General features: G+C 62.9%; 110 protein-coding genes and 1 tRNA gene (2 of these 111 cut by a window edge). 84 read left to right on the top strand and 27 right to left on the bottom strand.

What is annotated here, in order from left to right; genetic code table 11:
* The 4 genes in view from ATJ78_RS07765 to ATJ78_RS07780 are tightly spaced (each overlapping or abutting the next) and all read right to left on the bottom strand, a layout consistent with a single transcriptional unit that may run on beyond the window.
* Nucleotides 1-33 carry the 5' end (the start) of a lycopene cyclase domain-containing protein gene (locus tag ATJ78_RS07765; RefSeq protein WP_098407068.1) on the bottom strand. It extends 291 nt beyond the left edge of the window, so the window shows 33 of its 324 coding nt (coding positions 1-33); it begins with the start codon at nt 31-33; its stop codon lies off the left edge, out of view.
* Complete coding sequence (gene crtI / locus ATJ78_RS07770) at nt 30-1,586, bottom strand: phytoene desaturase family protein (RefSeq protein ID WP_098407069.1); 1,557 nt, start codon at nt 1,584-1,586, stop codon at nt 30-32. The genes ATJ78_RS07765 and crtI overlap by 4 nt, the downstream gene beginning before the upstream one ends.
* Entirely contained in the window at nt 1,583-2,449 is an 867-nt protein-coding gene (locus tag ATJ78_RS07775) for a phytoene/squalene synthase family protein (RefSeq protein ID WP_098407070.1), read from the bottom strand. Before ATJ78_RS07775 ends, crtI begins: the two co-directional genes overlap by 4 nt.
* Nucleotides 2,446-3,510, bottom strand: a complete 1,065-nt coding sequence (locus tag ATJ78_RS07780; RefSeq protein WP_098407071.1) for a polyprenyl synthetase family protein — start codon at nt 3,508-3,510, stop codon at nt 2,446-2,448. Before ATJ78_RS07780 ends, ATJ78_RS07775 begins: the two co-directional genes overlap by 4 nt.
* 67 nt (nt 3,511-3,577) lie before the next feature.
* Between ATJ78_RS07780 and ATJ78_RS07785 the strand changes: the two genes are divergently transcribed.
* The 5 genes from ATJ78_RS07785 to ATJ78_RS07805 all read left to right on the top strand — a co-directional run bounded on the left by ATJ78_RS07785 (nt 3,578) and on the right by ATJ78_RS07805 (nt 7,710).
* Nucleotides 3,578-4,171, top strand: a complete 594-nt coding sequence (locus ATJ78_RS07785) for a MarR family winged helix-turn-helix transcriptional regulator (protein WP_098407072.1) — start codon at nt 3,578-3,580, stop codon at nt 4,169-4,171.
* Between the two features lie 263 nt (nt 4,172-4,434).
* A complete protein-coding gene (locus tag ATJ78_RS07790; RefSeq protein WP_281253373.1) occupies nt 4,435-5,484 on the top strand; it encodes an FUSC family protein in 1,050 nt (349 codons plus the stop codon).
* Between the two features lie 127 nt (nt 5,485-5,611).
* The gene (locus ATJ78_RS07795; RefSeq protein WP_098409281.1) at nt 5,612-6,013 is read left to right on the top strand and encodes a four-helix bundle copper-binding protein; all 402 of its coding nucleotides are present in this window, start codon (nt 5,612-5,614) and stop codon (nt 6,011-6,013) included.
* A 181-nt stretch (nt 6,014-6,194) separates the two neighbouring features.
* Nucleotides 6,195-6,659 carry a DUF4383 domain-containing protein gene (locus ATJ78_RS07800; protein WP_098407073.1) on the top strand — a complete coding sequence of 155 codons (465 nt, stop codon included), beginning with the start codon at nt 6,195-6,197 and terminating at the stop codon, nt 6,657-6,659.
* Between the two features lie 16 nt (nt 6,660-6,675).
* Nucleotides 6,676-7,710: an NAD-dependent epimerase/dehydratase family protein gene (locus ATJ78_RS07805; protein WP_098407074.1), complete on the top strand. Its 1,035-nt coding sequence runs from the start codon at nt 6,676-6,678 to the stop codon at nt 7,708-7,710.
* 70 nt (nt 7,711-7,780) lie between these two features.
* On the opposite strand, the gene ATJ78_RS07810 is transcribed toward ATJ78_RS07805, so the two are convergent.
* Together ATJ78_RS07810 and ATJ78_RS07815 are read right to left on the bottom strand one after the other, a co-directional pair.
* The gene (locus tag ATJ78_RS07810; protein ID WP_098407075.1) at nt 7,781-8,353 is read right to left on the bottom strand and encodes a hypothetical protein; all 573 of its coding nucleotides are present in this window, start codon (nt 8,351-8,353) and stop codon (nt 7,781-7,783) included.
* Nucleotides 8,354-8,395: 42 nt separating this feature from the next.
* Nucleotides 8,396-8,806: a DUF4383 domain-containing protein gene (locus tag ATJ78_RS07815; RefSeq protein WP_098407076.1), complete on the bottom strand. Its 411-nt coding sequence runs from the start codon at nt 8,804-8,806 to the stop codon at nt 8,396-8,398.
* Nucleotides 8,807-8,966: 160 nt separating this feature from the next.
* On the opposite strand from ATJ78_RS07815, the gene ATJ78_RS07820 reads away from it, so the two are divergent.
* The 4 genes from ATJ78_RS07820 (at nt 8,967) to ATJ78_RS07835 (ending at nt 12,776) form a co-directional block, all read left to right on the top strand.
* Nucleotides 8,967-9,794, top strand: coding sequence for an MBL fold metallo-hydrolase (locus ATJ78_RS07820; protein ID WP_342744785.1), 828 nt, complete (start codon nt 8,967-8,969; stop codon nt 9,792-9,794).
* 70 nt (nt 9,795-9,864) lie between these two features.
* Nucleotides 9,865-11,130: an aspartate kinase gene (locus ATJ78_RS07825; RefSeq protein WP_098407077.1), complete on the top strand. Its 1,266-nt coding sequence runs from the start codon at nt 9,865-9,867 to the stop codon at nt 11,128-11,130.
* 41 nt (nt 11,131-11,171) lie between these two features.
* Complete coding sequence (locus ATJ78_RS07830; RefSeq protein ID WP_098407078.1) at nt 11,172-12,230, top strand: aspartate-semialdehyde dehydrogenase; 1,059 nt, start codon at nt 11,172-11,174, stop codon at nt 12,228-12,230.
* 156 nt (nt 12,231-12,386) lie between these two features.
* The gene (locus ATJ78_RS07835; RefSeq protein ID WP_098407079.1) at nt 12,387-12,776 is read left to right on the top strand and encodes an Hpt domain-containing protein; all 390 of its coding nucleotides are present in this window, start codon (nt 12,387-12,389) and stop codon (nt 12,774-12,776) included.
* Here ATJ78_RS07835 and ATJ78_RS07840 read toward each other — a convergent pair.
* Nucleotides 12,770-13,516 carry a response regulator transcription factor gene (locus ATJ78_RS07840; RefSeq protein WP_281253374.1) on the bottom strand — a complete coding sequence of 249 codons (747 nt, stop codon included), beginning with the start codon at nt 13,514-13,516 and terminating at the stop codon, nt 12,770-12,772. The genes ATJ78_RS07835 and ATJ78_RS07840 overlap by 7 nt on opposite strands.
* A gap of 142 nt (nt 13,517-13,658) precedes the next feature.
* Between ATJ78_RS07840 and ATJ78_RS07845 the strand changes: the two genes are divergently transcribed.
* Together ATJ78_RS07845 and ATJ78_RS07850 are read left to right on the top strand one after the other, a co-directional pair.
* Nucleotides 13,659-15,290 (top strand): sensor histidine kinase, encoded by a 1,632-nt coding sequence (locus ATJ78_RS07845; protein ID WP_098407080.1) that lies wholly within the window; start codon nt 13,659-13,661, stop codon nt 15,288-15,290.
* On the top strand, nt 15,287-16,444 hold the full coding sequence (locus tag ATJ78_RS07850; protein ID WP_098407081.1) for a GGDEF domain-containing protein: 1,158 nt from the start codon (nt 15,287-15,289) through the stop codon (nt 16,442-16,444). Before ATJ78_RS07845 ends, ATJ78_RS07850 begins: the two co-directional genes overlap by 4 nt.
* A gap of 225 nt (nt 16,445-16,669) precedes the next feature.
* On the opposite strand, the gene ATJ78_RS07855 is transcribed toward ATJ78_RS07850, so the two are convergent.
* Complete coding sequence (locus ATJ78_RS07855) at nt 16,670-17,476, bottom strand: response regulator transcription factor (protein WP_098407082.1); 807 nt, start codon at nt 17,474-17,476, stop codon at nt 16,670-16,672.
* 226 nt (nt 17,477-17,702) lie between these two features.
* Between ATJ78_RS07855 and ATJ78_RS07860 the strand changes: the two genes are divergently transcribed.
* The 3 genes from ATJ78_RS07860 to ATJ78_RS07870 all read left to right on the top strand — a co-directional run bounded on the left by ATJ78_RS07860 (nt 17,703) and on the right by ATJ78_RS07870 (nt 20,136).
* Complete coding sequence (locus ATJ78_RS07860; protein WP_098407083.1) at nt 17,703-19,184, top strand: malate:quinone oxidoreductase; 1,482 nt, start codon at nt 17,703-17,705, stop codon at nt 19,182-19,184.
* Between the two features lie 195 nt (nt 19,185-19,379).
* Nucleotides 19,380-19,712, top strand: a complete 333-nt coding sequence (locus ATJ78_RS07865) for a DUF7718 family protein (RefSeq protein ID WP_434061509.1) — start codon at nt 19,380-19,382, stop codon at nt 19,710-19,712.
* A gap of 40 nt (nt 19,713-19,752) precedes the next feature.
* Nucleotides 19,753-20,136, top strand: a complete 384-nt coding sequence (locus ATJ78_RS07870; RefSeq protein ID WP_098407085.1) for a hypothetical protein — start codon at nt 19,753-19,755, stop codon at nt 20,134-20,136.
* 26 nt (nt 20,137-20,162) lie between these two features.
* On the opposite strand, the gene ATJ78_RS07875 is transcribed toward ATJ78_RS07870, so the two are convergent.
* Nucleotides 20,163-20,807 (bottom strand): response regulator, encoded by a 645-nt coding sequence (locus ATJ78_RS07875; RefSeq protein ID WP_098407086.1) that lies wholly within the window; start codon nt 20,805-20,807, stop codon nt 20,163-20,165.
* On the bottom strand, nt 20,795-22,054 hold the full coding sequence (locus tag ATJ78_RS07880; protein WP_169923419.1) for a sensor histidine kinase: 1,260 nt from the start codon (nt 22,052-22,054) through the stop codon (nt 20,795-20,797). The genes ATJ78_RS07875 and ATJ78_RS07880 overlap by 13 nt, the downstream gene beginning before the upstream one ends.
* Before the next feature lie 109 nt (nt 22,055-22,163).
* Here ATJ78_RS07880 and ATJ78_RS07885 point away from each other — a divergent pair, with 109 nt between their 5' ends.
* The 10 genes from ATJ78_RS07885 (at nt 22,164) to ATJ78_RS07930 (ending at nt 34,965) form a co-directional block, all read left to right on the top strand.
* The gene (locus tag ATJ78_RS07885) at nt 22,164-22,940 is read left to right on the top strand and encodes an ABC transporter ATP-binding protein (RefSeq protein WP_098407088.1); all 777 of its coding nucleotides are present in this window, start codon (nt 22,164-22,166) and stop codon (nt 22,938-22,940) included.
* 2 nt (nt 22,941-22,942) lie between these two features.
* The gene (locus tag ATJ78_RS07890; RefSeq protein ID WP_098407089.1) at nt 22,943-25,426 is read left to right on the top strand and encodes an ABC transporter permease; all 2,484 of its coding nucleotides are present in this window, start codon (nt 22,943-22,945) and stop codon (nt 25,424-25,426) included.
* A gap of 197 nt (nt 25,427-25,623) precedes the next feature.
* A complete protein-coding gene (locus tag ATJ78_RS07895; protein WP_098407090.1) occupies nt 25,624-26,238 on the top strand; it encodes a thymidine kinase in 615 nt (204 codons plus the stop codon).
* A gap of 199 nt (nt 26,239-26,437) precedes the next feature.
* Nucleotides 26,438-27,883, top strand: coding sequence for a tyrosine-protein kinase domain-containing protein (locus ATJ78_RS07900; RefSeq protein WP_098407091.1), 1,446 nt, complete (start codon nt 26,438-26,440; stop codon nt 27,881-27,883).
* On the top strand, nt 27,880-28,485 hold the full coding sequence (locus tag ATJ78_RS07905) for an arsenate reductase/protein-tyrosine-phosphatase family protein (protein WP_098407092.1): 606 nt from the start codon (nt 27,880-27,882) through the stop codon (nt 28,483-28,485). Before ATJ78_RS07900 ends, ATJ78_RS07905 begins: the two co-directional genes overlap by 4 nt.
* 1 nt (nt 28,486) lies before the next feature.
* On the top strand, nt 28,487-30,379 hold the full coding sequence (locus tag ATJ78_RS07910; RefSeq protein ID WP_098407093.1) for a nucleoside-diphosphate sugar epimerase/dehydratase: 1,893 nt from the start codon (nt 28,487-28,489) through the stop codon (nt 30,377-30,379).
* Nucleotides 30,380-30,396: 17 nt separating this feature from the next.
* Nucleotides 30,397-31,524: a DegT/DnrJ/EryC1/StrS family aminotransferase gene (locus tag ATJ78_RS07915; RefSeq protein ID WP_245836250.1), complete on the top strand. Its 1,128-nt coding sequence runs from the start codon at nt 30,397-30,399 to the stop codon at nt 31,522-31,524.
* Nucleotides 31,521-32,627, top strand: a complete 1,107-nt coding sequence (locus ATJ78_RS16190) for a GNAT family N-acetyltransferase (RefSeq protein WP_169923421.1) — start codon at nt 31,521-31,523, stop codon at nt 32,625-32,627. Before ATJ78_RS07915 ends, ATJ78_RS16190 begins: the two co-directional genes overlap by 4 nt.
* Complete coding sequence (locus tag ATJ78_RS07925) at nt 32,620-33,681, top strand: ATP-grasp domain-containing protein (protein WP_098407095.1); 1,062 nt, start codon at nt 32,620-32,622, stop codon at nt 33,679-33,681. Before ATJ78_RS16190 ends, ATJ78_RS07925 begins: the two co-directional genes overlap by 8 nt.
* A 111-nt stretch (nt 33,682-33,792) precedes the next feature.
* The gene (locus ATJ78_RS07930) at nt 33,793-34,965 is read left to right on the top strand and encodes a glycosyltransferase family 4 protein (protein WP_245836386.1); all 1,173 of its coding nucleotides are present in this window, start codon (nt 33,793-33,795) and stop codon (nt 34,963-34,965) included.
* Here ATJ78_RS07930 and ATJ78_RS07935 read toward each other — a convergent pair.
* Nucleotides 34,962-36,272, bottom strand: coding sequence for an O-antigen ligase family protein (locus tag ATJ78_RS07935; protein ID WP_098407097.1), 1,311 nt, complete (start codon nt 36,270-36,272; stop codon nt 34,962-34,964). The two genes, ATJ78_RS07930 and ATJ78_RS07935, sit on opposite strands and share 4 nt — an antisense overlap.
* 616 nt (nt 36,273-36,888) lie before the next feature.
* Here ATJ78_RS07935 and ATJ78_RS07940 point away from each other — a divergent pair.
* The 5 genes from ATJ78_RS07940 to ATJ78_RS07960 all read left to right on the top strand — a co-directional run bounded on the left by ATJ78_RS07940 (nt 36,889) and on the right by ATJ78_RS07960 (nt 43,843).
* On the top strand, nt 36,889-38,025 hold the full coding sequence (locus ATJ78_RS07940) for an acyltransferase family protein (protein WP_098407098.1): 1,137 nt from the start codon (nt 36,889-36,891) through the stop codon (nt 38,023-38,025).
* Between the two features lie 367 nt (nt 38,026-38,392).
* Complete coding sequence (locus tag ATJ78_RS07945; RefSeq protein WP_098407099.1) at nt 38,393-39,211, top strand: glycosyltransferase family 2 protein; 819 nt, start codon at nt 38,393-38,395, stop codon at nt 39,209-39,211.
* The gene (locus ATJ78_RS07950; RefSeq protein ID WP_143741391.1) at nt 39,157-40,407 is read left to right on the top strand and encodes a lipopolysaccharide biosynthesis protein; all 1,251 of its coding nucleotides are present in this window, start codon (nt 39,157-39,159) and stop codon (nt 40,405-40,407) included. Before ATJ78_RS07945 ends, ATJ78_RS07950 begins: the two co-directional genes overlap by 55 nt.
* A 72-nt stretch (nt 40,408-40,479) precedes the next feature.
* Nucleotides 40,480-41,481 carry a polysaccharide pyruvyl transferase family protein gene (locus ATJ78_RS07955; RefSeq protein WP_169923423.1) on the top strand — a complete coding sequence of 334 codons (1,002 nt, stop codon included), beginning with the start codon at nt 40,480-40,482 and terminating at the stop codon, nt 41,479-41,481.
* Between the two features lie 652 nt (nt 41,482-42,133).
* Nucleotides 42,134-43,843: a DUF4012 domain-containing protein gene (locus ATJ78_RS07960; RefSeq protein WP_098407102.1), complete on the top strand. Its 1,710-nt coding sequence runs from the start codon at nt 42,134-42,136 to the stop codon at nt 43,841-43,843.
* A 34-nt stretch (nt 43,844-43,877) separates the two neighbouring features.
* Here the strand turns inward: ATJ78_RS07960 and ATJ78_RS07965 are convergent, their stop codons facing one another.
* The gene (locus tag ATJ78_RS07965; protein ID WP_098407103.1) at nt 43,878-44,324 is read right to left on the bottom strand and encodes a GtrA family protein; all 447 of its coding nucleotides are present in this window, start codon (nt 44,322-44,324) and stop codon (nt 43,878-43,880) included.
* Nucleotides 44,325-44,350: 26 nt separating this feature from the next.
* Here ATJ78_RS07965 and ATJ78_RS07970 point away from each other — a divergent pair, with 26 nt between their 5' ends.
* From ATJ78_RS07970 to ATJ78_RS07980, 3 genes are all read left to right on the top strand, one after another.
* Nucleotides 44,351-45,166 carry a glycosyltransferase family 2 protein gene (locus ATJ78_RS07970; RefSeq protein ID WP_098407104.1) on the top strand — a complete coding sequence of 272 codons (816 nt, stop codon included), beginning with the start codon at nt 44,351-44,353 and terminating at the stop codon, nt 45,164-45,166.
* Nucleotides 45,163-46,695 carry a glycosyltransferase family 39 protein gene (locus ATJ78_RS07975; protein WP_098407105.1) on the top strand — a complete coding sequence of 511 codons (1,533 nt, stop codon included), beginning with the start codon at nt 45,163-45,165 and terminating at the stop codon, nt 46,693-46,695. Before ATJ78_RS07970 ends, ATJ78_RS07975 begins: the two co-directional genes overlap by 4 nt.
* Nucleotides 46,696-46,767: 72 nt before the next feature.
* Nucleotides 46,768-48,084, top strand: coding sequence for a UDP-glucose dehydrogenase family protein (locus ATJ78_RS07980; RefSeq protein WP_098407106.1), 1,317 nt, complete (start codon nt 46,768-46,770; stop codon nt 48,082-48,084).
* On the opposite strand, the gene ATJ78_RS07985 is transcribed toward ATJ78_RS07980, so the two are convergent.
* Entirely contained in the window at nt 48,081-50,498 is a 2,418-nt protein-coding gene (locus ATJ78_RS07985; protein WP_098407107.1) for a phosphoketolase family protein, read from the bottom strand. The two genes, ATJ78_RS07980 and ATJ78_RS07985, sit on opposite strands and share 4 nt — an antisense overlap.
* A gap of 171 nt (nt 50,499-50,669) precedes the next feature.
* On the opposite strand from ATJ78_RS07985, the gene ATJ78_RS07990 reads away from it, so the two are divergent.
* Complete coding sequence (locus ATJ78_RS07990) at nt 50,670-51,242, top strand: helix-turn-helix domain-containing protein (protein ID WP_098407108.1); 573 nt, start codon at nt 50,670-50,672, stop codon at nt 51,240-51,242.
* 69 nt (nt 51,243-51,311) lie between these two features.
* Here the strand turns inward: ATJ78_RS07990 and ATJ78_RS07995 are convergent, their stop codons facing one another.
* Nucleotides 51,312-51,773: a hypothetical protein gene (locus tag ATJ78_RS07995; RefSeq protein WP_098407109.1), complete on the bottom strand. Its 462-nt coding sequence runs from the start codon at nt 51,771-51,773 to the stop codon at nt 51,312-51,314.
* Between the two features lie 113 nt (nt 51,774-51,886).
* On the opposite strand from ATJ78_RS07995, the gene ATJ78_RS08000 reads away from it, so the two are divergent.
* The 3 genes from ATJ78_RS08000 to ATJ78_RS08010 all read left to right on the top strand — a co-directional run bounded on the left by ATJ78_RS08000 (nt 51,887) and on the right by ATJ78_RS08010 (nt 53,823).
* On the top strand, nt 51,887-52,528 hold the full coding sequence (locus tag ATJ78_RS08000; RefSeq protein ID WP_098407110.1) for a hypothetical protein: 642 nt from the start codon (nt 51,887-51,889) through the stop codon (nt 52,526-52,528).
* 70 nt (nt 52,529-52,598) lie between these two features.
* Nucleotides 52,599-52,672: transfer RNA gene (locus tag ATJ78_RS08005), tRNA-Pro, on the top strand.
* Between the two features lie 371 nt (nt 52,673-53,043).
* Nucleotides 53,044-53,823, top strand: a complete 780-nt coding sequence (locus ATJ78_RS08010; RefSeq protein WP_245836251.1) for a class I mannose-6-phosphate isomerase — start codon at nt 53,044-53,046, stop codon at nt 53,821-53,823.
* 27 nt (nt 53,824-53,850) lie between these two features.
* Here ATJ78_RS08010 and ATJ78_RS08015 read toward each other — a convergent pair whose 3' ends face one another.
* A complete protein-coding gene (locus ATJ78_RS08015; protein WP_098407112.1) occupies nt 53,851-54,591 on the bottom strand; it encodes a DeoR/GlpR family DNA-binding transcription regulator in 741 nt (246 codons plus the stop codon).
* 219 nt (nt 54,592-54,810) lie between these two features.
* Here ATJ78_RS08015 and ATJ78_RS08020 point away from each other — a divergent pair, with 219 nt between their 5' ends.
* From ATJ78_RS08020 to ATJ78_RS08050, 7 genes are all read left to right on the top strand, one after another.
* The gene (locus ATJ78_RS08020) at nt 54,811-56,139 is read left to right on the top strand and encodes an ABC transporter substrate-binding protein (protein ID WP_098407113.1); all 1,329 of its coding nucleotides are present in this window, start codon (nt 54,811-54,813) and stop codon (nt 56,137-56,139) included.
* A gap of 40 nt (nt 56,140-56,179) precedes the next feature.
* Nucleotides 56,180-57,130 (top strand): carbohydrate ABC transporter permease, encoded by a 951-nt coding sequence (locus ATJ78_RS08025; RefSeq protein ID WP_098407114.1) that lies wholly within the window; start codon nt 56,180-56,182, stop codon nt 57,128-57,130.
* Nucleotides 57,130-57,963, top strand: coding sequence for a carbohydrate ABC transporter permease (locus ATJ78_RS08030; protein WP_098407115.1), 834 nt, complete (start codon nt 57,130-57,132; stop codon nt 57,961-57,963). The genes ATJ78_RS08025 and ATJ78_RS08030 overlap by 1 nt, the downstream gene beginning before the upstream one ends.
* Entirely contained in the window at nt 57,960-59,327 is a 1,368-nt protein-coding gene (locus tag ATJ78_RS08035; protein WP_098407116.1) for a family 4 glycosyl hydrolase, read from the top strand. Before ATJ78_RS08030 ends, ATJ78_RS08035 begins: the two co-directional genes overlap by 4 nt.
* 74 nt (nt 59,328-59,401) lie before the next feature.
* Nucleotides 59,402-60,553, top strand: a complete 1,152-nt coding sequence (locus ATJ78_RS08040) for an SIS domain-containing protein (protein WP_098407117.1) — start codon at nt 59,402-59,404, stop codon at nt 60,551-60,553.
* Nucleotides 60,554-60,571: 18 nt separating this feature from the next.
* Nucleotides 60,572-61,621 carry an N-acetylglucosamine kinase gene (locus ATJ78_RS08045; protein ID WP_098407118.1) on the top strand — a complete coding sequence of 350 codons (1,050 nt, stop codon included), beginning with the start codon at nt 60,572-60,574 and terminating at the stop codon, nt 61,619-61,621.
* Complete coding sequence (locus ATJ78_RS08050; RefSeq protein WP_098407119.1) at nt 61,618-62,514, top strand: ROK family protein; 897 nt, start codon at nt 61,618-61,620, stop codon at nt 62,512-62,514. Before ATJ78_RS08045 ends, ATJ78_RS08050 begins: the two co-directional genes overlap by 4 nt.
* 24 nt (nt 62,515-62,538) lie before the next feature.
* On the opposite strand, the gene ATJ78_RS08055 is transcribed toward ATJ78_RS08050, so the two are convergent.
* Nucleotides 62,539-64,041 (bottom strand): MFS transporter, encoded by a 1,503-nt coding sequence (locus ATJ78_RS08055; RefSeq protein ID WP_098407120.1) that lies wholly within the window; start codon nt 64,039-64,041, stop codon nt 62,539-62,541.
* Nucleotides 64,042-64,107: 66 nt separating this feature from the next.
* Between ATJ78_RS08055 and ATJ78_RS08060 the strand changes: the two genes are divergently transcribed.
* The 15 genes from ATJ78_RS08060 to ATJ78_RS16290 all read left to right on the top strand — a co-directional run bounded on the left by ATJ78_RS08060 (nt 64,108) and on the right by ATJ78_RS16290 (nt 75,908).
* Nucleotides 64,108-64,512: a PTS sugar transporter subunit IIA gene (locus ATJ78_RS08060; RefSeq protein WP_169923425.1), complete on the top strand. Its 405-nt coding sequence runs from the start codon at nt 64,108-64,110 to the stop codon at nt 64,510-64,512.
* Complete coding sequence (locus tag ATJ78_RS08065) at nt 64,509-65,327, top strand: PTS mannose/fructose/sorbose/N-acetylgalactosamine transporter subunit IIC (protein WP_098407122.1); 819 nt, start codon at nt 64,509-64,511, stop codon at nt 65,325-65,327. The genes ATJ78_RS08060 and ATJ78_RS08065 overlap by 4 nt, the downstream gene beginning before the upstream one ends.
* A gap of 15 nt (nt 65,328-65,342) precedes the next feature.
* Nucleotides 65,343-66,188 (top strand): PTS system mannose/fructose/sorbose family transporter subunit IID, encoded by an 846-nt coding sequence (locus ATJ78_RS08070; protein WP_098407123.1) that lies wholly within the window; start codon nt 65,343-65,345, stop codon nt 66,186-66,188.
* A 2-nt stretch (nt 66,189-66,190) separates the two neighbouring features.
* A complete protein-coding gene (gene nagA / locus ATJ78_RS08075; protein ID WP_098407124.1) occupies nt 66,191-67,348 on the top strand; it encodes an N-acetylglucosamine-6-phosphate deacetylase in 1,158 nt (385 codons plus the stop codon).
* Nucleotides 67,349-67,403: 55 nt separating this feature from the next.
* Nucleotides 67,404-67,886: a PTS sugar transporter subunit IIB gene (locus ATJ78_RS08080; RefSeq protein ID WP_098407125.1), complete on the top strand. Its 483-nt coding sequence runs from the start codon at nt 67,404-67,406 to the stop codon at nt 67,884-67,886.
* Complete coding sequence (locus ATJ78_RS08085) at nt 67,883-68,572, top strand: GntR family transcriptional regulator (protein ID WP_143741393.1); 690 nt, start codon at nt 67,883-67,885, stop codon at nt 68,570-68,572. The genes ATJ78_RS08080 and ATJ78_RS08085 overlap by 4 nt, the downstream gene beginning before the upstream one ends.
* A 37-nt stretch (nt 68,573-68,609) precedes the next feature.
* Nucleotides 68,610-69,386 carry a sulfite exporter TauE/SafE family protein gene (locus tag ATJ78_RS08090; protein ID WP_098407126.1) on the top strand — a complete coding sequence of 259 codons (777 nt, stop codon included), beginning with the start codon at nt 68,610-68,612 and terminating at the stop codon, nt 69,384-69,386.
* A 260-nt stretch (nt 69,387-69,646) separates the two neighbouring features.
* A complete protein-coding gene (locus ATJ78_RS08095; RefSeq protein ID WP_098407127.1) occupies nt 69,647-70,543 on the top strand; it encodes an HpcH/HpaI aldolase/citrate lyase family protein in 897 nt (298 codons plus the stop codon).
* 30 nt (nt 70,544-70,573) lie between these two features.
* Nucleotides 70,574-71,047 (top strand): peroxiredoxin, encoded by a 474-nt coding sequence (locus ATJ78_RS08100; RefSeq protein ID WP_098407128.1) that lies wholly within the window; start codon nt 70,574-70,576, stop codon nt 71,045-71,047.
* Nucleotides 71,048-71,150: 103 nt separating this feature from the next.
* Complete coding sequence (gene uraD / locus ATJ78_RS08105) at nt 71,151-71,645, top strand: 2-oxo-4-hydroxy-4-carboxy-5-ureidoimidazoline decarboxylase (protein WP_098407129.1); 495 nt, start codon at nt 71,151-71,153, stop codon at nt 71,643-71,645.
* Complete coding sequence (gene uraH, locus ATJ78_RS08110; protein ID WP_098407130.1) at nt 71,642-71,983, top strand: hydroxyisourate hydrolase; 342 nt, start codon at nt 71,642-71,644, stop codon at nt 71,981-71,983. Before uraD ends, uraH begins: the two co-directional genes overlap by 4 nt.
* 1 nt (nt 71,984) lies before the next feature.
* The gene (gene pucL / locus ATJ78_RS08115; RefSeq protein WP_098407131.1) at nt 71,985-72,878 is read left to right on the top strand and encodes a factor-independent urate hydroxylase; all 894 of its coding nucleotides are present in this window, start codon (nt 71,985-71,987) and stop codon (nt 72,876-72,878) included.
* Between the two features lie 204 nt (nt 72,879-73,082).
* Nucleotides 73,083-74,630, top strand: a complete 1,548-nt coding sequence (locus ATJ78_RS08120; protein ID WP_098407132.1) for a nucleobase:cation symporter-2 family protein — start codon at nt 73,083-73,085, stop codon at nt 74,628-74,630.
* A gap of 197 nt (nt 74,631-74,827) precedes the next feature.
* Nucleotides 74,828-75,523 carry a DUF433 domain-containing protein gene (locus ATJ78_RS08125; RefSeq protein WP_169923426.1) on the top strand — a complete coding sequence of 232 codons (696 nt, stop codon included), beginning with the start codon at nt 74,828-74,830 and terminating at the stop codon, nt 75,521-75,523.
* Entirely contained in the window at nt 75,513-75,908 is a 396-nt protein-coding gene (locus ATJ78_RS16290) for a PIN-like domain-containing protein (protein WP_098407134.1), read from the top strand. The genes ATJ78_RS08125 and ATJ78_RS16290 overlap by 11 nt, the downstream gene beginning before the upstream one ends.
* 34 nt (nt 75,909-75,942) lie before the next feature.
* On the opposite strand, the gene ATJ78_RS08135 is transcribed toward ATJ78_RS16290, so the two are convergent.
* Both ATJ78_RS08135 and ATJ78_RS08140 read right to left on the bottom strand, forming a co-directional pair.
* A complete protein-coding gene (locus ATJ78_RS08135; protein WP_098407135.1) occupies nt 75,943-76,686 on the bottom strand; it encodes an SDR family oxidoreductase in 744 nt (247 codons plus the stop codon).
* Nucleotides 76,683-77,447, bottom strand: coding sequence for an IclR family transcriptional regulator (locus tag ATJ78_RS08140; protein ID WP_098407136.1), 765 nt, complete (start codon nt 77,445-77,447; stop codon nt 76,683-76,685). Before ATJ78_RS08140 ends, ATJ78_RS08135 begins: the two co-directional genes overlap by 4 nt.
* 210 nt (nt 77,448-77,657) lie before the next feature.
* On the opposite strand from ATJ78_RS08140, the gene ATJ78_RS08145 reads away from it, so the two are divergent.
* The 4 genes from ATJ78_RS08145 to ATJ78_RS08160 are packed head-to-tail and all read left to right on the top strand — an operon-like array spanning nt 77,658 to nt 82,762.
* Complete coding sequence (locus tag ATJ78_RS08145) at nt 77,658-79,049, top strand: NAD(P)-dependent malic enzyme (protein WP_098407137.1); 1,392 nt, start codon at nt 77,658-77,660, stop codon at nt 79,047-79,049.
* A gap of 7 nt (nt 79,050-79,056) precedes the next feature.
* Nucleotides 79,057-80,655: a malate synthase A gene (gene aceB / locus ATJ78_RS08150; protein WP_098407138.1), complete on the top strand. Its 1,599-nt coding sequence runs from the start codon at nt 79,057-79,059 to the stop codon at nt 80,653-80,655.
* Nucleotides 80,655-81,926, top strand: a complete 1,272-nt coding sequence (locus ATJ78_RS08155) for a DUF6986 family protein (RefSeq protein ID WP_098407139.1) — start codon at nt 80,655-80,657, stop codon at nt 81,924-81,926. Before aceB ends, ATJ78_RS08155 begins: the two co-directional genes overlap by 1 nt.
* On the top strand, nt 81,923-82,762 hold the full coding sequence (locus ATJ78_RS08160) for a bifunctional allantoicase/(S)-ureidoglycine aminohydrolase (RefSeq protein ID WP_098407140.1): 840 nt from the start codon (nt 81,923-81,925) through the stop codon (nt 82,760-82,762). Before ATJ78_RS08155 ends, ATJ78_RS08160 begins: the two co-directional genes overlap by 4 nt.
* Nucleotides 82,763-82,923: 161 nt before the next feature.
* Here ATJ78_RS08160 and ATJ78_RS08165 read toward each other — a convergent pair whose 3' ends face one another.
* Nucleotides 82,924-83,916, bottom strand: coding sequence for a hypothetical protein (locus ATJ78_RS08165; RefSeq protein ID WP_098407141.1), 993 nt, complete (start codon nt 83,914-83,916; stop codon nt 82,924-82,926).
* Nucleotides 83,917-83,972: 56 nt separating this feature from the next.
* Nucleotides 83,973-84,974 (bottom strand): ABC transporter substrate-binding protein, encoded by a 1,002-nt coding sequence (locus ATJ78_RS08170; protein WP_098407142.1) that lies wholly within the window; start codon nt 84,972-84,974, stop codon nt 83,973-83,975.
* Nucleotides 84,975-85,099: 125 nt separating this feature from the next.
* Here ATJ78_RS08170 and ATJ78_RS08175 point away from each other — a divergent pair, with 125 nt between their 5' ends.
* From ATJ78_RS08175 to allB, 8 genes are all read left to right on the top strand, one after another.
* Nucleotides 85,100-85,723 carry a TetR/AcrR family transcriptional regulator gene (locus ATJ78_RS08175; RefSeq protein ID WP_098407143.1) on the top strand — a complete coding sequence of 208 codons (624 nt, stop codon included), beginning with the start codon at nt 85,100-85,102 and terminating at the stop codon, nt 85,721-85,723.
* A gap of 138 nt (nt 85,724-85,861) precedes the next feature.
* The gene (locus tag ATJ78_RS08180) at nt 85,862-86,995 is read left to right on the top strand and encodes a M20 family metallopeptidase (protein WP_098407144.1); all 1,134 of its coding nucleotides are present in this window, start codon (nt 85,862-85,864) and stop codon (nt 86,993-86,995) included.
* A gap of 272 nt (nt 86,996-87,267) precedes the next feature.
* On the top strand, nt 87,268-87,633 hold the full coding sequence (locus tag ATJ78_RS08185; RefSeq protein ID WP_211288445.1) for a hypothetical protein: 366 nt from the start codon (nt 87,268-87,270) through the stop codon (nt 87,631-87,633).
* A gap of 186 nt (nt 87,634-87,819) precedes the next feature.
* Entirely contained in the window at nt 87,820-88,608 is a 789-nt protein-coding gene (locus ATJ78_RS08190; protein ID WP_098407146.1) for a hydroxypyruvate isomerase family protein, read from the top strand.
* A 35-nt stretch (nt 88,609-88,643) separates the two neighbouring features.
* The gene (locus ATJ78_RS08195; protein ID WP_098407147.1) at nt 88,644-89,522 is read left to right on the top strand and encodes a 2-hydroxy-3-oxopropionate reductase; all 879 of its coding nucleotides are present in this window, start codon (nt 88,644-88,646) and stop codon (nt 89,520-89,522) included.
* A 24-nt stretch (nt 89,523-89,546) separates the two neighbouring features.
* On the top strand, nt 89,547-91,325 hold the full coding sequence (gene gcl / locus ATJ78_RS08200; RefSeq protein ID WP_098407148.1) for a glyoxylate carboligase: 1,779 nt from the start codon (nt 89,547-89,549) through the stop codon (nt 91,323-91,325).
* Nucleotides 91,326-91,333: 8 nt separating this feature from the next.
* Complete coding sequence (locus ATJ78_RS08205) at nt 91,334-92,464, top strand: glycerate kinase (RefSeq protein WP_098407149.1); 1,131 nt, start codon at nt 91,334-91,336, stop codon at nt 92,462-92,464.
* Nucleotides 92,461-93,807 (top strand): allantoinase AllB, encoded by a 1,347-nt coding sequence (gene allB, locus ATJ78_RS08210; protein ID WP_098407150.1) that lies wholly within the window; start codon nt 92,461-92,463, stop codon nt 93,805-93,807. Before ATJ78_RS08205 ends, allB begins: the two co-directional genes overlap by 4 nt.
* Nucleotides 93,808-93,883: 76 nt before the next feature.
* Here allB and ATJ78_RS08215 read toward each other — a convergent pair whose 3' ends face one another.
* On the bottom strand, nt 93,884-94,273 hold the full coding sequence (locus tag ATJ78_RS08215; RefSeq protein ID WP_098407151.1) for a DoxX family protein: 390 nt from the start codon (nt 94,271-94,273) through the stop codon (nt 93,884-93,886).
* Between the two features lie 9 nt (nt 94,274-94,282).
* Complete coding sequence (locus ATJ78_RS08220) at nt 94,283-94,699, bottom strand: hypothetical protein (protein ID WP_098407152.1); 417 nt, start codon at nt 94,697-94,699, stop codon at nt 94,283-94,285.
* 69 nt (nt 94,700-94,768) lie between these two features.
* Here ATJ78_RS08220 and ATJ78_RS08225 point away from each other — a divergent pair, with 69 nt between their 5' ends.
* Nucleotides 94,769-95,392 carry a MerR family transcriptional regulator gene (locus ATJ78_RS08225; protein ID WP_098409284.1) on the top strand — a complete coding sequence of 208 codons (624 nt, stop codon included), beginning with the start codon at nt 94,769-94,771 and terminating at the stop codon, nt 95,390-95,392.
* Between the two features lie 6 nt (nt 95,393-95,398).
* Here ATJ78_RS08225 and ATJ78_RS08230 read toward each other — a convergent pair whose 3' ends face one another.
* Together ATJ78_RS08230 and ATJ78_RS08235 are read right to left on the bottom strand one after the other, a co-directional pair.
* The gene (locus tag ATJ78_RS08230) at nt 95,399-96,361 is read right to left on the bottom strand and encodes a metallophosphoesterase (protein ID WP_098407153.1); all 963 of its coding nucleotides are present in this window, start codon (nt 96,359-96,361) and stop codon (nt 95,399-95,401) included.
* 2 nt (nt 96,362-96,363) lie between these two features.
* Nucleotides 96,364-98,925 carry a transglycosylase domain-containing protein gene (locus tag ATJ78_RS08235; protein ID WP_169923427.1) on the bottom strand — a complete coding sequence of 854 codons (2,562 nt, stop codon included), beginning with the start codon at nt 98,923-98,925 and terminating at the stop codon, nt 96,364-96,366.
* Between the two features lie 98 nt (nt 98,926-99,023).
* On the opposite strand from ATJ78_RS08235, the gene sp36 reads away from it, so the two are divergent.
* Together sp36 and ATJ78_RS08240 are read left to right on the top strand one after the other, a co-directional pair.
* Nucleotides 99,024-99,182: a Sp36 family protein gene (gene sp36 / locus ATJ78_RS15955; RefSeq protein ID WP_169923428.1), complete on the top strand. Its 159-nt coding sequence runs from the start codon at nt 99,024-99,026 to the stop codon at nt 99,180-99,182.
* A complete protein-coding gene (locus ATJ78_RS08240) occupies nt 99,182-99,652 on the top strand; it encodes a RidA family protein (RefSeq protein ID WP_098407155.1) in 471 nt (156 codons plus the stop codon). The genes sp36 and ATJ78_RS08240 overlap by 1 nt, the downstream gene beginning before the upstream one ends.
* A gap of 12 nt (nt 99,653-99,664) precedes the next feature.
* On the opposite strand, the gene ATJ78_RS08245 is transcribed toward ATJ78_RS08240, so the two are convergent.
* Entirely contained in the window at nt 99,665-100,816 is a 1,152-nt protein-coding gene (locus tag ATJ78_RS08245; RefSeq protein ID WP_245836252.1) for a glycoside hydrolase family 3 N-terminal domain-containing protein, read from the bottom strand.
* A 165-nt stretch (nt 100,817-100,981) separates the two neighbouring features.
* On the opposite strand from ATJ78_RS08245, the gene ATJ78_RS08255 reads away from it, so the two are divergent.
* Nucleotides 100,982-101,452, top strand: a complete 471-nt coding sequence (locus tag ATJ78_RS08255; RefSeq protein ID WP_098407158.1) for a hemerythrin domain-containing protein — start codon at nt 100,982-100,984, stop codon at nt 101,450-101,452.
* Between the two features lie 57 nt (nt 101,453-101,509).
* Here the strand turns inward: ATJ78_RS08255 and acs are convergent, their stop codons facing one another.
* On the bottom strand, nt 101,510-103,477 hold the full coding sequence (acs, locus tag ATJ78_RS08260; protein ID WP_098407159.1) for an acetate--CoA ligase: 1,968 nt from the start codon (nt 103,475-103,477) through the stop codon (nt 101,510-101,512).
* Nucleotides 103,478-103,925: 448 nt separating this feature from the next.
* Here acs and ATJ78_RS08265 point away from each other — a divergent pair, with 448 nt between their 5' ends.
* The 5 genes from ATJ78_RS08265 (at nt 103,926) to ATJ78_RS08285 (ending at nt 106,980) form a co-directional block, all read left to right on the top strand.
* A complete protein-coding gene (locus tag ATJ78_RS08265; protein ID WP_098407160.1) occupies nt 103,926-104,912 on the top strand; it encodes a TadA family conjugal transfer-associated ATPase in 987 nt (328 codons plus the stop codon).
* Nucleotides 104,909-105,841: a hypothetical protein gene (locus ATJ78_RS08270; protein ID WP_098407161.1), complete on the top strand. Its 933-nt coding sequence runs from the start codon at nt 104,909-104,911 to the stop codon at nt 105,839-105,841. Before ATJ78_RS08265 ends, ATJ78_RS08270 begins: the two co-directional genes overlap by 4 nt.
* 191 nt (nt 105,842-106,032) lie before the next feature.
* Nucleotides 106,033-106,224, top strand: coding sequence for a DUF4244 domain-containing protein (locus tag ATJ78_RS08275; RefSeq protein WP_245836253.1), 192 nt, complete (start codon nt 106,033-106,035; stop codon nt 106,222-106,224).
* On the top strand, nt 106,205-106,543 hold the full coding sequence (locus ATJ78_RS08280; protein WP_245836254.1) for a TadE family type IV pilus minor pilin: 339 nt from the start codon (nt 106,205-106,207) through the stop codon (nt 106,541-106,543). The genes ATJ78_RS08275 and ATJ78_RS08280 overlap by 20 nt, the downstream gene beginning before the upstream one ends.
* Nucleotides 106,544-106,602: 59 nt before the next feature.
* A complete protein-coding gene (locus tag ATJ78_RS08285) occupies nt 106,603-106,980 on the top strand; it encodes an Rv3654c family TadE-like protein (protein WP_098409286.1) in 378 nt (125 codons plus the stop codon).
* On the opposite strand, the gene ATJ78_RS08290 is transcribed toward ATJ78_RS08285, so the two are convergent.
* Complete coding sequence (locus ATJ78_RS08290) at nt 106,971-107,207, bottom strand: hypothetical protein (RefSeq protein ID WP_098407163.1); 237 nt, start codon at nt 107,205-107,207, stop codon at nt 106,971-106,973. The genes ATJ78_RS08285 and ATJ78_RS08290 overlap by 10 nt on opposite strands.
* 210 nt (nt 107,208-107,417) lie before the next feature.
* Between ATJ78_RS08290 and topA the strand changes: the two genes are divergently transcribed.
* The 5 genes in view from topA to ATJ78_RS08315 are tightly spaced (at most 59 nt apart) and all read left to right on the top strand, a layout consistent with a single transcriptional unit that may run on beyond the window.
* On the top strand, nt 107,418-110,177 hold the full coding sequence (gene topA / locus ATJ78_RS08295; RefSeq protein WP_098407164.1) for a type I DNA topoisomerase: 2,760 nt from the start codon (nt 107,418-107,420) through the stop codon (nt 110,175-110,177).
* Nucleotides 110,174-110,791: a dTMP kinase gene (gene tmk / locus ATJ78_RS08300; RefSeq protein ID WP_098407165.1), complete on the top strand. Its 618-nt coding sequence runs from the start codon at nt 110,174-110,176 to the stop codon at nt 110,789-110,791. The genes topA and tmk overlap by 4 nt, the downstream gene beginning before the upstream one ends.
* A 59-nt stretch (nt 110,792-110,850) precedes the next feature.
* On the top strand, nt 110,851-111,981 hold the full coding sequence (locus ATJ78_RS08305) for a DNA polymerase III subunit delta' (protein WP_098407166.1): 1,131 nt from the start codon (nt 110,851-110,853) through the stop codon (nt 111,979-111,981).
* 12 nt (nt 111,982-111,993) lie between these two features.
* The gene (locus tag ATJ78_RS08310; RefSeq protein WP_098407167.1) at nt 111,994-113,556 is read left to right on the top strand and encodes an alpha/beta hydrolase; all 1,563 of its coding nucleotides are present in this window, start codon (nt 111,994-111,996) and stop codon (nt 113,554-113,556) included.
* A protein-coding gene (locus ATJ78_RS08315; RefSeq protein ID WP_098407168.1) for a DMT family transporter crosses the window boundary here: on the top strand, nt 113,547-113,999 show its 5' end (the start). 465 nt of this gene lie beyond the right edge of the window; 453 of the gene's 918 nt are visible here — the first part of the coding sequence; its start codon is at nt 113,547-113,549; its stop codon lies off the right edge, out of view. Before ATJ78_RS08310 ends, ATJ78_RS08315 begins: the two co-directional genes overlap by 10 nt.

Consider the following 113,999-nt stretch of genomic DNA (forward strand, 5'->3'; position numbering starts at 1 on the left):
CACGAGCAGGCAGCCGGCGTATATCGCGATCACGACACCTCCAGCGGACCAGGCGAAGTGTCGCCCCTCACATTCTTAAGCACAAGCTCAGCACTGATGAGGCACATCGGCAAGCCGACACCGGGCACCGTTGTCGCGCCGGCATAGTAAAGACCGCTGACGCGGCGTGACGCTGTGACGCCGCGCAAAAATGCGCTCTGGCGCAGAGTGTGCGCGGGACCGAGCGCGCTCCCGCGAAAGCTGTTGTACTGCTGCTCGAAGTCGGCGGGGCCGACCGTCTTTCGCAGCACAATGCGCTCAGCAAGGTCAGGAATGTTCGCCCACGTCGAGATCTGAGCGATAGCACGATCGGCGATCTCCGCGACGCGCTCATCTGCAGCCATGTCGCGTCCGCCATGACCGATCGACGTGTCGGCGGGAAGCGGCACGAGCACGAAGAGCGATTCATGCCCCGGAGGTGCGACATCGTCTGTCGCGCTGGGTTTGCAGACGTAGAGTGACGCGGGATCGGGGACGCGCTGTCGTGACCCGAAGATCGCATCGAAGTTCTGGTGCCAGTCCCGAGCGAAGAACAGACTGTGGTGCGGCAGCTGCGGGATCTCGCCCTCGACGCCGAGCATCAGCAGAACGGCGCTCGGTCCGGTCACTTGCCTGCGCCACCTTGAGGCGGGGTACGACCGCGCGGCGGCGTCAAGCAGGATCTGTTCGGTGTGATGCTCATCGATGGCCGAGACGACGGTGCTCGCAGGGATCCGGAACGTGCGACCGTCGAGAACGTATTCGACTGCTCGAGCCTCACCGGCCTGTGTCTCGATGGAGACGACGTCGGTGTTGGTGCGCATGTCGACGCCGTGTGCTCGCGCCAGGTCCACGAGGCTCTCGACGACGCGCGTGAAACCTCCGCTCGGGTAGCGGACACCATCGACGAGGTCGAGGTGACTCATGAGGTGGTACAGCGCGGGCGCCTCAAAGGGTGATGTGCCGAGGAAGACTGCCGGGTATCCGAGGACCTGCCTCAGGCGGTTGTCGGCAAAGCGCCGTGCGATGAATGCCCACAGTGACCGCGTGAGCAAGGGCAGCACGGCAGGCGCGGCGGTCAGCACGCGACGTGACAACAGCCCACGCCAGGAGGCGAAAGGATTGTAGAGGAACGAATCGACAGCAGCGTGATACGCGCGCGATGCAGACGCTAGATAGCGGCGAAGCCGGCGACCAGCACCGGGCTCGATGGACTCGAACAGAGCCGCTGCCGATTCGGGTCCCGAACGAACATCGAAGGACGAGCTGTGTGCGATGCCGTCGGGTTCTGGAAAGACTCGATAGGCCGGATGAAGACTGACAAGGTCGAACTGCTCGCGGGTTGACGTGCCCATGAGCCGGTAGAAGTGCTCGAAGACCTCAGGCATGAGATACCACGAGGGTCCTGTATCGAAGGTGAATCCTTGATGCCGCCATACGCCTGCGCGGCCTCCGAAATGCTCTGATCGCTCGAGGAGTGTGACCTGGTGGCCGTCACGCGCGAGCAGGCATGCGGTCGCGAGACCGCTCACCCCACCGCCAATGACGACGGCACGCCGTGACGTCACTTCGCTGCCTTCATCGCGAGCGCCCGGGCCAGAATCGCCGCTTTCACCGTTGTGGGAACGCTCACGCGGCGCTTCTCGATGACCAGAGCCGGAGTTGCTTCGATCTGATCAGTGAGCTGGACGAACAGAGACCGGGCGGCCCATACGGCGGCGCGGCAGCCGGGAGCGAGGAGAGGAATCGTGGCATCGGCGATCTGCAGATCCGATCGGATCGAGGCGACGGCATCGGCCTTCGACGTGTCCGTGAGGCGATGACGCGTTCCCGCGAAGTACGCGCGTCCGAGTCCGTCGTGGTCGCGACCGTAGTCCCGCAAGAAGTTGATCTTCTGAAAAGCGGCGCCCAGTGCGCGTGCCCCATCGACGAGGCGCTCTCTCTCGATGGCGGAACGCTCGCGCCCCGCTTCGAAAACGCGGAGGCACATGAGCCCGACAACCTCGGCAGAGCCGTAGATGTACTCTGCGAGCTCGCTGACATCGTATTCACGCTGGTCAAGATCGCAGCGCATGGAGGCGAAGAACGGACGGCACAGGTCCATAGTGATGCTGTGGCGCCGGGCGGTGAAGGCGAAGGCATGAACGATGAGGTTCGTGCTGTAGCCGATTGCGAGCGCGCGCTCGGTTTCCTGTTCCAGCTCGTCAAGAAGAAGTCGCTGTGTCGAGCTGTCGACGCCGGCGCTCGTTGCCGGGCCATCGACGAGCTCGTCGGCAACGCGAACCAGTGCATAGATGTTCTCGATATGCGGGCGGGCGCGGGCATCAAGCAGGCGACAGGCCCACCCGAACGAGGTCGAGTACTGGCGGATGACGACCGAGGCGCTCGCGTGCGACGTGGTGTTGTAGAGGTGAAGTTCGGAGTCTTTCACGAGCGCCTCGTGCGGCAGTATGTCGCGAGAGCTGTCAGCCTGCTGCGGAGATGCTCCGGAAGCTTGGTGTCGGCAATGAGCTCGTGCACGCGGTCGCACCGATCCGCGATGAGCGCCTCCACCAGATCGAGCGCACCCGATGCGACGATAATCTCTCTCAGCCTCTCGCTGTCGGCTACGGTCAGGTGTGGCGCGCCGAACACCTCGGCAACGTCGTTCCACCTTTGGTGTGCGCGGGCAAACGCAATCAGCAGAGTCTCCTTGCCTTCACGCAGGTCGCTCAGCGTCGATTTACCGATGGTTTCTTCGTCGCCGAACACGCCGAGCACGTCATCGCGAAGCTGATAGATCACGCCAAGATGCGTGCCGATGTCCGCGAGACGCTCGTGAACGTTGATGTCGACACCGGCCAGAGCAGCAGCCAGCAGGAGAGGCGCCTGAAAGGAGTACGCGGCAGTCTTGTGCTCCATCATCGCGAGCACGTCGTACGAGCTCGCATCATCGATGTGCATGCTGAGCCAGACATCGGCATGCTCGCCTGCCGCGCTGACGAAGAGGGCCTCGTCGAATATTTCCAGGACGGAGCGGCGCGTCTCGTCATCAACGTCGAGCTGAGCGATCAGCGAGTGCGCCGCTGTCAGCATAAGGTCGCCCGCGAGCAGTGATGACGCTTCACCCCAGTTTTGTGCCCGGGTTCGCAACGCTCCGCGGGCAACGGCATCCGCGGAGAAACGACCCGTGATGTTCAGCTCGCCTCGTCTCACATCGTCGCTGTCGATGACATCGTCGTGGATGACCAGTGCGACGTGCAGAAGCTCGATGGCGCAGGCAGCGTCGAGGGCGACGGCATCCAGCTGCCCGCCGAATGCGTGGTATCCGTCGAGGAGCAGCCGCGGGCGAAGCTTCTTGCCGCGCATCACGATGTCGGCGATGGCGTCCCAGAGCTGAACGTATGGCTGGCTGAAACGGGCTGCGCGGCGACGTCGTTCGGCGATCACCTCGGCAAGCCGAGCATCGAGCTCGAGATCGACCGCGGGAGCCTCAATGGCAGACGTGCGCATGCGGTCCTCCTGGTGCCGTCGTCAATTTCGTTAGCTAAGCGAGAGTTCAACGTATCATGCGAAATGTATGATTGTCATCGTGCCAGAGGGAAAGAACGACGCGGATCCGAGCATCCGCTATTTCGCGGCCGATCCATCGCTCGTTGACACGTCCCAGCTCTCATCGGCCGATGTCGAACAGTGCATCGAGGTGATGGAAGCCGTTCGTCAATGGCGTGAGGCAGACCGTGCCCTCACCGAAGCCTCCCGACGGTATATGCGTCTGAATGATACGGATATGCGTGCAATTCGCTTTGTCATCCGGCGGCAGGAGCAGGGGAGCCTGCCGACTCCCAAAGACATCGGCCGCGAAGTCGGCATCTCGAGCGCGTCGACGACGAAGCTCGTGGATCGTCTCGTCGCCGGAGGACACGTCGTGCGCGTTCCGCATCCGAACGATCGGAGGACGACGTGCATAACGGTTACCTCATCGACAAGGCGCGCCGCCCGAGAGACGGTGGGGCGCCAGCACGCGCGGCGTTTTGCCGTTGCCGCCGCGCTCAGCGCACCAGACCGTGCCACCGTCGTGCGCTTTCTGACCGATCTCGCTGCTGCCGATGTACCGACAGGCGCTCTCGCGAACATTGAACAGGCGGATGCGCAAGCGCTTGATTCTGACTGAAGAGCAATGCACACTCACACATGATGAGTGTGGTGCTGGCTGACAGCTTCCACGTTTCGTGGGTGCAACGTCCTTGGTGACTGTTCTCGATTGCTGTCGGCGTGGGAAGAGAGGATCGTAAAGTGGCGGCAGCGAAGCCGGATGATGCAGTCCCTCAATCTGGCGGTCAGGGCGAGACGATTGTCGGTGGCAATGACTGGACTGGGCATCGCGGGATCCAGCGCTTGAGGTCGTTGGCACGACGGCCAGAGACATCCACGGAATTGCTTCAGATTCTGAAGAGCGTGGTGGCAGCCACGGCCGCGTGGTGGATATCGCTTAACGTGCTGAACTCGGCACTGCCATTCCTCGCTCCGTGGACGGCGCTCCTGACCGTCCACGCGACCGTCTACAGATCGTTGTCGCGCGGAGTGCAGACCACCGTCTCGTCGGCTATCGGCGTTGCCCTGTCATTCGTTATCGGCAACTACCTCGGCGTGCACCTCTGGACGTTCGCGCTGGCACTCTTCGTCGGCCTCGTGGGCGCGCGTCTGTCGTGGATACGTGATGAGGGTGTGGCAATTGCGACGACCGCCATCTTTGTGCTTGGCAGTGGGTTCAGCGACCAGGAGCCCTTGCTGCTCAACCGGCTGGTTGAAGTCGGTCTCGGTGTCGCCATTGGCGTCGCTGTCAATCTCGTCGTCATTCCTCCGCTCCGAGAGCAACAAGCGGCGCGCTACGTCGACAGCATCAACCGGCGCATGGGAACGGTCCTTGAAAGCATGGCGGACGAGTTCTCGGCGTCGTGGGACACCGATCGCGCTGATGCCTGGTTCGACGAGGCGCAGGCCATGAGCGACGAACTGCAGTCCGCATGGCAGACGGTGAAGTTTGCGCGCGAAAGCCGTCGGGGCAACCCTCGACGCGGAATACGCCGGATCGCGCAATGGTCGAAGCAAGGGGGAGGAACGACGGGCAAGAACCACCGGCCCAGCTACGAGAACATCCTTTCTCGCGTTGACGAAGGGGTCTCTCATCTTCTGCACCTGACGCGCACGCTCCAAGAAGGTACCTATGCCTCCGGAGAATGGGATGAGCAGTTTCGGGAGGGGTGGGTCGCGATTGCTCGCGACGCGGGCCGGGCGATTGCCGATCCCGACGCCGACGTCGAACCGATTGCCGATCGGCTCGCCGAGCTCACGGCCGCACTCTCCGACGACCACTCACTGCCCACGAGCACGTGGCCGATCTACGGTTCGCTCATCTCGAGCTTGAACCACATTGTCACGATCGTCGACGACGTTGCCTCTGCTCGATACGCGCGCGACCAGTGACGCGTTCATCGAGCTGTCGCCCGATCCGGCGGAGCAGGTCATCGGATTCGTTCGCTGGCAACCCCCTTCAGCCCACGACCGCGCACACCTAGCGTGTGCGGTGAATCCAACGACGAAGGAGGACGTGATGCCTATTCGAGAAATGGTCGAGAGCTACCCGAAAGACCGCGGCGGAATCGACCGAGATGCGCTCGTCGCGTGCATTGAGGCGTGCTTGGAGTGCACGCAGAGCTGTACCGCCTGCGCCGACGCGTGCCTGAGCGAAGACGGCGTCGCAGAGTTGCGCACGTGCATTCGCAGCAATCTCGATTGCTCAGACATCTGCGCGACGACGGCGAACGTGCTCTCGCGGCATACGGGCTACGACGCAAACCTCACGCGAAGCGTGCTCGATGCATGCCGCGTGGCGTGCCGCAGCTGCGGCGACGAATGCGGCCAGCACGCCGAGATGCACGACCACTGCCGCGTCTGCGCCGAGACGTGCCGTCGATGCGAGCAGGCGTGCGCGAGACTCATCGACTCGCTGTGAGAGTTTCGGATGCTAGGCGTCGCCGCCCAGCATCCGGCTCCCATACTCGTTGCCCACGTGTCGAATGCGATGCCCGCTGCCTCAAGTGTGGAGAAGATCGGCGCTCGCATTTACATGTCAACCCCCTCAACGGATGCTGTGCAGAGAAGTTAGCGTTCAGGAAAACGACAGGAGGTACACGATGTCTGCAGTCGATTCACCACGGTTCGAGGTCGGATACGCCAAATCAGCGGTTCAGATCGTCGCGCTCATCTACGGGATCGTTTTTCTCGCCGTCGGCATTCTGGGATTCATTCCCGGTATCACGACGGGGTACGACCAACTCATGTTCGCCGGTCACATGTCGGGCGCGATGCTGCTCGGGATCTTCCAGGTCTCGGTACTGCACAACATCGTTCACCTCTTGTACGGCGTCGTGGGGCTCATCTGCACGCGTCGAATACTCGCCGCCCGCCAGTACCTGATCTGGGGCGGGATCATCTACGCTGCCCTGTGGATCTATGGTCTCGTTGTGAGCGAGGAGTCGATGGCCAACTTCGTGCCGCTCAACGATGCCGATGACTGGCTGCACTTCGCGCTCGCGGTCACGATGATCCTGCTCGGGATCTTCACGCCGCCGAAGCGGGCTCGCACGGTGCGCGAGTAGCAGCGGCACGGCCCACATGAGAGTCGCGATCGTTGGGGCATCGGGCAATGCCGGCACTGCGATCCTCGAGCGCATCACCGAGAGCGCCGAGGAGACGGAGGTCGTCGGCATTGCCCGACGCATGCCCGATGACACTGTCGCCCCCTACCGAGCGGCACGGTGGCGGTCCATCGACATCTCAGCATCCCTTGCAGCGCACCGGCTCGCCGACGCGTTCGAGGGCTGCGACGTCGTGGTGCACTTGGCCTGGCTGCTGCAGCCGAATCACGACGAACGCGTCATGCGGCGCACGAACATCGACGGAACGAGAGCCGTGCTTCGCGCCGTCGAGCGCGCCGGTGTCCGCCATCTTGTGGTTGCGTCATCGCTCGCGGCTTATAGCCCAGGTGTCAAGAGCCCGCGAGTGACGGAGGATGCCGAGGCGCGCGGCATTTCCGGCTCGCACTACGGCCGCATGAAGGGAGAGCAGGAGGCTCTTCTCGATATTTTCGAGCGGCACCACGCCGGCGTCACCGTCGCACGCGTGCGCCCTGGCCTGATCTTCTCGGCAGAAGCCGGCACCGAGATCGGGCGCTACTTCATCGGGCCGTGGATTCCGAAGCGCCTGCTCACAGCTGTTCCTCTTGTGCCGCTGCCCGCCAGCTTTGTGTTTCAGGCCGTGCACGCGCACGATGTCGGCGACGCGTACTGGCGCATCGTCCAGCAGGGTGCCGGCGGCGCATTCAACGTCGCCGCCGAGCCCGTTCTCACTCCCGATCTGCTGGCGCGAGCACTCGGCGCCCGACGCATCCCGATGCCGTCGCGGGTACTCCGGGTGGTGGTGCACATCCTCTGGAGCGCGCGTCTTCTCGCCGCGGACCCTGGATGGGTCGACCTTGCGCGCAAGACTCCGGTTATGAGCACGCAGCGCGCTCGCACCGAGCTCGGGTGGTCTACGCGTCACGACTCGACCGAGGCGCTCGCGAGGGTCATTCGCGGGGTCGTCGAGGGCGACGGCCGTCAAGGATCGCCGTTGCTGAAACCCCGGCGCTGGCCGTGGCAGCGGCTCTAAGGTCACGCCGCAGACGAACGCCCGGCCGGTTGGGATACGGGTCCGGCCGGGCGCTCTTCAACGAGCAGAGCTAGTGATGATGCTCGTTGAGGTGCGACATCGACGGCTGATCACCACTTGGATGCTGAGCCGCTGACATCGCGGGAACCGCGATGAAGGGAAGCATCACGGCCCCGGCGACGAGCGCCGCGGTGAACATCCACGGTCTCGCCGGGCTCGAGACACGACGCGATAGGCGCACGGATGCTGCCAGCGACAGCGCCGCCGTGAAATTGAGCGCTGCCGCGGCCAGCATCGGGCCCACGGGCAGGGGAGTCTCGGCACCGAGCAGGCCGTCAGCGAAGACGAAGACGGCCCACACGATCAGTGGAGCGCTCGAGAGCCCGATCAGCCGCACGCTCGGCACGAGTCGCCCCGAGAGCACGCCGATCGAGAATGCGAGCTCCGCCGTCGCCAGCACCGCAAGGCCAGCAAGTAATGGCGTCGCCTGCGCTGGCGCAACGGCAAAGTGCACGAGACCGGCGCCGAGAAGCGTCAACCCCGACACGGCCCGAGCAATAGGTCGGTCGCCTGCGCTCGAGTCGGCAGCCTGAGTCGACACGGTGCGGCCGCGGGGAGCAGCCGGTGCAGAAGCGGTATTCATGCCAACCTCCTCTTCTCTGCAGCGCAAACAGCGCGGCGTGCACTATGCGAGCTGACTCTTTGTCGCTGTCGCTTTGTCAGCGCCAAGACCTATCCCAAGCAGGACGACAGCGCTGCCCAGGTGCAGGAAGTGGTCGGGCACGTTGAGCGCGAGCACGTTCACGGGACCGGAGACGAAGAAGCCGACGATGCCGAGCAGCAGGTAGGCGGCTCCGATCACGATGTTCGTCGTCTTTGCCGCCGGTGCGTTCGACAGCCCGGCAATGAGCAGGGCGGCACCGATAAGCAGATGCGCAACGTTGTGCAGCGGGTTCACCATGAAGATTCCGAGCAGCAGCCCGCCCTCGTTTGAGATGAACCCCACGCCTCCCGTGACGGCGAAGCCGAGCAGCCCGACGAGCAGGTAGACGGCGCCGAAGATGGTGGCGAGCAGACGGTTCGGTGACGATTTCATTGTGTGCCTCCTTTGTCGTGCACGGCTGTGGCGTGCATGAGGGGGTTCGGAGACCGCGCCGAAACGGATTGGACGACACCGAAAATCGTCGGCGCAAGCCCCTGCCCGTACGCTCGCGCTGGCCGTAGCCTCGGAAATCACGCGAGGTGAGGAGAAGACCATGGCATCGGCGCCGCGCAAAGGGCAGCCCCGGTTTATCCGCGGCATCGCGCCAGGAGTGCACCGGCTCGAGCACGCGTACGTGAACTGCTACATTCTCGAGGGACGCGACGGAGTCACGATCGTCGACGCTGCGTTTCCCAGCAGCTGGCCGCACGTTTCGCTTGCGCTCGACAGCATTGGCCGCGCGTTCTCAGACGTGCGCGCGCTCGTGCTCACCCATGCGCACTTCGACCATCTCGGCATCGCCCACCGGCTCGCTCGCGAGTACGCGGTTCCGGCGGCGGTTCACCCCGACGATCATCGAATCGCGCAGCATCCCTATGCCTATGCGCGCGAGCGCACGCCCTTTCTCTACCCGCTGCGGTACCCGAAGGCGATTCCGATTCTCGCCGCCATGACCTTTGCCGGCGCCATCACGGTGAAGGGGACGAACGCTCTCGAGTCGCTGCCCTCACAAGGCCCCCTTGACGTTCCCGGGTCGCCCGAAGTCATCTTCACGCCCGGGCACACAATGGGACACTGTGCGCTGAGACTTCCCGACAGCGGCGCGCTCATCAGCGGCGACGCGCTCGTCACTCTCGACCCCTACAAGGGAACACGCGGCCCGCAGATCATCGCAGGCGCGGCAACGGCCGATTCTGCGCAGGCGCTCGCCTCGCTCGACGCGCTCGTCGCGACGGAGGCCGAACTCGTGCTGCCCCGGACACGGAGAGCCGTGGCGCGACGGCATCCGCTCTGCTGTCGACGCCGCACGCGCCGTCGGGCGAACCTGACGAGCGCACCCGCAAGAGGTCGCGCGCGGGCGCGCGTACCGCACGTCACATAGAGACCGGGGAATATGGCCCCTGCGTAGAATGGGTCGTTGGGCCCTGACTGCAACCCCCGGGAGTTACTACGTGAGCCTTATTGTTCAGAAGTTCGGCGGTTCGTCCGTTTCGGATGCTGAGAGCATCAAGCGCGTTGCGAAGCGCATCGTCGACACGCGCAAAGCGGGCAACGACGTTGTCGTTGCCGTGTCGGCCATGGGCGACACGACAGACGAGCTGATTGACCTCGCCAATGAGGTGACACCGCTTCCGCCTCCGCGAGAGATGGACATGCTGCTGTCGTCGGGAGAGCGCATCTCGATGTCGCTGCTCGCGATGGCGATCAAGAGCATGGGGTACGAGGCGCGGTCGTTCACCGGTATGCAGGCGGGAATGATCACCGACGGGCAGCACGGCTCCGCGCGCATCGTCGACGTGACCCCCGTGCGCATTCGTGAGGCGCTCGACGACGGCGCCATTTCGATTGTCGCCGGATTTCAGGGGTTCAATCTCGACACGAGCGAGATCACGACTCTCGGCCGCGGTGGTTCCGACACCACCGCGGTGGCGCTAGCGGCCGCGCTCGGCGCCGACGTCTGTGAGATCTACACCGACGTCGACGGCATCTTCACCATGGACCCGCGCGTGGTTCCGCTTGCGCGCAAGATCGACGTGATCACGGCCGAGGAGATGCTTGAGCTTGCAGCATCCGGGGCTAAAGTCCTGTACATCCGGGCCGTCGAATACGCGCGCCGCCACGGCGTGACCCTGCGCGTTCGCTCCAGCTTTACCAACGACGAGGGCACACTCGTCATCAATCCGAAGGAAGGCGACTCCATGGAACAGCCGATCGTCACCGGAATCGCAACAGACCTCAGCGAGGCCAAGATCACCATCGTCGGAATCCCCGACGTGCCCGGAAAGGCCGCGCAGATCTTCAACCTCGTCGCCAAGACCGACGCCAACGTCGACATGATCGTGCAGAACGTGTCTGCTGCCGCGACGGGTCTCACCGACATTTCGTTCACGCTGCCCAAGGACCAGGCGCAGAACGTGCTGCAGTCCCTGCGCTCCGAGCAGGAGACCATCGGCTACACCGCGCTGCAGCACGACGATCAGATCGGCAAGCTCGCCCTCGTGGGTGCGGGCATGCGCGCGAACTCGGGCGTCTCGGCGAAGCTCTTCGAGGCGCTGTACGAGAACGACATCAACATTGACATGATCTCCACCAGTGAGATTCGCATTTCGGTCGTCACGCGCGCCGACACCCTCGAGAAGGCCGCGCGCGTTGTGCACACGGCCTTCGGCCTGGACTCCGACCACGTTGCCGTCGTGCACGCGGGCACGGGCCGCTGAGCGCAGACCACGATCGACAATCACCTGAATAAGGGAGAGATATGACCCAGGAACTCCGCATCGGCATCGTCGGCGCGACCGGCCAGGTCGGCACCGTCATGCGCACACTTCTCGAAGAGCGCGAGTTTCCCATCAGCGAGATCCGGTTCTTCGCCACATCGCGCAGCGCCGGCAGCACTATTCGCTTCCGCGACGCGGACTACGAGGTCGAAGACGTCGCCATCGCCGATCCCACCGGACTCGATATCGCACTGTTCTCGGCCGGGGCAACGGGATCGCGCGCGCACGCGCCGCGCTTTGCCGAGGCCGGCGCCACCGTTATCGACAACTCGAGCGCCTGGCGCATGGACCCCGAGGTTCCGCTCATCGTGAGCGAGGTGAACCCCGAGGCCATCGACGACGCCCAGAAGGGCATCATCGCCAACCCCAACTGCACGACGATGGCCGCGATGCCCGTCATGAAGGCGCTGCACGAAGCGGCCGGTCTTGAGCGCCTCATTGTGAGCACCTACCAGGCCGTCTCGGGTTCCGGTCTCGCCGGGGCCATGGAGCTGGCGAGTCAGGTGCGCACCGCCGTGCAAGACGAGAACCTGCTGCAGCTCGTGCACGACGGTCACGCTGTCGCGATGCCCGACCCCGTCAAGTACGTCAAGCCGATTGCGTTCGACGTCGTGCCGATGGCCGGCTCGATCGTCGAAGACGGCGAGCTCGAGACCGACGAAGAGAAGAAGCTGCGCAACGAGAGCCGCAAGATCCTCAACCTTCCAGGTCTTCGCGTCGCCGGCACGTGCGTGCGCGTTCCCGTCTTCACGGGACACTCGCTCGCGATCAACGCCGAGTTCGCCAACGACATCACGCCCGAACGCGCCGCCGAGGTGCTGGCTGCGGCGCCCGGCGTCGAGCTGACCGATGTGCCGACCCCGCTGGATGCTGCCGGAAACGACCCATCGTATGTGGGACGCATCCGCGCTGACCAGTCCGCACCCGAGGGCAAGGGTCTCGTGCTTTTCATCACGAACGACAACCTGCGCAAGGGCGCCGCGCTCAATGCGGTGCAGATCGCCGAGGTCATCGCCGCAAAGAAGGTCGCCGCGGCCTAGCGCCGCTGCGAGTGACACGATGCCGCGGTAGCGCGTCTCGGTCGTCGGCTAGAGCTTCTGGGTCGATCTTTGGCAGAAGTTGACGTTCTGAGGCTCCTTTTCCTGATCTGAAGGTGACAAGATTGTTCAGAGCCAAGAAGGAGTCCGGGCACGACCATGAGTTCGAGCGTCATCAGCGAGAGCGAGCCACATCTCACTGTTGACCCTCAAAGGCTCGAGCGACTCTGCGCAGACCTTGACGGCGACACGGAAGCGGTCACCGGTTTCATCAGCGCGTTCGTGCGCATGTGGCCCGCGCGTCTTGATCGAGTGCGCGGCGCCGTGCATCGTAACGACGTTGAAGCGATTCTCGATTCTGCCCTGAGCATCCGGTCGTCGAGCGGCATGATCGGAGCGGCGCAGCTTGGCGCCGTCGCAGTCGACGTCGAACGGTGCGGGCGCCGCGGCGATGTCACCGGGGCACACGCGCTGATCCCGCGGCTCTCGACAGCGGGCAGCGCCACGGTCACCGTTCTCTCGGAGATGCTCGTAGCCGGTCGCTACTGAGAGTGAGTCGCGGCCGTCAGGCGGTACCCGACACCGCGAACCGTGAGAATCCAGCGCGGGCGCGCCGCGTCTTCGCCAATCTTGCGTCGAAGATTGCCAATGTGCACCTCGAGCGCACGCCTGTCAGCGTCGCTTACGTAGCTGTCATAGGCGTCGTGATCGTCTCGGATGCTGCGCACCAGTTCATCCTTCGAGGTCACTCGTGAGCGATTTCGCAGCAGTGCGGTGAGCAGGTCGAACTCCGTGCGGGTGGTGGGCGTGAGCTGCCCATCGACGTGCACCGTACGCTCGTCGACCCGCACGACCAGTCCATTGTGCGTGAGAGTTTCGATCTCATCGGAAGCCGTCGCTTGTGATGGCGGGGACACGAGTGCGTCGCGCCGCCGCATGATCGCGGCGACCCGTGCCCGGAGCTCGCGTGGGCGGAACGGCTTCGTGAGGTAGTCATCGGCCCCGGCCTCGAGGCCCATCAGCACGTCGGCCTCGTCGGCGCGTGCGGTCAGCATGATGATGTGCGCATCGCTGAACGTGCGAAGTCTGCGGGTAGTCTCGAGGCCGTCGATGCCCGGGAGACCGACATCGAGAGTGATGACCGATGGCCCGGTTGATCGTGCAAGCTCGACACCTGCAGTACCGTCGGCAGCTCGTGACACCGTGAACCCGGCTCCGCTCAGCGACGATGTGAGCAGCATGGCGATATCATCATCGTCTTCGATGACAAGCGCATGACGGTTGTCCACAGCGCGCCCCTCTCGCGTGCTTAGCCTGGCGGTACTACTCTAACGGCCCGGCCGCAGGCGCTGCGCGACGGAGCCCTGTCTTCTCCGGTAAGAATGCGGCACAGCAACGGTGTTGCAGCGAATTCCCCGATAACCTCAGGCTATGAGCTCCCGGACCCGTCGCATGTACCGTCTCGGCATCCGCCGGTCGGTGTTCTTGTCGCAGCTTGTGATGGGCTCGTGCGTGCTCGCGCTCGTTGTTCTGCTTCTTGTTCTGAATGTGGGCGTATTCGCGCAGTACACGTTCTTCTCGGGCGTCGTGCTCATCTTTGCACTGACAGCCTGTGGCGCCGTCGTCGACTGGTCGCGGCTTCCTCTCTGGACCATTGTCATCGTTCCGGTTCTCGACATCGTGGCCGTCACTCTCATGCGCATTGGTCAGCCCTCACTTGCCGTCGCATTCTTCTACATTCTTCCCGTGATCTGGCTCGCCTCATACTTCGATCGCTGGGGAGCGCTCCTGGGGGCTGGGCTGTCGAGCGCGCTGTATATCACTGTGACGACTTCCGAGACGAGTTCGTTCGGAACCACAGATGTTCCGCGTATTCTCGTGGTCCCCATCACCCTCGCCCTTGTCGCGGTCTCGACGTATCGTGCCGCTGCGCGCAACCGCGCCCAGCGAGTAATTCTCGATCGGCAGTCGGGGCTGCTTGAAACGGCACTTGAGCGGTCGAAGAAAGGCGAGCGGCTTCTCGACGAAGTACTTGACACCTTGCCCTTCGGAGTTGTTCGCATGAACGACTCCGCGCGCGTTGAGTTCGCGAATCGCGCCTACCGGTCGTGGGTCGCCCGGCAAACAGCGCCGGTCCCCGGGGACATCGGGTACCGCGTGTATGCGGCCGACGCGCGCACCGTCCTTCCCGAGCATGAGCGTCCATTTGTGCGTGCGGCGCGGGGAGAAGAGTTCGGCGAGTCCGTCGTATGGATGGGGGAACCGGAGTCCGAGGTACGCCGGGCGTATGCGGTGGCCGGGCAGCGAGTCGACGTCACTGACGACTCCACGGGCGTCGTGGTTGTCGCGCGCGATGTCACGACGGAGCTGGAAGCGGTGAAAGCCCGGGACGACCTCATGGCGTCAGTTACGCATGAACTCAAGAATCCGCTCACGTCGGTCGCTGGTTTTGTCGAGCTCGCCCTCGAGGATCCGGAGCTGTCGGACGTCACCCGCCGGCAGCTCGAGGTCGTGCTGAAGAGCAGTGATCGCATGCTCAGCCTCGTCACCGATCTGCTCGAGGCCTCCCGAGCCCGAGCGGTGGGCTTCACCCTGTCGCGGGCGCCGATGGATCTCGCCGACATCGTGCGCGATGCTGTCGAAGCTGCCCGCGCACGGTCCGGCGACGTTGAGCTGCGGCTCGGCAATCTTGATGATGCTCCCATGATCGCCGACGCCTTCCGGCTCCGGCAGGTCGTCGACAACCTCGTCTCCAACGCCATGAAGTACAACCGTGCCAATGGAAGCGTGACGGTGACCATTCACGCAACGAGCGACGACGTAAAGCTGGCGGTGAGTGACACCGGCGTCGGGCTCACCGAGAGCGAAATGACGCAGCTGTTCACCCAGTATTACCGGGCACCCTCGACACGTAACGTGGGCGGTACGGGGTTGGGGCTGAACATCAGCCGCGAGATCGCCAGGCAGCACGGAGGCGATATTTCGGTGCACAGCGTTCCGGGCGAGGGCTCGACGTTCACGGTTCACCTGCCACGCAGCGGCAACGAGGGGGAAGAACGATGATCGACACCGTCACCATCCTGATCATGAGCGGACTGCTCACGATCGTCTGCGCGGTGATCTTCGTGCTCAACAGCGCATTCGGCCGTCAAGACAAGGTGGCGCTGTTCTGGAGTTCCGCGCTGGTGTTCGCGATCATGTCGTCTCTGTCGTTCGCCGTCTACGGCGTGAATTCCAACCAATGGTGGGCGAACTCTGTCGGAAACGCAGCCATCGTTGCCGCGATGGGGTGCGTGTGGATGGGCGTGCGTTCCTTCAACTCACGCTACTCTCGCGCATGGATCGTCTTCGGTGCGGGAGGTGTCGCCTTCGTTGCCACGTTTCTTGACTCACCGGTCGAGAATGAGTGGGCGGGGGCGCCGGTCTCGTGGGTCGGAGTGGCAGTGTTCATGGCCCTGGCAGCCGCCGAATGCGTGAGAGGGCGGTTGAAGCGCAGCATCAACAGCAGCATCCTCGCCGTCGTCGTTGGTGCCGAGGCCCTGTTCTACCTGGGCCGTCTCGTCGTCTTTCTCGCGTATGGTCCCGAGTCACCGGTGTTCGCCGACTGGTTCGGTACGGGGCCCACCACCGGTCTGGCGATTCTGCTCGTGGTGGCCGGCACATTGTCGATATCTTTGCTGAGACTTGAACGCGCGAACAACTTTGCCGAGGCAGGCCTCTTCACCGACCCCGGGTTTTCTCGCGAGGGTGTGCTCGACTGGGCGCACTTCACGCGAGGCGGCTCTGACCGCGTCGTGCGTGCGGGCATGCACGACATGAGCAGTGGAGTGGTCATGCTCACCATCGACAGCCTTGACGAGATCAACACGGCGTTTGGAAGAGACGTCGGTGATCGGGCGATCAATGTTCTCGCCGACGTGTTGCGCGAGACGATGCCGCCGACGTCGATCATCGGGCGCAAGAGCGCGGGCACGTTCGGAGTGGTGACGACGATGCATGAGCCTGACGAGTCGGTGGCGACGATCGCTGCGCTGCACAATGCCCTCGTGGCCCGATCGTTCGACAAGCGCGCGAATCTTCGTCTTACGGTGAGCATCGGCGTCGCGACGGCAAGTGCACCGGATGCTGCCTGGCAGCAGCTCTTCGACGATGCCAGCGCGCGTCGTGACGAAGCCCAGGCTCGTGGCGGCAATCTTGTGCTCGACGGACGTGCGTGACGCGCACGGGCCGATTCCGGCGGCTTGGCACATTCTTGTGAATTTCTTTGGCGAGAGGCAGGGCCCTCTGCCTTCTGGCTTGAGGTTGCGGCAGCAGAATGAAGGTGTCCGGTCACCCAGGTGATCTCGGTGCTCGATCACCCGTCGGGCAGAGCTGAAGGCTGGATGGGCGTCCCGAAACGCCGCGGTCGCGCGAACGGTTCCCTAGCGTTCGCGCGGCCATAATCACTGCGCCTCGGTCAGCCGGTAGCCGACTCCGCGCACGGTCTCAATGAAGCGGCAATTCTCCGGCAGATCGCCGAGCTTGCGCCGCAGGTTGCCGAGGTGGGCCTCGACGGTTCTGCGGTCGGCGTCGCTCACGTAGTCAGACTCTCCACCCGCACGTGCACGCATGGCGATCGCCAGGTCTGCTTTCGTGCGCACGCGCCGCCCCGCTTCGACGAGGCTGGCCAAAAGGTCGAACTCCGAGCGCGTCAGAGCGACATCGACGCCGTCAACGGTTGCCGTGCGAATGTCAACGTCGATGTGCAGCCCGTTGTGCGCGAAACTACGCGGCGTGTTCGGCGTCGGCACACGGGGGAGCGACTCCGACTGCGCAGCAGCGGCCGCCGACGGTGCAGATTCGTGCGGGTCTCCACTCCTTCGCGGAACATGGAGCGGACGGCGCATGAGCGCGTCGATCCGGGCGCGCAGCTCTCGAGGGCGAAACGGCTTAGTCAGATACGTATCTGCGCCAGCCGAAAGTCCCTGGAGCACATTGACCTCATCGGAGTGCGCCGTCAGCATCACAACGTACGCCTGGCTGAACTCACGAAGTCGTCGCACAACAGCGAAGCCGTCGATGTCGGGAAGTCCGACGTCGAGCACGACGACGTCCGGATCCTTGCGACGCACCGCATCGATGCCGTCGATGCCAGTCGCGGTAGGCACGACCTCGAATCCTGCCTGCGTGAGGATCACCTCGACCAAGGCACGGATGTCGTCGTCGTCCTCAATGATGACGACGACGTTGCTTGTCACTTCATCGCTCATGACGACACTCCTCCTGCGCTGGCGTGAGATTAGGTTATAGCGCGCGCGAGCGGCACCACGGTATTCCCCCCGCACACTGGGGGTGAGTGCAGCGCTCGTGACGGCTCATTCGTCGCAGGGCGATGCTGGCGCGTGAGCGCGGCGGCTCCCGGCCACTCTGCCATGCACCGTCGGGCGTTCTCGAGCCCGTCCGGACTACCTGGATCATCGCCGTAGAATGGAATCCATGACCTCTTCCCAGCCGGTCGATGTCGCCCTCATCGGGGGCGGCATCATGAGTGCCACACTTGCGTCCCTGATCTCTCAGCTCGAACCCACGTGGAAGGTGGAGATCTTCGAGCGACTGGGCGATGTGGCACAGGAGTCGTCCAACCCGTGGAACAACGCCGGAACCGGGCACTCTGCGCTGTGCGAGCTCAACTACATGCCGCGGGCGAAAGATGGCTCTATCGAGGCATCGAAAGCCGTCGGAATCAACGAGCAGTTCCAGGTCAGCCGCGAGTACTGGAGTCACCTCGTCGAGCAGGGCGTTCTCACCGACCCCAACACGTTCATCAACGCCACTCCGCACATGACGTTCGTGCGTGGCAAAGACGACGTCGACTACCTCAAGCGTCGCTACGAGCTGCTCAAGGAACAGCCGCTGTTTGAAGGCATCGAGTACTCCGAAGACCCGAAGGTCATTAACAAGTGGGCTCCGCTGCTCATGCAGAAGCGGCGCAAAGAAGACCTGCCCTTCGCCGCCACGTGGCAGCCCGCGGGCACCGATGTCGATTTCGGCTCGCTCACTCATCAGCTGTTCGACGCGGCCGGGCGCTCAGGTGCCCGTTTGCGGCTCAACACCGAAGTCCGCACGCTCAAGAAGCAGAATGACGGCACGTGGCTTGTGAAGTACCGGCAGCGTGTGGGCCGCACCCCTGGGCAGACCCGGGCTCGTTTCGTCTTTGTCGGCGCGGGCGGCTGGGCGCTGAAGCTCCTGCAGAAGTCGGGCATTCCCGAGATCAGGGGATACGGAGTCTTCCCGATCTCGGGTCAGTTCTTGCGCACCGACAACCCCAAGGTCGTCGAGCAGCATGACGCCAAGGTTTATAGCCAGGCTGCCGTTGGTGCGCCTCCAATGTCGGTGCCGCATCTTGATGCGCGCATGGTTGACGGAAATAAGAGCCTGCTCTTCGGCCCGTACGCCGGTTTCAGCCCCAAGTTCCTGAAGAACGGGCACATGTGGGACCTCGTCACGCAGGTGCGGCCGCACAACCTTATTCCGATGCTGGCGGTGGCAAAAGACAATCCCGACCTCATCAAATACCTGCTCGGTGAGCTCATGGCGAGCAAGGGCAAGCGATTCGAGGCACTCAGAGACTTCATGCCGACGGCGCAGCAGAAGGACTGGTACCTCATCACCGCCGGTCAGCGTGCGCAGGTCATGAAGAAGGATGAGAAGAAGGGCGGCGTCCTGCAGTTCGGCACCGAGGTCATCTCGAGTGCTGACGGATCCATCTCGGGTCTGCTCGGTGCTTCCCCGGGTGCGTCGACCGCTGTGCCGATTATGCTCAACATTCTCAAGCGCTGCTTCCCTGGAAAGTCCGATGAGTGGGAGTCCAAGCTGCGCGAGATGATCCCAACGTTCGGCACAACGCTCAACGACAAGCCGGAGCGCGCCGACGACGTGCTCGACGAAACCTCAGAGGCTCTCAACATTGGGCGCTGACGCGCTTCGTTGAGAGGGCGCCGGGCTCTGTGCCTGTGGAGAACCGGAGAACCGAATTCCTGTCGCTTACGATCGTTGTTTGTGACTCCGAGGAACTTTGGGCGAGACGCACAGAGAAGGCATCGCAGGGCGATTCGAAACGCCCAGGACGAAACCGTAGACAGCCGCTGGATTCCGGACGAGTCGCGGAACACCGTGGAATCAGTAGAACGGTGGGTAGATGCGCAGGATTTTCGAGTGACAAACCGTACGGTGCGCGACAGCGAATCGGGGAGGCTTGTCGACTACGCGGTAACGCATGAGGTCATGGAACAGGACGGCACATGGCACGCGGTCGCCCGGATCGACTGCAGCCACGGCGAGGTCCATAGGCATGTACCACCAGCCGACAGCAACGGCGAACTCAAACGCGAGGTTATCCGAGTCATCCGTGGGCAGGGAGATGCCGAGAACACGTATCAGTACTCCCTCAGCGAGATTTACGATAATTTGGAGATCCACGAAAGCAGGTGGCGAAATGGCTACTGATTCTGACGCGACTCTTCGACGTGAGTATGCTCGACGCCTAATGTCGGTTGTTGCAAGCAAGAACCTTCATGGCGCGTTTCCTGTGAAGGACGCCTCCGGGGCGTCACCGATCGTTATTGCGCTAGGGCATGAGAAAGTCGACGCTGTGTTCACACGGATCGTGAGCGCTGGAGGTTCAGCAAACCTCGTCATCGTTGATTCTGCAGACGACGTTCACGTTTTCTCGATGGTGCCGCCGATGAGCCTAGGATCTCAAGAGTTGAAGCACGATACCGCGATAGACGTCCACAAAAACATCACGATGGACTTTCTGGTGATGTACATGAAACAGGTAAGCGGAAACGGAACCCTGCGGATCGAACTACCCGGTGTCAACATCGATGCGCGATGGGAGTCCGGAACCGAACTCGCAGGCGCGTTGTAACTCGGAGCCTTTCACGGGCCTCTCGCTTACGAGCGCAGGTAGGCGAGCGTCGCGAGCACTCGGCGATGGCCGGTGTCGTCTGGGGCGAGGTCGAGCTTCGAGAAGATGTTGCCAATGTGCTTGCCGACGGCGGCTTCTGTGATCACGAGCTGCTCGGCGATCGCCACGTTGCCCATGCCCTGGGCGACGAGCCCCAGAACTTCCCGCTCGCGCGGGGTGAGGCGCTGCACGGGGTCGTCCGCGTGTCGGCGGCTCACGAGCTGCGCGATCACTTCGGGATCCATGGCGGTGCCGCCGTCGACGACGCGCTGAAGCGCGGCGACGAATTCGCCCACATCGCCAACGCGCTCCTTCAGCAAGTAACCGACGCCTGAGGCTCCGTCGCTGAGGAGTCTCGAGGCGTAGGCGTCTTCGACGTATGCCGAGAGCACGAGCACGGGAAATCCGGGTCGCTGCTGCCGCATGTCGAGAGCGGCCTTCAGGCCCTCGTTCGAGAAGGTCGGCGGCATGCGAACGTCGAGCACGGCGGCATCCACCTCATTCTTCGTGAACGCGTCGAGCGCGTCGTCGGCGTTGTCGACGGCGGCAACGACCTCGATGCCTTCACCCGTCATCAGCATCGTCAGACCCGCGCGCAGCAGCGCATCGTCTTCGGCAATCAGAACCCGCACGGCAACTCGACTTTCAGGTGGGTGGGCCCGCCGATCGGGCTCGACAGCGTGAGCGTACCGCCAAGGGCCTCGGCGCGGCGTGCGACGCCCGCGAGGCCGGATCCTGACCCGCCGATCGTTGCGCCGCCATGCCCATCATCGTCGACCTCCACAATGAGAACGTCCTCGGGCGTCCCTGAGACCGTGCTCAGCGTTACCGAGACCCATGACGCGTCGGCATACTTCGCCGCGTTCGTGAGCGCCTCGGCGAGAACGAAATATGCTGCTGACTCGACGGCAGCCGGCGCCCGCTGCAAGCCCGAGACATCGAGAGCGGTCGGCACGCCCGAGCGGCTCGTGAGCGTCGAAGCCGCCCCAGACAGCCCGAGTTCGTCGAGAACCGGCGGGTAGATGTCGTGCACCATTTCGCGCAGACCAGTGAGGGCGTCGGATGCTGCATCCTGCGCCTGCACCAGGAACGACGCAGCTTTTTCGGGATCGTCCTTCAGCGTTCGCTGGGCGAGGCCGATCATCATCACCACCCCGACAAGCCGATTCTGTGCGCCGTCGTGGAGCTCTCGCTCGATGCGCCGCAGCTCGTTCGAATGCGCGTCGAGCGCTGCTGCACGGCTTCGGGAGAGGGACTCGATGCGCTCTTGCATGTCGTGCACGCGATCCGGCCAGAGCATCGCGAGCGTGCTGCCCGCTGTACGGCGCGCAAGCGTCGGCAGAATCAACCAGCCGACAAGTCCCGCGGCGACCCCGATGGCCGAAGAGAGTATCGCAAGGGGCCAGCTCGTGACGGGAAAGAGAGTGATCGCGGGATCGTTGGCGGGCAGGCCCCACCAGTAGAGCGGAACCAGAGAGCTGTTCACGGCGATGATCGGAAGGCCCAGCCCCACCACGATGATCACTGGCATCACGATCAGGTGCGCGAGCGCCCACGTAGCGTTTCGTGTGAACTCCGGCGTGCGCACAAGAGCCACGCGGTGTAGAAACGACAGTTGGTGAGGTACTCGCGTCATGCGCTCAGGCACAGGCGACCGCGCGAACCTCGCGGCCCGCTCGCGGCCGTTGCCAGCGAGCTGATCGAGCCAGTCGACGAGTGTGGGCACGGCGTACCAGCCGACGAACAGCAAGAGAAACGGGGCGACGGCCAGAGCGGCACACAGATAGAAGAGGCCGACGAGCCACCAGCCCGCTTCGACCGCGATGTACGCGATCGCGCGCCAGCGAGGCCGAGCGCGGGTGAACGACACTGACGACATGATCTCTATCCTTGCGGATGCCACGGAGGCTGTCAGTAGTGCTAGCACTACCGTCGAGACACCCGAAGGCACCCGTGTGTGCGCGAGCCGCGGTTCGTAGCGTCGAAGCATGACTTCTCACACCGACCTCCTCACTCCGGCTCACGCTCCTCACAGCGCGCAAACCATTGCGGTGCAACTCGACAACGTCGTGAAGACGTACGGCTCCGGGTCCGGCCGAGTCACGGCCCTCGCAGACGTCTCGCTGCAGGTCCCGGCCCGCTCATTCACTGCGATCATGGGACCATCTGGTTCCGGGAAGAGCACGCTCATGCACCTCGCAGCCGGTCTTGACACCCCGACGTCCGGCACGGTGTCGCTCGCATCCACGCCGATCTCCTCAATGCCGGAGCGTCAGCTCACACGCTTCCGCCGTGACCACGTCGGCTTCGTGTTTCAGACATACAACCTTCTTCCGCAGCTCACGATCGAGCAGAACATCACGCTTCCGCTCCTGCTCGGCAGACGTGCCGTCGACCGCGCGTGGCTCGAGCACGTCGTCTCGCAGGTCGGCCTGCACGACCTCGTTCACCGCAAGCCGCAGGAGCTCTCGGGAGGCCAGCAGCAGCGCGCCGCCATCGCTCGCGCGCTCATCACGCAGCCCGCGGCGGTCTTCGCCGATGAACCGACGGGAGCGCTCGATTCGCGCACAGCACGCCAGGTGCTCGAGCTCCTCCGCACGGTCGCGTCGTCGGTGAACCAGACGGTCGTCATGGTTACGCACGATCCCGTCGCGGCATCCTACGCAGACACCGTCGTCTTTCTCGCCGACGGTCGGCTCGCCGGTCACCTCACGTCGCCCACGGTGTCCAGCATCACGGCGCACATGGCGCGATTGGGGGAGTGACCATGTGGACCCTTGCTCGCTCGTCTGCTGCCCACCATCGCCGCAGCGTCATCGGCGTTATCGTCGCGGTGCTGCTCGCCTCAGCCCTCACCACTGCCCTCGGCGTCCTGATCGAGTCCGGACTTCGCGGCGGTGTTCCCGTTCAGCGTTTTGCCGCGGCCGATGTCGTGGTCGGTGCTCCGCAATCTCAGCCGGTTCCCGACGACGTCGACGTTCCGTTCCCCGAGCGGGCGCTCCTTCCGCAGGAGACCGTCGACAGCGTCGAAGCCGTTCCCGGCGTTGATCGCGCGATCGCCGACGCAACGATCCCACTCGTCGGCGACGACGGAACGCCCATCAGCGGGCACGCCTGGGCGTCTTCGTCCCTCACGCCGTTCGCGGTGACCACTGGTGAACCTCCTACGTCAGACGGCCAGGTCGTCCTCACGGAGTCTGCCGATGCGAGCGTGGGCGATTCGATTGCGCTCGCACACGGGGGAGTGGCTACTACTTATACGGTCTCGGGCATCGCCACCGCGGTCGGTACCGAAGTCGACCGGCCGCAGGCGTTCCTGACCCAGCAGGCGCTCGCCGCACTCTGGCCGCACGCAGGATCGGTCGACCTGATCGGCGTCATTGGCGACGAGGGAACGGATGCTGCCGCGCTCGCCGCCGCGATCAGCGACGCTGTTCCGGGCACCGTCACCTACACCGGCACCGCGCGCGGCGACGTCGAGACACTCGAGGGAGCCACGGCACGAACCAACCTCATCGCGCTGAGCGGATCGCTCGCCGGTGTGGCGCTCATCATCGCCCTGTTCGTCGTCGCCAGCACTATGTCTCTGTCGCTGGGCCAGCGGCGCCGAGACATTGCCCTGCTCCGTGCCGTAGGCGCAGAATCGCGTCAGATCCGCGGTCTTGTCGTGCGCGAAGCCGGACTCATCGCGCTCGCGGCATCCGTCGTGGGTGTGCTGCCCGGCTACGGCCTCGCTCAGCTGCTCGGCGACCAGTTCGCGGCATCCGGACTGATCTCCACCGACTTCGCCCTCGCGTTCAGTCCGCTTCCCGCGATCGGCGCGGTCGTGCTCATGGCCGGCACGTCCCTGCTCGCCGGGCTCGTCAGCGCGCGCCGCCCCTCACGAATGGCGCCCGTCGATGCTCTCGGCGATGCTCACGTCGAGACGCCTGCCCTCAGCAGCGGGCGCGTCATCACCGGCGTCACGCTCATCGCGGTCGGCCTTGTCGCCTCCCTGCTCCCGCTGGTCATACCCGGCGAAGCCGCGCTCGCCGGCCCGGCGTCGGCGGCGCTCGCAATCATCATCGGGGCCGCTCTGCTCGGCCCGCGCATCGTTGAAGTCACGATTAACGCAATTGGTCCGGTTCTGCGTCGCATGCCCGGTGCGGCATCCGCACTCGCCGACGCCAATGCTCGCAGCTTCACCCGGCGCCTCGCCACCGCTCTCGTGCCCCTCGCGCTCGGCATCACGCTCGCCATCGTGCAGCTGTTCGTGCCAGCAACCGTCGCGTCCGAAGCCGCGGCGCAGTCCGTCGAAGGCACGACCGCTGACCTCGTTGTCACCGCGCCAACGGGCGGCCTCGCGCCGAGCGTGACCGGCGACGTGACCTCGATCGAGGGCGTCGACGCCGTCACCCCGATCGTCCGCTCGAGCGTGCTCGTCAACATGGGCGTCTCCGAATTCGACGTCAACATTGTCGAGCCCACACCGATCCAAGGCATCAACCCAGCCACCGCATCGGCCACGCTCGATCTCGGCGTCACCGCTGGATCCCTCGTCGATCTCTCCGGTGCCGACACGATCGCCATAAGCGACTCGGTGGCGTACGGGTTGCGCGCGGGCGTCGGCGACACGATCGACGTTGTCCTTGGCGATGGCGATCAACTCACGGCGACCATCGTCGCCACGTACGAGCGCGGCCTCGGCTTTGGAGACTACGCAATCGACGCAAGCGTGCTGCGCCAGCACACCACGACGGGTCTCAACGACCAGCTGCTCGTGTTGACGAATGCAGACACGGATGCTGTCGCGACGGCACTCGCCGATCGTGGACTCCGTGTTACGAGCGGCGCCGATCTCGGGGCCGCAGGGGCAGAGGAAGCCGCAGCCCAGTCGTGGGCATCGATCGTGGCACTCATGCTGATCCTCGGCTTCATCGCGCTTGCCGTCGTCAACACACTTGTGATGGCCACAACCGAGCGCCGTGCCGAGTTCGCACTGCTTCGCCGACTTGGAGCGACGCCCGGCCAGGTCTCCGCGATGACGTTCATCGAATCCGCCATGATCTCCGTGCTCGCCGTTGTGCTCGGCACGGTGATCACGCTGCCGCCGCTCGCGGGCATCGCGTTCGCGATCTCAGGCCAGCCGCTGCCGACGTTCCCGCCGGTCACGTTCGCGCTGCTCGCGGGAGCAACGCTGCTGCTCGGCATCCTGTCGATTGTCGTCCCCACGCGCTCTGCCCTGCGCGCCCCGCTGACGTCCTCCGTGTGACGTCAGCGGCGGACGCGCGGCGATACCGCTATGCTGACTCCTTGTGTCGAGAACCACGAGGGCCAAACCGATGAAGCGGCGGAATATCCGTGGCCCGCGCTCGTGGCATTATCTGCTTCTCGCCATGGCGACGGTGGGCGCCGGAACGCTTGTCGTGTTGGCGCTCTAGCCGCACACCTCGCTACTAAACTCGATTCGTGGCAAAACTCTACTTCCGCTACGGCGCGATGAATTCGGGCAAAAGCACGGCGCTCTTGCAAGCGGCATTCAACTACGAAGAGCGCGGGCAGCATGTTCTTCTGTCGAAGCCGTCGGTCGACACGAAAGGCGATCGTTCGATCGAGAGCCGGCTCGGCGTCACGCGCGACGTTGACTACGTCATCTCTCCCGACGACGACACGTACGCGCAGTTTCAGCGCATGCGCGCCGAGCACGTCACGAACACCAATCAAGATGTGAGCTGCTTGCTGCTCGACGAAGCTCAGTTTCTCACCGAACAGCAGGTTGACGGGATGCTGCGGATCGCGCTGCTCGAAGACATTCCCGTGCTCGCGTATGGCATTCGCACGGATTTTCTGACGCACGCGTTCCCCGGAAGTCGGCGCTTGCTCGAGGTCGCGCACTCACTTGAAGAGCTCAAGACGATCTGCCGGTGCGGGCGCAAGGCACTTTTTAACGGACGCCGTGTGGGCGACCGCTTCATCTTCGATGGCGATCAGGTGGCCATAGACGGCGAGGCGGTCACCTACGAGTCGCTGTGCGGATCCTGTTACCTGCAAGAGTCGGGCGGCGCTCTCGGCGGCGTGAAATAGTGCGTCACACTCGTCCCCAGACGTGGGGGCGTACTCGGGCCGTTAGTGCAGCTGTTCTGCGCGAAACCACGCGGGCCCGTCGAAATGCGGATCCTCGATCACCTTTCGTGGTTGTCTAAAGATGTGTAAACATTGAGAGTCGCGGCATCTTGAATGCGAACGCATGATCCGCAGGCGCTCACAAGACGTAGGGAATTCGGTGGAACTTCGCGACTACATTCGCATTCTGCATAAGAACTGGATGCTGATTGTTGCTTGCGTCCTTGTCGGCGTGGCTGTCGCAGCTGCGTATTCGATTATGACGGCGCCGAAGTACCAGACGACGACGCAGCTGTATGTTTCCGTTCAAGGCGGCGAAGCGGCCGGCAGCGCAGGCGACCTTGTCCAGGGTACGAGCTTCGCCAGGCAGGCGGTGTCCTCTTATGTGGACGTTGTGGACACGGCAATTGTTCTTGATCGTGTAATAGACGAATTGAAGCTTGACACGACATCTGGTCAACTCGCTCAGAAGATCTCGGCCGAGTCGCCGGAGAATACCGTGCTGATTAACGTCAGCGTCACGGATACCGAACCTGAGAAGGCAGAGACGATTGCGAACAAGGTCGGTGAAGTCTTCGCCGACGTCGTCGTTAATCAGCTCGAGAAGCCCGAGGGCGACGCTCCGAGCCTTGTGAAGATCGAGACGATTCAGCCCGCACCCGTGCCCACCGCTCCCGTCAGCCCGAACGTCAAGCTCAACATCGTTCTCGGGCTGCTTCTCGGTCTGGCGGTCGGAATCGGTATCGCCGTTCTTCGCACCGTGCTCGATACTCGCATTCACTCGCAGTACGACATCGAGCAGGTGACTGACAAGCCGTTGCTGGGTGGCATTGCATTCGACAACGAGGCGAAGAAGCGTCCTCTTGTTGTGCACGCTGACCCCAGAAATCCACGCGCGGAGTCGTTCCGCAGTTTGCGGACGAACCTGCAGTTCGTCAATATCGAGAAGGGTCCGCGCAGCTTCGTCATCACGAGCTCGATCCCGGGCGAAGGTAAGAGCACAACGGCGGCGAACCTCGCAATCGCGCTGGCAGAGACGGGTGCGAAGGTCGCGCTCATCGATGGCGATCTTCGTCTTCCGAAACTGTCGGAGTACATGGGCATCGAAGGTGCCGTCGGTCTGACGGACGTGCTTATTGGTCGTGCAGACCTCGTCGACGTCCTGCAGAGATGGGGGAGAGGTCAGCTCTTCGTCCTCCCGAGCGGACGTGTTCCCCCCAACCCCAGCGAGTTGCTGGGCTCCGCCGCAATGGAGACACTGCTCTCCACGCTGACGGGCACATTCGACTACGTGCTTATCGATGCACCGCCGCTGCTTTTGGTGACGGACGCTGCCGTCGTCTCGAAGCTGACGGGCGGTGCGATCATGGTCGCTGCTTCTGGCCGAACCAAGCGTCAAGAGCTCGCAAACGCCGTGCGTACGCTTGAGGGAATCGGCAGCAAGCTCGTCGGCGTTGTCGTCACGATGCTTCCGACAAAGGGGGCTGACTCGTACGCGTATGGGCAGTACAGCTACGGTACGACGTCCGACGCAGAACGGCTGCTTGATGACGAAGAGCGTCAATCCGCCGGGCGACGGCGTATAGGCCGAGGGACGTCGCGATGACGATCCAGGTCCTCACCGTATGTTCCGGTAACATCTGCCGCTCGCCGATGGCCGAGCAACTTCTCCGCGCTCGGCTCAGTGATGATGACAAGCTTGCGTTCTCGAGCGCGGGAACGGTCGCCCTTTCCGGCGCACCGATGGATGAGCGCGCGGCTCAGCTGGCTACTGAGCACGGTTCGGTAGACGCTGAGCAGCAAATCGCCCGCGAGCTCTCACTCGAGATGGTGAGAGATGCTGATCTCATCCTGGCTATGGCGCGAGACCACAGGCGGGCGATTGTTGAGGCTTTGCCGCGCGCGGTGCGCAAGACGTTCACCATCCGGGAATTCGCTCGGATCGTGTCATCGCTGAACGTCGACGAGCTCACGCTCGCCATGGAGCAGGCCGGTACCGACGCTTCTGCGCGATTCGAGGCGGCGATCCAGCTAGCGGCGGGTGAACGAGGCATGTTCCCGTCCGATGAACCAAGCGACGATGACGTGGTCGACCCGTATAGGCGCGATGATGCGACGTATAGAACCTCAACCGACCAGCTTATCCCCGCGGTGAATGCGACAGCGGAGTTCCTTGGCCGCGTCTTGAAGGCTGATTCGGAGCACTGATATGACGAGCGGTCAGCGCAAAGACGCGGTGGAGCTGGACGAGCAACAGCGTCAGCTTAACAATGTGCTCGAATCGAGCAGGCTCGTGCGTTTCGGCCGCCAGTTCCTGCTTGATGCTGGCTCGTGGGCCCTCGCGATCATTTTGGCGATCGTTCTGCGTTTCGGTTTCGACCTTAGCCAGATCAACTGGCTTGCCGTTTTCGTCCTTGTCGTCGGCGTCATTATTTTCCAGCTGGTTGCTGGTTGGGCTCTTGCCCTATATACAGGCCGCTACACGTACGGAAGTTTTGAAGAGGTTCGCGCCCTCGTTGCCGCCACTCTAGGCGTCGCCGTGATTATCGGCATCCCGCTGTTGATGCTTGGCAGCGGTGCGACGATCCCGCGCAGCATCATGGGAATCGCCACTCCTATCGCTATCGTGTTGATGTTTGCCCTGCGCTACCTCAAACGCCTCTACGTCGAGAGCCGATACCGTCCAAGGAACGACGCGACAAAGACCATCATCTACGGGGCGGGTTACCTCGGCGCCACGATGGTGCGCCGAATGCTGACGGATTCACGGTCAAAGTATCGTCCTGTGGCAATGATCGACGATGATCCTCGTAAGTCGAACCTGCAGCACCACGGCGTGAAGGTGAAGGGCAGCATTCATGACCTTTCGCGCGTTGTTGAGAAGACTGGAGCGTCGGTTCTCGTTCTGTGCATTGGCTACGCGGACTCAGAGCTGATCCGCCGTATCTCTGATGCGAGTGTTGCTGCAGGTCTTACGGTCAAGGTCATGCCGTTGCTCGAGGATCTTCTTGAGGGAAAGACGAGCCTCAACGATCTTCGCGATATCTCGATTGAAGACCTCATCGGGAGACACCCTGTCGATACCGAAGTCGAATCGATCGCGAGCTATCTCACGGGCAAGAAAGTGCTGGTTACGGGTGCCGGTGGTTCCATTGGTTCGGAACTGTGCCGTCAGATCTCACGGTTTGACCCGGGCGAACTCATTATGCTCGATCGTGACGAGACTGGCCTCCAAGTTGCCGAGCTCGGCATCTACGGTCACGGACTGCTCAACACCAAAGACGTAGTGCTCGCGGACATTCGGGACGTTGGGGCGTTAGAGAAGATCTTCGCCGACAGGCAACCGGACGTCGTCTTTCACGCAGCGGCTCTCAAACATCTTCCAATGCTGGAGCAGTACCCAGACGAAGCGTGGAAGACGAATGTCCTCGGCACTCTAAATGTACTTCGAGCGGCTCGGTTGGTGAACGTCACGACCTTCGTCAATGTATCTACCGATAAAGCTGCTGACCCGACCAGCGTTCTAGGGCACTCCAAACGGCTGGCCGAGAAGCTCACAGCGTGGATGGCTGAAGAAACAGGCGGACGATACCTGTCGGTACGCTTCGGGAACGTGATCGGCAGCCGAGGCTCAATGCTGCCGACATTCACGCGCCTCATAGAGTCGGGAGGACCAGTCACAGTGACGCACCCTGATGCGACTCGGTACTTTATGACCATTCCAGAAGCGTGTCAGCTTGTTGTGCAGGCCGGCGGCATCGGCGATGCGGCAGAAGTGCTGATCCTCGATATGGGTGAGCCTGTGCGAATTCTCGATATTGCCCAGCGCATGGTTGCCATGTCGGGGAAGGACATCGGGATTGTCTTCACAGGGTTGCGTGACGGTGAGAAACTGCATGAAGACCTCATTGGAAGAGGTGAAACAGATTCCCGCCCTAGGCATCCGAAGATTTCGCACGCTCGAGTCCAATCACTCGCTCCAGAGCAGCTGAGCATGCAGTTGTGGAACCATCAGATGTCCGAAACTCCACGTGAAAATGACACGACTGTGATTATGCGGCCAGGTTTCGGCGCGCCAAGCGCTGAAAGTGAGGCAAGATGAGCAAGGGTCGGATACTGATGTCCTCGCCCGATGTCGGTGAACTCGAGGAGCAGTACGTTATGGCCGCCATGCGATCAGGATGGATCGCTCCGTTAGGCCCTGACGTCGACGCATTTGAGAGTGAAGTCGCCGCCCGTGTCGGAGTCGAACACGGTGTCGCGTTAAGCTCCGGTACAGCAGCGCTTCACTTGGGACTTCTAACCCTGGGCATAGGGGACGGCGACATCGTAATAACCTCGACGATGACCTTCGCTGCAACAGCGAACGCGATCGTCTACACGGGAGCGGAGCCCTTTTTCATCGATGTTGACCCATCAACTGGCAACATGGATCCGAACTTGCTGCGTGAAGCGCTCAACCGTCTGCGAGCCGCTGGTGAACCGGTCGCAGCCGTGGTGCCCGTTGATCTTCTAGGTAAAGCGGTTGATTACACAGCGATCCTCGAAATCGCTGCGGAGTTCGACGTTCCGGTACTAGCGGACGCCGCCGAGTCTCTTGGCGCGAGACACGCGGGCAAAGCTGCGGGAAGCTTTGGGCGCGCATCTGCTGTGTCGTTCAATGGTAATAAAATCATGACGACCTCTGGCGGCGGGATGCTGCTTACCGATGACGCAGATTTTGCGCAGCATGTCCGCTATTTGGCGTCCCAGGCTCGGCAGCCTGTTATTCACTATGAGCACGTCGATGTCGGGTACAACTACCGTATGAGTAATCTTCTCGCAGCGTTGGGTCGCGCCCAACTGTTGCGGCTGGATCAGATGATCACGATGCGTCGCGAACTGCGCGATCGTTACAAGCAATTGTTTGCAGATGTAGATGGTGTTGAGGTTTTCGGTGTCAGAGGCGATGAGGATGACAATGTGTGGCTTACATCGATTCTGGTCGATGCCGATGCTGCGGGCTGGACACCGTCGCTGCTTTCTGCCGTTCTCGCTGAATACGACATCGAGAGCCGCCCACTCTGGAAGCCGATGCACCTCCAGCCTGTGTTTGCAGGATCACGCGGAGTGATAAACGGGGCGTCGGAGCGCCTGTTCAACACCGGGCTCACGTTGCCGAGCAGCTCTGCGCTCAGCGATGAACAGCGGGCCAGCGTGTTGTCTCGGATTTCCGACTTCGTCCGCGAGAAGCAGTCGGCCCCGTGAGATTGCCACGTCTTGCCAGCTACCACTTCGGCAAACGCGTCATCGATGTGCTTGCGTCCGGGTTCGGGTTGGTCATACTGTCTCCGGTATTTGTCGCTGTTGCGGTGAGTGTGGCGCTTATCCTCGGGCGACCAGTGCTCTTCGCGCAGGTGCGGCCCGGCATGAACGCCCGCACCTTCACGCTCTACAAGTTCCGTACTATGAGAAACATCGACCCGTCTCATGGGTGGGTGACAAATGAACAGCGGATAACTCGCTTTGGTCACTTCTTGCGATCCACTAGTCTCGACGAATTGCCGAGCCTCTGGAATATTTTGCGCGGCGAGATGAGCCTCGTAGGTCCGCGTCCCCTGCGAGTCTCCTACCTTCCTCGCTACTCATCAGAGCAACAACGCCGACATGAAGTGCGCCCTGGTCTTACCGGGCTCGCGCAGGTTCGGGGGCGCAACGCTATGGGGTGGGATGAGACGTTGAAACTTGACGTCGAGTATGTTGACCGACAGAGCGTAAAGCTCGATATGTCGATTCTTATCGAGACTGTACGCACAGTGGTGCGCCGAGACGGGATAACGGAACAAGGACAGTCAACGCGGAGCGAATTCCTCGGGCCCAGGAGTACAAGGCGCGTTGAACTTGTCCAGCTTTCAATCGAGCACTTGGCAACGCGGGTTCAGTGGTTGAACGACCCGGTTGTGCGTGCGGGCGCCTCGGTGTCCTTCATTGCAGATTTGGCCGCGATGGAAACTTGGTTCGACAGTGTCCGCGAGGATCCTGCTCGGTACGATTGGGTGGGAATTCATCGTCAGGACCGTTCCCTCGTGTCAATGTGTGGCCTGCAGCGCGTTGAAGCTGGACACTTTACGCTCTACATCTACGTCGATCCGTCGAGACACGGGCAGGGAATCGGTCGCGACACCATGCAACTCATGATTGCGCGTGCCCGGGAGCTTGGCGCCAAACGATTGACGCTCGAGACGCGAGTTGACAATGCTGCAGCCATCCGACTCTATTGCAGCCTCGGATTTGAAGACTTTGGCGCAGTTGCCGGAGGTTCGAAGCGGAGAATGAAATTGGACATTGAATCAGGACACGGCAATGCGTGAAGATTCGGCACAGCAGCCAATGCGCATTCTGATCGGATCTGTCGGTCGCCGCGTCTACCTAGTGGATTGGTTTGAACAAGCGTTCACAAAGCTCGGCGTGAACGGCGAGGTTCACGTCACCGATGCCGACCCATTCAGCGCCGCGTACGCGCGCGCCTCGTTTCGCCATCTTATGCCTGAATATGGCGAGCCAGGTTACGAGAATGCCATGATTAGTCTCTTCAAGAAGATTCGCCCGAACTTGTTCTTTTCTGTGAACGACTTCGAACTGGCCTATTTGGCATCGACGCGATTCGCGATTCGCCTACGTCAGTTCGGCGGCAATGTGCTAGCCCTACCTGAGGAACGCCACAGGGCCGTGCACGACAAATATCAAATGGCGATCGAGCTGGCAGCAGTTGGTGTTTCCACCCCTGACACTGCGCTTCTCTCAGACACCGCAGGTGTAGAGGCAGTTTTGGAATCCTCGACGGAAGTGGTGATTAAAGATCGATTCGGGAGCGGCTCGTCCGGTCTCGTGATCGCGCGTACGGCTGATTTCGACAGCGCGGTCAAATGGCTGTCAGTGAAGTGGCGCAAGGAAATTGAACGCCACAAAAGGGCTGCGGAATTCGTAGTTCAGCGCGCGATTATTGGAGAGGAATACGGCATGGACTTGGTTTCGCCCCTCGAGGAGGGCGTCCATCCACTCGGTGTGCTGGCGCGTAGAAAGAGCCGCATGCGCTCGGGCGAGACAGATCGGGCCGAGTCAGTGGATGCATCCCCCTTCGTTGAACTCGCTCAAGCTGTTGCGAGCTGGACGGGTCATCAGGGGTTGATTGACGTGGACGTGATGGTTGCGCAAGATGGGCGTCCATTCGTCATCGATATCAATCCTCGATTTGGTGGCGGGTATCCATTCAGTCATCTCGCTGGCGCTGACGTCCCTTCCCTCTATGTTGCGCAACTACTTCAGGGCTCGTGTCGACGCCTAGACGCAAAGGGCCACCTGTCATATGTACCGGGCGTTGTTTCAACTAAGAACGAAGCCGTCACAAAGACAAGTGTGAGATGAATCTCGAAGGTTGCAACAGCACGCTTTTCCCTGAGGACGGAAGCTGCGCCTTGGTGGGACCCAGTGAAAAAGTCACCTCGCCCCATGAAGCTTTCCTTCGTTGCGTATCGCATGTCAGCAGGACGTGACGTGGTGGGAGAACACCGGTCAATTTGTATCGTGGTCACAAGCCATACAACTGCCGCAACGTTCCTGCATGGGTACTTGACCGAGTTGCGCACGCGCGGGTGGCGGGTAACGGTAATTTGCTCTCCTGGTGAGGGAATTGAGGACTGGGCACGAGAGGAAGGAGTGACGCTTCATACGATACCTATGGAGCGTGCACCGTCGCCAACAAAAGACCTGCGTTCGCTCGTCTCCCTCGCCAATGTATTGCGACGGCTGGAGCCCGACGTTCTGGTATACGCGACGCCGAAGGCAAGCCTATTGAGTGCGCTGGCTGGCACCATTGCCGGTGTGAGGACCCGCGTGTATGAGTTATGGGGGCTGCGCTTGGAGACCGCAGCTGGTCCAGCACGTCACATCCTTCGAGCACTTGAGTTCATCACCGCTCGGTTGTCGACGAGTGTCGTTGCAAACAGTCGCAGTCTCGCCAAATATGCACACAATCTAGGGATCACTCCGCAAGTCCCGGCAGTATTGGGTGCGGGATCATCTCATGGCGTCGACTCAGAACGATTCCGTCCCAGCGCGGATTATCCTCGCATCGACGGTAGGACCCGTGAGTTTCTTGATGAGACAACTGGACTAACGGTCGGCTTTGTGGGGCGCTTGCACCCAGACAAAGGTGTTGACACCATCCTGAAAGCCGCCGGTAGCTGCGCCCGACGTGGTACCCGTATCCGCACGCTGTTGATCGGAAGTGACGAGGGCGCTCAAGTTGCTCAATTGTGCAGAGAACTCGATGGACTCGTTCCAGTCCATCTCACTGGTAGGGTTTCTGACCCGCGCCCGTACCTTGCGCGAATCGATGTTCTTGTTCTCATGAGCCTTCGTGAGGGTTTCCCGAACGTCGTGCTTGAGGCTGCCGGTATGGAAGTACCCGCGATCGTCGCCGACAGCACGGGCACTGTCGATTCAGTTGTAGATCGAATCACTGGACGCATAGTCCCAGTCGGCAATGCCGCAGCCCTCGCGGAGGTTCTAGATGAGCTCAACTTAGATCGAGAGCAGCTCAGCAGGCTCGGACTATCGGCCCGAGAGCGTGTGGTCTCGCACTTCGACCAATCGACTGTCTGCGGCCTCCACGTAGATTTTTTTGAGAAGGCACAGAAGCAGCGTTAATCAGTTTCCTCATGTGAGTGAACGCGTCCTCGCTCACTTCGTAATGCGTGCACGCCAAATGCGAGCATGCCAAGGAAGAGCCAGAACATGCGTGCGTTGTTCAGTGAGAGTGATGCCCCCGCCAGCAGGAAGACGAGCACCATGTCGCGTAGCTGGACAACGTTTAGTGTCTTCTCCAAGAAAGGGGCGTGTCGTTGAGAGGCAAGAAAGAGATGAACTGCAATCCAAGCAAATAGGACAATGGCCAGGGGCAGACCCCATTCAGCGGCGAGCTGGAGGTATGTATTGTGGGCGAGGGTGACGGAACCAGCGAGCTCTGCCGTCGCATCCTGATAAGACCCGACTCCGCTACCCCAGAATGGCGCGCGTTGGATTACCAGCAGCGCATTGCCCCAGGCGTCATCGCGGCCCGACCCTTGCCCTGCGATAGCATCCTGTGCATCAGTAGAGAACAAGAGGGCGATGCGGTTCAGCTGCGGGAGAACGGTACCGGCGTGCAAGAGCGTGGCATGCAGCCCGTGGAGAATGGTGCTACCCGCTATCGCAACTGCAACTACACCGATAGCCGTGAGTGGGAGTGCCACTACCCACCGGGCTTTCCTAAAGGTCCTCTCGAATAGTAAGAGCGTGAGAACGGCGACAAGTACGATCGCGCCCGTCTTGGACGCAGAGAACACCACCGAAGTAGCCAAAATAGCGACTAGGGGCCAGCGTATAGGACGCTTCAGATCGGTATCTCGTGCGATGAAAATGAGCGCGGCAACGGCGAGTGCCGAATAATAATTTGGATCGGACATTAGGCCCCGGAACCGGAACGAGCCGTAATACATCAGGTCAGGCAGGGGGACACCGATGAGATTGTTTGCAAGGCTGAGCAATGCGACGGCGGCGGCACCAAACGCGAACCATCGGAGAGCTGTTGAATGGGCTCCAGCGCGCACCAGCGAGTAACCCGCGATGAAGTAGAGAAATGACACGACCATCTTGACCAACTCACCCATGACGCTCTGGCTATCTGGGGTGGTCCCAAAAGTGAGCGGAGTGAACCACAATGCGGTGGTGATCGTCAGGGTAAAGACAGCGAGTGAGTAGAAGACAGCTGCACGGGGCAATATGATGCCGTGGCTGCATGCGAGCGCGATCAGCAGCAAAGGCAGGATTACATCGGCGAGAGAGACATTGAACCCGGCAATCCGTGCGGTTTGGTTCAGGAATAGTCCCAGCGCACCCGCAAGGACGATTAATCCGGATCGCTCCTGCGTTCTCCACCTGCGACCAGAATTGGGATCGCCCTCAGGGCGTGACATGACATTGCGGTCTAGGCTCCTTGATCCGCGACCGCGAAATTGTGATTCCCTCAATGTGCTTGATTCTCCAGACCGACTCTGGTGGGCGAAGTCCTCGATGTGCGACGCGCAGTGCTGAACAGTCAGAACAGCGATAGTGCTCGCCGGCGAAGCGCGTGTGCATACTGGTCACTCTATCGGCCTTCGAATCGGGTTTCGTTTGTTGGGCAAAGGTTCAACTCACTCCAAAATTTCTTCGACTCGGTAGTTGCCTTCGGGAGCTTCAGATCGCGAATTGAGATAGCGGCAGACAGAGTACATGCGCTAGCTTCTAGTGGTCGCTTTCTGCGGAGCCGCTCGTGTGAGAAACCGTGCTTGCTCCTTGCCGTCTACCGGGCTCACCCCGGGCCCCGGAAACAATTGGATTCAGATCGAGAGGGTGAACGGGTATCTGCCGGGCCGCCTCTCAAAGCCGGACAACTGGAACCTTCGGTATGCAACGCTCTGTTGATTAGGCAGACATTCCCGATGTAACGAGCCGCCGAAGCCCCATACCCAATCCCCGGACCAAGGCATAGCCGAGTCGCGCGGGCGGATAGACTATTCGCTGGCGAACTATGAACAGGAAGGGTGGCGGATGCCTGAATCGCTCGTCACTCGGGAGCTCGACAAGCATCGCCGCTTCGAACTGCTTGACCTACTCCGCTTCCTTGCTGCGCTCATGGTTGTCGCTTTTCACTGGTTCTTCAACGGGATCAGCAACGGTAAGGTCGAGAGCATAGACTTCACGGCATTAGCCCCGATCGCTCTGTATGGAGTGTACGGCGTCCACCTGTTCTTCCTCATCAGTGGGTTCGTCATAGCAGAGTCAGCGCACGGCAAGACCGCGGGCCAATTCGTCGTGAGCCGCGGAGTCCGGCTGTTCCCCGCTTATTGGGTTGCAATGGCATCAACAACAATCATCGTCAATGCCTGGGGTGACGAATCGATGCATGTGACTCCGGTGCAGTTCCTTGCGAACCTGACGATGATGCCCCGCTTGTTCGGTCAACGGGCCGTGGATGGTGTGTACTGGACGCTCACTGTCGAGTTGACATTCTATCTATTGGTTTTTCTAGTGCTTCTGCTCGGACTCGGCCGATTCCTTGACATCGTATTTCCGACCTGGGCATTAACCATGCTCACAGTGACGGTCATCGTTCCCCAAGCATCCGGTTTGCCTTACCTCGACGGATACTACGCATTCTTCGCGTCTGGCGCGATTATGGCGTCCATCCGGCGGCGTGGCTTCTCGCCTTTTCGGGTGCTGGGCCTTGGCGCAGCGGCTGCAACGTCAATCGTGTTTGTCGGGCGCAACATCGCCACGTTCAACGAAGGACACGCGTTCGCGGTGTCACCCGTTGCGGTGTTTGCGCTGATCGGTGCGTTTTACGTCATTATTTCGCTGATGTGGATACCGAGAATGACCAAGGTTTCTATCCCGCTCTCTCGGTCGATAAGCGATCTGACGTATCCTATCTATCTGCTGCACGCGCACATCGGATATACCTTGCTCGGCTCGCTCGCCACACAGTCCACCGTTTGGCTGATATATCCGCTCTTATTCGCGGGATTGGTCGTTTCGGCAGGGTTGTTGCACTGGGGGATCGAAGTGAAGATGCGGGATATCTGGTTTAGCGGATTCAAGTTGCTCCAGGCGCCGGTCGACTGGATGCAAGCGCTGCTGACCCCTCCCGGACGCCTCAGCAAGAATGCGGGCGGAATTTCCGTATAACCCGGACCGCAATCGAACGCGCTATCGGCCCTCGTGCTTGCGCAGTTGACCTGCCAGGGTCTTGCGATGGTGGGCAAGAGACATCGTACTGTTTAGCCCGATGCCCGCGTTCAACCGTTTCTTCGACAAGCCCTTTCGCACCGCGAAGGCTTTCGCCGCGCCTCAAGCAAAAAATGCCGAGATACAGGCTCAACCGATCCGCATGGGTAGTACAACTAGAATCCTTTCGGGGCCGACATGCGCGACGACGTCGGCGGCCAGGCCAGCGCGCAAATCGAGTGAAGAGTTGGGTTATAAACAACGCACGGCCAACTGACACTGCTGAACGTGCTTTGACGGCACGATCTTTCAATGTAAAGGCGGGAAAATGGCGAGCGATCTCGTTAGCGTTGTAATTCCACATTTCAATTCATCGAAGACATTGGCTCGTGCATTGGACTCGGTTGTTGCACAGTCTTGGCCCGTCCACGAAGTTATCGTGGTAGACGACGCATCATCGAAGTCTGAGCGGTTGGTGGCGCAAGAGATCATTGCAGGACGCGAGGGTACTCGTCTCATCTTGCTTGAGGTGAATGGCGGGCCGGCGAACGCAAGAAACATCGGGTGGAATGAAGCGAAGGCCGAATGGGTAGCGTTCCTTGACAGTGACGATGCATGGCATCCGCGGAAGATCGAGCTTCAAATTCAACACGCGATCGAATCGAATCCGCCAGCCGTACTAATCGCGAGTCGTACGGTGCAGGTCAATGCGCCATCAGACTTGGATTCGATCGAAGTGTCCTTAGACACACCCGCTATCCCGGTGCGGAAACGGGAACTGTTGTTGAGGAACCGAATGTCTACCCCGAGCGTCGTTTTGCGGCGAGAGATCCCGGAGCGATTCGCCGCTAACCGGAGGTTCTCCGAAGATTACGAATTATGGCTCACCCTCGTCGGCAAAGGTTACCCCGTATTGCTCATCGACGCGCCACTTGCAGCCGTATTCAAAGCACCATACGGAGCGTCCGGGCTATCTTCGCGCATTTGGTCGATGATTCTCGGTGAATATAGGGCATATCTCGGTGCTAGGAACGCCGGCGCATTATCCATGTTGGAAACGGTTTTCGGGATTCTGAATTCGACCGCGAAGTCATGTATTCGTTTGCTCAAGATCTTATCGAGCAAGATTCGCAGGGGTTTCACGTGAGCAGACTGGGCGGAGCTCTATTCTCAATTGGCTCGCTCAGCGTAGCGGTCGTGCAGTGGCTGCTCGTCTGGATGTTTGCACGCTTCGCAGGAGGACCGGAAGCTGTTGGCGAGTACGCGCTAGTGCTATCCGTTGCCACGCCGGTGTTTACTTTTGCACAACTAGGCTTGCGCACTGTTTACTTAAGCTTGCGCGCCAACTATCCTTGGCGCTCTTATATCACTCTAAGGATGGCGGGCTTGCTTCTCGCGGTCCTGATCCTTGTCTTGTATTTTCAGACTTCATCAACGGTGGGCTCGGCGCTTTGGGTAGCGGTGCTGCTATCTAAAGTTGTTACCGCGTACTTTGACATTCTCCAAGCACGGATTCAGCGTCATGGTCGCTTAATCGGCCTAGGAGCGCTCAATCTAGCAAACAGCCTCGGCACGATAGCATTCGCTGCATCGGCTCTTTTGATATTCGGCACAGTCTCTGCAGCAGTTTTTGCGTCGGCAATGGTGTCGACTGCGGTTGCAGCGGGGGCTCGGCGTCTCTCCAGACAACAATCGTCAGAGCGCGTAGAAGAAGGCAACGGCATTCGCGAGATTTTGCGGGCCGGCCTCCCTACAACGGTTGCAGAATTCCTAGCCGCGTTTGCAAGCTATTTGCCGATTCTTGTCCTGTCAAGGATTGCAGGTGAGGCGTTAGTCGGTCTCTTTTCCGCGGCCGCCTATTTACTCACCTTTGCCAACCTGTCCGGAGCCATCGCGAAGAATATTCTGATCACCGCTTTCAGACGAACGTTGGCAGACGAAGGTGTTCGGGCCCTGTTGCGGCGATCACACCGGGTTGTTTGGGGAGTCGGACTGGTCGGTTGTTGCGCGGCGCCGTTCGTGATTTTGTTAGGTGATCCTGTGATGCGATTGGTCTACGGTCCAGGATTTGGGATGTCGTATGGAGATCTTGCTCTGCTGACGGTCGCGCTGATTCCCATAGCGCCCTCTTACATTTACAGCACGACAATTAATGTTTTGGAACGGTTCTCCAGTCAGGCGTGGATCTGGGTAATGGCGCTTGTTCTTGGATTATCTACTGGCGTCGTCTGCTTCTTCCTTGGCGTTTCGTCGATCGCAATTGCGTTCGCTGTTGCGCTCGCCATCAGTTGGGCCCGTTTCCTTGGCGCTTTTTGGCTGGCGATGAGACTTGCCCGCAATTGAGTAGGCAAAGTTTCGGAGATGTTCGCTATGCATATCTAGAGCTGACGGGGCAATCACACCGAGAGGATGTACATGCGACGTATCAATGCAGTTGGTTACTACGGTTGGGACAATTTCGGGGACGAGTTATTCCGCATCGCGGTTCAGCGAAACCGTGAACTCATATGGGGTGAGGGGGCTCGCGTCCGCTCGTTTGTGACGCCGGTTCGCACCTTGCATCAGAATTTGGGGGTGCTGGGGCGAGTAACGAGGCTGGTTGAGACTCTGATCGGTGCTGTGTGGGCCGACACGGTTGCATTATGTGGCGGATCCGTGTTGGAAGACGTGCGCGGAACTCAGCGATTGCGAGGCCTCATACTTCGGAGACGAACCATCGAAGGCCTTGGGGTCTCGCTCGGTCCTTGGGAATCTGAAGCTCCACGAGAACGAGTTCAGGCCTACCTCAAGCGGATGGAACGCGTCGTGGTTCGCGATCAGGCATCGTCGGATCGATTGGGAGGTTCGGTGCCAGTCGGCGGCGACCTCGCAGCCTTATACCCGATGCCGAGGTTTAGCACGGGCGAGCGCAAGCATCTGACGATTTGTGTGTCAAAGGATTCACGATCAACGGTGGACGAACTGGTTGCTCTCCTTTCGGCCTTGCTGCGCGGTATCGACTTGCCAGTAAAGTTGCTTGCTCTAAATGTTCGTCGGTCGCATGGCGATGTCGAGTTCTCCCACGAAATTCGCGAACGCTTGCTGCCTCATCATTCGGATGTCGAGGTCGTTAAATTCGAATCGATTGATCAGAGCATCGGAATCATCGCGAAGTCGAAGGCCGTGTGGTCACAACGCCTGCACGGACTAATCGTCGCTTACCTTTGCGACGTGCCGATTCTCGCTCTGAGCCATCATCAGAAGATTTCTGATTTTGCAGCGCATATACGTCTTCCGACTCGGTTCCTTCGCACGGATCTAACTTTTGATGATGAAGTTCGGAGTGCAGCCGCCGAGACTTTGCTGGCTAATCCGAAATGGGAAGTGACACCGCAGCAGTACAAGGATGCGACTATTGAAGCGATGCGCGCGTCGTAATTACTAGCCGGAGCCAGCACGTCGAGCGAGACGGCTACAGTTACGCTGGTTTCCGCTCTTCGATCAGATTGAGTTTGCATGAACAACAGCCTCTCTGGGAAGTGGTTGCCCCGCGCTGCTCAAAGCGGACGATCCGTTATTTCGTGCGGTTGCGAGTGCGTTTTCCTCGCTATTGCATTTGCCACTTTGCCCCCTCGAAGGATTGAACCAAACGGCGCGTATGGTGCCCTAGATATGGACGTACATGCCGATGCGTGCGGTCTTCGGACCCACAGTTCGTTTAAGTGATGATCCTCTCGAGATGGAGATGATGCGATACAGCGATTCTCACGGCCGCTGTTATCACGCAAGGACATCATCAGCGGCCTTCTGAATCTCGATGGATGAGGCCGTGTGTCGTGCTCTTAGGATCCGGATTTTGGACTCAAAGCACTACCTCGGGCCCTCATGAAAATGGCTTAGGATTGGGGCGGTTCTTGAGTGATTGCGAAAGAACAATGCGTACGCTTCAAACCCTCATGATCACCGGACAAAGGCAAACGTTAATTTGGGAAGACGCAGCAACAAGCAGAAACAACCATTGTTGAAGAGCTTTCGACTCTGGGTACCGGTGGCTGTTGTCGCATTGCTCCTCATTATCGCGATAGCTGGAGTGGTAGTCGCATCGAAACTTGTTCCCCGCGCGACTGCCGCTAAGGACGAGCTTCAGGCTGCATTGCCGCTTGCGTCACAGGTTCAGCAGCAGATTCTTGATGGCGACACCGACGCTGCTGCCGAAACTGCCGCCAAGCTTCGCGAACACACGAGCGCGGCACGCGCACAGACGACGGGTGACCTCTGGCAGTGGGCCGAAGCAGCTCCGTTTATCGGAGACAATCTCAAGGCGGTGCGCGTCGTTTCAGAGACCGTTGACGACCTTGCTGTCGACACACTTGAGCCGGCCACGAAGCTGTCGATCAGCGCGCTTCAGCCGGTTGACGGACGCATCGACGTGGAAGCGATCTCTGACCTCTTGCCATTCATCGACTCGACCGCGGCGTCTATTGACAGTGCTCAGGAGAAGCTCGGTGACGTACCGCGCAACGCGTTGATCGATGAAGTCTCGGACGGGATCAGCAAGCTGGAGACCGCTCTGGCTAAGGCAGAAACAGTGCTGGAACAGCTCCGCGTGCCCGTTGCAGTGCTGCCTTCGGCGCTCGGCGCAGAGGAACCGCGCAACTATCTCATGATCTTCCAGGGGAACTCCGAAGTGCGCGCGGCAGGTGGTAACCCGGCCGCGATGGTACTTGTGAAGGTAGACAATGGAGCGATTTCGATCGCTCAACAGGCATCCAGCGGTGACTTCAAGAACTCGATGCAACGAGAGCCGGTGAAAGAACTCGATCCAAACGTCGAGAAGATCTACTCCGACATTATCGGGAAGTACATTCCGAACATCACGAGCACACCCGACTTTCCGACCACGGCCGGGTTGATGAACGCGTATTGGAACGAAGAGTTTGACACCGAGCTAGATGGGATCATTTCATTCGACCCGGTCGGCCTCAGCTATCTGCTTGGAGCCACCGGACCGGTGGAGATGCCGACGGGCGACACGCTCACTGCCGAGAACGCCGTGCCACTTCTGCTGAATGAGGTGTACTTCCGGTATCCGGACGGCGCAGCGTCTGACGCATTCTTCGCTGCGGCGGCAGCATCCGTCTTCGATGCTCTGACGACGGGATCTGGCGACCCGAAGGCCATAGTTGGTGCTCTCGTGAAATCGGCGAACGAGGGACGTCTCATGATGTGGTCGCCGCATGAGGATCTGGCTGGCGCCATTGAGGGAACCGCGCTGCAGGGTGTGCTGCCGAGCGATAACACTGAGAAGACGACGGTCGGTGTGTATTTCAATGACACCACCGGCTCGAAGATGGACTACTACGTGGACGCGAAGATCGAGGCGAGCACGAATCAGTGCGATGTCTCGAGTGGAGAGTCTCCCACGTTTAAGACCGACGTCACGTTGACGAACTCGATTACGCGAGAAGAAGCGAAGACTCTGCCCGGGTACATCACGGGACCGTATTACACGCCCGGCGACATCGCGACCGATTTTGTCGTGTACGGGCCCGTCGGCGCAAAGATCGACTCATGGCTCGTGAACGGGAAAGAGCACTCGGCCAAGGCGACCGGTGAAATCGATGGACGCCCTGTCGTTCGCCTGAGCTACGTTCTCAAACCCGGCGAGTCCGTGACCGTGTCGTACACGATGACCGGTGCCCCGGACCAGGAGTACGGAGACTTCACCATCGACACGACTCCCATGGTTCGTGACACCCCCATTACGATCACCGGGTGTAAGCCCGAAGATCCGGAGTGAGCTGCTTGAGCTACTCGACACGTGCGCCTGAGCTCTAGTCGGATTCAGCAACGCGGCTGGGGCGTACTCCTCGGAAGACAACGTAGTGGTAGAGCAGGAAGCGCACCACGACGACAATGCCGATGCTGACGAGGTTGATGACGTTAACCAGGAGCGGTCCTGCGTCGGGGAACAGCCAGAGTCCCAACCCCACAATGCCGGCGCCGAGCAACGTGCAAACGCCGTTGACGATGAGGAACAGGATGACCTCGAGCATCCGCCCGTGCTTGCCGCGATTTTTGAACGTCCATTCGCGGTTACCGAAGTAGGCGTTTACGAGCGCGATCAGTGACGCGAAGATCTTTGACCAGACTCCGTCGACATGCATTCCGTAGAGGAGGATGTTGAAGGCGACGATTTCGATTAACGTGGAAATCGCCCCGATGGTGAGAAAGCGCGAGCTGAGGCCGATCAGGCGGCGAAGGCGCGGGTGACGAGTCATGGCTCGACTACGCTACTACTAGTCCGATGACAACTTACCCTGGAGGATTCGTGCCGCGCAGACACGTCGCTATCGTCATGCCTGCGTACAACGAAGCCGACGGCCTTGAAGAGTTTCTGACGGAGATCGTTGCCCACGTCGCACCCGTCACCGAGAAGCTCTCGATCGTTGTCGTGAACGACCGGTCGACCGATGAGACAGCCGACGTGCTCGATCGTCTGGGACGAACGATGCCTGAGCTCGTTGGCATCACGTCGGTGCGCAATCAGGGCCACGGGCCCACAGCTCTCGCTGCTTATCGAGCGGGACTCGAGCTCGAACCGGACGTCCTTGTTCACGTGGATGGTGACGGGCAATTTCTCGGCAAGGACTTTCCGCGGGTGATCCGTGCTCATGAGGAGTTGCGGGCCGACGTGCTTCACGGTGTGCGCCGCGGGCGCACTGACCCGTGGTACCGCAAGGCAATCACCGCCATGGTTGGCGCGATCGTCGGCGCTGTCGTAGGTTCTCGCGTTCCGGACGTGAATACTCCGCTGCGCGTCTATCGTCCCGCCGCGCTTCGCTTTCTTCTCGCCCTGGTTCCCGCGGACTCCAAGGTTCCGCACGTGCATTTCTCTCTTGCGGAGAAGCGCAGCGGAATGCGCGTTGCGTACGCCCGAGTGCGAAGTATGCCGCGACGCGGCGACTCGGAGCACGGGACGATGTGGGGAAAGCAGAGCGGCGTGCCGGTGCTGCCACCGAAGCGTCTTCGCGCATTCATCATGGCGGCGGCCCGCGAGGTGTGGTCCGTGAGCCTTCGACCGGGCGCGCCGGCTCGCCGCGTGGGGACGTTCTCATCATGAACGCGATCACCTGGCGTCGCCTGGTGAGAGGTGGGTTCTGGGTCGTCGTCGCGATTGTCGCGGCAGCGCAACTCTGGATCGTGATTCACGGCGTGTTCTTCATGCGCCTGTGGGAAGACGAGGCATTCAACCTGACGGTTCCCATCAACATGGTGAACGGACTCGGTTATACAAGCGATGGGACGCTGAGCGGGAGTCAGCTGACACCGTTTGATCCCCGGATATCCACCGGTCCGGTTGTCTTGCTTCCGATCACGGCGCTTGTCGCTCTTGGTGCCGACCCGGTGATCGGCGGTCGTCTTGTGGTGCTCGTGTTCTACGCGGCTCTCCTGGCAGGTCTATGGGTTCTCGGCGGCCGGTTCGGTGGTCGTTGGGGAGCGCTCGCCGCCGTGTGCGTCCCCCTCGGGTGGAACACGTGGAGCTCCGGCTCCCCGATACAATCGCCGGTCGACATTCTCGGAGAAGTTCCGGCAGCCGCGCTTCTTGTGTGGGCATTCGTCGTAATTCGCCGTCGACCCTGGCTCGCGGGGCTCTTCATCGGATTGGCCATGCAGACGAAGCTCCTCGGCGCATTGGCTGCGATCCCCATCGCGCTCGTCGTCGTTCTACTGACCCAGGGAAGCATCCTTCGACGGCTCAAGCGCCTCGTGATCTGCGCGCTTGTTGCCGTGATACCGAACGCTCTGTACGAACTGTGGAAGCTCATCGCCCTGGGACCTGCCGCGTACCTGACGAATCTGCGCGAGTTCTACTGGTTCTTCAAATCGGGCGGGCAGAACATTGCGCCCGTCGACCCGACGAAGAAGCTCGTGTCGCTCGGAAACGGGTGGTTCTCGCCTACCTGGCTCACCGTCATCTGTGCCGCCGTCGTTCTCGCGCTGGTGTGTCTCACGATCGTGCGGTGGGTGAGAGAGATTCGCGATGGGCCCACTGACGCTGATGCCGGACGGCGTGAACGTGCGGTTTTCGGGATCGCGGCGATTTTCGGCCTCGTCGTCTGGTTCGGCTGGTGGCTGGCCTCGACGCACACGCCGAACTGGCCGCGCTATGCGGCGATGGCGATGTACATTTTCGTGCCGATTCTCGTTGCGATCGCCATTCGGGCGCTCATCGAGCTGTGGCAGCGCCAGCGGGGGAGCCTTGTTGCTCGCGTCACAGCGGTCGCTGCCGCGGTGGTGGTTGCCGCCACCGTGAGTGTGCAGACGTGGGGACACGTTCAGATCTCCGACGAATCGCGATTCGGTGAGCCTCTCGCGGAACAGCGAGCCGTTGCCTCTCAGGTCGCTGAGGAAGATCTTGACGTGATCGTCACGTCGTGGGGTCCGACCATTTCGATCATCGTTCTCGCAGGAGCACACGCAGCGCTCGATGACGTGCCCTCCTGGGAGGGAACGCCGGAGCTGTGGCGGAACTGGGACACCTCTGAGGCGGGCGAGAAGGCGTTCGCCGAGCGTCTAGACGAAGAGTGCGATGATGTCGCGTCGACACCGGGCAACTATGCACTGTGCCTTGCTCCCGTAAGCCCGTAGTGGCGGACGTTGCGCGACAGCATCCGCCCTTTCACCTTCTCTCCACCTGGCCGCGGCTACGCTGAGGGCATTATGAAGATCTCAGTCATCGGGTGCGGATACCTCGGGTCGGTGCATGCCGCATCGCTTGCGTCGGTGGGTCATGACGTCATCGGTATCGATGTGGATGCTGCCAAGATCGAGGCGCTGTCGCAGGGGCGGTCGCCCATCTTCGAGCCCGACCTGCCCGAGCTGCTCAGCGAGGGCATCGCGTCCGGACGGTTGCGGTTCAGCACCAACATGGCTGACGCCCGGGATGCTGAACTGCACTTCATCGCCGTCGGAACACCGCAGAGCGCTGGCGCGGGCAGCGCCGACCTGTCGTATGTCGACGGCGCGTTCGACGACCTCGTGCCGTACCTGACTGAGGGTGACGTCGTCGTTGGTAAGTCAACGGTTCCCGTCGGCACTGCGGTAACTCACGTTGCTGCTGTCGAAGCGCGCGGTGCCCACCTGGTGTGGAACCCGGAGTTCTTGCGCGAAGGCTTCGCCGTGAAGGACACGATTCAGCCCGATCGGCTGGTGTATGGCGTCGCCGACGGGGATGAGTACGCGGTGCAGAAGCTCAACGAGGTGTACGCGACGGCGATTGAGAGCAGCAGCCCGGTCATTGTGACGGACTACGCGACCGCCGAGTTGGTGAAGGTGTCGGCGAACGCGTTTCTCGCGACGAAGATCTCATTTATCAACGCGATGGCGGAGATCGCCGAGGTCACGGGCGCGGACGTGACCAAGCTCGCAGACGCGATCGGTCATGACAACCGCATTGGCCGGAAGTTCTTGAATGCCGGCGTCGGTTTCGGCGGTGGGTGCCTGCCGAAGGATATTCGCGCGTTCACCGCTCGGGCGGAAGAGCTCGGCCGCGGTGAGTCCGTTGCGTTCTTGAAGGAGGTCGACGCCATCAATCTGCGGCGTCGAGAGCGGGTCGTTGAACTCGTGACCGAGGAGCTTGGCGGCAGCGTCTTTCAGAAGAAGGTGGCGGTTCTCGGCCTGGCGTTCAAGCCGAACAGCGACGACGTGCGGGACTCGCCTGCACTCGACGTAGCTGTGCGCCTGAATGGTCTTGGTGCAAAGGTCGTCGCGACGGACCCGGAGGCGATTGCGAATTCACGCGCGCTGCACCCGCAACTGGTGTACGGCACGACGGACGAGGCGCTCGCCGGAGCAGACGCCGTCGTCGTGGTCACCGAGTGGCCTGAGTACAAACAGCTTGACCCAGCCGCCGTGCACGAGGTCGTGCGCACGCCGATCGTTATCGACGCGCGCAACTGTCTCGACGCCGACGCGTGGGCGGATGCTGGATGGGAGTACGCCGGGCTCGGCCGCCAGGTGAAAAACGGCCGCGCTTAGTGGCGGTGGAACTCCCAGCCCGTGATGTGCGGCGGGTCCTCGCCGTTGGAGTACGCGTAGTCCTGGGCGTCGGCCCGCGCTGATTGCCAATCGCGAATGGCTGCGTCGGCAGCATCCTGATCGGGCTTGTCGGGAATGCGACGAACGACGTCGCTCGCGAGCTCGTAACGGTCGAGGTCGTTGAGGTTCACCATGTCGAACGGCGTCGTCGTTGTGCCGCGCTCTTTGAAGCCGTGCACGTGTAACTGGGCGTGGTTCGCGCGCTTGTACGTGAGCAGATGGATGAGCGACGGGTACCCGTGGAACGCGAAGATCACCGGACGGTCGGTCGTAAACAGCGCATTGAACTGGTCGTGGGGGAGCCCGTGCGAGTGATGCTCCGGGTCGTACAGGCGCATGAGGTCGACGACGTTGATCAGGCGCAGCGTGAGGTCCGGGAAGCGCTCGTGCACGAGCTCTGCGGCGGCGACGGCCTCGATCGTGGGGACATCCCCTGCGCAGGCGATGATGGCGTCGGGGGTCGTGGACTCCGGATGCTGCAGGTCGAGGTCGGGCTCATAGCTCGCCCATGGCCAGATGGAGAGCCCATCGTTCACGTGCTGCGTCGCCTCGTCGAGGCTCAGCCATGCCGGCTGCGGCTGCTTGCCCGCGACGACGGTGTTGACGCGATCGTGGGTGTCGAACACGTGCCGCATGGTGACCAGCAGCGTGTTGGCGTCGGGCGGCAGATAGATCCGCACGATCTCGGGTTTCTTGTTGACGACGACGTTGAGAAAGCCCGGGTCCTGGTGCGAGAAGCCGTTGTGGTCTTGCCGCCAGACATGGGACGACAGCAGGTAGTTGAGCGACGCGATCGGCTGCCGCCAGTCGATGTTGCGGGACGCCTCCAGCCACTTGGCGTGCTGGTTGAACATGGAGTCGACGATGTGAATGAACGCCTCGTACGACGTGAGGAGTCCGTGGCGACCTGTGAGCAGGTAGCCCTCGAGCATCCCCTGCATGAGGTGCTCGCTGAGCGCCTCGATGACCTGGCCGTGCGGAGCGAGATGCGTGTCGTCGTCGTGGATCGCCGATGCCCAGCTGCGATTGGTGACGTCGAACACGGCAGCGAGCCGGTTGGACTCGACCTCATCGGGGCCGAACAGGCGCATGTTCGTGGAGTTGACGCGGATGAGCTCGGCGAGCCATTCCCCGAACGCGCGCGTCGCGGAGGCCTCGCCCACCGGGTCGTGCGTTGTCTCGACGGCGAACGGGGCGAGGTCGGGAAGCTCGAGCGGCTGCTTGATGCCGCCGAGGGTCTCCGGCGACGCGCTCATGCGCAGCGGGCCCTCGGGGCGGAGCGGGTCGAGGCGCGGTGTTGGCGCACCATCGTCGCTGAAGAGCTCTTCGGGCTTGTATGAACGGAGCCACGTCTCAAGCTGAGCGCGGTGGTCTGAGTTCTCGCGAACCTCGGGCAGCGGCACCTGGTGCGAGTGATACGTTCCCTCGACCTGAGTGCCGTCGACCACCTCGGGCCCCGTCCACCCCTTGGGAGTGCGCAGGATGATGACGGGCCAGCGCGCCTCGCGCTCGGCGGCTGTGCCGTTGCGGGCCGCAGATTGAATCTCATGGATGCGGTCAAACGCACGGTCGAACGTCTGCGCCATGTGCGGGTGCACGTCGTGCGGAGCATCGGCGACGCCGTCGATGAAGAGGGGGTCGTACCCCTGGCCGTGGAAGAACGAGATGAGTTCGTCGCTGGGGATGCGCGCGAGGGGAGTGGGATTGGCGATCTTGTACCCGTTGAGGTGGAGAATCGGCAGAACCGCTCCGTCCTTCGCCGGGTCGATGTAGTTGTGCGCGCGCCACGAAGCCGCGAGCGGACCGGTCTCTGCCTCCCCATCGCCGATGACGCACGCGACAGTGAGGTCGGGGTTGTCGAGAATCGCGCCGTACGCGTGCATGAGGGAGTAGCCGAGTTCGCCGCCCTCGTTGATGGATCCGGGAACCTCGGGAGCAGCATGAGACGGGATGCCGCCAGGGTACGAGAACTGGCGCAGAAGCTTCTCGAGTCCTGCGCCATCGAGCCCGACGCTCGGCTCGAGTTCGCTGTACGTACCGTCAAGCCAGGCGTTGGCCATCATCGCGGCGCCGCCGTGCCCCGGTCCGCAGATGTAGAGCATCTCGCGTTGACGCTGCACGATGATGCGGTTGAGGTGCGCGTACACCAGGTTGAGCCCCGGAGCCGTACCCCAGTGGCCGAGAAGGCGCGGCTTGATGTTCTCGGGTTCCAGCGGCTCGCGTAAGAGCGGGTTGCTCTGCAGGTAGATCTGGCCCGCGCTGAGGTAGTTGGCGGCTCGCCACCAGAGATCGACAAGCTCCAAGTCGTCGGCAGGCTGAGAGGACGCGGTGTGGTTATCGCTGAGTGAGCCCATATCGCGGACTCTACGTCTCTGCGCCTGCCGAAGGAAGAGGGTTGAAGGAGCGGGCAGGCAACATGTATGTCGACTTCGGCCTAACGACGTGAAAAAGCCGTCATTCAAGGCAGGCCATCGGAATGCAAGGACTGTTACTATATTAAGTAACAGTTGGCGGGAGGTGGCATTATGACAGTGGCGAAGCAGCTCAAGCGCGCCCGTTTGAACGCCGGGACAACGCTTCGCAGTGCAGCGACTAACGCGGGGCTCGCTCCGAGCAATCTGTCTGAGATTGAAAATGGCCGCCGTGACCCTGCGACCAGGCTTGCCTCCCGCATCGCCGGGTCACTGGGGTATCGACTCGCACTTATCCCTCAATACAACCGGGCATCAGCCGCCGAAGTTGCGGACGTTATCGCTGCAGCCGAACGTGACCAGGTTGCATACCGTGTTTTCTTGCAGCTGGCTGACGACCTCGCAACGGTCGACCCAACGGCTCGCGTGCTCCTGACAGCGGAAGAACCGGGTTTGACTAAGACGCGCTGGGATGACGCGATTGCGGCGCTTGTGGAGATGAGGCTCCTCGAAGTGGGCGCGCCCGTCCCAGTGTGGGCGCAGGATCGCGGCGTCGGTTCAGCCGATGAATGGGAACCGCAGCGGACGAGATTTCCCGTGGCGTACTCGACAGACATTGAAGACGTGCCAATGCAGTTTCGCAAGCGCGGCATTCTCATTACGGAAGCTGAGTTGACGAGCGTGTGAGTCATGCGGGGAGCGAGGGTGCTCTCAAGCCGTTAACCGTTGTTCGCTCCGTCGGCACTGCCTGCTGAATCAGCGGCTCAGTCCGTCGATGGCGCGGTCGAGGGTTTCGCCGAGGTCGCGTTCGCCGAGGCCTTCGCCTCCGGGAACGGGTGCGTTGCGGCGGGCGCGTGCGACAGCATCCTTCAGCTTCTGGACGGTCGGCGGTTCGCCTCCTGTGACAGGTCGCACATCGGTCACGAGCCAGCGCTGATCGATGCCCGCGGTCGGCGAGAGTGCATCAGCGAGATCGGCGGCGGTGAAGGCCACCGTCGCGCCTTCCGGGAGAAAGCGTGCCGCGCGGTCGACGTCGGCGGCGCTGAGCCCGATGATCAAATCGACGGACGCCGTCACGACGCCCTTCTCGGCGACCACCTGTGCGGGAAAAGAGGCTGCTTCGACGCGACTCTGGAGCTCGGCGCGCAGCTGCGCCTCGGCGTCGCTGTCGGTGCTGAAGGCAAGAATGCGGAATGCAGGATCGGGTTGTGCGGACATCGGCTCCCTCGCTTCGCTCGCTGTCGCTCCATGCTAATTGAAGAGTGTGAGGGTGAGGGAGAGGTTGAAGTCGAATACTTGTTCTACGAAGATGTGTTCGATAATATCGGCGCATGGAACTCTTCAGTCGACTCGAGAACGCAGCGCACAAGGTGTCTCGCGTCTACGCTCAGGCTGAGACATCGGCGGTCGCTGGTCTGGCTGGCTCGGGAGGCGTGCGACGCAGGGCGGCCGTCGGCAGCGTCTCGGAACTCGTGCAGCAGATGCCTGACGACGCCGTGAATCAGTTGCTGTGGCAAGCCGGGCAGCTGCGACGTGCTGCTGATGCCGTGATCGCCATTGCTGCGGCCGAAACCAAGGGGCGGTCGGAGACTGCGGCGTCGGCGCTCGCGGGAGTCGCTCGCAGTGATGTCGAGCAGCTTGCGTGCGTGGGCGCGATGATCGAAGAGTCGGAGCGCGTGATCGATGCGTGCGGCGTCGTCGAGGCGGAGGCGTTGGATATCGTCATCGACGTGCCCTGGTGGCACTCGATCTCTCTCGCCGTGATCGACGGTGGGCTGAGCCCGGCGTCCGCTGCCGCAATGCGCGAGAACCTGGGGGAGCCCGGCGGTGTGGTGACCACGCAGCGCCTCGCGCAGGCCGCGGAGGAACTGACGGAGCAGTTGGTCACAGCAGCACCGGATGCTGTCGCCGAGGCGTCGCGTCAAAAGCGCGCGGCGCTCGAGGGCGCAACGGAGCTCGTGAGCAGTGAGTGAGTCGGGGACAGCGCTCATGTCACGAGCACCCCTGTTCATCAGCTAAGATGATTGAGGCTTTTCAGCCAATCGGGGTGTGGCGCAGCTTGGTAGCGCGCCTCGTTCGGGACGAGGAGGTCGTGGGTTCGAATCCCGCCACCCCGACTCTGTGATGTCTCGCGACATAGTTCTCTTATGTCGCGAGACATCGTTTTGTTATACGGGGATAGTGTAGAGACCCATCGCTCGGTACCTTTCGTCGTTCGTCGCAGTGACGTATGTTTCGTGCGCGCCACACGGTTTCGAAAGGGGCAGTGTTGAAATCTCCCGTCTGGCTTTCCGCCAATCAGCCGCGCAACCGGTTTTACGAAGGTGGCGAAAAGATCGCGACGTTTCGGGGCTTGAGAACGGCTACGCCGTACACGCCCGAAGATTGGATTGCATCGACCACATGCATTTTCGGTTCACCTGAACAAGGCCCGACTCGACTGCCAAGCGGTGCTCTGCTGCGCGACGAGATTGAGCGAGCCCCCGACGTGTGGCTTGGCGGCGCGCACGTCGAAGCGTTCGGCACGGACACGAAGCTGCTTGTCAAGCTCTTGGACGCGGGTCAACGCCTCCCCGTGCACTTTCACCCTTCCGGGATCTTCGCTCGCCAGAACCTGGGTGCTGCCCACGGAAAGGCGGAAGCCTGGTACATCCTCGAGGCCGGGGATGTGTTCTTGGGGTTCAACCGCGAGGTTCGTCAACACGAGATTCGCGGGTGGATGGCCGCCCAGGATCACGAGGCCATGCTTGCAGCGATGCATCGGATCGCCGTCTCGTCGGGCGATCGCATCTATGTCCATCCGGGAATGCCTCACGCCATTGGCGCTGGAGTTTTCTTAGTTGAAGTGCAAGAGCCCGAGGACATGTCGGTCCTGCTTGAGTGGGGCCAGTTCGAACTCGACGGCGAGAACGAGGGCCACCTTGGCCTCGGCTTTGGCAGGGCGCTCACAGCTCTTGATCTCACGGCGTGGTCGCGCTCAGGTATCAATGCATTCGTTGTGCGAGCCGACGACGAATCTCACGGTTTGCCGCCTGGCGCCGCTCCATACTTCCGGATGAGCCGGCTAATGGTGCGCGGCACTACCCACCTTGAGGCGAGTTTCGGCATTCTGATCGTGGTCGACGGCGAGGCCTCGCTCGAGACGGATGGCATCAGGAACGTCGTGCGCGAAGGAGAGACCATCCTCGTGCCGTTTGGTGCAGGACCGATCGCGCTCACGGGCGACGCGCATCTCGTGTATTGCGCTCCGCCACTCATGCAGAAGTGAGCGGACTTTCGCTCATATCAGGGCAGTTCAGGCCCTGATGACCGTGCAGCCGTGAGCTTCGATCGATTCAACAGCAGAATCCGGAGCGCGAGTGTCCGTGATCAGGACGCTTACCGCGTTCATGGGACAGAGGCTCGCCAGCGCTATTCGGCCGATCTTTGTGGCATCCGCAAGGACCACTGTCTTGCGTGACTGTTTCATCATCGTCGAGTTGACTTTGGCTCCGACCTGGTCGTAGTTGGTGCATCCAGTCGATCCATCGACCCCGTCGACCCCAATAAACGACACATCGATGTGGTAATCGAGAAGAAACGTCTCGGCGCTCGGGCCCACCGCTTCTTGGCTGCTCGAGCGGACTTCACCGCCCACGGTGAAGACGCGCATTCTCGGATTCTCGGTGAGTCGGATCGCAATATTGAGCGCGTTGGTCACCACGGTCAGTCCGTCTCTGTTGCTCAATAATGGCGCAAATTCCCCGATCGTGGTTCCGCCCGTGAAGCCGACGACCCTGGCATCGTTCGCGTACGCGAGGGCGGCGCGGGCGATTCTTTTCTTCTCTTCACTGTCTTCGCATGTCTTGTAGCCGAGGGGGACATCGTTGAACGCAATATGTCGCGTGGCTCCGCCGTGCGTGCGGCTCAACAGCTGCTGTTGTTCGAGCAGTTCGAGGTCGCGACGAATGGTTGCTTCTGAGACGTCGAAATGGCGCGCGAGTTCGTGCACCTCCATCGAGTTCTTCACGAGCACGGTCGATACGATCTGCTTCAATCGTTGCTTTCGTTGCACAAAGCCGACGTTAGCAAACACGCACCCAGAATGTTCGAAATGAGCAGATCGGCTGCTCGAGAATGCTTGTATCGCGCCTAGTATGAGCGCTTCGCTCACTCATGATTGACCGAAATGTTCGGAGAGTGCAAAGATCACGGTGCCCGCGCAAGCGGTGCGAGGCACACGCCTCGCGCGTGACGCGGCAGAAGGGTCAAGACAATGACGTTTATGCGGAAAGTGGCCAAGGGCTCAGCTCTCCTAGCTGGCGCCCTCGGCCTCACAATGGCAGCCTCGGGCTGTTCTGGCTCGACAGGCGGTGGTTCCGACCAGATTGAGGGTGCGACGATCACCGTGGCCTGGATGACGGATCCGCCGCCACAGGCAGCGCTGGATGCTTTTACCGACGAAACCGGAATCAAAGTCAAATGGACCGTCGTCGATTGGGACAGCTTGCAGACGAAGATCGCGGCGGCCGCGACATCCAATACCTACTTCGCCGACGTCACGGACGTCGATTGGTCTCGGGTCGGTCAGCTCGGAACCCTGGGTTGGTTCTATCCCATGTCTGACTACCTCGACGTCGACAAGATGGAGCAGGACATGCCTCAGATGAGCTCCTTCAAGTCCGACGGCGAGGTGTACGGGATTCCCTTCGACTCGTCGTACATGGTCACCACGGTGAACAAGGCGATCTTCGAGGAAGCCGGAATCACGGAGATGCCGACAACCATCGAGCAGTACACGAAGGATCTTCAGCAGATCAAAGACAAGGGAGTGCTTGACACCCCTCTCAACATTCCATTCGCTGCTGCCGAAGGCCTGTCGACGTATTGGTACCAGACCACGGCTGCGTTCGGGGGGACTGTGCTCGACGATGAGGGAAAGCCTCAGTTCTCCAGCCCTGATTCTGCGGGCTACAAAGCGGCTGAGTGGATGGTGCAAGCACTCAAAGATGGGCTTGTCCCCGAAGGAAACATCAACGTCACTGACTCGCAGGGCATGCAGAAGCTGATGGCGAAGGGAAGCGTTGCGAGCACCTTCTCCGACTACTCGGGAAACATCGGGAGCCTCTACGATGTTCCAGCATCCTCCACTGTCGTCGACGAAGTGCAGTACATTCCCACACCAGGTGTCTCGGGACCGGCGACCAACTTGGGAAACCCGGATGGCATCGGCATCCCCAAGCAGGCCAAGTACCCCGAGGCAGCCGCGAAGTTCATCGAATGGGTGACCAGCACGGAGAACCAGGTTGACTTCGCCGGCGGATCCGGACCCGACAAGGTCATGCCGCACTACCCGTCGCCGTCCCGGTTAAGCGCCATGGAAGCCCTGACGGAATCGGGTGAACTCACTCAGGGTGAGGTGCTGACGGAACTGCTCGAGGGGTCTGAAGCAACGTTCCCGGCTGGCGCTCCGTCGTGGTACCCGGACTTTTCGCGGGCCGTGAATACAAACCTGCATGCTGCCGCCGTTGGATCGAAATCTGTCAGTGCTGCCATTGAGGACATCGCCAAGACCGCTACGTCCAATGTCAAGGAAAATTCGTGATTCATAACGCAACAGCGCACGCCGTCTGGGGAGCGCTTCGATGAGCATCGAAGCGCGCCCCGCGGCGGGTTCCCTTCCCCCCAGCCAACCCGGCCAAGGCAAGCGAACAAAAACTCGTTTACGGCGACGCATCGACCTGCTTCCATACGCGCTCATCACTCCGCTGATCGTCTTCATCATCGTTCTGGCGCTTGTGCCAGCCGGGATGACCTTGGTGCAGTCGTTCTACAAGGCGCAGCCGCTCAATCCGCCGAACTCATTCGTCGGGCTGGGTAACTTCTTCCGCCTGTTCGCCGATGACACGGTCGTCTCCAGCATGGTGAACACCGGTTGGTATGTGCTCATCGGTGTTGTGCTCTCGACCGTGCTGGGCATATTCATGGCCGTCACGCTTCAGAAGCCCTTTCGGGGCCGGTCGATTCTCATCGCCGTGTTGATTCTTCCGTGGGCTCTTCCCGGGGTCGTGGAAGGAATTGTCTGGTCGGGAATCTGGGACAGCAACACGGGTCTCCTGAACAGCGTGTTGACATCGCTCCATCTCATCGACACGTACCAGGTATTCCTTGGCCAGAACCAGTTCGTGACGATTCTGCTGATTGAGATCGTTCAGGTCTGGCAGATGACGCCGCTGTCCACGTTGCTGATTCTCGCGGCGCTGCAAAACATTCCGGGCGAGCTCTATGAGGCGGCTGCCCTTGATGGCGCGACGGGGTGGGAAGCCTTCCTCCGCGTCACTCTGCCGCTCGCGCGCCCCGGGATCGCCGTTGCAATGGTCCAGGCGGTGATCGCGACGCTCAATGTCTTCGATCAACCCTTCGTCTTGAACGGCGCGGCCGCTACGGGAGCGTCTGTGACTCAGCAGATCTACTTTGTCAGCTTCCAGAACCTTGATTTCGGTCAGGGCTATGCGCTTTCCCTACTTGTCACCATCGTCACCGTCGCCATCTCGCTTGTCATCGTGCGGCTGGTCTACCGAACAGTGGAGTTCTAATGCGCACTAGATCGCTTTCGCGCCCCCTCGGAATAGCCTTTATCGCGCTGTGGACCCTGATACCTCTCTATTGGGTATTCAACATCAGTCTCCAGAACGACGCGCAAGCCAGCGCGCGGCCGGCCCACTACCTTCCGCCGACGCCGACATTCGAGAACTATGCCTCTCTGCTTCTCGGCAACAGCGATGTCGCAAGCTCGATCCGTCGATCGGCGCTGAACATCGTTATCGAGTGCGCCGGTGCCACGATCGTGACGGTGGTGCTCGCAACGCTCGCCGCCTACGCATTTGCACGCATGAACTTCAAAGGGCGGAACATTCTGTTCTATGCAGTTCTCGCGACTATGGCGTTTCCGCCGTATGCGACATTGATTCCGCTGTACCAAATGATGAGTTCCGCGGGCCTCGTCAATACCTACACGGGCATCATCCTTGTCTACGTGTCGGGCTTCCTTCCGCTCGCGACGTGGATCATGTACAACTACATGTCCAGTCTCCCGATCGCCCTCGAGGAGTCGGGGCAGGTCGACGGCGCGGGGCGCATGCGTGTGCTCTGGAACATCGTGCTTCCACTCGCCCGCCCAGGGATCGTGTCGACAGCGATCATCACGTTCCTTCAAGCATGGGCGCAGTTCCTCTTCCCGCTCGTGCTCTCCAGCGACATCTCAACGCAGCCGCTCACCGTCGTGATCGCCGCCTTGCAAGGTCGTCATACCGTGCCATATGCGCTCATGAGCGCTGCAGGAGTCCTCGCGGTTGCGGTTCCGGCGGTCATCGCGGTTCTGCTCAATCGATATATCGTCAGCGGCCTGCTGACAGGAAGCGTGAAATGACGACCCGCCAGCCTGACGTCTTTGTCATCATCGGTGCTGGAAGCACCGTATTCACCCCGGGGCTGCTCAATGATCTCGCCCGCTCACCGGTCTTCGACGACGCGACGGTTCGCCTTGTCGACATCCAACCCGAATCGGCCGAAACGATGGCCGCTGTCGGGAGGCGAATTGCGGAAGAGAACGGGTCCAACCTCGTTGTAGAAGCTGTCGGTGACCGTCGCGCCGCGCTCACGGGAGCGACATTCGTGGTCACCACAATTGCGACAGGTTCCGCTGAGAGTTGGAAACGCGATCTCGACATCCCGCGACGACTCGGGATCAGCCAGACCGTCGGTGACTCGGTTGGTCCCGGAGGGGTTTTCCGGGCACTCAGGCACATTCCTGAGCTTCTTACGATCGCCGCGGATATAGCCGATATATCGCCGGCGGCATACCTTTTCAACTACAGCAATCCGCTCACGCCGAACGTGCGCGCGATCACGCGGGAGACACCCGTTAGAGCATTCGGCCTCTGCCACGGCACAATGCACACCAAAACGGCGCTCGCTGAGGCGCTCGGGGTCGCGCCTGCGGATCTCACTGCCACATTCGCGGGACTCAACCATCTGAGTTGGCTGCTGGAGCTTCGCGCAGGGCATGACGATCTCTATCCACGCCTCCGTGAGCTCGTCGCGGCTCAGGCAGCGGACGCCGAAGCGCCGTCGAGCCGCGTTGAAGGGCCGCATGCGGCAGTTTCCGCAGATCTTCTGCGCAGATTCGGCCTGTATCCGGCGCCCGGCGACCGGCACGTTGCGGAGTTCTTCACCGACTATCTGCAGCCGAGCGGCCTCGAGCTGCGGTGGGGGTTACAAGGTGGACTCGATACGACTCACGAGTACATTAACGAAAAGGGAGCGCTGTGGGAACATCTGCGCGAGTACGCGGCAGTCGGAAGTTCGATCGCAGCGTTTGCTGATAAGGAAGCTGAACGCCTCGTCGCAATCGCGGAGGCCATTCGTACCGGCCGGCGACTTCTCGAACTCGCGGTCAATCTTCCCAATCGAGGCCTGATCTCGAATCTGCCCGACATTGCCGTTGTCGAGGTTCCGGCTGCTATTGACGGTGACGGCGTCCACGGGCTCGCGGTGGGGACGCTCCCGGAATCTGTCGCCACAACGTTGGCGCATCGCGCGCACCAGCAGGAGACCACCGTTGACGCTGCGATCAGCGGTCACCGCGACCTCGCGGTTCACGCGCTCGTGCTTGACCCGCTCGTGCCTGATCGCGAGACCGCAGTCGCCCTTCTCGACGCTGCTGCAGCGGCCGACCCGACCTACTTAGGGCGGTACGCAGAGGACGTACCTGCGGCGACGAACGTCGAGTGACGCCTCGAGACGAACGCTTTCTTATCACCTCGGGAGCACCAGTGTGTGCCGCCCTTGAACGCTATGGAGAAGAAATGACCGAAACGCAACGAGCACAGAGCGAGAGGGCAATCGCTGCAGGCTCCGGGACCACTATTCACGAAATCAGACAGCAGCCGGAGGTGTGGCGCCGCGCGGCGGACGTGGTGCAGGCGCGTCGCGCCGATCTCGACAGCTTTCTCGCAGCGGTTCGCTCTAAGGAGGGCCTACGGATTATCGCGACCGGTGCTGGAACGTCGGCCTTCATCGGCGGCGTGATTGCTCCCGTCATAGCGAAAGAGACCGGCCAGCGAGTCGAGAGCATTGCCACAACCGACCTGGTATCGAACCCGCTTCAGTACCTGGCAGAAGCCGTTCCGACGCTCGTCGTTTCGTTCGCGCGCTCGGGCAACAGCCCCGAGAGTGTGGCCGCCGTCGAGCTCGCCGACAGCATCCTTGACGATGTGCATCACTTGGTGATCACGTGCAACGCCGACGGGCATCTCGCGAGAAAGTACGCCGATGAATCACGGGCCCGTGTGCTCCTCATGCCGCCCGAATCGAATGACGTCGGATTCGCTATGACCTCGAGCTTCACTTCGATGCTGCTCAGTGCGCTCCTAGTCTTTCTCGGTGACGCACCAGAGCTCGTTCGCTCATTGGCAGCGTCCGGGCAGTCCATCGTTGAGGGCGAGTGGGACACGCTCGCCGACCGAGCAGATCCCAGTGTGGGCCGAGTCGTCTTCCTCGGAAGCGGTCCGCTCGCCTCTCTCGCACGGGAGTCTTCTCTCAAGATGCTGGAACTCACGGCCGGACGAGTCGCGAGCTTTCACGACTCGTCGCTGGGGTTCCGACATGGGCCGAAGGCGCTACTCGATGACGGGACCCTCGTCGTCGTGTACGTGTCGACAGATCCGCATGCTCGTGAGTACGACCTCGACATCGTGGCTGAGCTACGCGAGGCAATCGGGCCAGACAGAGTGCTCGTCGTCGCGGCCGACGCTGCGGACGATTCGGGCTCTGTCAGCGTGCTAGATCTGCAATCAGCGGGGGACGGCTTCCTCTCCGCCGTGTTCGTCATGGTGGCACAGATTCTCGCTGTGTCGTTTGCGATCTCGCTCGGAGGCACGCCGGACAATCCGTTTCCGGATGGAAGCGTCAATCGTGTCGTCCGCGGGGTCACGATTCACGAGCTGTCCATCAACTGAGGCGGCGAAGGGAATTTGATGCCCCTTTATCTGGGTATTGATGGAGGCGGCACGAAGACCAGCTTTCTTCTCCTCTCGGCTGATGGAACGGTGCGCTCAACCTTCAACGGGCCGAGTAGCTACTATCTTGAGCACGGGATCGAGCGGATAGAACGCGTCTTTGTCGATGGCGTCGCGGCAGTCACCGAACGTGCGGGGATTGGTCCGGAGCACATAGATTTCGCGTTCTTTGCCATCCCTGGTTATGGCGAGTCCAGCGCAAACCTGGCACGGATGTCTGAGATGCCTCGCGTGGCGCTTGGCCACGAACGCTACGCTTGTGGAAACGACATGACGGCCGCGTGGGCGGGCTCGCTCGCTGAAGAAGACGGGATCAACGTCGTAGCAGGCACCGGAAGTATGACGTATGGCGTCCGACGCGATCGAGATGTTCGGGTCGGCGGCTGGGGCGAACTGCTGGGCGACGAGGGCTCGGGCTATTGGATTGGTCTCGAAGCGCTGACGGCCTTCACACGGATGAGCGACGGGCGCCTTCCTCGCACCGACCTCTACGAGGCCGTGCGGAACGTCGTTGATGTTGCGAACGATCTTGATGTGATCGATGTTGTGTCCTCCCAGTGGGAAGCGAGCCGTGCACGCATCGCGTCTCTTGCTCCAATCGTCGCCGCTGCCGCAGACCGTGGCGATATCGTCGCGAGAGGCATCCTTGAACGAGCCGCACGACAGCTCGTCGAGCTCGTCGACACAGCCAGAGCGAACCTGGGCTTCACCCCAGGAGAGATTGTGCCTGTGTCATACTCCGGAGGCGTGTTTAAGATTTCGGCGATTCGTCGCACAGTCACAACGGAGCTTCAGAGCCGTTCGGTCGACTATGACTTTCGGCCACCGCGACTGTCGCCTGTCGTAGGATCGGCACTTCACGCGGCTCGGCTCGGGGCGCAGCCGCTCGACGCGGCCGCGATTGCCTGTCTCGAAAGAGAAGCGCGAAACGATACCTCGTTGGGCCTCCCTCGGGAGAGTCGAACGTCGGATTCGCCTTGGGTGCTTCTCGGAGAGCGCACACGATGATTGCAGCAATCGAGACCGGGGGAACGAAAGTTGTCTGTGGAATCGTGCGTGAGGAACAACCGCAGCAGGTGGTTCACTCGCGCCGAATATCGACGACAACGCCGAGTGAGACGATTGGCGCAATCAACGAGTACCTTGACGAGGCATCACGACGAGAACCGATATCGGCACTCGGAGTTGCGTCGTTCGGGCCCGTCAACGTCGAGTCAGGCCGTGATCGATACGGATGGGTCACGGGTACTCCGAAACAAGGCTGGGCCGACACGGATCTTCTGGGGCGGATTCCTCTCGCTGATGACGTTCCGACAGCGTTCCTCAGCGACGTCGCAAGCGCGGCGCTCGGCGAACAGACATGGGGCGCGGGCGCCTCACACGAGCGTGTCGCCTACGCGACCTTCGGCACCGGCGTCGGTGTGGGAATCATCATCGATGGTGAGCTGCTTCACGGCAATGGGTATCCCGAACTCGGGCACGTGCTGGTTCGTCGGCATCCGGAAGACAGCTACGAGGGGAGCTGCACATTCCACGGTGACTGCCTGGAAGGTCTCGCCTCAGGCCCGGCGATCATGAAAAGGTGGGGAGCTGAAACGTCGTCTCTGTCACCTCAGCAACGTGAGCGGGCCTTTGAGATTGTGGGGTACTACATCGCTCAGCTTGCTACGACTACTGCCTATGCCACAGGAGTTGAGAAGTTTGTGGCGGGGGGAGGAGTGCTGAAAGCTCAGGGACTCCTGGAATCCGCTCGTCTGCAACTGGCGACGGTTTCCGGCGGGCGAGGTGCGTCACACGCCGCATCCCTTGACCAGCCCGATTTTCTTGTGAGTCCAGAACTCGGAGATTTCTCCGGACTGCTGGGAGCGGCTGCCGCTGCGCTGCGTCGTCTCGAGAGCTAAGGTCCAGCGCGCGGCGGCTGCGGCCTAGCTTCGCGATGCTTTCCGAGCGCCGGGTCGCGAACGCGTGCCCGTTGCGAACAGGGAAAGCGCAACGACGCAGATCACCGCCGACACGATGAAGATTGTCGTGTACGCCGGCTCACCTCCGCCGGACGCCAGTTCTGAGACTCGCAGCGCAAGCGATCCGAGACCCGATCCAGCCCCGATACCCAGCTGGATCGCGACGACGAGCGCTGCCGAGACGGTCTCCCGGTTATCGGGTGCTTGCGTCAGCATCCACGTCTGGAGTCCGAATGGAACGGCACCCCAGACCGTTCCCCAGAGAATCACGACAACAACGACGACCGCAGCGGGCGATCCTGACGCGCTCACGAGGGCGACGAGACCGATCACAGCAGTGAGAAGGGCGATGGTCGCGCTCAACGTGGCGTAAGCGTGCCGAGCGAAGCTGAATGACGCGATGAGCATTCCTAGGATCCCGACCCCGCCGAAGACCGTCAATACGGCTGTCAAGAGGGCGGGCAAGGCGACCGATGTGCCAAGGAACGCGCCAAGAAACGTTGAGGACGCGAACTGACCGACGAACACAGTGAAGGCCGTCACGAGGCCCCAGAGAACGACCGGACGGGCCAGCGCCTTTCGTACCGGTGCCTGTGCCAGTCTGTCGTGGTGCGCCGTCGTGTCGCCTTGGAGCCGTGGCAAGAGGGCCGCGAGTAAGAACGTCGCGGCGAGGGCGGCGACAGCGAACACGACGAAGACTGCGCGCCAGTTTTCGGGTGGCCCCACCAGTGATCCCGCCGGCATTCCCGCGACAAGTCCGAGCGACGTTCCACCGCTCACGATTGAGATCGCTCGAACTCCATGCGCGTCTCCCACGAGTCGTACTGCCGCTGCAGCTCCGACCGTCCAAAACATCCCGAGGGCCAGCCCGGCACTGACGCGGCCGAGGAGCACCACCGGGAACGCCTGCCCGGCCACGACAAGAGCGTTTGCGCCGACGGTGAGGAATCCCGCGCTCGCCAGCACGAAGCGGCGATCCCAGGATGCCGGTATACGCATGGCGAGCGGTGCCGTGAGCGCGGCGATGAGACCGGGGATGGCAGTCATCATTCCGGTGGCGCCGAGGGGGACATTGAAGTCAGCAGCTACCGCCGGGAGTACGGCCGTCGGCGCGAATTCCGTTGCCACGATGACGAACGCCGTGGTGGCTATCGTGATAACTCCGAGCCATCGAATGGCGGTGGAAGGAGGCTGTTCGGCCTGAGTCGGTCCGCGGATTAGTCCTTCACCTCCGCCAAGGCGATCTCTCGAGAGACGTGACGTCGAGTGTTTCCGGTGGTGCTCGCCATTACGTCGCCTTTCACAGGGATCGAACGCACAGAGACTCGGTCTGCGCCTTGATTGCCGAATGAGACGAAGACTACGGACAAAGCGAACGGGTTTTCTACTAACGCTCAGAGCGCATGAGCGCTGCGGGCGAGCAGACGACGAAACGCGCAGAAATCGACCTCGTTGTGCGTGTTTCAGCTCTTTCGCTCAAAGTTGAGAGCGAACTCTTGCATGCAGCATCCTGGATACTGTATACAATTCTCCATGAGACCAATAATCGTCGTAGCCCATGGCCACCTGGCTAGTGCGCTACTTGCCACGGCAGAAATGATCGTCGGCCCTGCACCGTCAGCTCGCGCAGTTGATTTCGAGGTGGGATCGAGCATCGAAGACCTTCAGAACCGCGTTGCAGCGGCCGTCGAGGAATTCTCCGGAGCTGGACGAGCGCTGCTGTTCGTCGACCTTGCCGGCGGATCACCCTCGAGAATCGCTGCCAAGCTCGCTCTCGATGGCGACAGTGACGTCGTCGCGGGGGCGAACCTACCCATGTTGATCCACGCCCTCACCGCGGGCGAAGGCGAAGACAGTGTAGAGGACGTGCTCGCTGCGGGAACGGACGGAGTCTGTCAGTACGGCGTCTCGAAGCGTGTCGCAGGGGGTCTTCAATGAGCTTGCTTCAGGCCCTGCTTATCGCGCTCGTCGTCGGAGGCGCTTACCTTGCACGACGCATCGCCGGGGATCCACAGCTCGAACGCCCCATCGTGTTGGGACCGATCGTGGGCTTGATCACGGGCGATGTGACGACAGGGATCATCGTTGGCGGAGCCCTTGAGCTTGTTTTCATCGGCGCTGCCCCGATCGGTGGCACCGCACCACCCAATGTCGCTATCGGTTCCGCGGTCGGAGTTGCCCTCGCAATCAGCTCAGGGAGCGGAACCGCGGCCGCGCTCGTGCTCGCTGTGCCTGCCGCCGTGCTCGGCACTTTCTGCGAACTGTTTGCCAAGACCGTGTGCTCGTTCCTTGTGCACCGTGCCGATACCGCGGCAGAAGACGCGAGGTCGACATCGATCATGACGGTCGTGTGGACAGGTAACGCAATTCACTTCTTCGCGTACGCGATCCCGACGTTCCTTGCGCTTTATTTCGGCAACAACGCCGTGCAGGGGCTCGTCGATTCTTTGAGCGATGATGTGATGAACGGCCTCAACACCGCTGCCGCAATTTTGCCGGCAGTAGGCTTTGGCATCCTCCTTTCGGTGCTGTTCAACAAGTCACTGTTCCCACTGTTCTTCGCGGGGTTCACGATTGCTGCTTTCACCAACTTCACGGTGATCGGCGTTGCACTGCTTGCAACTGCACTAGTCATCGTCATCTACCGTCGAGGACGTTCAGCCTCCCATAAGGAACTGACTGACACCCCGTCGCCGACGCCCGCCACCGCGCCGACGCCCGAGCGGCAGCTGCCCAAGACGACCCTGAAGTGAGACCGAGGCATTGTGATGATTGAGAACGAAACAGTCCGAACCGACAAGACAGATCTGAGCGAGAAAGAGCAGCGCCGCGAGATTCGCTCTCTGACTTTCCGTGGTCTGCTGCTTCAAGGTGCATTCAATTATGAGCGCTTCCAGAACCTCGGCTTCTGGTGGATCTTGCGACCGATGCTCGACCGGCTCTATCCAGATGAGAAATCGCGCTCGGCGGCTTACCGGCGGCACCTCGCATATTTCAACACGCATCCTTGGACGCTGGGTCCGATTACTGGAATCGTCGCCACGATGGAGCACCGGCGCGCGAGCGGCGACGAAGCCGTATCGGACGAGGCAATCACCTCAGTCAAGGTCGGACTCATGGCACCGCTCGCAGGGATCGGCGACTCGTTGGTGTTCGGCACGATTCGCCCGATTTTCTCGGCGGTCTGTGCCGCTCTCGCGGTCAATGGAAACCCGCTCGGTCCGATACTCTTCGTGCTCGGGTTGCTCGCAATTCAAATGGGCATGAGGTTCTGGGGCACGAGCCTTGGATACCGAACAGGAATGCGCTTCCTCGATCGGCTCGGCGGGAGTGAACTCGAAAAGCTCAAGGAAGGCGCAACCGTCGTCGGCTTGGCCGTGACAGGCGCGCTTGTCGCGACCCTGTTGAATGTGACGACTCCATTTGTCTATGAAAATGGGGACGCGTCGATCAGCCTTCAGGATCAGCTCGACACTGTTCTGCCGGCCGTGCTCCCGTTGGCGGCAACGTTGGCTGTTTTCTGGCTTGTTCGCAAGAGAGTCGCCCTCTGGCTCGTGCTGGTCGGTGCCGTCGTCATTGGCGTTGTTACTGGTTATTTCGGAATCCTGGCGTAAGCATGACCGCTCGCGCGTATGTGGGAGGCAGAGTCCTCATTGACCGGGAACTCCGGAACGCGACTGTCGTCGTCGACGGATCTCTGATCAGGGACGTACTGACCGATGACCGGCATGTCGGGAACACTGAAACCATCGACGCGACCGGCCTTATTATTGCCCCGGGATTCATCGACACACATGTTCATGGAGCGCTCGGCAGAAATCTCATGGAGGCATCCTCCGACGCGGTCGATTCTGTCGGACGGTATCTCGTCTCGCAGGGAGTCACATCGTTTGTCGCCGCGACGGCAAGCGTGCCACTGACGAGCATCGAGGTCTCTTTGGCGGGACTCTCGTCATGTTCGAAGAGGTCAGGCGCTGACAACACGGCGGCACTGCTCGGGGTGCATCTAGAAGGCCCCTTTATCAGTGCCGAGCGTCGCGGCGTTCACAGGCGCGAGTATTTGCTCGAGCCTACGGACTCCAACCTGAGCCGTGTCATGGATGCTGCCGATGGTGCTCTGAGGATATGCACCATCGCGCCAGAGCTTACGCGCGGAATTCCCGCGATTGAACGTCTCAGAGCTGACGGTGTGGTGCCCTCAATCGGACACACGGATGCCGACTACGCAGCGACGTCTCGGGCAATCCGTGCCGGTGCTCGGCGAGCGACGCACCTGTGGAACGGCATGCCTCCTGTGCACCATCGCGCACCCGGGCCCGTTGCCGCGCTCCTTGCCGACGATCGTGTCAGGGCCGAAGTCGTGGCAGACGGTATCCATATTTCTCCTGAGATGCTCGCGGCGCACTTCGCTGTCGAGCCAATCGCCGCGCGCATGATGCTTGTAAGTGATGGTTCTGATGTGACCGGACTCGCTGACGGCCCGCAGCAACGCTGGGAAGGCACTCGCGTGACGCTCACGAACGGAGTCGCGCGTAATTCAGCGGGGACAATCGCGGGGAGCACCTCAAGCGTGTTCGATGGCGTGAGAACTCTTGCCGAGGCCGGGGTTCCACTCGCTTATGCGCTTTACTCCGCGAGCACAGTTCCGGCCGAATCACTCGGCTATACGCGGATCGGCCGGCTTAAGGTGGGCGCGAAGGCAGATCTGGTCATGCTTGACGACGCCCTGTCGCTTCGACGCGTCGTGCTCCGAGGGAGTGAGGTCAATTTGTGAACCCATGTCAACGCACTCTCGATAGCTTTATGGAACTCACTAGGAAGGACAACGTATGCGCATCTCATTGATCCGCGTCGACGACCGACTCATTCACGGCCAAGTTGTCATGGGGTGGACCCAGGCACTCGGTATTGAGCAGATTCTCGTGGCCGATGACGAGATCGCGGTCGATGAGACTCAGAAGCAACTGCTTCTCATGGCGGTTCCGGCCGGCGTCACGGCAGACGTGCTGACGATCGCCGACTCGGCGACGATTGTTAATGCATCTGATTCAGCCGTTTCGACAATGGTTCTGGTTCGCGGGCCCGCTGAGCTTGCCGCTCTGCGCAGCGCGGGCATGCCCATGTCGACGGTGAACGTCGGTAACGTGCACACCGCTCCTGAGCGCAAGCGATTGACGAAAGAAGTGCATGCGTCAGACGAAGAGATCGGCATCTGGCGCGACCTTGCAGCAGCGGGTGTGCGCCTCGAGGCACGGTGGCTACCCAGCTCGCCCGTGACGGACTTGGGCCGACTTGTGGGGACCCAGTCTTGAGCGAGATTGCGGAGCAACCGAGCCCTGTCGTGGTGCGAGGCTCGACCCTGCGTACGCAGGTGAGGAACGCAATCGAGGATCTCATTGTGTACGGAACGCTCTCTCCGGGAGAGCACGTCGTTGAAGGCGCTTTGGCTGAGCGGCTTGGCGTGAGCAGGCAGCCAGTGCGTGAATCGCTCCAGATGCTGGCTGGGGCAGGCTTTATCAACCTTGTGCCGGGGCGCGGGGCTTTCGTGCACCGTCCGACTCCCCGAGAAGTTATGGAAGTGTTTCATGTGCGGGCGGTGCTCGAGGCAGATAGTGCAGCGCTTGCTGCACGTTCCATCGAGCCGGTCGTTCTCGATCAGCTTTCGGAGATCGTCGCGAACGGCACCCGCTTGGCCGCTGACCGAGGTTCTACGGAGAGTGCCGACGGTGATTCTCGGACGCTCCTCGAGCTCAACACGACATTTCACGATCTCATTACAGCAGCGGGGGGAAACCGCGTATCGAGACGTATTCTTGATGACCTAGAGCGAAGAATTGCGTGGTTCCTCGCCACGATCATTGCGGGCCGCGCGGCCTCATCTTGGTCCGAGCACGCTTCGATCCTCGAGGCTTTGTGCGCTGGTGACGCGCAAGAGGCCTCCGAACGCACCCGCGCACATATCCTCCGTTCGCTCGAGCTGATCGAATTCGCGATCTGACAAATTTCGACTCTCACGTCAACACTTCTGGACTCTTGTGACCTTCTTCGACTATGCCTTGCTGTGTGTGTCTGCGCTCGTAGCAGGTTCCATTAATGGCGCGATCGGCTCCGGCTCGCTTGTCACTCTCCCTGTGCTGCTGGCAGTGGGCGTTGAGCCTACGGCGGCGATCGCAACGAATACGATCGCAATGGTGCTCTCGGCCTTCGGCGGCACGCTTGCGAATCGCAAGCAGCTTCTCGCGGAGAAGCGTGAAATTGCACCGTTGACCGTGATCGCGATCATTGGAGGAGCTCTTGGCGCCGTCCTCCTTCTCGTGACCTCCCCGGACGCCATTCACTTTGTTGTCCTCGTCCTGCTCACCGTCGCGTTGGTTATGGTTGTGGCTCAGCCGATCATCGCTCGTTGGCTGAGTCGACGTGCGGGAGAGGCGCCGCAGTTTCCCTACCGAGGCATTGCTACCCGCATCGGGGCGTTCTTCACGTCCATTTACGGCGGCTACTTCGCGGCGGCACAAGGCGTACTTCTGCTTGGGATCTTGGGGATTACAACTCGTCGACCGATTCGCGATATCAATGGCGTTAAGAATCTCCTGACTCTTACCGTCAATGTGACGGCTGCGCTAGCCTTCTCCGTCACGGCCGTACTGGGCGGCGTGGACGTCAGGTGGCTTGCCGTTGCTGTTATGGCTGGAGCCGCATTGATTGGCGGGTATCAGGGCGCTTCACTTGCCAAGCGTCTACCAGATCTGCTCTTGCGCGCACTCGTTGTTGTCGTCGCCATTGTCAGCCTTACCCATGCTGCAATGACGTGACGACACCGACTCATATTCCTCTTCCACATTTAAGTTTCACATCCGCTCGAGCACCTAGGTAGAAACACTCACGCTTCTGAGAGCTTCTCGCCCGAGGTGTACACGCCGCGACGTACCCTTTATATGGAGGAGCGCGGCGCCGCAGAATCCTGTCGAGCGAACCTTGTTCGCATGATTGACATTGCTGCCACCGCATCCTAATCTTTTCGGTAAGCAATATTTAGCTTTCACATTGTGAAAGTGGCGAGGTAGGTTCAGGAATGAGTTCACAGGGTGACGCTGTCGTCGCGGCTGCTTCGAATGAGGGCCCGGGGGCGGTGCGCCGGACCCGATCGGTTCCGGCGAAGCTTGCGCGCTCATGGCTGCTCGTTCCCGCCACCAAACCGGAGGTCTTCAGCGACGCCGACCGCAGCGCGGCCGACGGAATCATTCTCGACATCGAAGACGCCGTCGACCCGTCGCGCAAGCCACAAGCGCGCGACGCCGTGGTCGAGTGGCTGAGCTCGGGCGGCGAAGCCTGGGTGCGCGTCAACGACGCCTCATCGGAATTCTGGGGTGAAGACCTCGCCGCCCTGCGCGACGCGCCCGGTCTGCAGGGTGTCATGCTCGCCAAGACCGAGACGCCACGTCAGGTCGAGGACACGTTTCGCAATCTGAGGAACAGCTTTCCCGTGATCGCGCTCGTTGAATCGGCGGTCGGCATCGAATCGGCAACGGATATCGCGCGGGCCGACGGAGCGTTCCGGCTTGCCTTCGGCAGCGGAGACTTCCGTCGCGACACGGGAATGTCAGCTGACAAGGAGGCCATGGCATACCCACGCGCCAAGCTCGTCGTCGCCAGCCGCTGCGGAAACCTGCCCGGGCCGATCGACGGACCGACCGTCGGATCGAGCCACCCTGTGTTGCGCGAGCAGTCCGCCACGACCGTGAGCATGGGGATGACCGGCAAGCTCTGCCTCGATGTGGAGCAGGTTCCCGTGATCAACGAGGTCATCAGTCCGACGCCGACCGATGTGGCCTGGGCGAACGGCTTCCTCGCCGACTTCGAGGCGCGCGGTTGCGTGATCCGCGACGGCAGTGACCTTCCCCGACTGGGGCGTGCTCGGAAGATCGCCGAGCTCGCCGACGCATTCAACGTGTCGGCCCCCGCAACGTAGACCGCGCTCACGCGCATAAAGGAGATGTCAATGACGAAACAGCTCAGCACCGGGGACACCGCTCCCGACTTCACCCTGCCCGGCGTGGATGGCAAGGACGTGTCGCTCAGCGACTTTCGCGGCCGCGACGTCGTCGTCTATTTCTACCCGAAGGCGGAGACACCCGGATGCACGACAGAGGCCTGCGACTTCCGCGACAATCTCGCGTCGCTTCGCGGTGCGGGATACGAAGTCATTGGAATCTCGGCGGACCCCGTCGACGCCATCGCGTCGTTCGCAAAGAACCACGACCTCGTCTTTCCGCTGCTCTCGGATGCCGGAGCGGCGACGGCGAAGGAGTACGGGGCGTGGGGTGAGAAGGTCATCAATGGCACCGCCATGGTCGGAATTCTGCGCTCGACGATCGTCGTCGACAAGGCCGGAGCCGTCTCGCGCGCGGAGTACAACGTGCACGCCGACGGCCACGTTGCGGCGCTGCGGCGCGAGCTGGGAGTCGACGCGTAAACACACCCGGGTCTCGTCTTGACAAGGCCCGGGCTTCCGGCTTGAATTATTGAAAATGAAATAGATATTCCGAACTGTGGAATATCTGGCTAGAGGATCAACGATGCAACTCGAGCAGTTCAACCAGCTTTCCGACGACGACGCACTGGACGTTCTGCGACCCTGCCTGGACATCGAACGGTGGGGCAGGGCGATCAGTGTCGAGCGCCCGTTCGCGAGCCGCGCGCAGCTTATCGCCTTCGCCACGGAGGCGGCATCGCCCTTCACCGAAGCAGAGCTCGAGCGCGCGCTCTCGCATCACCCGAGGATCGGCGAGCGTGCCGAGGGCGAGGGTGCCGAAGCATCCATGTCGCGATCGGAGCAGGCGGGCGTCGACACCTCGGACGCCACCGCACACGCTCTCGCTGAGGGCAACAAAGCATACGAAGCGAGATTCGACCGCGTCTTTCTGATTCGGGCGGCCGGGCGCAGCTCTGAGGAGATTCTTGCTGCGCTCACTGCACGCCTCGGACATACTGCCGAAGAGGAACAGGCGATCGTCGACCACCAGCTGCGCGAGATCGCAGCGCTTCGACTAGAAGGAGTAGTGAGCGCATGAGCGTCTCGCACGTGACCACCCATATTCTGGACACGATGGTCGGCGCGCCGGCCACCGGGGTCTCCGTTGTTCTTGAAGCCCAGAACGGCGAGACCTGGGGCCAGGTAGCCACGGGCTTCACCGATGCTGACGGGCGGGTGAAAGATCTGGGCCCTGAGCGACTCGACTCCGGTACATACCGGCTGCGGTTCGACACGGGCGCCTACTTCGCCGGCATCTCCCAGGACACCTTCTTTCCGGAGGTCTCGTTGACGTTCTCCGTCAACAGTGAGCAGGCGCACTATCACGTGCCGCTTCTGCTCAGTCCGTTCGCCTATTCAACATATCGAGGGAGCTGACATGAGCAACGTCATTCTCGGCAAGAATCAGTACGGCAAGGCAGAAGTGCGGGTGGTGCGCGTCAAGCGGGACACCGACCGGCACGAGATAGCCGATCTCAACGTCACCAGCCAGCTGCGCGGTGACTTCGAGACCGTGCACACGGAGGGCGACAACGCCCACTGCCTGCCGACCGACACGCAGAAGAACACGGTCTTCGCATTCGCGAAGAAGGGTATCTCGTCGCCCGAGGACTTTCTGCTTGGACTGGCCGAGCACTTCACGAGCGGCTGGGACTGGATCACCGGCGGCCGGTGGGAGGCCGAGCAGTACTCGTGGGATCGCATTCTCGTCAACGGCGAAGAGCACGACCACTCGTTCGTGCGCAACGGCAGCGAGACGCGCACGGCCGTCGTCGTCGGTGACGGCGACACGCGCACGGTCATTGGCGGGCTGCACAGTCTCACGGTGCTGAAGTCGACCGGCAGCGAGTTCGTGGGCTACGAGAAAGACAAATACACCACGCTTCCCGAAGCAACTGATCGCATTCTCGCGACCGACGTCGCGGTGCGCTGGCGCTACAACACGACAGACCTCGACTGGAACGCCACGTACGACAGCGTGAAGGCTCTGCTGCTCGAGGGCTTTGCCGAGAAGCACTCGACGGCACTGCAGCAGACGCTGTTCCAGATGGGGGAGAAGGTGCTGAACGCGCACCCCGAGATCGACGAGCTGAAGTTCTCGATGCCCAACAAGCACCACTTCGTCGTCGACCTCGAGCCGTTCGGCCTTGAGAACCCCAACGAGGTGTTCTTCGCGGCCGACCGTCCCTATGGACTCATCGAGGCAACGGTGCAGCGTGAGGGCGCTGCGCTCGATGAGAAGGCCTGGGAGGGCATCGCCGGCTTCTGCTGATCGGGCGACGCCCCGGGGTGAAAACTCCGGGGCGTGGTTCCACACACAGACAACTGCATACCGTTAGTCGCGTTTTGCCGATTGCTCTTCGGCCGAGCGCCGATTCGCGACACCGAATCAACTTTTCAATCACTCAAAACCACACCTCGGTTCGATCGAAACTCCTGGTCGAACGGTACCCAACATCTGGACGAGGAGGTCCACATGTCCCGAGCACAGCGCGTGAAAACGCCCATTGATCCTGAGCGCCCTGAAGACGAGCGGATGCCGGTTGGCAGCGCGTTCGCCTACGGCTTGCAGCACGTTCTCACCATGTACGGCGGCATCATCGCCGTGCCGATCATCATCGGAGGGGCCGCAGGGCTCGGCTCCGGCGAGATCGCCATCTTGCTGGCATCCTGCCTGTTCATCGGAGGCCTGGCGACGCTCTTGCAGACCGTCGGCATTCCCTTCTTCGGATCGAAGCTGCCGCTCGTTCAGGGTGTCTCGTTCGCCGCCGTCGCGACGATGCTCTCGATCCTGAATCAGGGCAGCGGCATTCAGGCCGTCTTCGGAGCGGTGCTCGTGGCGTCGATCATCGGGCTCGTGATCGCTCCGTTCTTCGCCCGGATCGTGCGGCTCTTTCCGCCGATCGTCACGGGAATCATCATCACGACGATCGGTCTGACCCTGATCCCCGTGGCCGCCGGGTGGATCGTCGGCAATAATCCGGATGCTGTCGACTACGCCGACCCGAGCAACATCGCGCTCGCCGGCATCACCCTCGCGATCATCATGCTGCTGAGCAAAGTCGGCAACGCGACGATCTCGCGGTTGTCGATTCTCATTGCGCTCGTGCTCGGCACAGGAGTCGGCGCCCTCATGGGCAAGGTCAACTTCTCGGGTGTCTTCGATGGACCGTACGTCTCTTTTCCGAACCCGTTCCACTTCGGACTCCCGCAGTTCGAGCCCGCCGCCATCTTCTCGATGGTCATTGTGATCCTCGTGATCATGACCGAGACGACAGCCGACCTGATCGCCATCGCCGAGATCACTGGCTCGAAGATGGATTCCAAGCGGATCGCCGCTGGCCTCCGGGCCGACATGCTGTCGAGCGCGGTCTCGCCCGTGTTCAACTCGTTCACGCAGAGCGCGTTCGCCCAGAATGTCGGTCTGGTTGCCGTCACCAAGATCAAGAGCCGCTGGGCCGTCGCAGCCGGCGGCGTCATTATGGTCGTGCTCGGCCTGCTCCCGGTGCTCGGGCGGCTGGTCGCGGCGATCCCGATGCCCGTGCTTGGCGGTGCAGGCATTGTGCTCTTCGGCACGGTGACGGCGAGCGGCATCCGCACGCTCTCGAAGGTGAACTACCGCGACAACATGAACCTCATCATTGTCGCGACGGCCATCACGTTCGGCGTGCTGCCGGTTGTGAACCACGACATCTACTCGAATTTCCCGTCGTGGTTCCAGGTCATCTTCGACTCGGGAATCAGCTCGGCGGCGGTCATGGCCGTTCTGCTCAACCTGCTCTTCAACGAGTTCCGGTTCGGAACGCCCAAGGACCCGTCGGTGTTCGCGGCGGCCCCCACCCGGCAGATTCCGATTCAGGTCATCGAGTGCCTGCAAGAAGGCGACCGGTGTGTCGACGGCAAGATCGTGGATGCTGACGACAACGAAGTCGTGCTCGTCGACTCTGAGGGGAACGAGATCGACGTGCCCGGCTCCGACGCGACGGACTCGTCGGAGCCGCCGAAGAACTCGCCTGCGTCATAGCGAGGCATTCCGACACTGCGTGTGGCGCGCCCAGCTGCTGGGTGCGCCACACGCTCATGGGAATGCGGAATGAGCTCATCTTGCGCTCCGAGATGCCTGGGCTTCTGATTACCGTCCGAAAACTGTGAGCGGTGATGTGTTGTCCACAACGCCCGGAGCTTCAGGTTTTCGTCGTGATCCAAAGTTATGATCAAAGTATGGCGACGCTTCCCGAAATCTACCTTGCGCCGCGCTACTCACAGGCAGAAGCAGCGCGGATCATTGACGTGCCGCCAAACTCACTTCGCAACTGGGCCAGCGGGTATACCTACCCTACTCGTGAGGGTCGGCGAGAGTCGACGAGCCTCATCACTCTTGCGGAGCCGTTCAGGTCTCTCATCGTCCCGTTCGCAGGTCTTGCGGAGGCGTACGTTGTCAAGACACTTCGTGATGCCGGATTATCGATGCAGCGCATTCGTCCAGCGGTACTAGCGTTGAAAAAGGAGATCGGCACTCAAGACGCACTCTTGAGCGGCAGGTTGAAGACCGACGGTGTCGAACTTCTCTATGAGTATCTCGACGACCCAGATGCGTCGCCCGATTCCGAGTCATCATTGGCAGTCGTTCGTAATAAACAGCGAATGTTTCGGGAGGTTGTCCAGGAGCATTTGCAGACGGTCACGTATTCTCCGGAAAACATGATCTCCCGTTTCTACCCGGCGAAGTTCGGGGGAACGGATGTCATCGTGGACCCACGGATCAATGCGGGAAAACCGACATTCGAGTCTGTCGGTGCCCGGGTCTCCGATGTCGTCGGACGAATCGAGGCGGGTGAGCCATTCGACGAAGTGATCGACGATTTCGGACTCGACGAGGTCGTTGCTCGTCGAGTGATTCACGAATATGGCTCCTGAGTTCTTCCTCGACCGTTCGCTCGGGCGCAAAAAACTTGCCACTGCACTTCGCAACGCTGGGTGGCGAGTTGCGACCCTCAGCGAGGTGTATGGTGTGCAGCACGGCCAGCTCGTTGCAGACACAACCTGGATTAGCGAACAGGCGGACGCTGGTCGAGTGCTCCTCACGAGCGATGCGAGAATTCTCTCTGATCCAGGTGAGCGCCAAGCCATTGTGAGCGCAAGTGCGCTTATGTTCACTTTTCCGTCCGCCCGGATGCGCTCCGAGGATCACTTCGCCCGCTTGTCGACGCATCGTGCGCGATTGGCGGACATTGCGATACGCGATGACGTTCCGGCTGCCTACGTGCTCTATGAGCGCACAATCTCTCGCGTTCTTCCCTGACCTCGCGACTGTGGTGCAGGCGCGCACTTCGGCGTCAGCCGCGGCCCACGTAGGGCATGCCCGAGGCCGTGATCGTGAGGGAGTTGACGGTGGCATTCGGCGGGAGCTGGGCCATGAGCACGACTGCTTTGGCAGCATCCTCAACCGAAAACTTCGGCTCGACTAAGCGCGAGCCGTTCGCCTGCAGAGCGCCCTCGGTGATGCCGATGGACTGCGTGAGGTCGGTCGCCGCATTGCCGATGTCGATCTGACCGCACGTGATGCCGAAGGGGCGGCCATCAAGGTCGATGGACTTCGTCAGACCGGTGACCGCGTGCTTCGTCGCCGTGTAGGCGGGGGAGAGCGGGCGCGGGGCGTGCGCCGAGATCGATCCGTTGTTGATGATGCGTCCGCCCTGCGGTGACTGCGCCTTCATAACGCGCACGGCCGCCGCACTGCACAGCATGACGGCGGTGAGGTTGACGGCGAGGGCGCGATTCCACTCATCGAGTGGCAGCTCGTCGACGGCGGCAGCGACGGGGAAGACGCCCGCGTTGTTGAACAGCACGTCGACCCGGCCCCACTCGGTGACGACCCGGTCGAAGACGGCATCGACCTGCTGCGGATCACTGACGTCGGCGGGAACGACGAGAGCATTGGGGTGACGCGTGGCCGTCTCAGCCAGCGCAGCTTCACGCCGGCCGACGAGAGCGACGCGGTAGCCGGCGTCGAGAAGGGCCTGAGCGCTCGCGCGCCCGATGCCCGACCCGGCGCCGGTGACGACCGCGACGCGACTCACGCGAGCGTGAGGTCGGCGGAAATGGCTTCGGCGGCTTCGGTGAGCAGCGGGATCGCACGAGCAGCGAACTCGTCGTCGACACGGCTGTCGGGCCCAGACACGGAGATGGCTGTCGGGGTCGGAGCATCCGGAACCGCCATGGCGTAGCACCGCACGCCGAGCTCCTGCTCGCCATCGTCGATGGAGTATCCGCGATCGCGGATGCGCTCGAGTTCGGCAAGGAGATCGTCGACCGTGCCGATGCTCTTCTCCGTCGGGGTGGGCATGCCTGCGCGCTCGACGATGCCGCGCACGCGCTCTTCGGGCAGCTGCGCGAGCATGGCCTTGCCCACACCGGTGTCGTGCGTGTGTGCACGGCGCCCGACTTCGGTGAACATGCGCATGGAGTGCTTGGACTGCACCTGCGCGATGTAGACGACCATGTCGCCGTCGAGCACGGCCATGTTCGCGCTCTCGCCCAGATCGGAGACAAGCGAAGCGAGCTGCGGGCGTGCGAGGGCGCCGAGCTGTTTGTTCGCTCCTTCGCCGAGGCGGATCAGGCGCGGCCCAAGCGCGTAGCGGCGGTTGGGCAGCTGTCGGGCGTATCCGAGGGAGACCAAGGTGCGCAGCAGCCGGTGAATCGTGGGGAGGGGCAGATCGGTGGATGAGGACAGCTCGCTGAGCGTCACCTCTCCGCCGGCGTCGGTGATGAGTTCGAGAAGTTCGAACACGCGCTCAACAGACTGCACGCCTCCGGACGGTTTCGCTTGCTTGACCGGCACGGGTCACCTCTTTCTGAATGTTTCATTCCATCATGTGAGAAATGGGGGTCTGGCGCAATGGGGCGCACCCTCTCGAGGGCGCTACGCGACAGCATCCGCTCGATTTTGTGAATGTGCCGACTTGTCATTCCATCTAGCAAATATTATTATCCATAATACGAAAAGACTTGAGCGGCCCGAAAGGGTCAGACCTCACTGAGGAGGAAACCCATGGCGAACCCGGGCCCCGGAAATTCGATCACCCTGCGACTGGAAGCGCCCGCGAACTTCACGGCCACGAGCGAACTTGCCGCGGCAGCCGCGCGGACGGGAGCGGTGGTCACCGGGCTCGACGTCGTGGAGTCGCACCATTCGGGAATGGTCGTCGACCTCACGTGCAACACGACGGGGACCGATCACGCCGACGACGTGAAGACCTCGCTCGATGCGCTGGACGGAGTCGTCGTGCGCAAGGTGAGCGACCGGACGTTCTTGATGCACCTGGGCGGCAAGCTCGAGGTGGTGTCGCGCGAGCCGATCCGCAATCGCGACGACCTCTCTCGGGCGTACACGCCGGGCGTGGCTCGCGTGTGCATGGCGATCGCCGAGAACCCCGCTGACGCTCGCGCGCTCACGGTAAAGCGGAACACCATCGCCGTCGTGACGGATGGCTCGGCCGTGCTCGGTCTGGGCAACATCGGGCCCGCCGCGGCACTGCCCGTGATGGAGGGCAAGGCGGCACTGTTCAAGCAGTTCGCCGACGTCGACGCGTGGCCCGTGTGCCTCGACACGCAGGACACCGAGGAGATCATCTCAATCGTGAAGGCGATCGCGCCGGTGTACGGGGGTGTGAACCTCGAGGACATCGCCGCGCCGCGCTGCTTCGAGATCGAGGCGCGGCTGCGCGACGAGCTCGACATTCCGGTGTTCCACGACGACCAGCACGGCACGGCGATCGTGACGCTCGCGGCTCTGACCAACGCGCTGCGCGTCGTCGACAAGAAGATCGAGGACGTGCGCATTGTGGTCTCGGGTGTCGGTGCCGCGGGAAACGCGATCGTTCAGCTGCTGCAGGCGCAGGGCGCGCGCAACATCATCGCGTGCGGGAGCACGGGCGCCATTCACACGGGCGAGACGTATGCGGACCCGCATCGGCAGGAGCTCGCCAAGACCACGAACCCGGACGGGTTCTCGGGAAGCCTCGCCGAAGCGGTCGTCGGAAGCGACGTGTTCATCGGCGTGAGCGCTCCGGACATTCTCACCGGAGACGACATCGCGGCAATGGCCGACAACGCCATTGTGTTCGCCATGGCAAACCCCGTGCCCGAGGTCGACCCGGTCGTCGCGTCACGCACGGCCGCCGTCGTCGCGACAGGGCGCAGCGACTTTCCGAACCAGATCAACAACGTGCTCGCCTTTCCCGGCGTGTTCCGCGGGCTGCTCGACGCGGGCGTGTCGGACATCGCCGCGCCTATGCTGGTCGCAGCTGCGCAGGCGATCGCCGACCGGGTGGAGCCGGACGAGCTGAACGCGAGCTACATCATTCCGAGCGTCTTCGATCCGCTGGTGTCGGTCGAGGTCGCCGAGGCCATCGTCAAAGCAGCAGAATCGCACAAGGAGTAGAGAAACAGTGTCACTGACAGCGAAGAACAGCGAAACTGCGCCCCGCGGCGACGAGATTCTCACAGAGGAAGCCCTCGCGTTCGTCCAGAAGCTTCATGCGGAGTTCGCCGCACGTCGTGACGAACTGGTCGGCGCTCGCCGCACGCGCCGGGAGGAGGTCGCGCGAACCGGCAAGCTCGATTTTCTGCCCGAGACGGCCGACGTGCGCGCCGGTGACTGGACGGTCGCCGAGGCACCCGAGGCGCTGCGCGACCGACGCGTCGAGATCACAGGGCCGGCATCGCCCGCGAAAATGGCGATCAATGCGCTCAACTCCGGCGCGAAGGTGTGGCTCGCCGACCTCGAAGATGCGAGCACGCCGCACTGGTTCAACGTGGTCGATTCGCAGCTGAACCTCAAGGATGCGGCGCGCGGAGTTCTCGCGTACACCTCGCCCGAGGGCAAGCAGTACGCCCTGCGCGATGACGGGCAGCTCGCGGTCGTTGTCGTTCGTCCCCGCGGATGGCACATGGACGACGACAACTTCGACGTCGACGGCTCGGACGCGGTTGGCGCGCTGGTGGACTTCGGCCTGCACTTCTTTCACAATGCAGCGCACCTGACAGCATCCGGCCAGGGGCCCTTCTACTACTTGCCGAAGATGGAGAGCCACCTCGAAGCGCGCCTGTGGAACGACGTCTTCATGTTCGCCGAGGCCGAGCTGGGGATTCCGCACGGCACTGTGCGCGCGACCGTGCTGATCGAGACGATTCCCGCGGCCTTCGAGATGGACGAGATTCTCTACGAGCTGCGCGACCACGCGTCGGGGCTCAACGCCGGGCGCTGGGACTACCTGTTCAGCATCATCAAGTACTTCCGCGACGCCGGCAGCGACTTCGTGATTCCGGACCGCGCGAGCGTGGCGATGACCGCGCCGTTCATGCGCGCCTACACGGAACTGCTCGTGCAGACGTGCCACAAGCGCGGCGCGTTCGCCATGGGCGGCATGGCGGCGTTCATTCCTAACCGCCGCGACCCCGAGGTGACTGAGGCCGCGATCGCGAAGGTGCGCGACGACAAGTCCCGCGAGGCGAACGACGGATTCGACGGATCGTGGGTGGCGCATCCCGACCTCGTGTCGATCTGCCGCGAGGAGTTCGATGCTGTGCTGGGCGACAAGCCGAACCAGCTCGACCGCACGCGCCCCGAGGTGAACGTCACCGCCGCCGACCTGCTCGACGTGTCATCGACGCCCGGCGAGGTGACCGAGGAGGGGCTGCGCCTCAACCTCTACGTCGCCGTCGCCTACACCGCCGTGTGGTTGTCGGGAAACGGCGCGGTCGCCATTCACAACCTCATGGAGGATGCTGCGACCGCCGAGATCTCGCGCTCGCAGGTGTGGCAGCAGCTGCACAACAAGGTGCGGTACGCCGACACGGGCAATGAGGCGACGCCTGAGCTCGTGACGACGCTACTCGCCGAAGAGACCGACCGCCTCAAGTGCGAGGTCGATGCCGAAGCGTTTGCGCGCTACTACGAGCCGGCGAGCAGACTCATTCGTGACATCTGCCTCTCGAGCGACTACGAGGACTTCCTCACGACCCCCGCCTACAAGCTGGTGCGCTGATGGCAGCATCCCTCACCTCTGGCGACGTCGCGCGGGTCGACGCCCACCTGGCGGCGACCGACCGGCTGCTCGAGACCGCCTATCCCGGCGACGACGGCAGCCGGCAGCCGATTCACACCGTGTACGTTCCCGGCCACCGCTACGAGCCCGCGCTCGCCGCGCGATGGGGAGCGGATGCTGCCGCCGCCGTCGCCGAGGCGGGCGGCACGATCGAGCTGTGCGCCAAACTGGGCTTGCGCGACGAGCTCATCGCGCAGGTGGCACCGCTCGTCGACGCCAAGCTCGCGAGCGAGCCGATTGAAGATCTGCGCATCGACTTCGAAGACGGGTACGGCGACCAGGGCGATGTCGCTGAAGATGCCGCGGCCGAAGCCGCGGCCGAGAACGTCGCGGCCGCGTACCGTGCCGATCGAGGCACGCCGTTCATCGGCATCCGCTTCAAATGTTTTGAAGAGGCGACGCGGCACCGGGGCCTTGCCACGCTCGATCGCTTCGTCACGACGCTCGCCCAGGCTGGGCCGCTGCCCGACGGGCTGATCCTGACGCTTCCGAAGGTGACAACGGTCGACCAGGTCACCGCCATGGTCGACGTGTGCGAGAAGCTCGAGGGCGCGCTGGGCCTCGACGCGGGAGGTCTGCGCTTCGAGGTGCAGATGGAGACGCCGCAGCTGATCCTCGCCGCCGACGGCACCGTGCCGATCGCGCAGCTGCTGCACAGGGCTGACGGCCGCATTACGTCGCTGCACTACGGAACGTATGACTACAGCGCCGCGCTGCAGATCGCTGCCGAGTACCAGTCGATGGAGCACCCCGCCGCCGACTACGCCAAGCAGGTCATGCAGGTCGCAGTCGCTGAGACGGGCGTGCGCCTGAGCGACGGCTCGACGAACGTCATTCCCGTGGGGGATCCCGACGACGTGCTTGCCGCGTGGCGCCTGCACGCGCGGCTCGTGCGCCGGTCGCTCGAGCGCGGCTTCTACCAGGGGTGGGACCTCCATGCCGCGCAGCTGCCCACGCGGTTCATCGCGAGTTACGCGTTCTACCGCCAGGGTCTGCCTGCGGCCACCCGCCGCCTCGACAACTACCTGCACCACGCAGACGCGGGCATCATGGACGAGCCCGCCACAGCCCGTGCCCTCGCGCGCTTCGTGCTGCGCGGTGTTCAGTGCGGCGCCGTGACCGAGTCAGAGATTCAGGATGCTGTCGGCATCACGACGCGCGAGCTCACGCACCTCGCGCACCCCAAATTGAGCCGTGAGGAGAACACATGAGCGAACGAACCTACTACGCCCCCGAGGGCGGCCTGCCGCCGCAGACCGACCTGCTCACCGACCGCGCCATCGTCACCGAGGCATACACCGTCATTCCGCGAGGCGTGCTGCGCGACATCGTCACGAGCAACCTGCCCGACTGGCAGAACACCCGCGCGTGGGTGCTCGCGAAGCCCATCGCCGGATTCTCGACGACCTTCGCCCAGCTCATCGTCGAGGTCGGCGCGGGCGGAGGCAGCGATAGTCCGGAGCCCGAGGCCGGCGTCGAGAGCGTCGTCTTCGTGCTGCGCGGCTCGCTCGTGGCGACGATCGACGGCACCGAGCACGTGATGGATGCTGGCGGGTACGCCTATCTTCCCGCAGGAGCGTCGTGGAGCTTGCACAATCGCTCGGACGACGTGGCGTCGTTCCAGTGGGTGCGCAAGGAGTACGAGCCGCTCGACGGCGTGGCTGTTCCGGCTGCGTTCGTCACGAGCGACGATGCTGTTGAGCCCACGCCGATGCCCGACACCGACGGCGCGTGGGCGACGACGCGTTTTGTCGACCCGAGCAACATGGCGCACGACATGCACGTCAATATCGTGACCTTCGAGCCGGGCGGGTCGATTCCGTTCGCCGAGACGCACATCATGGAGCACGGCCTCTATGTGCTCGAGGGCAAAGCGGTGTACCGGCTCAACGGCGACTGGGTCGAGGTTCAGGAGGGCGACTTCATGTGGCTGCGTGCCTTCTGCCCGCAGGCCTGCTACGCCGGCGGCCCGTCGAAGTTCCGGTACCTGCTGTACAAAGACGTCAACCGTCATGTGTCGCTGACGGGCAGCATCCTCGGTCGCTGAGCGCACCGACCGGAGAACCGCGTCATTCACGAGCCGCCCGGCAAACAATCAGGGACCAACTTTCACTAGGACGGGCATGGATTGCATAGAGAAAGTTGGTTCGCAATTTTGATTGCGGATTATTGAGGGACGGGTGCGACACCGAATGGCGCGGCATCGCGCTACGCGGGCAGCTCTGGCCGCGTGGGCGCGTGCAGAGGGCGCTTTTGCTGCGCCAGGATCGCTTCGCCCACCGTGGATGCCGCGAGGTTGGGGTAGGCGAACACGTGCGTGCTGGTCAACTGCACGGTGTACCACCCAAGTCGCGCGAGTTCGGCCAGGGCACTGACATCCCTCGAATACTGTGCAGCCTCGCGATGATAAGCGCTCTGGTACTCGATGGCGATTCGCCACTGCGGGTAGGCGAGGTCGACACATTTGACCCAGCGACCGATCTCGTCGACGATGTTGTAGTTCAGCACGGGTTCGGGCAATCCGCCATCAACCAGAAGCAGCCGGAGGTGCGGCTCTGGTCGCGACCACGAGTTCGTCCGTAAAAGTGGTAGTGCCTGGCGGAGGAGCGCGGCGCGTGGGTGGCGCCGTGAGATCGCGTCGGCGAGGGCATCGACGGTTGTCAGCGGTGGCGTCGGCGTCGAATGATCGTACGGTCCCGCCGATTCCTTCACTCGCACGACGGCGTCGCCTGCTGCCACGAGATCATAGAGGCTGAGGCGAGTCGCAAGTTGTACCCACGTCGAAGCCGGGTCGGTGATTCGAAGCCCGCGGTGCTCGACGACCTGAACCAATTCGGGCTTCACTCGATGCGGCCGCACACCGCGTCGTCGGACGGTTCGATGCGGATCGGCGACGCTGACGTCGAGCACGTCGTACTCTCGAAGCGGAAGTGGCAGTCCCCACGCAGCGGCCGCCGGAGCATGGCTGAAGAATGCGTAGCTCGGCAGCGCCGGCGCCAGGTCGTGCATGCGAGCGATGAGGGCTTGTGAGCGCGTCCCCTCGAGCGGTTCGGTGGATGCTGTTCGTCGACGCACTCCCCAGAACGGCGCCTCGAGGTCGTCAGCATCCAATCGCCATCGCGGCACTCCCGCTTCAAGCGCTTCTGCAACGGTGAAAACCTCGCCGAGTGACGCTGGGAGCGGAGAGATCGGGCGGCCCATGCCTCCACTCTGCCGAAAGTGCCCGGCCCAGGTTCACGTTATCCACAGAGCTGCATTCACGTCGCTACGAGCGACGGCTCAAAAATGTCCTGGCTGGTCAGCTGATCGCGCGACAGGCCCTGCTCATAGTGATAGCGCAGGAAGGTGTCCACGGCGTGACGGTTCTTCTCTACTCCATAGGGCCACCAGTCCTCCGGCAGCATCCTCTGGTTCTGCGCAAACAGTGTGCTGAACCACGGGGTGATCACGCCCATGTGCTGCTTTGACGCTTGGCTCACGTAGTACCGCTGGCTCTGCTCTTTCGCCGCCAGAAACGCGTCATACACTGCCCGCGCGACACCAGGGTTCTCGGCATGGAAGTCCTTGCGGATCGCGACGACGTGCATCATCGGGAAGATGCCGGTCCTGGCATAGAACTCTCGCTCGACCGACTCGTAGTCCGGGAAGAGTCGGCGGATCCTCCCCGTACCCTTCAGAACGGACTGCGGGACGTCCACCGACAGGAGTGCGTCGATCTCGCCCGCCTCGAGCATGACAGCGAGGGTTTCATTGTCACCGGCATGACGGACACTCACCCCCTCCGGAATCGGCTGGGGCAGCCAGTCGAACGACGGGATCGGAGCGTCAGTGCCGCCGATGACCCAGTTCATCTGATCGGGTGTCACGCCGTAGTCATCGGCGAGAATGCCTTTTACCCAGACTCCCGGATCGCTGCCCCAGAGAGCGAACTCGCCGACCGTCTTGCCGACCAGATCCTCGGGTCGTTCAATTCCACTGTCGGCGTTGACGAAGACCGCGGAATGCCGGAAGTTGCGAGCCGGGAAGATGGGAAGCGCCAGGAACGGCGACTCTTCGGTGTCCCACATCCGCAGGAAATACGTCAATCCCAATTCGGCGACGTCGTACTGCCCGTGGATCATTGCCTGGAAGACATCCGAGACGAGGGGTTTGGGGCTCGCAACGACATCAACTCCCTCGATCGGCGCCGTTCCGTCGAAAACCGTCGACGCGTGCTCGTAGTAGTCAGCACCTCCGAGTCGCATGGTCACATCAGCCACGATCAACCTCCATTCGTCCCGTCACTATTTCCGTGAATGATCTTTCATTTTCATCGTAGAAAGCAGTCTTGTGTAACGTCAAGGCGAATGATTATTCATTTTCAACTGCCGGAAAGAGGGATGCCATGCCCCGGATCACCAGCGAGCAGAGGTCCTCAAACCGCGACCAGATCATCGCGGCGGCCCGTCGCTGCTTCGCCCGTCAGGGCTTCCACAGCACATCGATGCCAGACATTGCAGCCGAAGCGGGCCTTTCCACGGGAGCCCCGTACCGCTACTTCACCGGCAAACAGGAGCTGATCGTCGAGGTCGCGACGCGGGCATTCGCGGCCGCCTTCGACCCGGTTCTGCGCATCATCGAAGAGTCCGAGGCCATCACGATCGGCGATCTGATGACCGCAGCCGTTCAATCTCACCCGCCGAGGGGGTCCGCCGACTCGACGGACGATCGCGTAGCCAGTGAAGAGTTGCTGCGCTGCGGCATCGCAGCCTGGGCAGAGTTGCTCCACAACACCGACCTGCACGAACACGCGGTGACCGGCTTCAACCGAATCACCGGCGACATCGCCCGGGCGATACACGGTACGCAGTACGCCGATGGGGAGGCGAACGCCCGCGTCATCGTCGCCCTGCTTCACGGGTTCATGATCCAGAGAGTCGCCTTCGGACTCACCGACCTCGAGTCGCTCGACCCCAACATCCGCGCGGCGATGACCCGAATCGGGATCATCAGCGACAAGACGTTATAGCGTGCCGAGAACCACTGCAAGATCTACCGGGCGACTGCGTGATTCTCGGGCAGTCTCGATTCCGCCGACGGCATCGGGCAGCACATGAGCTGGGTACGGTGGGAGGGACCACTGACGAGGCTGACGGAGGCGCACGACATGAACGATGCTCTCAAGCAACGGATCGCCGATCGCATCGAGCAGGTAGACGCCGAGCTCGTCGAGCTGTCGAACGGTCTCCACGCGAATCCGGAGGTCGCCTGGCACGAGCATCGCTCTGCAGCATCCGTCGCCGCCGTGCTCGCCCAACACGGGTTCGCCATTGAGCAGCCATACCTCGGGCTCGACACCGCGTTTCGCGCAACGCTCGGCACTGGCGCGTTCACCGTTGGGTTCCTCGCAGAATACGACGCTCTGCCCGGGCTTGGCCACGCGTGCGGCCACAACCTCATCGCCGCGATGAGCGTCGGCGGCGCAATCGGCCTCGCCGCCGTCGCCGAGCAAGCCGGCGTCGCGGTTGAGGTCATCGGCACTCCCGCAGAAGAAGGCGGAGGCGGGAAAGTCGAACTCATCGAGCGCGGCGCCTTCGCCGCCCTCGACTTCGCCCTCATGGCGCACCCCGCACCTGACGACGTCGCCGAAGCACGCCCCTTCGCCGTTGCTCACTGGCACGTCGCTTACGACGGACGCGCTGCACATGCCGCTGCCTATCCGGACCGCGGCGTCAACGCGAACGACGCCTTCGTCATCGCTCAGACGGCCATCGGGATGCTGCGACAGCAGCTCCCCGCAGGAGTACGCGTTCACGGCATCCAGACCCGCGGGGGAGAAGCGCCGAACGCGATCCCGGAACGCACAGAAGGGCGCTGGTACGTGCGGGCCGAGACGACAGAGCTGCTCATCGAGACAGAAGAGCGCGTGCGCCGGTGCTTCGAAGCCGGTGCGCTCGCGACCGGCGCCGAACTCACGATCACACCCGAGAGCGGGCGGTACTCAGAAATGCGCCCTGACAACGAGGCGCTCGCCCTCTACACGGCGAACGCAGAGACGCTCGGTCGGCGCTTCGATGTTGCGCCCGAAGAAGCGAGCATGAACCGAGCGTCGACAGACATGGGCAATGTCTCGCAGATCGTCAACGCGATTCACCCGTTCATTGGCGTCGGCGGCGAGTTCAGCAATCATCAGCCCGGCTTTGCCGAGGCGTGTGTCGGGCCGCAGGCAGAGCAGACTCTGCGCGACGGAGCTGTTGCACTCGCGTGGACCGCCCTCGATGTCGCTGACAGGCGGCGCTGATTCGAGTGCTCGCCGCCACGAGGGCGAGCGCTTGCGCGCCGTGCGACGGGCGAGGGGTGAACTGCGGGGGTTAAATTCTGAGGAACTGTCGAAAACTCTCGACGAACGCCACACCGTGGACTAGCATTCGAGAACATTGTGAACGTGTTGATCGCTTGAGTGAGTTCAAAAACCCGAATCGTCGTCTCGACGCTGCAGCATCCCCTCCCTGAACCCACCCCGAGTGTGGCGTTCGCACGAGACGACATGAATAGCCCAGAGGACCCTCCTCGATGAAAAAGCAAGATTGTCTCCTTGACGAGCCCTTAGACGCACGGCAAGCTGCCCTCGGCCTGCCCCGCGCATGGAGTCTTCGCCAGACCACCGGGCAGTATCGCGTGACACAGAGCGGCACCATTGCTGTCTCTGTCACCGTCGTGGCCAACCGAACCGACCCTGCTCCGCGGCGCTTCCCACCCGAGGTGCGCGTGCAGGCAGGCGGCGTGGAACTCCCGTGCGTTCTGAACCCACGCTGGTACGGTTCGGCGTCAACGCTCTTCGCCGTGCTCGAAGCCGAACTGCCCGGGCTCACCCAGTTCACGGCATCGGTGCAGGTCGACGACGTGACCGAGTCGCTGCCACTGCTTCCCGCACCGTAAATCCCACCTCACGAAAATGGCCGCTGCAGTCCTGCAGCGGCCATTTCTACGCCTGCGGGTGGCCGCGAACCCAGGAGCGCTCTGACACAGCATCCGAATCGGTTGACGCGATTCCCACTTACGCTTAGACTTTCATTTAGCAGAAAGATAATTCCAGCATACGAAACAACTTGGAAGGGAATCGCCATGACGTACACGGTCAACGCCTCGATCCTTCTCACCGACCTGCCGATCAACGAGCGCCCAGCTGCAGCGAAGGCCGCAGGCTTCGACGCCGTTGAGTTCTGGTGGCCATTCCCGACCGCTGTGCCGGCGCAGTCCGACATCGATGCGTTCGTCGCTGCCGTCAGCGGCGCAGGCGTTCAGCTCACCGGACTCAACTTCTTCGCGGGCGACATGCCCGGCGGCGACCGCGGTCTCGTCTCGTGGCCCGCGCGCTCGGGCGAGTTTCGAGACAACATCGACGTTGTCGTCGAGATCGGTGAGCGACTCGGATGCCGCGCCTTCAACGCTCTGTACGGCAACCGCATTGACGGCGACGATGCCGCACAGCAAGATGGCCTCGCGATCGAGAACCTCGCGCTCGCTGCCGACGCCGTCGCGGCGATCGACGGAACCGTTCTGCTCGAGCCCGTCAGCGGCACGCCCGCGTACCCGCTCAAGACCGCGCACGACGCCCTCGACGTGATCGCCAAGGTCGGCAAGCCCAACGTCAAGCTGCTCGCCGACTTCTACCACCTCGCGGTCAACGGCGACGACGTCGAGCGCGTCATCGCCGAGCACGCCGCCGACTTCGGTCACATTCAGATCGCGGATGCTCCGGGCCGCGGCGCCCCCGGAAGCGGAGAGCTGCCGCTCATGCGCTGGATCGACGACGCCCGCGAGGGCGGCTACGCCGGGCCCATCGGCCTCGAGTACAAGGCCGGCGACGAGAACCCCTTCGCCTGGCTCACGGCAGCGGCAGCGGCATCCTGATCACCTTCACAGACCACCACAAAGGAGTGACACGAATGACAAACGTCACCGTCATCGGCCTCGGCATCATGGGTCTCCCGATGGCCGTCAACCTCGTGAACGCGGGCTTCACCGTCACCGGGTACAACCGAAGCCGGCCGAAGATCGACGAGCTCGTGAGTAAGGGCGGCTCGGGAGCGTCGAGCATCGCCGACGCCGTTGCCGACGCCGACGTCATCATCACCATGGTTCCCGATTCGCCCGACGTCGAGGCCGTCGTTTCGGGTGAGGACGGCGTTTTCGCCAACGCGACGTCCGGAGCGCTCTGGATCGACGCGAGCACTATTCGCCCCGATGTCTCGAAGCGTCTCGCCGAAGACGCGGCGGCCGCCGGCATCCGCCCGCTCGACGCGCCCGTCTCAGGCGGCGAGCAGGGGGCGATCGACGGTGTGCTCTCGATCATGGTCGGCGGCGAGAAGAGCGACTTCGACGCAGCATCCGACGTTCTGAACGCCGTCGGCAAGACGATCGTGCACGTGGGCCCATCGGGCTCAGGCCAGACCGTCAAAGCGGCGAACCAGCTGATCGTCGCGGCGAACATCGAAGCACTCGCCGAAGCTGTCGTCTTTCTCGAGGCCTACGGCGTCGACACCGAAGCTGGGCTCAAGGTGCTCGGCGGAGGGCTCGCCGGCTCGAAGGTTCTCGACCAGAAGGGGCAGAAGATGCTCGACCGCAACTTCGACCCCGGATTCCGACTCACCCTGCACCACAAGGACCTCGGCATCGTCACGTCAGCGGCTCGCGAGGCGAACGTCTCGATTCCGCTCGGCGCCACCGTCGCGCAGCTGGTGGGCAACATCGTCGCCCAGGGCGACGGCGGGCTCGACCACTCCGGCCTCTTTACTCAGGTCGCGCGCTCGTCTGGGCGCGAGTAGCTGACACACGTCTAGGAGAAGACAATGACAAAGATGCGCACCGTTGACGCTGCCGTCCTGATCCTCGAGAGGGAGGGCGCGACCGAGACCTTCGGTCTGCCCGGCGCAGCGATCAACCCGTTCTACTCGGCGATGAGGGCCCACGGCGGCCTGCGCCACACCCTTGCGCGCCACGTTGAGGGCGCCTCGCACATGGCCGACGGATACTCGCGCGCGGCCGCGGGCAACATCGGCGTGTGCCTCGGCACCTCCGGCCCCGCGGGCACCGACATGATCACGGGACTCTACGCGGCCATCGCCGACTCGGTACCGATTCTCTGCATCACCGGGCAGGCGCCGACGCACGTGCTGCACAAAGAGGACTTCCAGGCCATCGACATCGAGTCGATCGCCAAGCCCGTGACGAAGTTCGCCATGACCGTTCTCGAGCCGGCGCAGGTTCCGGGCGCTTTCCAGCGGGCATTCCAGGAGATGCGCACGGGTCGTCCCGGCCCCGTACTCATCGACCTGCCGCTCAACGTGCAGCTCGCCGAGATCGACTTCGACATCGACACGTACGAGCCGCTGCCGCTTGCGACGCCGAAGGCGACGCCGCAGCAGGCGAACAGGGTTCTCGACATGCTGGCTGCATCACAGCATCCGGTCATCGTCGCCGGTGGCGGAATATTCAACGCGGATGCTGCCGCCGAGCTCGTGCAGCTCGCGGAGCTGCTCGACGTGCCCGTCGTGCCCACGCTCATGGGCTGGGGAGCGATCCCCGACGACCACCCGCTCATGGCCGGAATGGTCGGCATTCAGACACAGCACCGCTACGGCAACGCGTCGTTCCTCGAGTCGGACTTCGTGCTCGGCATCGGCAATCGCTGGGCCAATCGCCACACGGGCGACCTCGAGACCTACCGCGCGGGCCGAACGTTCGTGCACATCGACATCGAACCGACGCAGCTGGGCCGCATCTTCGCCCCGGACTACGGCGTCGTCTCTGACGCGAAGGCCGCGCTGCAGGCGCTTCTCGAGGCGGCGCGTGAGCGCAAGGCCGCGGGCACGCTGCCCGACTACAGCGCCTGGGCGACCGAGTGCACCGCGCGCAAGGGCACGATGCACCGCAAGACGCACTTCGACAACGTGCCGCTCAAGCCGCAGCGCGTGTACGAGGAGATGAACGCGGTGTTCGACAACGACACGACCTACGTGTCCACCATCGGGCTGTCGCAGATTCAGGCGGCACAGATGCTGCACGTGTTCGGCCCTCGCCGCTGGATCAATGCGGGACAGGCCGGGCCGCTCGGCTGGACGGTTCCCGCCGCGCTCGGCGTCGTGCGCGGCAAGCCGGGGCAGAAGGTCGTCGCCCTGTCGGGAGACTACGACTTTCAGTTCATGATCGAAGAGCTCGCTGTCGGCGCGCAGCACAACCTGCCGTACGTGCACGTCGTCGTGAACAATTCGTACCTCGGGCTGATTCGGCAGTCGCAGCGTGCCTTCGACATGGACTACCAGGTCTCGCTCGCGTTCGAGAACATCAACTCGCCCGAGACGAACGGCTACGGAGTCGACCACATCAAGGTCGCCGAGGGTCTCGGATGCAAGGCGATTCGCGTCGAGCAGCCCGACGAGCTGGCTCCGGCACTGCGCAACGCGCAGGTGCTGGCCGAAGAGCACCAGGTGCCCGTGATCGTCGAGGCGATCCTCGAACGGGTCACGAACGTGTCGATGGGCACGAGCATCGCCTCGATCAACGAGTTCGAAGAACTCGCTGCGGCTCCCGACGATGCGCCGACGGCGCTCACCGAATTGCAGGCATAATCTGTGCCATGCGCATTCTGATCGCCACCGATAAGTTCAAAGGCTCGCTGACCGGTCCCGAGGTCGCCGACGCGCTCGCGTCCGGCCTCACAGACCACGAGGTCGAGACTGTCCCGGTCGCCGACGGCGGGGAGGGAACAGTGGATGCTGCCCTCGCCGTCGGCTTCACCGAGCGACGCGTCTCGGTGACGGGGCCCACGGGCGAATCCGTGGCGGCCCGGTTCGCCGTGAACGGGGGCGAAGCGGTGATCGAGATGGCCGCCGCGAGCGGACTGGACGTGCTGCCCGACGGTACTCCGGCACCCCTCACGGCCACGAGCCGCGGCACAGGTGAGCTGATCGCCGCGGCCCTCGACGCCGGAAGCACGCGCATTGTGATCGGCGTCGGAGGCAGCGCCAACACCGACGGGGGAGCGGGCGTGCTCGCGGGGCTTGGTGCGCGGCTGCTGGATGCTGACGGAGCCGAGATCCCCGACGGAGGCGCCGCACTCGCTGACGTTGCTGACGTCGACGTGTCTGGGCTCGATCCACGCGTGCACGACACCGAGATCGTGCTCGCCGCTGACGTCGACAATCCGCTTCTCGGCGAGCGAGGCGCCGCCGCCGTGTTCGGGCCGCAGAAGGGTGCATCTGACGAGGACGTCGCGACGCTCGACGCCGCGCTCGCGCATTTCGTCGACGTGCTCAGCGCTGCCGTTCCCGGGGTGCAGGACCTCGCGGAGGCTGCCGCTGCGGGAGCGGCCGGCGGCGTCGGCTTTGCGGCACTCGTGCTCGGCGCCCACCGCGAGCCGGGAACCGCCGTCGTGCAGAAACTCACAGATCTGCCGGCGAAGGTTGCCGACGCCGATCTCGTGATCACGGGGGAGGGCAGCCTCGACGAGCAGAGCCTCGGAGGCAAGGCGCCGATCGGCGTCGCCAACGCGGCGGTTGACGCGGGCGTTCCCGTCATCGCCGTGTGCGGGCGCACGACCCTCAGCGACGAAGCCGCGCGCGACGCGGGTTTTGCTGCCGTGTACGCGCTCTCCGACCTCGAATCTGACGTCGCAAAGAGCATGTCCGGTGCCTCTGAGCTGCTGCATCGCATCGGAACCACGATCAACGCGCACGCCGAGGCGTTCGCAGAAGGAGCAACACCGTGACCGAATCCGCCGCTGCGCGACGCTACGACCTCGTCGTCCGCGGGCGCGTTCTGACCGCCGAGGGTGAGGCCCCGCGAGAGATCGGCGTCACCGATGGACGTATCGTTCGCGTCGAAGCATCCGGCGCCGGTCTCGACGCCGAGCGCATCGTCGATCTCGCCGACGACGAGCTTCTGCTGCCGGGACTCGTCGATTCGCACGTGCACGTCAACGAGCCGGGACGCACCGAGTGGGAGGGGTTCGCGTCGGCAACGCGCGCTGCTGCGGCCGGCGGCGTGACGACGATCGTCGACATGCCCCTCAACAGCATCCCGCCGACCGTGAACGTCGACGCGCTCGACATTAAACGCGAGGTCGCTGGCCCGCAAGCGCACATCGACGTGGGTTTCTGGGGCGGCGCGGTTCCGGGCAACACGGCCGACCTGCGTCCGCTGCACGACGAAGGTGTCTTCGGGTTCAAGTGCTTTCTGTTGCCGAGCGGCGTCGACGAGTTTCCGCCGCTTCCCCTCGACGAGATCGAGCAGGACATGCGGGAGATCGCGGCGTTCGACTCCCTGCTCATCGTGCACGCCGAAGATCCGCAGACGATTGAGACGGCACCGCAGACGTTCGGGCCCGGCTACAGCGGCTTTCTCGCATCACGGCCGCGCGACGCCGAGAACACGGGCATCGCCGCGGTCATCGAGAGAGCGCGGCGTACGGGAGCTCGAGCGCACATTCTGCACCTGTCGTCGAGCGACGCGCTGCCGATGATCGCGGAGGCCAAGCGCGACGGTGTGCGCCTCACGGTCGAGACGTGTCCGCACTACCTCTCGCTCGCGGCGGAGGAGATTCCTGACGGAGCGACGGCGTACAAATGCTGCCCGCCGATCCGCGAGCAGGCCAACTGCGACCTGCTGTGGCACGGGCTTCTCGACGGCACGATCGACTGCATCGTCTCGGACCACTCGCCGAGCACGGCCGAGCTCAAGAGCACGGGCGACTTCGGCACTGCGTGGGGCGGGGTGTCGTCGCTGCAGCTCGGCCTGTCGCTCATCTGGTCGGAGGCACGAGAGCGCGGCATCCCACTGGAGCGGGTCGTGGAGTGGATGTCGTCCGCGCCGGCGAACCTCGTCGGGCTGCAGCGCAAGGGCCGCGTCGAGGTGGGGGCGGATGCTGACTTCGCCGTGTTCGCGCCCGAAGAAGAATTCACGGTCGAGGCCGCCTCGCTGCGTCACAAGAACCCCGTCTCACCCTACGACGGCAAGACGCTCACCGGGGTCGTGCGCCGCACGGTGCTGCGTGGCCTCGAGGTCGACGGTGAGACGCCGCGCGGCGAGCTGCTGCGGCGCGGTGACGCGTAGCATCCTTTCTCGGTCCTCGCCTGCTGCGCGCCGAGGGCCTGTGCTGAGGAGCGCCGCCGTACCTCAGCCGTGCCGGTCAGCGACCGGTCGCCCGCGCTGCCGAGAGCGCCATGAGCACAAGGGGCACCTGCACGGGAAGCCGCAGCACAGCGATAACGATGGCGACCGGTCCACGCCGCCGCGCAACGCGGACGGTACGCACGTTCGCCGGAAAGACGGCGACGAAGAACGCTGAGGCGATGAGACCGCCCAGGCTCTGCGTGCGGCGGAAGGCGAGCAGGCCAGCGATTCCCCACTCTGCCAGGCCCGAGTTGATGGTCCAGAACCGCGGGCTCCCCGGCAACGATCGAGGAACGACAGGATCGAACGTCTGCGGCCTCACCGCGTGTACGAGTCCGCTCGCGGTGAGCAGCGTCGCGAGTGATACCGCCGCACGACGTGAATGGTGTGCACGCTGCGTAGACATAGGCACAGCCTACGCCGTGGCGGTGCCCGTCGTGATCAAGAGGATGCCGCCGGCCAGCAGCGACGCCGTCAGCAGCGCCGCGCCCAGCCAGATCAGCGTGATCCACGCGTTCGGCTTCTTCGGGTCCCGCCCGATGACCGAGAAGAAAAAGCCGCCGGGAATGAGGATCGCCGTTGCGAGCACGCCGCCCGCGACCCGGTCGCCCCACGCACCCACGTCTGCCGCGCTCATGAGTAGCCCGATCACGAGACCGAGCGTCACCAGCATGCCCGCGTGAGCGTGCCCTGCGCGGAAGAACGACTTCTGCAGCCCGTTCGCACCCTGCTTTCCCGTGACGACGCGCAGCATGAATGTACCGCCGTAGGCGATGCCGATGATGGTGAGCAGAACAACGCCGGCCGTGATGGTCATTGATGCGCTGAGCATGATTCCTCCTTGACGATAGTGCCGGTATCCAACAATAGATACTGATACTATCCAATGCAAGAGGTGACGATGAGAATTTCTGAGCTGTCGCGAGCGACCGGCGTCTCGATCGCGAGCATCAAGTACTACGTGCGCGAGGGGCTGCTGCCCGCGGGTGAATCGCTCGGGGCACGGCAAGCTGACTACGGCGACACGCACGTGACGCGATTGCGGCTCATTCGCGCGCTCGTTGACGTTGTCGGCCTGCCGATCGCTCAGGTGAGGCGCCTTTTCGCGCTCATCGCTGATCCAGGCGACGACATGTTCGCGGCGCTCGGCGAGGCTGTCGGTTCTCTGCCCCCCTATGGAACGGACAGTGAAACGGATGCTGCCGCCGAGAGCCGTGCTCGAGCGACCATCGAGCGGCTGGACTGGACCTACGACGCGGGCTACGCGGCGACGGCGCAACTCGAACGCTCACTCGCCGCGCTCGAGGGCACGGGAGTCCCCATGTCAGACGACCGGCTCGAGGTCTATGCCCGTGCGGCTCGCATGATCGCCGAGTTTGACATCGCGCACATGCCCGACGAGAACCCGAGCGCGGCGATCGAGTACAGCGTTCTCGGCACGGCGCTCTACGAGCCGGTTCTCGTCGCGCTGCGGCGGCTGGCGCACCTCGATATTGTGGCGCAGGCGCTCGATGACGACGAGTAGCGGAGCTCAGATCTGCGCGGCGACCAGCTTGATGAGCGTCGCCTCGGGCCGGCATGCGAACCGCACGGGCGCATAGATCGAGGTGCCGAGTCCGGCCGAGACGTTCAGGAACGACGACCTGAGCGCGTGCGTCCACACCGAGAGCCCCTTGACCTTCGTGCGCGGAATATCGCAGTTTGTCACGAGGGCGCCGTAGCCCGGCACGCACACCTGGCCGCCATGCGTGTGCCCCGCGAAGATCATCTGCGCACCGTGCGTGACGAACGCGTTGAGAACGCGCTGATACGGAGCGTGCGCGACACCGAGAGTGACGTGACGCGACACATCGGTGTCGTCGTCAGAGGTCTGGTCGTCGCGCAGTTCATCGATGAGGCCCGTGAGCACGTCGAGCCGGTCGCGATGGATGTGCGGGTCATCCACACCGAAGAAGTCAAGCGCCGTGCCGCGAACATCGAGGCTCGCGACGGCGTTGTTGAGGTCTTTCCACTGTAGCGTCTCGCCGAAGAAGCGGTCCATGGCTGCCGTGTCGAGGTTGGGTGAACGCCGTGGAAGGCCGCCCGTGTGACGCTGGAAGTAACGCAGCCAGTTCTTGCGCAGCGGCCCGTAGTAGTCGTTCGATCCGTGCACGTGAACGCCGGGGATGCCGCGAAACGGCTCGAACGCTCGGCGCAGACCGATGAGACCGTCTTCGTGACCGAGGTTGTCGCCGGTCACGACGACCAGATCCGGCTTCAGCGCCGCAAGGTCGGCTACCCAGCGCTGCTTATCGCGCTGCCACGGCGCCATGTGCAGGTCAGAGACGTGCAGCACCCGGATGCTCTCGGCACCGGGCGGAAGCACGGGCACCGTCTCGGAGCGCAACGTGAACAACCGTCGCTCGATGAGAGAGCCCCACGCGAACGCGCCCGCGCCCGCAGCGACAGCGGTTCCGAGCAGACCGCCGAGCACGCTGAGCCGACGACTACTCATCGTCAATCATCGTCGTTGCCTCGGCCCTTGTCGCCGTTGTCTCCGCAGTACAGCGTGAGGGTCACCGTCGCGCCCTCACCGCCAGTTTCACCGGCACCGGGGTCCTGCTTCGCCACCGTGTCCTTATCGCCGCCTGGTTCGCAGGATCCCGCCTTCTTGGCCGTGAAGCCGGCATCAGCGAGGGCATCCTTGGCGGCATCGTACGACTCGCCGACGACGTCGGGCACAGAGGTGCCCTTGCCGTTGCTGACCGAGATCGTGATCATCGACCCGCTGTTGGCACGCTCACCGCCCGCAGGGTTGGTGCTGGCGACCTTTCCGGCCTCAATCGTGGAGTTGACCTGCTCCTCGGCGACAGTGACGCCGAATCCAGCATCCTTGAGCGTCTTCGTTGCGTCTTCGACGGACTGGCCGACAACATCGGGCACGTCCTTGAGAATGCGCCGTGTGAGGTTCTTATCGGCCTCGGGGAACGGGTTTCCGCCGTAGAGCTCGAAGGTCTTCGACGCAATCGTTTGGGTAATACCGAACTTGACCTGGCTTCCCAGTCCGCCCTTGATCCACTTGTGGTTCATGGGCGTGAAGTTCGTGCTGTTCAGGTTGCCGACCCAGACGGCGTTCGCAGCCTCTGTCGTCGAGGTAACGAGCCACGTGTCCTTGTATGCATCCGTCGTACCGGTCTTACCGAAGATGGGCCCAGTCCAGGGGTTGCCGCCGCGCCCCGTGCCCTGCGTCATCACCTGAGTGAGCGACTGCACAGCGGTCGCCGCGACGTTCTCGGGAATGGCCTGATCGCAGGTCTTGCCGGGAACCTTCATCTCGGAGCCATCGGCCTTGACGATCTTGTCGATTGCCCGCGGTTCGCAGTGCATGCCGCCCGCGGCGAGCGTTGCGTACGCGTTCGCCATGGAGAGCGGCGCGATGGTGTCTTCCGACGTTCCGATGAGGGTTGTGGGGTAGTGCGTCAGCTCGGCGCCCGTCGCGCTGTGCGCGCCCATGGCCTCAGCAGTGTTGGCGATGTCGCACAGGTCGAGCTGCTCACCCATGGCGGCGAGAACCGTGTTGATCGACTGCGTCATACCCTTCTGCACCGTGTACATTCCACCGGGCATACCGCCGCCGTCGCCGGCGTTCTTCGGTCCTGGTGCCCAGTTGGCCGGGCCCTCGCACGTCTGGTAGTGGAAGTCGCGCTTTGTGGCGTTCACGATCTCATTTGTCGAGTGCCCCTGCAGCAGCCATTCGACAAGCACCATGGTCTTCCAGGTTGATCCGGGCTGGAATCCGCTCGAGCCGCCATACTTCTTGTCGGTGTTGAAGTTCACCGCCGTGTAGCCCGGGCCCTTGTCGGGGTTGGCCGAGTACGCCGTGTTCTGCACCATCGCGAGGATGCGGCCCGTTCCCGGCTCGATCGTCGTTGCCGTGCCGCCGAGCTTCATGCCGTCTTCGTGCGACGGAACAGCGGAGTGCAGAGCATCCGCCTCGGTCTTCTGCAACCGCAGGTCGAGAGTCGTGTAAATGTCGAGACCGCCGCGCTTGAGCAGTGAGACGCGTTCGGCCTTTGAGTCACCAAACGCTTCGTTCTCGGAGATCACCTGAGTGACGTAATCGCAGAAGTACGCGTTCGAGCCCGCTGCCGCACACCCGCCCTTCGGCGGCGTGATGTTGGGTTTGATCTCTGTCGCAATCGCCTCGTCGTACTGCTCTTGCGTGATCTTGCCGTAGTACAGCATGGCTTTCAGCACCACGTCGCGCCTTTGCTTCGTGAGTGCGTAGCCGTTCTCGGCGCCATTGTCGGGGTTGTCGGGCTTATCGATCCGAAGCAGGTTCGGGTTGTTCACGATGCCCATAAGCGTTGCCGCCTGCGCGAGGGTCACGTCTTTCGCGCTTGTGCCGAAGTAGTAGTTCGCCGCTGACTCGACACCGTAGATCACGCCGCCGAAGCCCGAGATGTTGAGGTATCCGCGCAGGATCTCGTCTTTCGAGTACTCCTTCTCAAGACCGATCGCGTAGCGCATCTCCTTGAGCTTGCGCGAGTAGTGAACTCCCGCCACCTCGTCGTAGCACTTCGCGAGCTCTTCCTTGGAGTCGGTGTCGCGCTCGCACTTCTGAATGCGCACATTCTTGACGTACTGCTGCGTGATCGACGAACCACCCTGCGTGTCTTCGCCGAGCTGGTTCGACACGAGGGCTCTCAAGGTACCCGTGAGGTCGATGCCTCCGTGCTCGTAGTACCGGTTGTCCTCTGTCGCGACAGCGGCATCCTTGAGGTATTGCGAAATCTCGTCCCACTGAACCTCGACGCGGTTCTGTTCGTAGAAGCTGGCGAGCAGAACGTTCTTATCGCCGTCTTTGGCGTAGATGTTCGACTTCTCCATGAGCGGAGTGATCTCGAGATACTCGGGGAGGTCGTCGAAAACGCCGATCGCGCTGTTCGCCGTGATGCCGGTGACGGCAAGGGCCGGAGTGACAGCGGCAGTGACGAGAACTCCGGCTGCGGCGCTGAGTCCGACAAAGCCGAGAAGGCCTCCGACCACACCTCTAGCCGTTCGTTTCTGTTCAGGCATAGGATTGATGCTAAGTGACGTTTCTGAAAATCCGCCTACGTGCGCGCGCATTTAATCGGATCGTTGCCTCGCGAAATCAGCCCTGACGAAGGAGCCGCATGACCAAATGGGAGTACCTGACCACGCCGCTGATCGTTCACAACACCTCGGCGATCCTCAATAACTGGGGCAGCGAAGGCTGGGAACTCGTGCAGGTCGTGACCGGGCCCGAAGGCGGTCTCGTCGCGTATCTCAAGCGACCGGTTGAGGACGCCTGATGGGCCGGATCGCTGATCGTCTGGTGGAGCTCGGGCTTGAGCTGCCGGCCGTCGCTGCGCCCGTTGCCGCGTACGTTCCGGCCGTCGAGAACGATGGTCTCGTGTACACGTCGGGGCAGCTTCCGTTCGTTGAGGGCGCGCTTCCGGCGACGGGCAAGGTCGGCGATGGGCACGGGCTCGTTCCGGCAGCAGACGCCAAGGATTACGCTCGGCAGTGCGCGCTCAACGCGCTTGCCGCCGCCGAGACCGTGATCGGCTCGCTCGACCGTGTCACGCGAGTGGTGAAAGTCGTCGGCTTCGTGTCGAGCGACCCGTCGTTCACGGGGCAGCCCGGCGTGGTCAACGGCGCGAGCGAACTGCTGGGCGAGATCTTCGGCGACGCGGGCCAGCATGCCCGCTCGGCCGTGGGCGTCGCGGTGCTTCCGCTGGATTCCCCCGTCGAGGTGGAGCTCGTTCTCGCCTACGCGTAGAGCGTTCGCGCGTCACTCGGCCTTCGCGGCCGCGATGCGGTGAGCCGCAGCATCCACTTTGCTGGCAAAGTCGGGATCGTCTTTCGCGCGCTCGAGCACCGCGTCTCGCATCTCAGGGTAGACGGACGGGTCACTGGAGACGAGCAGCAGGTCGACGCCGGCATCGATCGCCATGGTCGCACGTTGCGCCGGTGGCCAAGCCGAGACTTGGGATGCTGCGCTGAGGTCGTCTGTCGTGATGACGCCGTTGAAGCCGATGTCGTCTCGCAACAGCGAGATGACGTCTGACGAGAATGCAGCGGGCAGCTCCGGGTCGATGTTCGCGTAGATCGCCGTGGACATCATGACAACGGCTGCGCCCTCGCCGAGGAGCGTGCGATAGACGCCCATGTCAGGGCCGCCGGCCGTGACGACGTCGTCGACGACGCCCGTTGAGAAGTCGGTGTTGGCCGTGACGTAGCCCAGGCCGGGAAAGTGCTTGAGCGTGGGAAGGATGCCCGCATCGCGCATGCCCGCGGCAAATGCTCCGGCGCCAGCCGCGACGGCCTTCTCATCGCCGCCGTACTGGCGGTGCAGTGCTCCGATCGGGGGATTCGTCGCGGCGCTGCCGTTTGGGACGATGTCGGCGACGGGAGCGAGGTTCATTGTGATGCCCGCGCGAGCGAGCTGCTCGCCCCACGTCGCCGCTGCGGAGCGAAGCGCGTCAGCATCCATCTCCCCTTGTTCGACGGCCGAGGGGATGTCATCGAATCCGGGACCGCTGAGCACCTGGACCTGCCCGCCCTCCTGGTCGGTGGCAACCCAGAGTGGAAGTTCGGATGACGCGAAGCCGGTGAATTGGTCAACGAGCGCGGCCGTCGCGTTAATGTCGTCGGTGGATCGGCCGTGCAGAAAGAGGCCGCCAACGCCGTCGTCGCGAACCGCCGCGAGCGTCGTGTCGTTGACGGCGTCGACCGGCGTGCCGACCATGAAGAGCTGCGCAACCTTCTCAGACAGCGACATCGACGCAGTCGGGTCATTCGGAGTCGGGGATGCGGAGGGCGATGCGGGCACTGAGCTCGACGGTGTGGCGGTCGGTGCGGTGTCAGCTGCGGCGCATCCGCACAAGGTCAGCACTGCGGCCGCCATGACGGCGGTTCGTCTCAATCGTCGCGTTCGGGTCATCGTTGTCATGATCGCAGGCGGCGACGGTCGGCGACAGGCATGGCGGGCCGGCGCGACGTTGGGTAGCATTGCCGCAGCGTCGCGTGCCGGTGGCAGACCGTGTCAGGCATGGAGGCGCCGAATCACGAAGGAGCATGATGATGTCATTGTTCCCTTCGCCCTTACGTGACTGAGGGCGAGAAGGCCAGGTTCGTCGCCTGGAGCGCTGAGCTGCGCGCCGTTCACGAACGGTTGCGAGCGGCACTGCGCGTGACTCGCGAATCGCTTGATCACGCGGAGCGCGCTGTGCCCGCTGCTCGCGACCTGCTGCTGTATTGCCACGGCTTTTGTGTGGCGCTCGCGGGGCACCACGAGGCTGAGGATCGTGAGCTGTTTCCCGCGATCGCGGCTGCGCACCCCGAGCTGCGAGATACGTTGCGCATGCTTGAGCAGGACCACTCCATGATGTCGCACCTGATCGCGGGGCTTGTGGATGCTGTGAAGCACGCTGCGCCGCCCGATGAGCTGGAGCGCCACGTCGAGGGGATCTCGGCGATCATGGAGAGCCACTTCCGGTTTGAGGAGCGGCGTCTGCTCACGGTGCTTGACGCGCTCGCGCTCGACGCGGACCCGGAGAGCGTGCTCGGCCCGTTCTGACCGTTAAACGATGGATGCCGCGGGGCAGCGCCCCGCGGCATCCACCATGTGCAGCGACTAGCTGCGCACCTGGTCGGTAATGACCTTCATCACCATCGTGTCGGCGAGCGTCGTCGTGTCGCCGACCTCACGGCCCTCGGCGAGGTCGCGCAGCAGGCGGCGCATGATCTTGCCCGAACGCGTCTTGGGCAGCTCATTGACAACGAAGATCTCGCGCGGGCGGGCGATCGGGCCGATCTGATCTCCGACCCAGCCGCGCAGATCAGCCGCGATGTCCGCGATCTTCTCTGCTTGGTCGAGGTGGCTTTGCTTGATGATCACGAACGCGACAACGGCCTGTCCCGTCGTCTCATCACTCGCGCCCACAACGGCGGATTCGGCGACCATCTCATTGGCAACGAGCGCCGACTCGATCTCTGCCGTTGAGAGCCGGTGCCCCGACACGTTCATGACGTCGTCGACGCGACCGAGCAGCCACACGTCGCCGTCATCGTCGAGCCGGGCACCGTCGCCGGCGAAGTACTTGTCGCCAAATTTTTCCCAGTACGTCTCCTTGTAGCGCTCCGGGTCGCCCCAGATACCGCGCAGCATCGATGGCCACGGCTCGTCGATCACGAGCAAGCCCCCGTTGCCGTTCTCAACGGCGTTTCCGTTGTCGTCCAGCACCGTGACGGAGATTCCCGGAAGGGCGACCTGCGCACTGCCGGGCTTTGTCTCGGTGACGCCGGGCAGCGCTGACACCATGATCGCGCCGGTCTCGGTCTGCCACCACGTGTCGACAACGGGCGCTGCGTCTGCACCGATGACCTTGCGGTACCACATCCACGCCTCGGGGTTGATCGGCTCACCCACCGAACCGAGCACGCGAATCGACGAGAGGTCGAACTCCTGCGGAACCTGACGGCCGACCTTCATGAACGAACGGATCGCCGTAGGCGCCGTGTAGAAGATCGTGACCTTGTACTTCTCGATGAGCTCCCACCAGCGGCCGGGGTGCGGCGTGTCTGGCGTGCCCTCGTACATGACCTGCGTCGCGCCGTTCGCGAGCGGACCGTAGACCATGTACGTGTGACCGGTCACCCACCCGATATCGGCCGTGCACCAGAACACGTCGGTCTCGGGGTGCAGATCGAAGACCGCCTTGTGCGTGAACGCAGCCTGTGTCAGGTAGCCGCCCGAGGTGTGCAGAATGCCCTTGGGCTTACCGGTCGTTCCCGACGTATAGAGAATGAACAGCGGGTTCTCGGCCTCGAACGCCTCCGGCGTGTGGTCAGAGGATGCTGTCGGCACGACGTCGTGCCACCAGACGTCGCGACCCTCGACCCAGTCCACGTCGTTCTCGCCGCGCTTTACGACGAGCACGTGCTTCACGGTGTCCTGCGTGTCACCGTCCTTGCCCGCGAGCGCCTGGTCGACCGCGGGCTTGAGCGACGAGACCTTGCCCTTGCGCCATGCGCCGTCGGCGGTGATCACGAGCTTGGCCTCCGCGTCGTCGATGCGAGACCGCAGGCTGTCCGAGCTGAATCCGCCGAAGACGACCGAGTGGATTGCACCGAGTCGCGCCACCGCGAGCATCGACACGACGGCCTCCGGGATCATCGGCAGATAGATGGCAACGCGGTCGCCCTTGCCGATACCGAGGTCCGAGAGCACGTTCGCGGCCTTCTTCACCTCGTCGGTGAGCTGCGCGTAGGTGATCTCGCGGGTGTCGCCCGGCTCGCCCTCCCAGTAGATGGCGACGCGATCGCCGTTGCCTTCTTCCACGTGGCGGTCAAGACAGTTGTAGGCGACGTTGAGGGTGCCGTCGTCGAACCACTTCGCGAACGGAGGATTCGACCAGTCGAGCGTTCGTGTGAACGGCGTGTCCCAGCTGATCAACTCGCGCGCTTGCTTCGCCCAGAACTCGAGACGGTCGGCGGCTGCCTCTTCGTAGATCGAGGATGTCACCACGGCGTTCGACGCGAACTCCTCGGTGGGGGCGAACCGACGGTTCTCCTGCAGCAGGTTATCGATCTGCGTATTCATAGTTCGACTCTTCGCTCCTTTGCGGTCTGCGTTCAGTGATGACAATACTCGTTGCAGCCGACCCGCGATAATCCGTGCCGTTCCGCGGATTATGAGGGCTCCTCGCATCAAACGGATATGCCGCGGTGTGCGGGGTTGAAAAATCTGTCCCCCAAAAGGCGGACGGATCGCTTGCGCTCATAGCTCGAATGCGTATTATGAGACAGGCCGAATAACTTCATTCTGGCGTGCAACGCACAGATTCCCCCCAATCGAGACGTTGCGGTGACGGCACCCATTCCCCCCGATGGGTGCCGTCCTCTTTTAACCAGCGGCCGCGCGGTGGCGGCTTATCGATACGGTCACCGATCGCTGCTCTGACTCTCCACAGCATCCGTCGCGCACGCCGTTGTGCACAGGGCGAGTGAACACGGATGCTGTCGCACAACGAACTTCGTAGGCTCTGCCCATGGAGTCCTTCGTCGCCGAGCCGTCGTTCGCCCCAGCTGGCGACGCCGTGCGGTTGGAGCTCGCCAGCCGCTGCGGCGCCTTGGCGGCGTACCTGGCCTCGGCTGATGTGACGGATGTCGTGGTGAACGGCGCGTCGGGCCTCTGGTTCGACCGCGGCTCCGGCCTCGTTCGCGACCCGCTGTGGAATGTTCCGGAGGCTGAGCTGCGGCAGCTCGCCACGCGGCTCATTGCCCTCGGCGGCAGGCACGTCGACGAAGCCACGCCGTGCGTCGACGTGCGGCTTCCCGGCGGCATCCGGGTTCACGCCGTTCTTCCGCCCGTCTCGACGACCGGAACCCTGCTCTCGATCCGCGTGCCCCGTACAGGCCTTCTCGACCTCGGAGCCCTGCACAGGACGGGCATGCTCGGCGACGACGCCAGAATGCGGATGCTGCATCGCGCCGTCGCGCGGCGCACCAACGTGCTCATCACGGGTGCTGCCGGAAGCGGTAAGACGACCCTGCTCGCGGCGCTGCTCGGTGAGGCAGACCCCGCCGACCGCATCGTCGCGATCGAGGACGTCGCGGAGCTGCGCATCAACCATCCGCACGTCGTGTCCCTCGAATCCCGGCAGGCCAACCTCGAGGGCGCAGGACGGATCGGCCTCGAACAGCTGCTGCGCGAGGCGCTGCGCATGCGACCCGATCGTCTCGTGCTGGGGGAGTGCCGCGGCGCCGAGATTCGCGAACTGCTCGCAGCGCTCAACACCGGGCATGACGGCGGTGCGGGAACTCTGCACGCCAATTCGCTCGCCGATGTTCCCGCACGCCTCGAGGCGCTCGGGGCCCTCGCCGGAATGACGGCCGAGGCCGTCGGGCGACAATCGGTGAGTGCCATCGGGCTCGTTCTGCACCTGGAGCGAGACGGCGGCAGACGGCGTCTCGCGCAGGTGGGGCAGCTGGCGCTGACGAACGGGCGGCTCGACGTGATTGCCGAGGGCGCATGAGGCGTGCAGCATCCCGAATCTCCCGGCGGGCTCGCGCCGCACCGACAGTCGAGGGCGTCGCAGCGGTCGCCGAGCGCATCGCCGTGCTCATGACCGGGGGAGTCGCGCCGTCTCTCGCGTGGCAGTACCTCGACGAGTCTCTCGGCCGCCGCGATCCGGTGGCGCGCGTCGTGCACGCGGCTGCGACAGCAGACGATGTTCCCGCGGCACTCGTCAACGCCGGCGCTGAGTGGCGTGTGCTCTCCGCGACGCTCGCCGTCTCGTCGCGCTGCGGTGCTCCCGCCGCAACAGCACTGCGCACTCTCGCCGCAACACTCCGCGCGATCGGGCAGACGCAGCGCGATATTGCCGCGGCGCTCGCGGGACCGCGCTCGACATCGCGACTCGTGATGCTGCTGCCGGTCGTCGGTATCGGCTTCGGGATGCTGCTGGGCTTCGACACGTGGGCGGCACTCGGCACCGTTCCCGGCGCCATCTGCGGCGTGCTCGGCGTGCTGCTCATGCTCGGCGGCTGGAAGTGGAGTTCTGCGCTTGCCCGCCGGGCGCAGCCGCGCGACACAGCGCCGGGTCTCATCGTCGATCTCACCGCCATCGCGCTCTCGGGCGGTTCGTCTGTGCCCGGCGCGCGCGCCGTGATCGCAGACGTCGCCGACGACCTGGGGCTTCTCGACGGATCCGGTAGGGGCGAATCCGATGTCGACGAGGTTGTCGCTCTCGCACAGCGCGCCGGAGTTCCCGCGGCCGACCTGCTGCGCAGCGAGGCGGCGCGCATTCGACGCGACGCCGCCTCGAAGGCCGCCGACGACGCGGCGCGCCTCTCAACGCACCTCATGATCCCGCTGGGCGTCTGCGTGCTTCCCGCGTTCATGCTGCTCGGCGTCGCGCCCATGATGATCGGCATCGTCATGTCGACGAACCTCGGAATCTGACTGCCGTCTCTCAGCGACCGGCGCGGCCCGCGGCGGCGCGCGGCGAGCCATGCGGGGTCGTCGTCCACAGGGAGCCGATCGGCGCGTGGCCTCCACAGCATCCGGTTTCATTCGCCCGCACTCGCGCGGCTTCGCGCACACTGGATGTACTCGTGCCATCCGACCCCAGAGAGGGAAACGAAAGGATGCACATGCCACACTCCCCAACCGCCCGAGCCCTTGTCGACCGTCTGCGCGACGACGAAGGCGCGGCGACCGCCGAATACGCCATTGCCACGATGGCGGCCGTCGGCTTCGCTGGCCTGCTCGTCGTCATCATGAAGAGCGACGAGGTGAAGGGCATACTCACCGATCTGGTGCGTCGTGCGCTCACGGTCGACTGACAACGAGCACGGCAGTGTCACGGCGGAGCTCGCGGTGGTGATCCCCGCCGTGATGCTCGTGCTCGCGTTGTGCATGTGGGGCCTTCAGGTGACGGCTCTTCAGGTGCGGGTGACGGATGCCGCGGCCGACGCCGCGCGCACGCTCGCTCGCGGCGACAGCATGTCTGTCGCCCGGTCTCGCGTCACGACACTCGTCGGCGGCGCCCAGGTGACATCGGCGCCCTCGGGGGACTTCGTGTGCGCGACGGTGTCGGCGCGGGCTGCCGTGCTGCCGATCGACGTGTCTGCGAGAAGCTGCGCGCTCGCGGGAGGACTCTGATGCGCGGCATGACAGCGCCGTGCGAGGTGCGGCAGTCTTGCCGAAACGTCGCGGGTTCGATGCGTGTGTGGCGGAGCTGTTCGCGACGAGCGCATCGCCGCCTCGCGAACGAGCGCGGCGCAGCATCCGTTCTCGCCATCGCCCTGGTCGCGGCGACGCTCATCGCTGTCGGAATTCTCGCGCCGCTCTGCTCGGTCTACGCTGCCCGGCAGGCCGTCGCGGGCGCTGCGGATGCTGCAGCGCTCGCCGCAGCCGACACGGCGTCTGGGCTCGTGGCCGGGGTTCCGTGCGAGGCGGCGCGTCGTGCCGCTGACCTCAACGGCGCGGCGCTCGACGACTGTTCCGTGGAGGGACTTGTTGCGCTCGTGCGCGTGTCGACGACGGTGCTCGGTCTTCCGGTCGCGGCGTCGGCGCGAGCGGGCCCGCCTCAGCTGTAGTTCGTGGTGCGGTAACGGTAGCCAACGGCGGTCGGCTGGTCGGAGTCTTCGGTGTCGAACTCCGTATGCCCCGACTGCACGTAGAGATAGGCCTTGCCCTCGTCGACCGGAACCTCGATCGACGGCTTGGCGTCGCCGGAGGGCAAGAAGTCGATCGAGATCGTCTTCCCCTCAAGCGGGCCGTCCGTGAGCTTTGCGGTGTAGCTGCTGCCTGAGGTGTTGTTCATACCTTTATTGTGCGGGTCCCCGCGGAATGCGCAAGTGTCGCCGCAATGCGGAAACTGCGCCGGGGAACAGAAATGTGCGAAACTCTGTTCTCGGTACGTGAGCCGCGCAATCCATTGTTCGCATCGTGCCGATGTTCAGGCTCCGCACAGCAGGTCACAAGGTGAGGGCGCAGGCGGGGTGTGTATGGTGTGCACGACGAAAGGAGTCGGGTGTCAGGCACGAAGAAGCTGGTCATCGTTGAGTCGCCGACCAAGATGAAGTCCATCGCCGGGTATCTGGGCGACGGCTATGAAGTGCTGTCGTCGGTCGGGCACATTCGAGATCTCGCGGAGCCCAAAAAGCTGCCCGCCGAGGTGAAGAAGGGCTCCCTCGGCAAATTCGCCGTCGACATCGATAACGACTTCGAGCCGTACTACGTGGTGTCCGACACCAAGAAGAAGACGGTGGCCGAACTCAAGCGTGCGCTCAAGGATGCCGATGAGCTCCTGCTCGCCACCGATGAAGACCGCGAGGGCGAAGCCATCGCGTGGCACCTTCTTCAAGTGCTCAAGCCGAAGGTCCCGGTGAAGCGCATGGTGTTTCACGAGATCACGAAAGACGCCATCCTCGCAGCCAAAGACAACACTCGTGAGCTCAACGACTCGCTCGTCGACGCGCAGGAGACACGGCGTATTCTCGACCGTGTCTACGGATACGAGATCTCGCCCGTTCTATGGCGCAAGGTCGGCCCGGGTCTCTCGGCCGGTCGCGTGCAGTCGGCCGCGACGCGTCTGGTCGTGGATCGTGAGCGCGAGCGCCTCGCGTTCGTCGCAGCATCCTATTGGGACCTCACCGCCGAGGTGACGCCCGCAGACGCCGAGTCGAGCTTCGAAGCCAAGCTCGTGCGGCTCGACGGAACCCGCATCGCCACGGGACGGGACTTCGACGACAACGGCACGCTCACCGCGAAGGTGCGGCAGCTCGACGAGGCCTCGGCCACGGCTCTTGCCGCGAGCCTCAGCGCCGAGACGACGTCTGCGCGCATCTCGAACCTCGAGACCAAGCCGTACTCGCGTCGCCCGGCCGCGCCGTTCATCACATCGACGCTGCAGCAGGAGGCGGCGCGAAAGCTGCGCTTCTCCGCGAGGCAGACCATGAGCGTCGCGCAGTCGCTGTACGAGAACGGGTACATCACCTATATGCGCACCGACTCGGTGTCGCTGTCGAAGCAGGCGACGGATGCTGCTCGCGCGCAGGCCCGCTCGCTCTACGGTGACGACGCTGTGCCCGAGAAGCCTCGCCTCTACTCCGGAAAGTCGAAGAACGCGCAAGAGGCGCACGAGGCGATCCGTCCCTCCGGCGACACCTTCCGCACCCCGCAGCAGGTCAAGAACGCCCTGCACGGCAACGACTTCAAGCTGTACGAGCTGATCTGGAAGCGCACGGTCGCGAGCCAGATGGCCGACGCCAAGGGGCAGACGGCCACCGTGACGGTCGAGGCTGAACTGCAGGGCAGCGATGTCGCGAAGTCTGCTGAGCTGACAGCATCCGGCACCGTCATCACGTTCCGCGGATTCCTCGCCGCCTACGAAGAGGGCCAGGACGAGGTGCGCGGAGACCGCGACAAGAACGCGAAGCTGCCGCCCATGACCGAAGGCCAGGCTGCTGCGCTTGCCGACGTCGAGGCAAAAGGTCACGAGACGAGCCCTCCGCCCCGCTACACCGAGGCAAGCCTGACCAAGCGTCTCGAAGAGCTGGGCATCGGGCGTCCCTCGACGTACGCGCAGATTCTCTCGACGATCGTCGATCGCGGCTATGTCACGCAGCGCGGAACAGCGCTCGTGCCGAACTGGATCGCGTTCAGCGTTGTTCGCCTGCTCGAGGAGCACTTCAGCGACCTCGTCGAGTACGACTTCACCGCGGGCATGGAGGAAGATCTCGACCGCATCGCGGCGGGAGACGCCAGGCGCGCTGACTGGCTGAACGCCTTCTACTTCGGAAACGACAGGCATGCCGGGCTGCGGCACGTCGTCGACAACCTCGGCGAGATCGATGCCCGCGAGATCAACTCGGTGCGCATCGACGACCAGATCACGCTGCGCATCGGCAAGTACGGGCCGTATCTCGAGGTGATCGACGATGACGCGACACCGGATGCTGCCACGGGAGAGATCCCCGTGCGACGAGTGAACATTCCGCAGGATCTCGCTCCTGACGAGCTCACGCTCGCGAAGGCGCACGAGCTCAAGGACGCCCCGGTCGTGCACGATCGCGAACTCGGGCAGAACCCCGAGAACGGAAAGACGATCGTCGTGAAAGACGGCAGGTTCGGGCCGTACGTGACCGAGCTCGAGCCCGAGCCGGAGACGCCAGCTGAGGATGCTCCGAAGAAGAAGTCGGCCAAGAAGGCGCCGAAGCCGCGCACGGCATCGCTGTTCAAGTCGATGTCTCCCGAGACTGTTGACCTCGAGCAGGCGCTGCAGCTTCTCAGCCTGCCGCGCGTCGTGGGGGAGGACCCGGAATCGGGCGACCCGATCACCGCGCAGAACGGCCGCTTCGGACCGTATCTCAAGAAGGGAACGGATTCCCGGTCGCTGCAGAGCGAAGAGCAGATCTTCGACATCGACCTCGCGGGTGCCCTCGAGATTTTCGCGCAGCCGAAGTACGGCGGGCGTCGTGCCTCGAGTGCGCTGAAGGAGTTCGAGGAGGACCCCGAGAGCGGCAAGCCGGTGCGTGTGAAGGACGGCCGCTTCGGACCATACGTGACCGACGGTACGACGAACGTGACGATTCCCAAGGGTGAGGACCCGCAGGATATGACGTTCGAGCGCGCTGTGCAGATGCTTGCGGACAAGCGTGCGAAGGGGTCGGCGAAGCCGCGCAAGAAGGCGCCGGCCAAGAAGTCGACGGCGAAGAAGGCACCGGCCAAGAAGACGGCTGCGAAGACGTCGACGTCAGCGAAGAAGAGCACGACCTCGAGCGCCGAATGAGCGGACTGTTCATCACGCTCGAGGGCGGTGACGGCGTCGGCAAGTCGACGCAGGCGGCGCTGCTCGAGCAGTGGCTGAGCGGTCTCGGACGTACCGTCGTTCGAACGAGAGAACCGGGCGGCACGGAGGTCGGCGAGCAGATTCGAGAGATCGTGCTTCACCACCGCGGCGATATCGCGCCTCGGGCGGAAGCACTGCTGTATGCCGCCGACCGTGCGCACCACATCGCGACGAAGGTGCGTCCGGCGCTCGAGGCGGGGAACGTCGTGATTCAGGACCGCTACATCGATTCGTCGGTCGCCTACCAGGGCGCGGGGCGAGTTCTCTCGGGCGAGACGATCCGAGACCTCTCGATGTGGGCCGTCGAGGGGCTCCTGCCTGACCTCACAGTGCTGCTCGACCTCGATGAGACGAAGGCGCGGCAGCGACTTGATGCTGCCGAGAAGCGGTTCGATCGTCTTGAGGCCGAGAAGGCGGAGTTTCACGCTCGGGTTCGGGCGGCGTACCTCGAGCTTGCAGCATCCGACGACCGCTTTATCGTTGTCGATGCGGCGCGTGCCCCTGACGAGATCGCTGCGGACATTCGGGCGCGCGTGGAGGCGCTGCTCGGCTGACGTGCCCGCAGACGTCCGTCACCCACGGTTCCGTCGGCGGGCGCAGGTAGGCTGGTGACGTGAGCGCATGGGATGACATGACGGGCCAAGCGGGGGCCGTCGACGTACTGCGCTCCGCAGCATCCGCGTCGAGTTCGTCGATGACCCATGCCTGGCTCATCACGGGGCCTCCCGGCTCTGGGCGATCCAACATCGCATACGCTTTCGCCGCGGCGCTGCTGAGCGGCGACCCCGACGGAGACCAGCAGACCATCGCCCAGGTGGAGTCGCGCACGCACCCCGACTTGTCGATTCTGAGAACCGAGAACGTCTCGTACAAGATCGAAGAGGTGCGCGCCTTCGCGACGACGTCGTACTACTCGCCCTCCGTGGGCCGCTACCGCGTCATGGTCATCGAAGACGCCGACCGCATGACCGAGCGCACGTCGAACGTTCTGCTCAAGGCCCTCGAGGAGCCGCCCGAGCGCACGGTCTGGGTGCTCTGCGCGCCCAGCGACGCCGATATGCTTCCCACGATCCGCAGCCGCGTGCGCACACTGCGTCTGAGCCTGCCGACCGTCGACGACGTCGCCGCCCTGCTGCAGGTGCAGCTGGGGGTGGACGCCGTCACGGCAGAGCGCGCCGCGCGCCTTGCGCAGAGCCACATCGGCATGGCGAAGCGTCTCGCGACCGACGCTGATGCGCTTTCTCGACGCGAACGCACCCTGCGCACTGCCCTGGCTATGCGCACGGTCACCGACGCCGTGATGGCGGCGGCGGGCATGCTCGAGATCGCCGGAGACGACGCGAAAGCGTTCACAGCGGAGCGCGACGAGGCAGAACGCGAGAGCGTGCTTCGGTCGCTCGGCGTCGAACCGGGAAAGACCGTGCCGCCCGCGCTGCGAAGCCAGTTGAAGGCCCTTGAAGACGACCAGAAGCGGCGCGCCACTCGCAGTCTCCGCGACGGGATCGACCGCATTCTCGTCGACCTGTTGTCGCTGTACCGCGACATCACGATGGTGCAGCTCGGCCGTGACGCGGCGATCATCAACCGAGAGTTCACTGACGATCTGCGTCGTGCCGCAGAATCCACGGATCCGGCACGTACGCTTCACACGATGGATGCGATTCAGCTGGCCAGGCGACGCATCGCCGGCAACGTGGCTCCCGCGCTCGCCCTCGAGGCGGCGCTGGTAACCGCGATCCGCTGAAGGGGGAGGACCATGAGAAAGAACCGTGCTCGTCGACTTGCGGTCGTCGCGTTCGCCGCTGCGCTTGTCGTGCCATTGAGCGGATGCTTCACGGCGTTCATTCCCCCGAACGACGGCAGTTCGTCGTCGCCCACCTCCAAGCCGCAGCCCACGACGACGGGCACAACGGCCGATGAGTTCTACGCGCAAGACATCGAGTGGTCGACGGACGCGTGCCCGTCGAACTTCGAGTGCGCCACCGTACGTGCGCCGATGAACTGGGACGAACCCGAAGCCGGCGAAATCGAACTCGCGCTCATTCGCAGCAAGGCTCAGGGTGACGCCATCGGCTCACTACTGCTCAACCCCGGCGGTCCGGGAGGGTCAGGTTTCGATTTCGTCAAAGACAGCCTCGACTATGCCGTCGACGCCGACCTCAGAGAGAACTTCGACATCGTCGGCTTCGACCCCCGCGGCGTCGGACGATCGACGGCCGTGAAATGCTACGAGCCCGAGCAGATGGACGAGTATCTCTACGGGATTCCCGAGAACACCGACACGGGCAGTGAAGCCTGGATTGACGAGATGACCGAGAGCGCGACCGATTTCGGGCAGGCGTGTCTCGACAACACCGGGCCCATGCTCGAGTTCATCACGACGGTTCAAGCCGCGAAAGACCTCGATCTGCTGCGCGCCGTCCTCGGCGACGATGAGCTCTACTACCTCGGGTACTCGTACGGAACGTTCCTCGGGGCCACCTACGCAGAGCTGTTCCCCGACAACGTCGGTCGCCTCGTGCTCGACGGCGCGATCGACCCGTCGACGAGCAACTTCGAAGTGTCGAAGGCGCAGGCCAAAGGCTTCGAGGGGGCCCTCTCGGCGTTCCTCGAAGACTGCATCGACAACAACAGCGATTGCGCCTTCTCAGGCAGCGTCGACACCGCGCGTGACACGATCGTCGACCTCATCGACTCTGTCGGAGAGTCACCTCTCAAGGGGCCCGATGGCCGCATGCTCGGATCGAGCACGCTCATCACGGCCATCATTCTTCCCCTGTACTCGCCGGGCAACTGGGAGTACCTCAACCTCATGCTGAGTGACGTCATGAAGGGCGATGCCGCTAACGCGTTCTTCTTCGCCGACCAGTACAACGGGCGCAAAGATGACGGGACGTATGCCGACAACTCGACCGAGGCGTTCATGGCGTACAACTGCCGCGACTACACGTACAACGCCGATCCGGAGAAGATGCGGGACGAAGCCGAAGAGATCGAGAGCGTGGCGCCGGTCTTCGGTCCGTATATGGGGTACGGCGACATTGGCTGCGCCAACTGGCCGTTCACCGACGGGGCGGAGCGCACCGAGATCCACGCTTCCGGCGCCGACCCGATTCTCGTCGTCGGCACGACGGGCGACCCGGCCACTCCCTACGAATGGGCAGAGAACCTCGCCGAGCAGCTCGACTCCGGGCAGCTCGTCACCTACGAGGGCGAGGGGCACACGGCCTACAACAAGGGCTCCCAGTGCGTGAACGACGTCGTCGACGACTACCTCATTAACGGCACTGTTCCCGACGAAGACCCGATGTGCACGTAGCAGGCTCGGCCGGGGCGCTCTTCGTCCTGGCAGCATCCGTGCTCTGGGGCACCACGGGAACAGCGGCGACATTCGCGCCCGGGGTCGGCCCCCTCGCCATCGGCTCGTTCGCCATGGGGGTCGGCGGGATGCTGCAGGCGGCTGTCGCGGCACGGTCACTGGCCGCGCATGCCGCTGTGCTCTGGCGCATGCGATGGACCGTTGCCATCGGAGCCGTGGCCGTCGCCACGTACCCTCTCGCGTTTTACAGCTCGATGCGCCTCGCCGGCGTTGCCGTGGGAACCATTGTCTCGATCGGCTCAGCGCCCATCGCGTCGGCAGTGATCGAGCGCGTCGTCGACAAGACGCCACTGCGCTGGCGGTGGGGGATCGGCACCGCGATCGGGTGCGCCGGCGCCCTGCTGCTCTGTGTGACTCGTGGAGGATCGCCCGGAGATGCCCCG

It is taken from the genome of Paramicrobacterium agarici, assembly GCF_002563955.1.
Classification (GTDB): domain Bacteria; phylum Actinomycetota; class Actinomycetes; order Actinomycetales; family Microbacteriaceae; genus Paramicrobacterium; species Paramicrobacterium agarici.

Bases quoted from the DNA above. Each gene is read 5' to 3' on its own strand.
- ATJ78_RS08035 (WP_098407116.1), top strand. From the start codon at position 57,960: ATGACGACCCGCCAGCCTGACGTCTTTGTCATCATCGGTGCTGGAAGC.
- ATJ78_RS07955 (WP_169923423.1), top strand. From the start codon at position 40,480: ATGCGACGTATCAATGCAGTTGGTTACTACGGTTGGGACAATTTCGGG.
- ATJ78_RS08190 (WP_098407146.1), top strand. From the start codon at position 87,820: ATGACGTACACGGTCAACGCCTCGATCCTTCTCACCGACCTGCCGATC.
- ATJ78_RS07815 (WP_098407076.1), bottom strand. From the start codon at position 8,806: ATGAAATCGTCACCGAACCGTCTGCTCGCCACCATCTTCGGCGCCGTC.
- ATJ78_RS08270 (WP_098407161.1), top strand. From the start codon at position 104,909: ATGAGGCGTGCAGCATCCCGAATCTCCCGGCGGGCTCGCGCCGCACCG.
- ATJ78_RS08040 (WP_098407117.1), top strand. From the start codon at position 59,402: ATGACCGAAACGCAACGAGCACAGAGCGAGAGGGCAATCGCTGCAGGC.
- ATJ78_RS07800 (WP_098407073.1), top strand. From the start codon at position 6,195: ATGTCTGCAGTCGATTCACCACGGTTCGAGGTCGGATACGCCAAATCA.
- ATJ78_RS08025 (WP_098407114.1), top strand. From the start codon at position 56,180: ATGAGCATCGAAGCGCGCCCCGCGGCGGGTTCCCTTCCCCCCAGCCAA.
- ATJ78_RS08265 (WP_098407160.1), top strand. From the start codon at position 103,926: ATGGAGTCCTTCGTCGCCGAGCCGTCGTTCGCCCCAGCTGGCGACGCC.
- ATJ78_RS08145 (WP_098407137.1), top strand. From the start codon at position 77,658: ATGGCGAACCCGGGCCCCGGAAATTCGATCACCCTGCGACTGGAAGCG.
- ATJ78_RS08050 (WP_098407119.1), top strand. From the start codon at position 61,618: ATGATTGCAGCAATCGAGACCGGGGGAACGAAAGTTGTCTGTGGAATC.
- ATJ78_RS08165 (WP_098407141.1), bottom strand. From the start codon at position 83,916: ATGGGCCGCCCGATCTCTCCGCTCCCAGCGTCACTCGGCGAGGTTTTC.
- ATJ78_RS08180 (WP_098407144.1), top strand. From the start codon at position 85,862: ATGAACGATGCTCTCAAGCAACGGATCGCCGATCGCATCGAGCAGGTA.
- ATJ78_RS07985 (WP_098407107.1), bottom strand. From the start codon at position 50,498: ATGGGCTCACTCAGCGATAACCACACCGCGTCCTCTCAGCCTGCCGAC.
- ATJ78_RS08045 (WP_098407118.1), top strand. From the start codon at position 60,572: ATGCCCCTTTATCTGGGTATTGATGGAGGCGGCACGAAGACCAGCTTT.
- ATJ78_RS07805 (WP_098407074.1), top strand. From the start codon at position 6,676: ATGAGAGTCGCGATCGTTGGGGCATCGGGCAATGCCGGCACTGCGATC.
- ATJ78_RS08030 (WP_098407115.1), top strand. From the start codon at position 57,130: ATGCGCACTAGATCGCTTTCGCGCCCCCTCGGAATAGCCTTTATCGCG.
- ATJ78_RS07860 (WP_098407083.1), top strand. From the start codon at position 17,703: ATGACCTCTTCCCAGCCGGTCGATGTCGCCCTCATCGGGGGCGGCATC.
- tmk (WP_098407165.1), top strand. From the start codon at position 110,174: ATGAGCGGACTGTTCATCACGCTCGAGGGCGGTGACGGCGTCGGCAAG.
- ATJ78_RS07880 (WP_169923419.1), bottom strand. From the start codon at position 22,054: ATGTCGTCAGTGTCGTTCACCCGCGCTCGGCCTCGCTGGCGCGCGATC.
- ATJ78_RS07965 (WP_098407103.1), bottom strand. From the start codon at position 44,324: ATGACTCGTCACCCGCGCCTTCGCCGCCTGATCGGCCTCAGCTCGCGC.
- ATJ78_RS08060 (WP_169923425.1), top strand. From the start codon at position 64,108: ATGAGACCAATAATCGTCGTAGCCCATGGCCACCTGGCTAGTGCGCTA.
- ATJ78_RS07935 (WP_098407097.1), bottom strand. From the start codon at position 36,272: ATGTCACGCCCTGAGGGCGATCCCAATTCTGGTCGCAGGTGGAGAACG.
- ATJ78_RS07975 (WP_098407105.1), top strand. From the start codon at position 45,163: ATGAACGCGATCACCTGGCGTCGCCTGGTGAGAGGTGGGTTCTGGGTC.
- sp36 (WP_169923428.1), top strand. From the start codon at position 99,024: ATGACCAAATGGGAGTACCTGACCACGCCGCTGATCGTTCACAACACC.
- ATJ78_RS08195 (WP_098407147.1), top strand. From the start codon at position 88,644: ATGACAAACGTCACCGTCATCGGCCTCGGCATCATGGGTCTCCCGATG.
- ATJ78_RS07990 (WP_098407108.1), top strand. From the start codon at position 50,670: ATGACAGTGGCGAAGCAGCTCAAGCGCGCCCGTTTGAACGCCGGGACA.
- pucL (WP_098407131.1), top strand. From the start codon at position 71,985: ATGAGCAACGTCATTCTCGGCAAGAATCAGTACGGCAAGGCAGAAGTG.
- ATJ78_RS08205 (WP_098407149.1), top strand. From the start codon at position 91,334: ATGCGCATTCTGATCGCCACCGATAAGTTCAAAGGCTCGCTGACCGGT.
- ATJ78_RS08120 (WP_098407132.1), top strand. From the start codon at position 73,083: ATGTCCCGAGCACAGCGCGTGAAAACGCCCATTGATCCTGAGCGCCCT.
- ATJ78_RS08100 (WP_098407128.1), top strand. From the start codon at position 70,574: ATGACGAAACAGCTCAGCACCGGGGACACCGCTCCCGACTTCACCCTG.
- ATJ78_RS07940 (WP_098407098.1), top strand. From the start codon at position 36,889: ATGCCTGAATCGCTCGTCACTCGGGAGCTCGACAAGCATCGCCGCTTC.
- ATJ78_RS08065 (WP_098407122.1), top strand. From the start codon at position 64,509: ATGAGCTTGCTTCAGGCCCTGCTTATCGCGCTCGTCGTCGGAGGCGCT.
- acs (WP_098407159.1), bottom strand. From the start codon at position 103,477: ATGAATACGCAGATCGATAACCTGCTGCAGGAGAACCGTCGGTTCGCC.
- ATJ78_RS08240 (WP_098407155.1), top strand. From the start codon at position 99,182: ATGGGCCGGATCGCTGATCGTCTGGTGGAGCTCGGGCTTGAGCTGCCG.
- ATJ78_RS07810 (WP_098407075.1), bottom strand. From the start codon at position 8,353: ATGAATACCGCTTCTGCACCGGCTGCTCCCCGCGGCCGCACCGTGTCG.
- ATJ78_RS08310 (WP_098407167.1), top strand. From the start codon at position 111,994: ATGAGAAAGAACCGTGCTCGTCGACTTGCGGTCGTCGCGTTCGCCGCT.
- ATJ78_RS08185 (WP_211288445.1), top strand. From the start codon at position 87,268: ATGAAAAAGCAAGATTGTCTCCTTGACGAGCCCTTAGACGCACGGCAA.
- ATJ78_RS07930 (WP_245836386.1), top strand. From the start codon at position 33,793: ATGTCAGCAGGACGTGACGTGGTGGGAGAACACCGGTCAATTTGTATC.
- ATJ78_RS07905 (WP_098407092.1), top strand. From the start codon at position 27,880: ATGACGATCCAGGTCCTCACCGTATGTTCCGGTAACATCTGCCGCTCG.
- uraD (WP_098407129.1), top strand. From the start codon at position 71,151: ATGCAACTCGAGCAGTTCAACCAGCTTTCCGACGACGACGCACTGGAC.
- ATJ78_RS07835 (WP_098407079.1), top strand. From the start codon at position 12,387: ATGAGTTCGAGCGTCATCAGCGAGAGCGAGCCACATCTCACTGTTGAC.
- ATJ78_RS08175 (WP_098407143.1), top strand. From the start codon at position 85,100: ATGCCCCGGATCACCAGCGAGCAGAGGTCCTCAAACCGCGACCAGATC.
- ATJ78_RS08000 (WP_098407110.1), top strand. From the start codon at position 51,887: ATGGAACTCTTCAGTCGACTCGAGAACGCAGCGCACAAGGTGTCTCGC.
- ATJ78_RS07970 (WP_098407104.1), top strand. From the start codon at position 44,351: ATGACAACTTACCCTGGAGGATTCGTGCCGCGCAGACACGTCGCTATC.
- ATJ78_RS08020 (WP_098407113.1), top strand. From the start codon at position 54,811: ATGACGTTTATGCGGAAAGTGGCCAAGGGCTCAGCTCTCCTAGCTGGC.
- nagA (WP_098407124.1), top strand. From the start codon at position 66,191: ATGACCGCTCGCGCGTATGTGGGAGGCAGAGTCCTCATTGACCGGGAA.
- ATJ78_RS07890 (WP_098407089.1), top strand. From the start codon at position 22,943: ATGTGGACCCTTGCTCGCTCGTCTGCTGCCCACCATCGCCGCAGCGTC.
- ATJ78_RS08230 (WP_098407153.1), bottom strand. From the start codon at position 96,361: ATGAGTAGTCGTCGGCTCAGCGTGCTCGGCGGTCTGCTCGGAACCGCT.
- ATJ78_RS08290 (WP_098407163.1), bottom strand. From the start codon at position 107,207: ATGAACAACACCTCAGGCAGCAGCTACACCGCAAAGCTCACGGACGGC.
- ATJ78_RS08225 (WP_098409284.1), top strand. From the start codon at position 94,769: ATGAGAATTTCTGAGCTGTCGCGAGCGACCGGCGTCTCGATCGCGAGC.
- ATJ78_RS07980 (WP_098407106.1), top strand. From the start codon at position 46,768: ATGAAGATCTCAGTCATCGGGTGCGGATACCTCGGGTCGGTGCATGCC.
- ATJ78_RS07885 (WP_098407088.1), top strand. From the start codon at position 22,164: ATGACTTCTCACACCGACCTCCTCACTCCGGCTCACGCTCCTCACAGC.
- ATJ78_RS07945 (WP_098407099.1), top strand. From the start codon at position 38,393: ATGGCGAGCGATCTCGTTAGCGTTGTAATTCCACATTTCAATTCATCG.
- ATJ78_RS08160 (WP_098407140.1), top strand. From the start codon at position 81,923: ATGAGCGAACGAACCTACTACGCCCCCGAGGGCGGCCTGCCGCCGCAG.
- ATJ78_RS08220 (WP_098407152.1), bottom strand. From the start codon at position 94,699: ATGCTCAGCGCATCAATGACCATCACGGCCGGCGTTGTTCTGCTCACC.
- ATJ78_RS07850 (WP_098407081.1), top strand. From the start codon at position 15,287: ATGATCGACACCGTCACCATCCTGATCATGAGCGGACTGCTCACGATC.
- ATJ78_RS07855 (WP_098407082.1), bottom strand. From the start codon at position 17,476: ATGAGCGATGAAGTGACAAGCAACGTCGTCGTCATCATTGAGGACGAC.
- ATJ78_RS08155 (WP_098407139.1), top strand. From the start codon at position 80,655: ATGGCAGCATCCCTCACCTCTGGCGACGTCGCGCGGGTCGACGCCCAC.
- ATJ78_RS07780 (WP_098407071.1), bottom strand. From the start codon at position 3,510: ATGCGCACGTCTGCCATTGAGGCTCCCGCGGTCGATCTCGAGCTCGAT.
- gcl (WP_098407148.1), top strand. From the start codon at position 89,547: ATGACAAAGATGCGCACCGTTGACGCTGCCGTCCTGATCCTCGAGAGG.
- ATJ78_RS08235 (WP_169923427.1), bottom strand. From the start codon at position 98,925: ATGCCTGAACAGAAACGAACGGCTAGAGGTGTGGTCGGAGGCCTTCTC.
- ATJ78_RS07925 (WP_098407095.1), top strand. From the start codon at position 32,620: ATGCGTGAAGATTCGGCACAGCAGCCAATGCGCATTCTGATCGGATCT.
- ATJ78_RS08215 (WP_098407151.1), bottom strand. From the start codon at position 94,273: ATGTCTACGCAGCGTGCACACCATTCACGTCGTGCGGCGGTATCACTC.
- ATJ78_RS08095 (WP_098407127.1), top strand. From the start codon at position 69,647: ATGAGTTCACAGGGTGACGCTGTCGTCGCGGCTGCTTCGAATGAGGGC.
- ATJ78_RS07845 (WP_098407080.1), top strand. From the start codon at position 13,659: ATGAGCTCCCGGACCCGTCGCATGTACCGTCTCGGCATCCGCCGGTCG.
- ATJ78_RS08245 (WP_245836252.1), bottom strand. From the start codon at position 100,816: ATGACCCGAACGCGACGATTGAGACGAACCGCCGTCATGGCGGCCGCA.
- ATJ78_RS16290 (WP_098407134.1), top strand. From the start codon at position 75,513: ATGGCTCCTGAGTTCTTCCTCGACCGTTCGCTCGGGCGCAAAAAACTT.
- ATJ78_RS08125 (WP_169923426.1), top strand. From the start codon at position 74,828: ATGGCGACGCTTCCCGAAATCTACCTTGCGCCGCGCTACTCACAGGCA.
- ATJ78_RS07785 (WP_098407072.1), top strand. From the start codon at position 3,578: ATGATTGTCATCGTGCCAGAGGGAAAGAACGACGCGGATCCGAGCATC.
- ATJ78_RS08070 (WP_098407123.1), top strand. From the start codon at position 65,343: ATGATTGAGAACGAAACAGTCCGAACCGACAAGACAGATCTGAGCGAG.
- ATJ78_RS07950 (WP_143741391.1), top strand. From the start codon at position 39,157: ATGTATTCGTTTGCTCAAGATCTTATCGAGCAAGATTCGCAGGGGTTT.
- ATJ78_RS07910 (WP_098407093.1), top strand. From the start codon at position 28,487: ATGACGAGCGGTCAGCGCAAAGACGCGGTGGAGCTGGACGAGCAACAG.
- uraH (WP_098407130.1), top strand. From the start codon at position 71,642: ATGAGCGTCTCGCACGTGACCACCCATATTCTGGACACGATGGTCGGC.
- ATJ78_RS07995 (WP_098407109.1), bottom strand. From the start codon at position 51,773: ATGTCCGCACAACCCGATCCTGCATTCCGCATTCTTGCCTTCAGCACC.
- ATJ78_RS07830 (WP_098407078.1), top strand. From the start codon at position 11,172: ATGACCCAGGAACTCCGCATCGGCATCGTCGGCGCGACCGGCCAGGTC.
- ATJ78_RS08285 (WP_098409286.1), top strand. From the start codon at position 106,603: ATGCGTGTGTGGCGGAGCTGTTCGCGACGAGCGCATCGCCGCCTCGCG.
- ATJ78_RS07870 (WP_098407085.1), top strand. From the start codon at position 19,753: ATGTCGGTTGTTGCAAGCAAGAACCTTCATGGCGCGTTTCCTGTGAAG.
- ATJ78_RS07915 (WP_245836250.1), top strand. From the start codon at position 30,397: ATGTCCTCGCCCGATGTCGGTGAACTCGAGGAGCAGTACGTTATGGCC.
- ATJ78_RS07795 (WP_098409281.1), top strand. From the start codon at position 5,612: ATGCCTATTCGAGAAATGGTCGAGAGCTACCCGAAAGACCGCGGCGGA.
- ATJ78_RS08275 (WP_245836253.1), top strand. From the start codon at position 106,033: ATGCCACACTCCCCAACCGCCCGAGCCCTTGTCGACCGTCTGCGCGAC.
- ATJ78_RS08080 (WP_098407125.1), top strand. From the start codon at position 67,404: ATGCGCATCTCATTGATCCGCGTCGACGACCGACTCATTCACGGCCAA.
- ATJ78_RS07820 (WP_342744785.1), top strand. From the start codon at position 8,967: ATGGCATCGGCGCCGCGCAAAGGGCAGCCCCGGTTTATCCGCGGCATC.